The 115343-nt window shown below is 47.9% G+C and carries 97 protein-coding genes and 1 pseudogene (1 of these 98 running past the window's edge); 45 read left to right on the top strand and 53 right to left on the bottom strand.

Annotated elements, in window-relative coordinates; all coding sequences use genetic code 11:
- Positions 1-275: the 3' portion of a hydroxylamine reductase gene (hcp, locus tag FCL47_RS17525; RefSeq protein ID WP_136814830.1), read on the top strand. The gene continues 1399 nt to the left of window position 1, outside the view; only the last 275 of its 1674 coding nucleotides appear in the window; its start codon lies beyond the left edge, outside the window; it ends in the stop codon at positions 273-275.
- 257 nt (positions 276-532) lie between these two features.
- Here hcp and FCL47_RS25160 read toward each other — a convergent pair whose 3' ends face one another.
- Positions 533-730, bottom strand: a complete 198-nt coding sequence (locus FCL47_RS25160; protein ID WP_240744288.1) for a TetR family transcriptional regulator — start codon at positions 728-730, stop codon at positions 533-535.
- Between the two features lie 397 nt (positions 731-1127).
- Between FCL47_RS25160 and istA the strand changes: the two genes are divergently transcribed.
- The 8 genes from istA to FCL47_RS17480 all read left to right on the top strand — a co-directional run bounded on the left by istA (position 1128) and on the right by FCL47_RS17480 (position 9021).
- A complete protein-coding gene (gene istA / locus FCL47_RS17515) occupies positions 1128-2681 on the top strand; it encodes an IS21 family transposase (RefSeq protein WP_136814829.1) in 1554 nt (517 codons plus the stop codon).
- Between the two features lie 11 nt (positions 2682-2692).
- The gene (gene istB / locus FCL47_RS17510; protein WP_136814828.1) at positions 2693-3430 is read left to right on the top strand and encodes an IS21-like element helper ATPase IstB; all 738 of its coding nucleotides are present in this window, start codon (positions 2693-2695) and stop codon (positions 3428-3430) included.
- A gap of 407 nt (positions 3431-3837) precedes the next feature.
- On the top strand, positions 3838-4149 hold the full coding sequence (locus FCL47_RS17505) for a cupin domain-containing protein (protein WP_136814827.1): 312 nt from the start codon (positions 3838-3840) through the stop codon (positions 4147-4149).
- A 156-nt stretch (positions 4150-4305) separates the two neighbouring features.
- Positions 4306-4716, top strand: a complete 411-nt coding sequence (gene rnk, locus FCL47_RS17500; protein ID WP_136814826.1) for a nucleoside diphosphate kinase regulator — start codon at positions 4306-4308, stop codon at positions 4714-4716.
- Between the two features lie 271 nt (positions 4717-4987).
- Positions 4988-6337 (top strand): uracil-xanthine permease family protein, encoded by a 1350-nt coding sequence (locus FCL47_RS17495; protein ID WP_136814825.1) that lies wholly within the window; start codon positions 4988-4990, stop codon positions 6335-6337.
- 727 nt (positions 6338-7064) lie between these two features.
- Positions 7065-7403: a zf-TFIIB domain-containing protein gene (locus FCL47_RS17490; protein WP_136814824.1), complete on the top strand. Its 339-nt coding sequence runs from the start codon at positions 7065-7067 to the stop codon at positions 7401-7403.
- 162 nt (positions 7404-7565) lie between these two features.
- The gene (locus FCL47_RS17485; RefSeq protein WP_136814823.1) at positions 7566-7955 is read left to right on the top strand and encodes a hypothetical protein; all 390 of its coding nucleotides are present in this window, start codon (positions 7566-7568) and stop codon (positions 7953-7955) included.
- A 496-nt stretch (positions 7956-8451) separates the two neighbouring features.
- The gene (locus tag FCL47_RS17480; protein ID WP_255580746.1) at positions 8452-9021 is read left to right on the top strand and encodes a tellurite resistance TerB family protein; all 570 of its coding nucleotides are present in this window, start codon (positions 8452-8454) and stop codon (positions 9019-9021) included.
- A 43-nt stretch (positions 9022-9064) separates the two neighbouring features.
- Here FCL47_RS17480 and FCL47_RS17475 read toward each other — a convergent pair whose 3' ends face one another.
- The 6 genes from FCL47_RS17475 to FCL47_RS25705 all read right to left on the bottom strand — a co-directional run bounded on the left by FCL47_RS17475 (position 9065) and on the right by FCL47_RS25705 (position 16687).
- Entirely contained in the window at positions 9065-10054 is a 990-nt protein-coding gene (locus FCL47_RS17475) for a bifunctional oligoribonuclease/PAP phosphatase NrnA (RefSeq protein WP_136814821.1), read from the bottom strand.
- A 346-nt stretch (positions 10055-10400) separates the two neighbouring features.
- Entirely contained in the window at positions 10401-11816 is a 1416-nt protein-coding gene (locus FCL47_RS17470) for a dihydrolipoyl dehydrogenase (protein WP_136814820.1), read from the bottom strand.
- A gap of 219 nt (positions 11817-12035) precedes the next feature.
- On the bottom strand, positions 12036-12722 hold the full coding sequence (gene torD / locus FCL47_RS17465) for a molecular chaperone TorD (RefSeq protein WP_136814819.1): 687 nt from the start codon (positions 12720-12722) through the stop codon (positions 12036-12038).
- Complete coding sequence (torA, locus tag FCL47_RS17460; RefSeq protein ID WP_136814818.1) at positions 12715-15234, bottom strand: trimethylamine-N-oxide reductase TorA; 2520 nt, start codon at positions 15232-15234, stop codon at positions 12715-12717. The genes torD and torA overlap by 8 nt, the downstream gene beginning before the upstream one ends.
- A gap of 14 nt (positions 15235-15248) precedes the next feature.
- Positions 15249-16475 carry a pentaheme c-type cytochrome TorC gene (gene torC / locus FCL47_RS17455; RefSeq protein ID WP_136814987.1) on the bottom strand — a complete coding sequence of 409 codons (1227 nt, stop codon included), beginning with the start codon at positions 16473-16475 and terminating at the stop codon, positions 15249-15251.
- A gap of 68 nt (positions 16476-16543) precedes the next feature.
- Positions 16544-16687: a periplasmic nitrate reductase, NapE protein gene (locus FCL47_RS25705; protein ID WP_370459576.1), complete on the bottom strand. Its 144-nt coding sequence runs from the start codon at positions 16685-16687 to the stop codon at positions 16544-16546.
- 434 nt (positions 16688-17121) lie between these two features.
- Between FCL47_RS25705 and FCL47_RS17445 the strand changes: the two genes are divergently transcribed.
- The 4 genes from FCL47_RS17445 to FCL47_RS17430 all read left to right on the top strand — a co-directional run bounded on the left by FCL47_RS17445 (position 17122) and on the right by FCL47_RS17430 (position 19499).
- Entirely contained in the window at positions 17122-17760 is a 639-nt protein-coding gene (locus FCL47_RS17445) for a helix-turn-helix transcriptional regulator (protein ID WP_136814816.1), read from the top strand.
- A gap of 134 nt (positions 17761-17894) precedes the next feature.
- Positions 17895-18455, top strand: coding sequence for a hypothetical protein (locus FCL47_RS17440; protein WP_136814815.1), 561 nt, complete (start codon positions 17895-17897; stop codon positions 18453-18455).
- Positions 18456-18594: 139 nt separating this feature from the next.
- Positions 18595-18906 (top strand): hypothetical protein, encoded by a 312-nt coding sequence (locus FCL47_RS17435; protein ID WP_136814814.1) that lies wholly within the window; start codon positions 18595-18597, stop codon positions 18904-18906.
- A gap of 188 nt (positions 18907-19094) precedes the next feature.
- Positions 19095-19499: a F0F1 ATP synthase subunit delta gene (locus FCL47_RS17430; protein ID WP_136814813.1), complete on the top strand. Its 405-nt coding sequence runs from the start codon at positions 19095-19097 to the stop codon at positions 19497-19499.
- A 254-nt stretch (positions 19500-19753) separates the two neighbouring features.
- Here FCL47_RS17430 and ftsH read toward each other — a convergent pair whose 3' ends face one another.
- The 5 genes from ftsH to FCL47_RS17405 form a co-directional block, all read right to left on the bottom strand.
- Positions 19754-21583, bottom strand: a complete 1830-nt coding sequence (ftsH, locus tag FCL47_RS17425) for an ATP-dependent zinc metalloprotease FtsH (protein WP_136814812.1) — start codon at positions 21581-21583, stop codon at positions 19754-19756.
- Between the two features lie 308 nt (positions 21584-21891).
- The gene (locus FCL47_RS17420) at positions 21892-24582 is read right to left on the bottom strand and encodes a GNAT family N-acetyltransferase (RefSeq protein WP_136814811.1); all 2691 of its coding nucleotides are present in this window, start codon (positions 24580-24582) and stop codon (positions 21892-21894) included.
- Between the two features lie 41 nt (positions 24583-24623).
- The gene (locus FCL47_RS17415; RefSeq protein WP_136814810.1) at positions 24624-25598 is read right to left on the bottom strand and encodes a universal stress protein; all 975 of its coding nucleotides are present in this window, start codon (positions 25596-25598) and stop codon (positions 24624-24626) included.
- A 107-nt stretch (positions 25599-25705) separates the two neighbouring features.
- Complete coding sequence (gene fabG, locus FCL47_RS17410) at positions 25706-26461, bottom strand: 3-oxoacyl-ACP reductase FabG (RefSeq protein ID WP_136814809.1); 756 nt, start codon at positions 26459-26461, stop codon at positions 25706-25708.
- Between the two features lie 40 nt (positions 26462-26501).
- Positions 26502-29045, bottom strand: a complete 2544-nt coding sequence (locus FCL47_RS17405; protein WP_136814808.1) for a glycogen/starch/alpha-glucan phosphorylase — start codon at positions 29043-29045, stop codon at positions 26502-26504.
- Positions 29046-29377: 332 nt separating this feature from the next.
- Here FCL47_RS17405 and FCL47_RS17400 point away from each other — a divergent pair, with 332 nt between their 5' ends.
- Positions 29378-30313, top strand: a complete 936-nt coding sequence (locus tag FCL47_RS17400) for a 1-phosphofructokinase family hexose kinase (protein WP_136814807.1) — start codon at positions 29378-29380, stop codon at positions 30311-30313.
- A gap of 238 nt (positions 30314-30551) precedes the next feature.
- Here the strand turns inward: FCL47_RS17400 and FCL47_RS17395 are convergent, their stop codons facing one another.
- From FCL47_RS17395 to FCL47_RS25695, 17 genes are all read right to left on the bottom strand, one after another.
- Positions 30552-31610 carry a PAS domain-containing sensor histidine kinase gene (locus tag FCL47_RS17395; RefSeq protein WP_136814806.1) on the bottom strand — a complete coding sequence of 353 codons (1059 nt, stop codon included), beginning with the start codon at positions 31608-31610 and terminating at the stop codon, positions 30552-30554.
- A gap of 174 nt (positions 31611-31784) precedes the next feature.
- The gene (locus FCL47_RS17390) at positions 31785-32498 is read right to left on the bottom strand and encodes a hypothetical protein (protein WP_205747351.1); all 714 of its coding nucleotides are present in this window, start codon (positions 32496-32498) and stop codon (positions 31785-31787) included.
- A gap of 81 nt (positions 32499-32579) precedes the next feature.
- A complete protein-coding gene (locus FCL47_RS17385; protein ID WP_240744285.1) occupies positions 32580-34406 on the bottom strand; it encodes an SLC13 family permease in 1827 nt (608 codons plus the stop codon).
- 93 nt (positions 34407-34499) lie between these two features.
- Positions 34500-35771, bottom strand: coding sequence for a mechanosensitive ion channel family protein (locus FCL47_RS17380; protein ID WP_136814804.1), 1272 nt, complete (start codon positions 35769-35771; stop codon positions 34500-34502).
- Positions 35772-36012: 241 nt separating this feature from the next.
- A complete protein-coding gene (locus tag FCL47_RS25370) occupies positions 36013-36147 on the bottom strand; it encodes a hypothetical protein (protein ID WP_255580745.1) in 135 nt (44 codons plus the stop codon).
- Positions 36144-36275 (bottom strand): hypothetical protein, encoded by a 132-nt coding sequence (locus tag FCL47_RS25365; protein ID WP_255580743.1) that lies wholly within the window; start codon positions 36273-36275, stop codon positions 36144-36146. The genes FCL47_RS25370 and FCL47_RS25365 overlap by 4 nt, the downstream gene beginning before the upstream one ends.
- A complete protein-coding gene (locus FCL47_RS25700) occupies positions 36275-36547 on the bottom strand; it encodes a universal stress protein (protein ID WP_167496547.1) in 273 nt (90 codons plus the stop codon). Before FCL47_RS25700 ends, FCL47_RS25365 begins: the two co-directional genes overlap by 1 nt.
- Positions 36460-36822 carry a hypothetical protein gene (locus tag FCL47_RS17370; protein ID WP_136814803.1) on the bottom strand — a complete coding sequence of 121 codons (363 nt, stop codon included), beginning with the start codon at positions 36820-36822 and terminating at the stop codon, positions 36460-36462. Before FCL47_RS17370 ends, FCL47_RS25700 begins: the two co-directional genes overlap by 88 nt.
- 57 nt (positions 36823-36879) lie before the next feature.
- Positions 36880-37452: a DUF2179 domain-containing protein gene (locus FCL47_RS17365; RefSeq protein ID WP_136814802.1), complete on the bottom strand. Its 573-nt coding sequence runs from the start codon at positions 37450-37452 to the stop codon at positions 36880-36882.
- Positions 37453-37527: 75 nt separating this feature from the next.
- Positions 37528-38565, bottom strand: a complete 1038-nt coding sequence (locus FCL47_RS17360; RefSeq protein ID WP_136814801.1) for a rod shape-determining protein — start codon at positions 38563-38565, stop codon at positions 37528-37530.
- A 53-nt stretch (positions 38566-38618) separates the two neighbouring features.
- Positions 38619-41150 (bottom strand): NAD(P)(+) transhydrogenase (Re/Si-specific) subunit beta, encoded by a 2532-nt coding sequence (locus FCL47_RS17355; RefSeq protein WP_136814800.1) that lies wholly within the window; start codon positions 41148-41150, stop codon positions 38619-38621.
- Positions 41151-41175: 25 nt separating this feature from the next.
- Positions 41176-41466, bottom strand: coding sequence for an NAD(P) transhydrogenase subunit alpha (locus FCL47_RS17350; RefSeq protein ID WP_136814799.1), 291 nt, complete (start codon positions 41464-41466; stop codon positions 41176-41178).
- A gap of 114 nt (positions 41467-41580) precedes the next feature.
- Positions 41581-42735 (bottom strand): NAD(P) transhydrogenase subunit alpha, encoded by a 1155-nt coding sequence (locus FCL47_RS17345; protein WP_136814798.1) that lies wholly within the window; start codon positions 42733-42735, stop codon positions 41581-41583.
- Positions 42736-42831: 96 nt separating this feature from the next.
- Positions 42832-43263 (bottom strand): HEAT repeat domain-containing protein, encoded by a 432-nt coding sequence (locus FCL47_RS17340; RefSeq protein WP_136814797.1) that lies wholly within the window; start codon positions 43261-43263, stop codon positions 42832-42834.
- 276 nt (positions 43264-43539) lie between these two features.
- Positions 43540-45363 (bottom strand): sigma-54-dependent Fis family transcriptional regulator, encoded by a 1824-nt coding sequence (locus FCL47_RS17335; protein WP_136814796.1) that lies wholly within the window; start codon positions 45361-45363, stop codon positions 43540-43542.
- A gap of 402 nt (positions 45364-45765) precedes the next feature.
- Positions 45766-45906 (bottom strand): hypothetical protein, encoded by a 141-nt coding sequence (locus FCL47_RS24600; RefSeq protein ID WP_167496545.1) that lies wholly within the window; start codon positions 45904-45906, stop codon positions 45766-45768.
- Entirely contained in the window at positions 45903-46007 is a 105-nt protein-coding gene (locus FCL47_RS25695) for a methylenetetrahydrofolate reductase C-terminal domain-containing protein (protein ID WP_370459575.1), read from the bottom strand. Before FCL47_RS25695 ends, FCL47_RS24600 begins: the two co-directional genes overlap by 4 nt.
- Here FCL47_RS25695 and FCL47_RS25690 point away from each other — a divergent pair.
- From FCL47_RS25690 to FCL47_RS17325, 3 genes and pseudogenes are all read left to right on the top strand, one after another.
- A pseudogene (locus FCL47_RS25690) lies at positions 45968-46135 on the top strand (acyl-CoA dehydrogenase family protein); the annotation flags it as partial. The gene FCL47_RS25695 and the pseudogene FCL47_RS25690 overlap by 40 nt on opposite strands.
- Complete coding sequence (locus tag FCL47_RS25685; protein ID WP_370459574.1) at positions 46118-46363, top strand: rubredoxin-like domain-containing protein; 246 nt, start codon at positions 46118-46120, stop codon at positions 46361-46363. The pseudogene FCL47_RS25690 and the gene FCL47_RS25685, both read left to right, overlap by 18 nt.
- 173 nt (positions 46364-46536) lie before the next feature.
- Positions 46537-47034, top strand: coding sequence for a ferritin family protein (locus tag FCL47_RS17325; protein ID WP_136814795.1), 498 nt, complete (start codon positions 46537-46539; stop codon positions 47032-47034).
- Positions 47035-47228: 194 nt separating this feature from the next.
- Here FCL47_RS17325 and qmoC read toward each other — a convergent pair whose 3' ends face one another.
- The 8 genes from qmoC to FCL47_RS17285 all read right to left on the bottom strand — a co-directional run bounded on the left by qmoC (position 47229) and on the right by FCL47_RS17285 (position 58614).
- Positions 47229-48425: a quinone-interacting membrane-bound oxidoreductase complex subunit QmoC gene (gene qmoC / locus FCL47_RS17320; RefSeq protein WP_136814794.1), complete on the bottom strand. Its 1197-nt coding sequence runs from the start codon at positions 48423-48425 to the stop codon at positions 47229-47231.
- A 194-nt stretch (positions 48426-48619) separates the two neighbouring features.
- Positions 48620-48811 carry a ferredoxin gene (locus FCL47_RS17315; RefSeq protein ID WP_136814793.1) on the bottom strand — a complete coding sequence of 64 codons (192 nt, stop codon included), beginning with the start codon at positions 48809-48811 and terminating at the stop codon, positions 48620-48622.
- 90 nt (positions 48812-48901) lie between these two features.
- Entirely contained in the window at positions 48902-51187 is a 2286-nt protein-coding gene (locus FCL47_RS17310) for an FAD-dependent oxidoreductase (protein WP_136814792.1), read from the bottom strand.
- A gap of 5 nt (positions 51188-51192) precedes the next feature.
- Positions 51193-52458, bottom strand: a complete 1266-nt coding sequence (locus FCL47_RS17305) for an FAD-dependent oxidoreductase (protein WP_136814791.1) — start codon at positions 52456-52458, stop codon at positions 51193-51195.
- 167 nt (positions 52459-52625) lie between these two features.
- On the bottom strand, positions 52626-53057 hold the full coding sequence (locus FCL47_RS17300) for a CBS domain-containing protein (protein WP_136814790.1): 432 nt from the start codon (positions 53055-53057) through the stop codon (positions 52626-52628).
- Positions 53058-53130: 73 nt separating this feature from the next.
- The gene (gene lpdA / locus FCL47_RS17295) at positions 53131-54528 is read right to left on the bottom strand and encodes a dihydrolipoyl dehydrogenase (protein ID WP_240744283.1); all 1398 of its coding nucleotides are present in this window, start codon (positions 54526-54528) and stop codon (positions 53131-53133) included.
- A 2-nt stretch (positions 54529-54530) separates the two neighbouring features.
- On the bottom strand, positions 54531-55766 hold the full coding sequence (odhB, locus tag FCL47_RS17290) for a 2-oxoglutarate dehydrogenase complex dihydrolipoyllysine-residue succinyltransferase (RefSeq protein ID WP_136814789.1): 1236 nt from the start codon (positions 55764-55766) through the stop codon (positions 54531-54533).
- A gap of 31 nt (positions 55767-55797) precedes the next feature.
- Positions 55798-58614, bottom strand: coding sequence for a 2-oxoglutarate dehydrogenase E1 component (locus FCL47_RS17285; RefSeq protein WP_136814788.1), 2817 nt, complete (start codon positions 58612-58614; stop codon positions 55798-55800).
- A 1576-nt stretch (positions 58615-60190) separates the two neighbouring features.
- Here FCL47_RS17285 and FCL47_RS17275 point away from each other — a divergent pair.
- Positions 60191-61162, top strand: a complete 972-nt coding sequence (locus tag FCL47_RS17275) for an NAD(P)H-dependent oxidoreductase (protein WP_136814787.1) — start codon at positions 60191-60193, stop codon at positions 61160-61162.
- Positions 61163-61575: 413 nt separating this feature from the next.
- On the opposite strand, the gene FCL47_RS17270 is transcribed toward FCL47_RS17275, so the two are convergent.
- The 3 genes from FCL47_RS17270 to norR all read right to left on the bottom strand — a co-directional run bounded on the left by FCL47_RS17270 (position 61576) and on the right by norR (position 66495).
- Positions 61576-63564: a heterodisulfide reductase-related iron-sulfur binding cluster gene (locus FCL47_RS17270; protein ID WP_136814786.1), complete on the bottom strand. Its 1989-nt coding sequence runs from the start codon at positions 63562-63564 to the stop codon at positions 61576-61578.
- Between the two features lie 264 nt (positions 63565-63828).
- Complete coding sequence (locus tag FCL47_RS17265; protein ID WP_136814785.1) at positions 63829-64584, bottom strand: succinate dehydrogenase/fumarate reductase iron-sulfur subunit; 756 nt, start codon at positions 64582-64584, stop codon at positions 63829-63831.
- A gap of 345 nt (positions 64585-64929) precedes the next feature.
- Positions 64930-66495, bottom strand: a complete 1566-nt coding sequence (gene norR / locus FCL47_RS17260) for a nitric oxide reductase transcriptional regulator NorR (RefSeq protein ID WP_136814784.1) — start codon at positions 66493-66495, stop codon at positions 64930-64932.
- A 278-nt stretch (positions 66496-66773) separates the two neighbouring features.
- Between norR and FCL47_RS17255 the strand changes: the two genes are divergently transcribed.
- The 10 genes from FCL47_RS17255 (at position 66774) to FCL47_RS17210 (ending at position 79811) form a co-directional block, all read left to right on the top strand.
- A complete protein-coding gene (locus FCL47_RS17255) occupies positions 66774-67094 on the top strand; it encodes a cupin domain-containing protein (RefSeq protein WP_136814783.1) in 321 nt (106 codons plus the stop codon).
- An 82-nt stretch (positions 67095-67176) separates the two neighbouring features.
- The gene (locus FCL47_RS17250) at positions 67177-67368 is read left to right on the top strand and encodes a ferredoxin (RefSeq protein ID WP_136814782.1); all 192 of its coding nucleotides are present in this window, start codon (positions 67177-67179) and stop codon (positions 67366-67368) included.
- A gap of 39 nt (positions 67369-67407) precedes the next feature.
- The gene (locus tag FCL47_RS17245; protein WP_136814781.1) at positions 67408-68010 is read left to right on the top strand and encodes a DUF6448 family protein; all 603 of its coding nucleotides are present in this window, start codon (positions 67408-67410) and stop codon (positions 68008-68010) included.
- Between the two features lie 268 nt (positions 68011-68278).
- On the top strand, positions 68279-69457 hold the full coding sequence (locus tag FCL47_RS17240) for an FprA family A-type flavoprotein (RefSeq protein ID WP_136814780.1): 1179 nt from the start codon (positions 68279-68281) through the stop codon (positions 69455-69457).
- A 226-nt stretch (positions 69458-69683) separates the two neighbouring features.
- A complete protein-coding gene (gene ric, locus FCL47_RS17235; protein ID WP_136814779.1) occupies positions 69684-70397 on the top strand; it encodes an iron-sulfur cluster repair di-iron protein in 714 nt (237 codons plus the stop codon).
- A 126-nt stretch (positions 70398-70523) separates the two neighbouring features.
- Positions 70524-72815, top strand: coding sequence for a nitric-oxide reductase large subunit (locus FCL47_RS17230; protein WP_136814778.1), 2292 nt, complete (start codon positions 70524-70526; stop codon positions 72813-72815).
- Between the two features lie 405 nt (positions 72816-73220).
- A complete protein-coding gene (gene nifJ, locus FCL47_RS17225; RefSeq protein ID WP_136814777.1) occupies positions 73221-76799 on the top strand; it encodes a pyruvate:ferredoxin (flavodoxin) oxidoreductase in 3579 nt (1192 codons plus the stop codon).
- A gap of 9 nt (positions 76800-76808) precedes the next feature.
- The gene (locus FCL47_RS17220) at positions 76809-77810 is read left to right on the top strand and encodes a dihydroorotate dehydrogenase-like protein (protein WP_136814776.1); all 1002 of its coding nucleotides are present in this window, start codon (positions 76809-76811) and stop codon (positions 77808-77810) included.
- Between the two features lie 90 nt (positions 77811-77900).
- Positions 77901-79112, top strand: a complete 1212-nt coding sequence (locus FCL47_RS17215) for an NAD(P)/FAD-dependent oxidoreductase (RefSeq protein ID WP_136814775.1) — start codon at positions 77901-77903, stop codon at positions 79110-79112.
- Between the two features lie 372 nt (positions 79113-79484).
- Positions 79485-79811, top strand: coding sequence for a hypothetical protein (locus FCL47_RS17210; RefSeq protein WP_136814774.1), 327 nt, complete (start codon positions 79485-79487; stop codon positions 79809-79811).
- Between the two features lie 141 nt (positions 79812-79952).
- Here FCL47_RS17210 and FCL47_RS17205 read toward each other — a convergent pair whose 3' ends face one another.
- The 5 genes from FCL47_RS17205 to FCL47_RS17185 all read right to left on the bottom strand — a co-directional run bounded on the left by FCL47_RS17205 (position 79953) and on the right by FCL47_RS17185 (position 84627).
- Positions 79953-80324: a recombinase gene (locus tag FCL47_RS17205; protein ID WP_136814773.1), complete on the bottom strand. Its 372-nt coding sequence runs from the start codon at positions 80322-80324 to the stop codon at positions 79953-79955.
- 52 nt (positions 80325-80376) lie between these two features.
- On the bottom strand, positions 80377-80973 hold the full coding sequence (locus FCL47_RS17200) for a hypothetical protein (RefSeq protein WP_136814772.1): 597 nt from the start codon (positions 80971-80973) through the stop codon (positions 80377-80379).
- Positions 80974-81164: 191 nt separating this feature from the next.
- Complete coding sequence (locus FCL47_RS17195) at positions 81165-82496, bottom strand: HD domain-containing protein (RefSeq protein WP_136814771.1); 1332 nt, start codon at positions 82494-82496, stop codon at positions 81165-81167.
- Positions 82493-83881: a type IV secretory system conjugative DNA transfer family protein gene (locus tag FCL47_RS17190; RefSeq protein WP_240744282.1), complete on the bottom strand. Its 1389-nt coding sequence runs from the start codon at positions 83879-83881 to the stop codon at positions 82493-82495. The genes FCL47_RS17195 and FCL47_RS17190 overlap by 4 nt, the downstream gene beginning before the upstream one ends.
- Complete coding sequence (locus tag FCL47_RS17185) at positions 83878-84627, bottom strand: hypothetical protein (protein ID WP_136814769.1); 750 nt, start codon at positions 84625-84627, stop codon at positions 83878-83880. Before FCL47_RS17185 ends, FCL47_RS17190 begins: the two co-directional genes overlap by 4 nt.
- A 653-nt stretch (positions 84628-85280) precedes the next feature.
- Here FCL47_RS17185 and FCL47_RS17180 point away from each other — a divergent pair.
- From FCL47_RS17180 to FCL47_RS17125, 12 genes are all read left to right on the top strand, one after another.
- Positions 85281-86018 carry a hypothetical protein gene (locus FCL47_RS17180; protein ID WP_136814768.1) on the top strand — a complete coding sequence of 246 codons (738 nt, stop codon included), beginning with the start codon at positions 85281-85283 and terminating at the stop codon, positions 86016-86018.
- Between the two features lie 128 nt (positions 86019-86146).
- A complete protein-coding gene (locus FCL47_RS17175; RefSeq protein WP_136814767.1) occupies positions 86147-87136 on the top strand; it encodes a hypothetical protein in 990 nt (329 codons plus the stop codon).
- 26 nt (positions 87137-87162) lie between these two features.
- Entirely contained in the window at positions 87163-87570 is a 408-nt protein-coding gene (locus FCL47_RS17170; RefSeq protein WP_136814766.1) for a single-stranded DNA-binding protein, read from the top strand.
- A 193-nt stretch (positions 87571-87763) separates the two neighbouring features.
- A complete protein-coding gene (locus FCL47_RS17165) occupies positions 87764-88795 on the top strand; it encodes a DUF6094 domain-containing protein (RefSeq protein ID WP_136814765.1) in 1032 nt (343 codons plus the stop codon).
- Between the two features lie 191 nt (positions 88796-88986).
- The gene (locus FCL47_RS17160; RefSeq protein ID WP_136814764.1) at positions 88987-89439 is read left to right on the top strand and encodes a hypothetical protein; all 453 of its coding nucleotides are present in this window, start codon (positions 88987-88989) and stop codon (positions 89437-89439) included.
- 93 nt (positions 89440-89532) lie between these two features.
- Positions 89533-91869, top strand: coding sequence for a DEAD/DEAH box helicase (locus FCL47_RS17155; protein WP_136814763.1), 2337 nt, complete (start codon positions 89533-89535; stop codon positions 91867-91869).
- 87 nt (positions 91870-91956) lie between these two features.
- Positions 91957-92250, top strand: coding sequence for a hypothetical protein (locus FCL47_RS17150; RefSeq protein ID WP_136814762.1), 294 nt, complete (start codon positions 91957-91959; stop codon positions 92248-92250).
- A gap of 208 nt (positions 92251-92458) precedes the next feature.
- Complete coding sequence (locus FCL47_RS17145; RefSeq protein ID WP_136814761.1) at positions 92459-92680, top strand: hypothetical protein; 222 nt, start codon at positions 92459-92461, stop codon at positions 92678-92680.
- 3 nt (positions 92681-92683) lie between these two features.
- Positions 92684-93166: a DNA repair protein RadC gene (gene radC, locus FCL47_RS17140; RefSeq protein ID WP_136814760.1), complete on the top strand. Its 483-nt coding sequence runs from the start codon at positions 92684-92686 to the stop codon at positions 93164-93166.
- Positions 93167-93350: 184 nt separating this feature from the next.
- Positions 93351-94169 (top strand): DUF932 domain-containing protein, encoded by an 819-nt coding sequence (locus tag FCL47_RS17135; protein ID WP_136814759.1) that lies wholly within the window; start codon positions 93351-93353, stop codon positions 94167-94169.
- Positions 94170-94345: 176 nt separating this feature from the next.
- Positions 94346-95116 carry a ParA family protein gene (locus FCL47_RS17130; protein WP_136814758.1) on the top strand — a complete coding sequence of 257 codons (771 nt, stop codon included), beginning with the start codon at positions 94346-94348 and terminating at the stop codon, positions 95114-95116.
- On the top strand, positions 95106-95390 hold the full coding sequence (locus FCL47_RS17125; RefSeq protein ID WP_136814757.1) for a hypothetical protein: 285 nt from the start codon (positions 95106-95108) through the stop codon (positions 95388-95390). The genes FCL47_RS17130 and FCL47_RS17125 overlap by 11 nt, the downstream gene beginning before the upstream one ends.
- A gap of 508 nt (positions 95391-95898) precedes the next feature.
- Here the strand turns inward: FCL47_RS17125 and FCL47_RS17120 are convergent.
- From FCL47_RS17120 to FCL47_RS17105, 4 genes are all read right to left on the bottom strand, one after another.
- Complete coding sequence (locus tag FCL47_RS17120) at positions 95899-96966, bottom strand: virulence RhuM family protein (protein ID WP_136814973.1); 1068 nt, start codon at positions 96964-96966, stop codon at positions 95899-95901.
- Positions 96967-97331: 365 nt separating this feature from the next.
- On the bottom strand, positions 97332-97568 hold the full coding sequence (locus FCL47_RS17115; protein WP_205747350.1) for a hypothetical protein: 237 nt from the start codon (positions 97566-97568) through the stop codon (positions 97332-97334).
- 35 nt (positions 97569-97603) lie between these two features.
- Complete coding sequence (locus FCL47_RS17110; protein ID WP_240744280.1) at positions 97604-97909, bottom strand: J domain-containing protein; 306 nt, start codon at positions 97907-97909, stop codon at positions 97604-97606.
- Between the two features lie 35 nt (positions 97910-97944).
- Positions 97945-98817: a DUF72 domain-containing protein gene (locus FCL47_RS17105; protein ID WP_136814756.1), complete on the bottom strand. Its 873-nt coding sequence runs from the start codon at positions 98815-98817 to the stop codon at positions 97945-97947.
- A 450-nt stretch (positions 98818-99267) separates the two neighbouring features.
- Between FCL47_RS17105 and FCL47_RS17100 the strand changes: the two genes are divergently transcribed.
- From FCL47_RS17100 to FCL47_RS17080, 5 genes are all read left to right on the top strand, one after another.
- Positions 99268-99945 carry a nuclease-related domain-containing protein gene (locus FCL47_RS17100; RefSeq protein ID WP_136814967.1) on the top strand — a complete coding sequence of 226 codons (678 nt, stop codon included), beginning with the start codon at positions 99268-99270 and terminating at the stop codon, positions 99943-99945.
- Between the two features lie 742 nt (positions 99946-100687).
- Positions 100688-101437 (top strand): hypothetical protein, encoded by a 750-nt coding sequence (locus FCL47_RS17095; RefSeq protein ID WP_136814755.1) that lies wholly within the window; start codon positions 100688-100690, stop codon positions 101435-101437.
- A 73-nt stretch (positions 101438-101510) separates the two neighbouring features.
- Complete coding sequence (locus FCL47_RS17090; protein WP_136814754.1) at positions 101511-102551, top strand: hypothetical protein; 1041 nt, start codon at positions 101511-101513, stop codon at positions 102549-102551.
- A 396-nt stretch (positions 102552-102947) separates the two neighbouring features.
- Positions 102948-103856 carry a hypothetical protein gene (locus tag FCL47_RS17085; protein ID WP_136814753.1) on the top strand — a complete coding sequence of 303 codons (909 nt, stop codon included), beginning with the start codon at positions 102948-102950 and terminating at the stop codon, positions 103854-103856.
- A gap of 1447 nt (positions 103857-105303) precedes the next feature.
- Positions 105304-106755 carry a GEGP motif-containing diheme protein gene (locus tag FCL47_RS17080; protein ID WP_136814752.1) on the top strand — a complete coding sequence of 484 codons (1452 nt, stop codon included), beginning with the start codon at positions 105304-105306 and terminating at the stop codon, positions 106753-106755.
- A 503-nt stretch (positions 106756-107258) separates the two neighbouring features.
- On the opposite strand, the gene FCL47_RS17075 is transcribed toward FCL47_RS17080, so the two are convergent.
- From FCL47_RS17075 to FCL47_RS17060, 4 genes are all read right to left on the bottom strand, one after another.
- Positions 107259-107969 carry a hypothetical protein gene (locus FCL47_RS17075; protein WP_136814751.1) on the bottom strand — a complete coding sequence of 237 codons (711 nt, stop codon included), beginning with the start codon at positions 107967-107969 and terminating at the stop codon, positions 107259-107261.
- Between the two features lie 199 nt (positions 107970-108168).
- A complete protein-coding gene (locus tag FCL47_RS17070; RefSeq protein ID WP_136814750.1) occupies positions 108169-112443 on the bottom strand; it encodes a hypothetical protein in 4275 nt (1424 codons plus the stop codon).
- Between the two features lie 1373 nt (positions 112444-113816).
- On the bottom strand, positions 113817-115016 hold the full coding sequence (locus tag FCL47_RS17065; protein ID WP_136814749.1) for an IS91 family transposase: 1200 nt from the start codon (positions 115014-115016) through the stop codon (positions 113817-113819).
- On the bottom strand, positions 115013-115195 hold the full coding sequence (locus FCL47_RS17060) for a tyrosine-type recombinase/integrase (protein ID WP_304992145.1): 183 nt from the start codon (positions 115193-115195) through the stop codon (positions 115013-115015). Before FCL47_RS17060 ends, FCL47_RS17065 begins: the two co-directional genes overlap by 4 nt.
- Positions 115196-115343 lie beyond the last annotated feature (148 nt).

Here is a 115343-nt window from a genome sequence, read left to right as displayed (position 1 = left end):
ATTCCTTAGCAGTGATAGCTTTAGAGCTTCAGAAAGCCTTTGGCCTCAAGGATATTAATGAACTTCCTCTCTCTTTTGATATTGCTTGGTACGAACAGAAAGCAGTTCTGGTCCTGTTGGCATTGCTTTCATTAGGAGTCAAGGGAATTCGTCTCGGACCAACTCTTCCGGGGTTTTTGTCACCAAATGTAGCAAAAAAACTGATAGAACAGTTTGATATAAAGAGTATCTCCTCCCCCGAAGAAGATGTGGCAGCAATGATGGCTGGGAATTGAAGCACGTTGTAACTTTGGCATAAAGCAATGAGGTAGCGTATCTATGATAGATTCCTCCTCATTGTATCAGTCCCTAAATCGTGCCGATAAACAGGATGGTGGCCTTCCTCGGGGTCGAGGTCGGGATCCACTCCTGCCCCCCCCCCGGATGCTTGGCGACAAACTCGACATGGGCCATTAATATGGCTTCTCAAGTGCGTCAAGAGGGGATGTCGCTCCCTGTCTGGCCTTATTCTGGCCGTCAGTCCAGTGGATACTCAGTTCATCACCGCCTGGAGGATCGCCGCCTTGTTGTGGGAATGTCGAAACAGAGCACCCTGGGTTAAACCCATCCGAAAGGCAATGGCAGCATTAGTAGTATCCGTCGGATTCTGCTCTGTTGCCAATTCGATTACATGTGTAATGGTTACTTCCCTGCGCTCATCGGCCGGAAGATGCTTAACAATGGTACTCATAGAACCTCCGCAAGATAGTAGTTAATTACTATCTTGATGGACGGTGAATGTAAATCGCCTGTTTTGTTGAATTGACGGATAGTGCCATTGGTAATGTTTCGTTCTTCAGTTTTTATTTGTCATATAGGCGATCCAGAGGGTTTCTTCTTATAAAAATAGACATATTGTAAAATCCAATTGAATATTCCAGATGATCCCGGCCAGTGATTCCACTCCATTCCGGCCACCCATTCCATTTGATCCCGGCCACTGATTCCATTTCATTCCGGCCATCGATTCCATTCGATCCCGGCCACGGTTTCCAGATGATTCCGGCCACCAATTTCGGAGAGTAGCGACGCATAAAACCAAATGGTAGAAAGTCTCTTTTTATGATGATTTTATCAAGGAGAGATTCATGCCAGGCAAGAGGTTATCTATGCGAAAGATACGAGAGGTATTGCGCCTCAAATACGAGTTGAATCGAAGCAACCGCGAGATCGGATTGAGCTGCGGGATTGGCAGCAGCACGGTCAGCGATTATATCCAGCGAGTAAGAAATGGAGGCTTCACCTGGCCACTTCCGGAAGGGCTGAGCGACACCGCTCTTGAGCAGTTGCTTTTTCCGCCTCCGACACCGCGAAACAGCTCAGGGTTATTACCTGATTTCCATGAAGTTCATAAAGAATTACAGTCGCGCAAACACGTAACTTTAAACCTGTTGTGGCAGGAATATAAAGAACGACACCCGGACGGCTATCAATACAGCTGGTACTGCCATAATTATCGGGACTGGGCCGCCAGGCTGGATGTGGTCATGCGCCATGAACACCGGGCGGGCGAGAAAATGTTTGTCCACTATGCAGGACAAACAGTCGATGTAATTGACGGGGACACCGGCGAGATACATAAAGCACAGATCTTCGTCGCTGTCCTGGGTGCCAGTAATTACACCTACGCTGAAGCCACGTTGAGCCAACAGATTGAAGACTGGATAGGTTCTCATGTCCGTGCGTTTTCCTTCTATGGAGGTGTTACGGAGGCGGTGGTTCCCGATAATTTGAAGAGCGGGGTCAGCAGAGTCTGTCGCTACGAACCGGATATCAACCCGACATACCACGCCCTGGCCAACCATTACCAGACAGTGATCATCCCTGCCCGGGTCAGAAAACCACGGGATAAGGCCAAAGCGGAAGCGGGCGTCTTGCTGGTAGAACGTTGGATTCTGGCACGACTCCGCAAGCATACCTTCTTCAGCCTGGCAGAGCTCAACCAAGCAATAAAGGGGCTGTTGGACATCCTCAACAACAAGCCTTTCAAGAAGCTTTCCGGCAGCAGGCAGAGTCGTTTTGTTGAAATGGACAAACCGGCGCTGAGGCCACTCCCCGCAACACCCTACGAAATGGCATATTGGAAAAAGGTCACTGTTCACCTTGATTATCATGTGGAGGTGGAAGGCCACTATTACTCTGTCCCATACACCCTGGTAAAAAAGCAACTGGAGGTTCGTTACACCACGACCTCGGTGGAATGTCTGTACCGAAATCAGCGGGTAGCAAGCCATCTCCGCAACCAGTCCCGGGGCCGCCACACAACGATCAGAGAACATATGCCGCCAAAGCATCAGAAATACTCGGAATGGACTCCCGAAAGATTTACCAGATGGGCGGCAAAAATCGGCCCGCAAACAAGGGTGCTCACAGAAACACTTCTGGTTCAAAGGACACATCCACAGCAGGCCTACAGGACTCTGTTGGGGATTCTACGATTGGGTAAATCCTATGGCGAACAAAGACTCGAAGCAGCCTGCGACCGCGCTCTGCAGATCAATGCACTCTCTTACAGGAGTATAGAATCGATACTCAAAAACGGCTTGGATCAAAAACCTCTAAGAAATAAAGAAAACAACAGCAAGCCCTTGCAGCACAGCAACATCCGCGGCGCTGACTACTACGACTCAACAATCCATTAAAGGAGAGAATAATGCTGCTTCACCCAACTCTTGAGAAACTAACAACCTTACGCTTCACCGGCATGGCGACTGCACTTGATGAACAGATGCGGATGAACTCCCTGGATGATCTGGGCTTTGAAGAACGGCTGGGCATCCTGCTCGACCGGGAGATGGCCGTCAGACAGACAAGGAGAATGAATACACGATTACGCAAAGCCAGGCTACGCCAGGATGGCTGTATAGAAGACATCAACTTCAGGCATCCGCGGGGCCTGGATAAATCCCTGGTGATGCGACTGGCGGGCTGCGAGTGGATCAAAGAGCACAACAATCTGATAATCACCGGCCCCACCGGGGTTGGTAAAACCTTTCTTTCTTGTGCCTTTGCCCAGAAAGCATGCCGGGAAGGCTATACCACCCTCTACCTGAGAATCACCAAGCTCTTTGAGGATCTGGCCCTGTCAAAAGGTGATGGCCGATATCTGAAGCTGCTGGCTTCATTTGCCAAAGCTGATTTGCTGGTGCTCGATGACTACGGCCTGGAGCAACTCTGTCGAGATCAACGACATGATTTACTTGAGATACTTGAGGACCGCCATGGCTTGAAATCAACGCTCGTCACCAGTCAGTTGCCTATCGATCACTGGCATGAGCAGATCGGCGACCCGACTCTTGCCGATGCCATTCTCGACAGGCTGGTGCACAACGCCCATAAAATAAAACTTGATGGAGATTCTATGAGAAAACATAATGCAAACTTGACGTGAACAGCAATGACGAGGTAAGGGACAAATAACAGCGTCGCTTCGCTCCGACTACCTGGCCGCGATCATCTGGAATGGGTGGCCGGGATCACGTGGAATCGGTGGCCGGCTTCGACTGGAATGAGTGGCCGGAATCAATGGAATACGCATCCAATGGCAATACGGTTTTTCTGTTGAGCGGGCGTAATGATACTGTAAAGTCTCGCGCACTTGATCCATCAATTTAAGCTTTGGATTTGGCGTGAATTTTGATCTTTATTCAATCATATCTATGGTAATATCAGATAAAATGGAAAAATTGGAAGAAAAAGGTAACAACTGGACAGGGTTTTCCATGCCGGACAGGTTAATCTTGAATATGATGGACTTTGTCCAAGTATTGCACTGTTATATTTGAAAAGGATAATGAAATGGCTTTCTGGAACTTAAGCACTTTACAGTTAGAAAAGTTCAGACCTGGAATTTCAAGTAAAGCAGAGATAGGCAACAACCTAATAATGGTTTGCATGGAAATCGAAGCTGAAAAAGAAGATATAGGTCACAGTCACAAGTTCGATCAATGTGGAATCATTCTAAATGGAAAAATTGAAATGTATATTGGTGAAGAACGAAAAATACTCACATCTGATGAGTCATATTTTATACCATCTGGAGTGAAACATGGTTGGAAGACCTTTGATAATCCAGTAAAAATCCTTGATATCTCAGCTAAAGAATCATGACAAAGGCTACCTTTTCTTCACCTTCTACACGAGTTAAACGAAAAACAAGAAGGGAAACCATTTAAGTCATTTAATAGGGCTTCGCTGAAGCTCGCTGGTTAAATTAATGTATTGACAATACAAGACATTATCACACCACGAGATGGATAAACCATTATGAAAAGACCACAAATAACAATTTCGTCGCTGGATTTAGCGAGACTTGAACAGATAATTGAGTCGTTAGATGACGACCAATTTCCTAATATCGACGACCTTCAAACCGAGCTCGATCGGGCGGATATTGTTGATCCGGAAGCAATGCCTCCCGATATTGTCACAATGAACTCAACGGTAGAGTTCAGAGTGGAATCATCAAATAAAACTTTTTCGTTGACACTTGTCTATCCTAGAGATGTTGGCGGTGGCGATGGCAAAATTTCTATTCTTGCGCCTGTGGGTAGTGCCTTGCTTGGCTTAAGGGAAGGAGACCTCATCTCCTGGCCGAAACCTGGCGGCGGACTGCTTGAGGTTCGTGTCATAAAAGTCACATATCAACCTGAACGTGCCGGTGATTTGCTATTGTAATACTCTCTCTCCTTGCTTGGTAAACGTTCACCAGCACCGCATCTGTAATAATATCAATAATGCCAGTTTCCGGACATCTTTCTCGAATCTCCGGCACTGGAGCACGTTTATAGTTAGGAGGTTATGCGGTTATTGGCCGGGGCCTGGTGAACAGACACCATGCTTGTGCGTCACTTAGAGCCGGTTAGCATCGAGATCCTGTCCGTACACTCGGCGCATATTTCAATCCCGTATTGTATTTTATTTATCAAAATACACCTCAGGAGGTGTATTGAAGCAACTTATAATCAAATATGGCTTGGATGAGCGCCCGCCATTGACTCAAACTTTAATCTTCGGTATGCAATGGCTGGCTATCACTATAGCCACAGTGATCAAAATCGGTAAAGTGGTGGCTGGTCTCCACTTTACCGATTTTGGCCAGCAATTACTTTACATGCAAAAATTGTTTTTTGTTATTGCCGTGTCGCTGTTTTTGCAAGTACTGTGGGGTCATAGGCTGCCGTTGATCACCGGACCGGCGACGGTGCTGCTGGTAGCCATTCTGGCTGGCACCGGCAGTGATATAAATGCCATATATACATCCATTGCCGCTGGAGGCGGATTCCTGGTCCTGCTCTGCGTTACGGGGTTGTTCTCGTGGATCTCCCGCTATTTTACTTCTCGAGTGGTGGCCACTATCCTGATACTCATTGCTCTGACCATTACCCCCACCATTTTGAATCTCATTCTCGTTTCCGCATCTACGGAAACGGCATTGACCAACCTGGGATTTGCCCTACTCTTTTTCATGCTCATGATCATCGCCGATCGACTGCTCCCCGGCATCTGGAAAACCACCATGATTGTTTGGGCCATCATTGCCGGTAGCATCTGTTACCTGCTGTTACTACCTCCCGAGGTCTTGCGTGACCGGGGTCAATTGGGACTAGTATCCAACTTTTTTACCGATTTCACCACGACCTTAATCTGGGAACCTGGTTTACTTATCTCGTTTCTGATCTGCTTTATCGCTCTTTCCATCAACGATTTGGGCTCCATTCAAGCGGTGGGGCAACTCATCAAGGCCCCAGGTATGAAACGTCGAGTGACTGCCGGCATCACCCTCAGCGGCCTTGCCAACGTGCTAGCTGGGTTTTTCGGGGTGATCGGGCCGGTGAACTTTTCTATGAGCGCCGGAATCATTGCTGCCAATGGCAACGCTTCCCGCTTCACCTTGTTTCCAACCAGCCTGGGCTTGCTGGCCATGGCTTTTTTACCCGGGGTAGTGGCCTTTGCCTGGAATGTACCTTCTGTCGTGGTGGGAACGATCCTGCTCTACATCATGTGCTCCCAATTGGCTGCTGGGTTGATGGTAGCCTTTGGTACGAGCGGTTTCGCGTTTCGGGATGGCCTTGTCATTGGTATTCCCATGATGGTAAGCATCTTGGTGTCTTACCTGCCTGCTGCTGTCACGGCCGCTTTTCCCCCTTTACTCATGCCGATTGCCGGTAATGGGTTTGTAATGGGTGTGCTGGCAGTGCTGGTACTGGAGCACACCGTGTATCGCAGTGATACCTCACAGCCCACCCAAAATGCCCCCCAAACCGACGTTAATTTGCCGCATCCGGTCAAAAAATAGCCTGGCTGATGGAGCCTCCGAAAATATTTCGTCTTGCTGATTGGTTACAGATAGAACCATGACACAAGCAGAACGTAAATTATCAAGGTCAGCATCAGCAACGGGATGCCCACCCAGACAAAGTCCGTAAACGAATAACCGCCTGGCTCCTGCATGAAAATGTTCACCGGTAAGTAGATGAACATTAGGGGTAATCAGCGTCCCACCCGGGCGCTGCCGGGTCAAATTTTATAAGTAACAGAATGTTTTTAACGAATCTTGAAAATGACATGTTATCCTTTTGATATTTCGAGATATTTCATGAAAAGCGTCATTTTTGTTACTTGAAAGATAAGCTAATGTCCTTTCCTACGATGTTAACGCTGGCTGGGCTCCGGCCTCAGCCAACGCTTAACGTATTTTGTAATTCGATTCTTGAAGTGACCCCTATCTGATTTTTCTGTTCCATTGTTCCACAGAAGAACCATTTACAACCGAGTGTATTAGGGCCGAGGCTTTCATTCAATAAATCTATTGTTCGTTTTATTCGAATTGAATGTCTTTAATTATCTAATTGTTCTAATTTATTCTTATGAGTACTCTTTGTGAAAGAATTAATAAGTAATCAATTTTGACAAGAGAATACTATGCGACGAAGACAAATTCGAATATGAGGGCGAGGTAGTGAAAAAATAATAAGCTACCGCTTGGTATTTATTGTCTCAGGCTTGGACAATAATAAGAGTTGATGAACAAAAATAAAACCGTAGAGGAAAACATGCCAATAACACCGACAGACCAGGAACAGGAATACATTGCGCGTAAAGAGTTCGAAAGAATGCAGCAGACAAAGGCTGAAAAATCTAAAAACATAGCCACAGAAGAAAAACTTAAGCTGAAAGAGTTACATCATATGCGGTGCCCTAAGTGCGGTATGGAGCTAGTTGAGATTAAGTACAGAGCTATCATGATCGACAAGTGTTCCGGGTGCGAAGGTATCTGGCTTGATGCCGGAGAACTTGAGAGCGTTTCTCAGCTCGAAAAGACAGGTCTGGATAAACTTTTTAGTGCTTTTAGGAAAGACTGATTTTATCCGTGGAAGAAAAGAAATTCTGTCCGCATCAAAAATAATCAATTGTTTACCTTATTGTTTGATTCATGACGAATTCAATATCAGAATATGAAGGATAGATTTTTCACTCAAATACCCATTCGTATAATTGCGTTATCATTTAATTTGGGAGTTTACATGAAGATCGACATCTCGATGCAACAGAGTTGTTCGGACAACAAAATTTCTCGCAAGGTGGCACAACGAACACGGTTAGCATTGAGCCGGTTTGCTACAGCCATCCAGACCGTTACAATCCGTATAACTGACACAAATGGCCCTAAAGGTGGAGAAGACACACGGTGTATTGTCTCAGTAAAATTGGCATCAACCGGTGAAGTTGTAGTTCAAGGTGAAGGCGAAAAGGTTCTTTCTGTCCTAAGCCACTGTCTATCCCGTGCAGAAAGAGCAGTCGGTCGCAGCCTGGACCGACGCCGCGATAATCCGATCCGTATGAATAGACGCAGGACGAAAGTTGAAGATGAACCTCTCTGGTCTGAAAATGAGCGACAAGAGTATCAACTTTAAGGCAAGAACATACTTCTCCAGCTCGAATTTTTCGTTGCCTATCATGGTCAAGACAGCATAGCCATTGGTTGACAACTTTACATATATTACCCTCCAAGAAAGTCCTGCCATGTATGCTGTCGAATTTTTTCTGCATGACCGGGCTTTTTATAAACAATTCAACTAATAATAGGCTTGACTATGGAAATATTACTGTTTTGCTGCTTAACGATTTTTGTATCCCTCTTTTGGTTTACCCGTAAAGACCACCAGTCGAAACGCAGGAACAGCCAAACGTTCCACGGGGACCTTGTTTTTTTGAAAGTTACTCCACTTCAACAACCAGCTCGTTCCTACAACAATTATCAAGAGAGGTGTTCCAACAATTCCCGCCGGTGGTAGCGACCCAACCACAGATTCTTTGCAGCGGATTTATCATTAAATTATCAGGAAATTCACAATGCGTAGATTATTAAACTTTTTTCCTTTACCACAGCCCTAGTGGTGTTTCTGGGTTTTGGCGGGTGGACTTGCCAGTAGCATGCTGACCGGCAAGAAAGGACTCAAGGTGGGTGGAGTTGCTGCAGTAGGCGCACTTGCATACACTGCATACCAGCGCTTCAACAATAAAGATACCAGCTCAACTCTGCCCGCCACCGCAACAGATCTCGTTGCAGCTCCACCTGGTACCGCGTTCATGCCCGAGGAGAGTGATGATGTAGCCATTGAAGCACTGGGACTTCTATTAGTGCGTGCCATGATTGCCGTTGCACGCGTGGATGGGCGCCTTGATGCACAAGAAAGTCAGTCCATTTTCCAAAAGATCCAATCATTAGAACTGGACAGCAACAGTCAGGCCTTACTGGTGGAAGAAATGGGCCATCCGGTTGATATGGACGCTATCGTCAACAGTGCAACCACCCCAGAGATCACAGCAGAAATATACACAGCATCGCTGCTTGCAGTCGAAGTAGACACCGCAGCAGAAAAAGGCTACCTCGGTATGCTGGCGGCGCGCCTGCGACTCCCCTCTGAACTTGTGGTGGAACTTGAGCAGCAGGTTGAGGCCCAAAGGGCTATTGCTTAAACTTCGACAGAGTTGGATCTGGTACTGCGAACGGGATACGTAGTTAACGGTTTTTGATTTTATCTGCAACATACTCACTAATTTTCGATAAATTTTCTGTCTCATCCGTAAGAGCTGAGATTGGTATCTCTGCCCTTGCGGCGCCCTTATGTCCCCCGGCGGAGCCAAGCTTACCGAACAGTTGTTTTGCAACCTTGCCCGCATTAAGCCGAAAACCGGCATTTCTCAGGATTATAATCAATTTCTTGCCGTAAATTCCGGAAACGATGCACCAGGTGGCTTCCGCCATCTTTAGAAAAAAATCGGCGAGAATTACCAGAGCATCGGCATCTTTTACTACACCCATATGGATATAGGCCGTATCGCCGATAAATTCCAGCTCTTCGAAAGCCTTACGAAATGCGGCCAGGTTTCTCTTGTTGATTTCAGATGATTCGATTTTTTTAATAATATTGATATTGACGCGGGGATAAAGATACCGAAATGCTTCGACATCAGCGTAGGTTGACGTTCTGGTGAAGTTATCAGTGTCTGTCTTAATGCCGTAAAACAGAGCAGTGGCTAACTTTATTGAAGGGGCAACACCTGCTGCTTTGAAATATTCCGTCATCATGGATGAAACAGCACCGTATTCCTCGCGTATATCTTTAAAAGGGACTTTCAGCGAAGGATCGGGCGAATGATGATCAATAATAATACTAAAATCGGTATTTCTTAAAGATTTATGGTGATGTGGCTGTGAGTCAACCATGGCCCACCTTGTCACCTTACTGGTGTCTGCCCTTGTAAGGTAAGGCACGGTAATCTTAAGATCTCTGATCATAGCGAGATTGTCCGAACGTTTGATGGCATTGACCCGGCAGATAAGAGTCTTCTTTACCTTTCTCCAAAACAGTCTTTTTAAAGCGAGAGCACTGGCAATGGCGTCCGGATCTGCGACAATAAGGATACAGATGACATCATCAGTTGATACAATCTCGAGAAGACTTTTATAACGGCCTTTATGGGTGGTTGACTGGTTGGGAGGGTTCATGAAATATTATCCTGGTAGTGATTGCTCCTGTCGCTGCTGGTTGCTGCCAGCCGGGAAGTGCATAATATATGTATCATTGCCGTCCTTTTTTCCAAGCGCAGGCTTTAAGATATTTTGAACTACGACAACGATTCGTGTACCGTACTATACTAACAGGTTTATCATTCAGTTAATCTAAATCGTTATTTACATACTTTTTCAATGCGTTGAATAATCTTAGTTTAAGTGTCTCGACGTCTATGGAAAAGGCGACACGGACCTGCCAACTGTTGATTGCTGATATATAACATTTAAGTGTACTCCATTTGCACAAGAAGATTATCGAGATCCAGCACCAAGGACTTTGTCACCGTATTGGGCTGTCTTCACAGCGGAAAATCTCTAACGGATTTGGCGGCGCTTCCACCTGTCGTGCTGCGTTGCGAACGGCGGTGCGCAACCCTTCTTCAATCACTGGATGATAGAAGGGCAAAGCCAGCGTCTCATGGACCGTGAGATTGCAACTAATGGCCCAAGATACGAGATGGGCGAGATGTTCGCCATCGGGGGCAAATATTTCTGCGCCGAGCAGCTTGCCTGAAGATCGTTCGGCATAGATATGCAGGACTCCGATCTCCTCAATTTTTATAATTGACCTGCCTTGGCCTTCAAAACTAACTTTACCGGTGACAAAGTCGACGCTTTTCTGCACAAGCTCCTCGTATCGCTTGCCGACGAAAGCGATATTTGGTTCGCAGAAAGTTATGGAGAGAGCGATTCGCTCCTTAAAACATTGAGGATCATTAACGGCGTTAAACCCGGCAATACGTCCCTGATCTGCTGCCTCATGCAAGAGAGGGCGTCTTAGATTGGTATCACCGACGAGGTAGAGACTGGTACCTGTTATGTTAAAACTTTCTTCCTGATAGTAGGGAATGCCGCGTTTATCCATCGGCAGATTAAGGACATCCAGATTCAGCCGGTCAAGATTCGGACGCCGGCCAAGGGCCGTCAGAAGAAGGTCCACTTCAATTTCACGTTCACCGGTCGTAAGCATGAGGCAGCCGTTGTCTGCAACACCTTTAATCTCATAGCCGTTAAGGGATAGATCAAGCTGTTCTGCAAATTTTCGGGCGATATAGTCGTTGATCTCAGGATCACTGAGCCCCGCAAACCTTGCTCGTCTGCCGATTATGGTGGTCTTTATGTCAAGCCGCGACAACGCTTGACCCAGCTCGATACCAATGACACCAATGCCCAGCACCGCAACCTTTGCCGGCAGCTGTTCGAGTTCGAAAAAATCGTTGGTATCAATGATAAAAGAAGCATATTTTTTAAGGGGTTCAGGGACAACCGGCCTCGTTCCCACCGCTATAATAATGGTGTCTGCACGAATGTGCTCATCTCCCAGATCAAGGGTATGCTGGTCGATAAAACGGGCAGTCTTACGAATGAGTTTTTCATCCCTCCACTGAGCCATACCGGAGAGTACTCCGCCGACAAAACGGTCTCTTAGCTTGCGGACATGCTGCATCACTTCAGTTGTATCCACTTTCAGCTGTAATCCGTTGTGAATCCCCTGCTCCTGCAAATGTCGGCGCCGTGCGAAATCGTTGGCCACCTGGATAAACGCTTTTGAGGGCATACATCCGACGCGGGCACAGGTCGTCCCCAATGGCCCGTCATCTATAACCATATAATTTTTTGTTTTTTTCTCAACTTCGCGGCGAGCAGTAAGGCCCGCTGTTCCTGCTCCGATAATGGCTACATCAACATGTCTCATAGCTAGGCACCTTTTATATTGAAGTTACATTTCCTGAAGTCATCCACGGCTAACAATACGGCACTTTTTATCTGCCGTTTTTGTATTAGTGTAATTTGCTGGAACAATAGTTTTTTGATTGTCACCCTCCAAGCCAAAAGGAGTGATCTTTTTTATTCGCTGTCACGACACTTGATATTGAGAAGTGGTAGCCGTTTAAAGGCATCCCTAGATGACAGCTTACGGGATGGAGATCCTTACCTCTTCGTACAGATATTTCGCGTCGTCCTCAACGAAAGCAAGAAGCAGTGCGGCGAGTGCGGGATAGAAGTCGAAGCGTGGCGATACCGTCTGGTTGCGCGAGGAAAATTCCGGCAGCCAGGAGAGGAGTGCATCATCCAGAAACGACGCCTGAGCGTGCGCCGCATCAGAAACATCCGTCGTGTGCACCTGCTCAGTGACGAGTCGCTCCATCACGGCAAGATAGATCGCAAGATGATCTGGCGGCTCCTTGAATTCATTTTGAATAGTAAGTGATGCATTTGCCAGAAATGTACGCATGCGCTCCTCAGCCGGTCCGTAAAGGCCCTCTTGTTCAGCACCGTACGCGGACGCGTAAGGCAGCGCGCCGGCCTTTTTGTCGAGCAGAAACATCTGGGCGAAATCGGCCGCCAGTTCGAGGTGCGCATTGGGTATGTCGTGCAGCGTAGTGATCGCAACTTGCAAACGCTGCGCTTCTGTGCGAAGGCCCAGAACCGAAAATCCATCGAACAATGGTGCTGCCTGCCCAGCCAGGTAAGACGCAAGCATATGTTCATGCACTTCGGCGGCATACAATGTGGACAGCCAGGCGTACACGAATGCGCGCTGTTCGCTCAATTGGGCCCATTCAGTCAAGTTTTGGTCAACAGGTGTTGGTTCAGGCATTTGCCTTCACCTGGTTGCCGTTTGGATCGACCTCGGTCGGGCCACCAAAAGCGGTTACCACCGGCGCCGTGCCAACGTATTTTTCCAGTTCCACGAGGCAGGTGTTGGCACTCGGCCCCTGTGCCAGGCTGGATGTGCCGATGTCGAGCGTGAGCGTATTCGGATCGCCATAGGTATCGAGTGCACCAATCTCCGGTCCGGTTGGACCATACCAGGCGCCTTCCTCAATGCGCACCACCCCCGGTGGGAAATTGTCGGACACATGCGCACCGGCAAGCAGTTGGCCCCGATCATTGAATACGCGCACCAGATCTCCGTGGGAGACGCCACGATCTTTGGCATCCTGTGGGCTCATAAAGACAGGCTCGCGGCCTTGGATCGTATAGGTCGAGCGCAGCGCCTCGGATTCGCAGAGTTGCGAGTGCAGGCGTTTGTCCGGATGTACTGACTGGAGCCACAGGGGGTAGCGGTCTGAGCCCGGACCACCGTGCGAACGTTCGATCTTTTCCATCCAGATAGGATGGCCCTTGCAATCGGCATAGCCGTAGCGTTCGATCTTGCGGCTGAAAATCTCGATGAATCCCGAGGGGGTTCCCACCGCGTTCACTTCAGCATCATCGCGGAAGTCGGCGTGTCGCACCCACGGTTTGCCTTCGGGAAAAAGGTGATACCCCTTTTTCCAAAATTCTGCAAAGGAAGGCATGGCGATGTTTTTTTGTACGTTCTCGGCGACACATTCGTTGTAGAGATACTCGATCCATTCCATTTCGTTCATACCGCGCGTGTATTCTTCTTCGCGATGAAAGCGGCGGCACAGCGCGCTGAAAATCTCAAAATCAGGCTTGGAGTTAAACAGCGGGTCGATGAGTTTGTGCATTGCCAATACTCCACGGTTGCTGTACGTGCCGTATGCGTCAATGTCGTTGCGCTCAAAAGGGGTGCAGGCGGGCAGCACGATGTCGGCAAAACGGCAGGTGGCAGTCCAGTTGTAGTCGATTGCCACGACCGTTTCCAGCTTGTGATAGGCGTGTTTCATGCGGTTGCGCTGCTGATGCCGGTGCCACTGGTTGTGACCGGTGAAGATGCCCATTTTATATGGAGGCAGCTTGACTTTGGTACCGTTGAAGTCTATTTCCTTGCCCGGTTCGAGCAAGGCATCAATGGCGCGAGCAATGGGAATCACCGTGCTGTAGCCCTGGTAGTTGTCGTTGTCATGCTTTGGCTTGCGCCCCGGATCGAGGTTGAGCGGAAATGCGCCCGGCATAGCAGCACCAGAGGATGACACCCCGACCGAACTGTAGTGGTGGGAAAAGCTGATGCCGCCACCAGGCAAGCCGATCTGGCCGAGCAGCGCGGCCAGCACCGCACCCATCCAGTACGGCTGTTCGCCATGTTGCTGGCGCTGCACCGCCCAGCCGAAAATGAGTTGTGTGCGGTTGGCAGCCATCAGCCGGGCAAGCTCGCGAATGTGCTCGGCTGGTACGCCGCAAATACTCTCGGCCCATTCCGGTGTCTTTTCGATGTTGTCTTCGCTTCGGCCTTGCAAATACGGAAGGAAGCGGTCAAAGCCCAGTGCATATGTTTCGAGGAATTTCTTGTCGTAAAGGTTTTCTATGACCAGTGTGTGGGCCATTGCCAGCATCAGCACCACATCAGTCATTGGGTTGACGTACTGATGCTCACATTCGAGATAATTTTGAGTCTTGCTCTTCACCGGGTCGAGGCAGATAACCTGAATGTCTCCGCTTGCGACCTTTTTTTTCAGTTGCGCGAAGTAGGCATAGGATTCGTGGGTTTCGGTGTTCCAGCCAACCTGCAGATTTTTGATCGGGTCGTTCGCCCAGAAGACAATCACCTTGCTCTCCGCAAGAATCACTTCCCACGAAGTACCTTGCGAATAAACCTCGGTGGAACCGAGCACATAGGGTAAAATAACTTGTCCAGCACCGGTTGAATAGTCGCCGATCGTTCCGACGCTGCGCCCATGCATGCCAATCGCGCGCACCATATGGTTGCCGCAACTATGCATCTGGCCGACCGAACGCCAACCCACCCCGGCGGTGTGCAGGGCCCACGGCCCGTACTCTTTCTGTACGCGTTCGAGTTCCTCGTAAAACAGATCGATCGCCTCGTCCCAGCCGACGCGTACAAATCGGTTATCACCGCGCTGCGAGGTGTCGCTGTGGTGCCGGTTTTTGTACCAGTCCAGCCGTACCATCGGATAGCGCACCCGTGACGAGCTGTAGATCAGGCCGGGAATTCCCTTGATCATCTCGGTCGGATGTTGGTCATATTCCATCGGTTGCACTTCCACCACGCGGTCACCAACGACCTTGGCGCGAATCGCGCCGAAGTGTGAACCGGCCACCTTCCAGGTCTTGATGTCGTCGCTCATATGAGCAGCGCCGCTCTGGGCCTGTGCCGCGCGCGAAATCAGCAAGCTGGGTGCTACAAGAGCGCTGCCTGACAATATTGCTATCCCTTTAAGGAAATTTCGCCGTGAATAGGTCATGATCGTTATCCTGGTTAAGGCCTGGCCGTCTGCACGGCACCCTTGGTCGCATCATTGCCGTGCGCTGTTTCGCTGAAGTCGGATGAATGGTTTTGCAGATATTTGAGCACTACTTTGGCGGTGTCTTCGTCCATGCTGGTGAAGCCCACCATACCGCCGAAAAGGCCGGGCCAGGTGTTGGCGTCGAAGTGCGCCTCCTGCGGCTGGCGGTGACAGGTGCTGCAACTACTGCTGTAACTCGAGCGGGCAATCGACCAGATCGGCTCCGGACTGGCGAGGAGGCTCTCGGCCTGCATCCATACCTCGGCCTTGACACGCTGCCATTCAAGACCGGTCAGCAGGTCTTCCTGCGCTTCCAGTACCTTGACCAGGTTGTCGTCACGTGACACCGTTTTTTCCAGAATCGCGCTGGTAATATTGAGCCCGAATTGGCTGTACCATACCCGTCCGTAGCCCTTGTTCTTGCGCCATAGATCTAGCTCAACGCGCTGCATGTTGCCTTGGGTTTCAAGCATCTTGACCTTGGCTCCCACTTCAAGCAAGCCGATCTTCTGTGTCATCTGCGGGTCGGTGAAAAGATCGCGCGGTAGGATGGCAAAATATTCACCACCTGCCTCGATGTTCTGGCCCGAGGCGGCGGACACCAGGGTGTCGAAAGCGGGATTATGCGCACCTTTCATGTCGGGTAATTGATGCGCGATGCCCTTGTGGCAACTAATGCAGCTCTCATCGCGTTCGGCGGCACGGCGCATCGCAACCTGCGAGGCGGGGCGCATGACATTGAAGTCCATATCCTTGTAATCATGGCAGACCCGGCATTCGCGTGACCCGTTGGCGGACAGACGCTTCCACTCACGACGTGCCAGCACGATGCGGTGCTCCTGAAATTTCTCGCGTGTGCCGATGGTACCAATCAGTTCTCCCCAGACCTCACGGCTCGCCTGCATCTTACGCGCGATTTTGTCGGTGAAGTTGTGCGGCACATGACAATCGGAGCAACGGGTACGCACTCCGGTGCGGTTACTCCAGTGGACGGTTTTTTGAAGTTCGGGCAGCAGGTTGTCGTGCATGCTGTGGCAACTGAGGCAGAATTCTTCTTTACTGGTTGCATGCAGCGCCGTATTGAAACCCAGCCAGGCAATCGCGCCGGCAATAAAACCGCCCATCACAAGTACGCCGAGCCCAATCTTTGTAGATGGCCTCTGAAACAGGTTTTTAACGGTCCGGTAGAGATTTTTTATCATCTCGTTCTCACTCTTTGGCTGAAGGGATACTGCATGCGATCGATCTCAGAGGTGTCTGCCGGGCGTCATGATGGTGGGCCGAATACCAGAATCTGCAGGCCCCACACGGCAAAGCCGTATATTGCAATCGCTCCGACCATAACTGTCGGCAATACAATGAAGGCCAACAGCAAGAACGACAACCACTCTTTTCGATTGCCCGTCGTCATTTCACTTGTCGTATTCATGGAAGTCTTCATCGATTAATCTCCGGTTGAGCGATTAAAAACTTGTCTGTTGTTTTGTGAATGTACCATGAACCATAAAAAATGTTTATCAAATAGACTGCATTGACTTATGTAAACCGTATCTTTAAGGGCTTGAGGTGTCGTGTACGGGCGGAGTGAACTTTTAAATGGCTAATTGTCGCCCGAGGGTCTGAAAAATCGAGGATTTGCGGTCACTCTCGGGTAGAAATATAAGCAATACCAATTGTCGCTCAATAAGTATTGACTGATATTTTGAGATGGGGCATTATGAATTGGTCATCAAGTAAACAATAAGCAAATGTTTGGCGGTCAAGAGATGTCCAACTGGTGTCAAGTTACTGAGATTCGGAACCAGAGTCGTCGACTACAATGAAATACAGGAAGAGAAGGCGATTATGAGAAGTCATTATAAAGATGAAGTCTTAAAAAAAGTGCAGCAAGCGTGGCTACAGTATAAAGCTCAGGCTCGAATCAACCAGACTCAAGCGGCGAAAGCCCTGGGGATTAAACAATCAGCATTTAGCCAGTATCTACGTGGTCCTGAAAAAGGTGGCATTCAGCTCAACACTGATTTTCTGACGAAATTCGCTGACTTCATACATATGGATCTTGCCGAGTTCGGCTTGGACTCCGGCATTGAGCTGAAGCGGCCTGCAGCTTTTTCCCTGGAACTCAGGTACACCCTGTCCGGTGCAACCTTGACGGGCAGGTGCTTCCCGGTGCAATCGATTGTTCCGAAGCGAAACTGCTACGCCGTACTGGTCGATATGCAAGGATTTGTTATGCCAAAAGGTTCCATCATCATCATCGACCCTGATGCTGACATTAGTGAGCATGATGGGGTCATCTGTAAGACCGGTGACGGTCCAGTCAAGGTCGGCCAGATTGTCGATGCAGAAGACGGCTGGAGAATCATTTCCCCAGTGTGGGGCAAAGTTCTGAGCTTTAAAGCAGATGAAGAAGGGATCGTCCACCGGATTATCGGTTACTATCATCCGGACGGAAAGGGTAAAATTTATCAGCAAAAAAAGTGACTTACAGCTCCCTTATCTTTAAGATTTCGGGAGCTGTGCCTTGAATAGTATTTTTTTTACTACAGTATTCCTGACTGAATATCAGCATCGAATTATGTTTAAAATATTTACCTTGTTATGAGAGGAAAACCAAAATGGAAGAAATGAAAGTTAGGGAGTTGATGCGGCCACTTGATGACTTCCCCCAAATTTCCAGCCAAGCCACTTTCATGGAAGCGGTGGAGACACTGGAAAAAGTTGATCAGGAATTCCAGTCTGGCAAGGCTCTCCAAAGGATCCTGCTGGTCTATGATGCAACTGGCAAAATCGTTGGGAAAATGTCTCCCATGGACGTAGTTCAGGGCCTGGAACCCAAATACCTCAACATCGACATCCCAAAATTCAAATCTTATTCTCAACTGATACAAACGGTGCATGAATCGACGGAGAAGGAGCTCCGGCTGTGGCATGACCCTCTTAGAGAGCTCTGTAAAAAAGTCTATGGTGTGAAAATTCATGAATTTATCAAGATGCCGACTCCTGACCATATGGTCAGAATCGATGCTAAAATGTATGAGGCCTTCCATCTTTTTGTCGTCGAACGCCACGATTCTCTCTTTGTCCAGGATGGGCATGACATTGTCGGTTTGATTCGGTTTTCAGATGTCTACAAGAAAATCAGAGAAGCTATGAGGGCATGTCCTCTTCCTATATAAGCTCGTCTTTGAATTTATTGAGGCTGATGCCGACAGGGAAGACGATACCTTATACCTCCGGTTTTCTTCTGTCTTCATTCACTTGGAATAGCCGTTTTCAGACACTGCGCATGGAGATAAACCGCAATGGCAAGCAGACATGAATAACCAAACTTCCTCCACCCCCAACCTCGACGTCGTCTCTCGGTACGCGGCAGCGTCGTGTACGTCCATTTCGAGGAACGTCAGCCGCCTATTTACTCCGTCTTGCGTGATGGTGATTAATTGCTTTCTTTACAAACCCATCCTGGATGCCATCGACGCGCTTGAACAGCTTATCGCCAAGCAACTAGAAGAGGCCGAGAAGCAAAGAACCGCGGCCGAAGATGAACGGCGAACGCTCCGGCAAAAAAAAGATACCTTTGGTGGGCAGTGCGACGAACTTATGCAAAGAGCAGAGAACAAGGCCTAAACAGAACGCCGACGTCTCTTCGATGCAGCGCGGCAAGCCGCAGACGAGCTACGCGCCAAACAACAAGAAGCGCTGTTAAGCCAACTACAGAGCTTAAGTGAGGAAATCACCCGCCGAACCCGGGGGAAGTTTTTGCGATCGCCCGAAAAACGCTTGGAGATCTCGCCGGGACGACTTTCGAAGAACAGATGAGTGCGATGTTCAGCCGCCGCGTGCGAGAACTGGACAGGCAGACGAAGGAAGACTTTGCCGCAGCGCTGAAAACATCCTCCGGCCCAGCGCTCGTGCGTAGCGTGTTTTCCTTGTCTTCTGAACCACAGGTCAAGATACGCACGGCGCTCAAGGAGACCTTCGTCGATGAAATCCAGGTTCATTTTGCCAAGGCGTCGGAAGTGATCAGCGGTATAGAACTCACCATAAACGGCCGAAAGATCGCCTGGAGCATCAATCATTACCTTCTCTCTCTGCAAGAGATCATCGATGAACTGCTCAAAGAATCGTCAACACCGCAAGAAAACACGAAGTTGCAACTTCCTCCAAGTTCGAAACCAAAACAGCAGGGAGTAAGGAGGCCAAATCACAATCCCGTCTGACTCCCTGCATCGTGCTTTTGACCGCGTGCTCGACGGGCTGCGCCAGGGGTGCAAACCCTTTACCCCACATTTGACTGTACACAAAGTGGACACTATCACCAGCGTTTCCACGGGTATCGCCCGGGCTCCGCCCTGCCCGGTGTAGGCATTGAAGAGCTGGAACGAGTATGGGATGATATGTATATATTACGCATGGACTTCTGTAGGACATGCGTAATGGTGCAGCACTGTGTTTTGCTTAGATTAAGTATAGCCTAATCGTTTTCAAACCGGTGCATATTCTTTGTCAATTCAAGTAATTGATGTTCAGTTAGAGTTTCTTTCTTGAGCAGCTCCTTGGCACAGATGTCGATCAATTCCCTGTTTTGTTCCAGAATATTATGCGTCTGACTGAAAATCTTATCTACTATCGACTTTATTGCCGAATCGATCTGTTCAGCTGTTTTATCACTCATTGAAGATCCCCCGGCCCGGCCGGAAAAGTTCTGGCTCAGATAGTTAGGCTTGTTCTCCTCATGGACAATGTGACCGATGCTTTCATCCATCCCATAGCGCGTTACCATACTGCGGGCAATATCAGTTATGCGCGCCAGATCGTCCGAAGCACCAGTGGAAAGGTGATCAAAAAACAATTTCTCCGCAACCCGACCGCCAAGCAATACGGCAATCTTCCGTTCAAGTTCCTCTTTTGTCATCAGGAATCGATCTTCTGTCGGTCGCTGTAAAGTGTAACCAAGCGCGCCTATTCCCCTGGGGATAATAGAAACCTTCTGCACCGGATCAGTGCCGGGCAGTGCCAGGGCGACAATAACATGGCCCATCTCGTGATAGGCAACAATCTCACGTTCTTTAGGATTAAGGAGTCGGTTACGCTTTTCAAGGCCGGCAACAATCCGTTCGATCGCCTGAACGAAATCCTCCATATTGACACTTTTTGCCTTTCTCCTTGTCGCCAGGAGCGCCGCTTCATTGATGAGATTGGCGAGATCCGCACCGGAAAACCCCGTTGTAAGGTCGGCGATTTTTTCTACCTCAAGATCGTTATCAATGGTAATCTTTTTCATGTGGACCTGGAGGATGGCCACCCTTCCAACTTTATCGGGACGATCGACCAGAACCTGGCGGTCAAACCGGCCTGCTCTGAGGAGGGCCGGATCAAGGATTTCAGGCCTGTTGGTGGCCGCTAACAGAATGAGTCCTCCACCCTGATCAAAACCATCCATTTCGACGAGAAGCTGGTTCAACGTCTGTTCCCGCTCATCATTGCCTCCAAACTGTCCACTGCCACGGGCACGACCCAGTGCGTCAAGCTCATCAATGAATATTATTGCCGGAGCCGATTTACTCGCCTGCTCAAACAGATCGCGAACCCTTGCTGCGCCGACGCCAACAAACATTTCCACAAACTCAGAACCACTGATAGAGAAGAACGGTACCCCCGCTTCACCTGCAACGGCCCTGGCCAACAGTGTTTTTCCTGTTCCGGGTGGACCGAGAAGGAGTACGCCTTTTGGCATACGTGCTCCTAATTTCGAGTATTCTTTCGGAGACTTTAAAAAGTCAACGATCTCGATCAGCTCATCCTTGCTCTCATCTACTCCTGCAACATCATCAAAACTGACTCCGGTCTCGGTCTCCATGTATACTTTGGCCTTAGATTTGCCGATAGCCATAAATCCACCCCCTGCACCCTGTTTTTCGATAAATTTACGAAAAACGAAAAACCATATACCAAAAAATATCAGGACAGGAACAACCCAGGAGAGCAGAGTGGAAAAGAATTTTGATTCGTGCACCTGGGTATAGGGTACATTATATTTAGACAGAGACTCTGCGAGTCTGGGATCAACGCGGTTGGCCACAATAAGCGTTTTACCCTTTTCATCCGGGATAGTTAATTCCCCAAAAATTTGTTGTTCACGGATTGTAAGCGCAGCTACTTTGCCCTGCTTAAGCTGCTGTTCTAGGTCGCTGTATGGCACCACCGCTACACTCCCTTGCTGAGTCCATAATTGATGGAGCAAGAGGATGCCGAAGATGGCAATAATTGCATAGGTGGAGTTGAACTTTTGTTTGGTATCCATATGTGCTGTATCTCCTTTACTAATGAAGAGGCTATCTTATTATACTTTGGGTGTAATTAAACATTTGTGGGCGCAATCCTTCATCGGATTTTCTCACACAAATTACTCGTCGACAGGTTTTAAAGATATCCCTTGCTTTTTATTCCATTTGTAAAATTGATTGTGTCGTAAAAACCTAAAACGCGATTCTCAACCGATTTAACCGAATCGGTTGAGAGTTGTAAACCGTGATGTATGATTATTCTGTCGGCATGTATCTCATTTCTTTCCTTTTTAAGAATATATTGACGACTCATTGTTTGTCTTCATTACCGAAAATCGGCACGATCCTCGGAGAAAGACGCCAAGGAGATCACCAGTTCGAATTCTCCGGCATCATCGCCTGCTTTCACCTGAAAGCCCAGTTTTTTCCCGAGCACGCGCATGCTTTTATTTTCACGCAAAACAATACCGTGCACCCTTTGAAACCCTCGCTTTTTGGCGATCACCAGACATTTTTCCAGCAAATTTGAACCAATCCCCTTGCCATGCCAGGGATCGCCGACCATAACGGCGAACTCCCCCTCCTTGCCATCCGGATCCCCAATGATCCTGGCCACGCCCAGCATCTGTTCACCTTCGGAATCATCAGCCAAAGCCACCAGTGCGATTTCCCGGTCGTAATCGATCTGGGTGAATCGGGCCAGCATTTGGGGGCTCAATTCCTTGACATGGCTAAAGAAGCGGTAATAGATGCTCTCCGGCGACAACACCTCGGAAAATTTACGAAAAAGGGGAGCATCCTCCGGCCGGACAGGACGGACCAATACCCGGGTTCCCTCTTCGGTGACCAGGTGGCTTTCATCTTCTGCCGGATACGGGCTGATCACCAGGTGCAGGTAAGGGCGCTCAGGTTCTGAGACGAGAATGCGGGCATCCACGGCCACAGCCTTGCCGTCTTTAATCATAACGGGGTTCATGTCCAATTCTGCTATCTGCGGAAAATCAATCAGCAGTTGGGAAAGCCGGACGATCATCTCCTCGAGCTGTTCCATATCCGCCGGGGGGCGGTTCCGGTACCCTTGCAGCAGGGTCCAGGCCCGGGTCTGTTGCATCATGTGCCGGGCCAGCAGCCGGTTCAGAGGGGGGAGCCCCAATGCCCGGTCTTTGAGGACTTCCGTAAAGATACCACCCATGCCGAAAAGTATGACCGGCCCGAAATGAACATCCCGTTTGGCACCCAGCAGAATTTCATAATCCGGATTGGCAAAAAGCGGCTGCAGGGTGACGCCCTCAATTCGTGCATCGGCTTGGTAGCGGCGGGCGGACTCAACGATTCCGGTAAAGGCCTCCCGAACATCTTCATCCGAGCGCAGATCCAGGCGGATACCACCGGCCTCGGTTTTATGTGAAATATCCGGGGAGAGAAGTTTCATAACGAGGGGATACCCCATCTCCCGTGCCAGGCGGCTCGCATCGTCTTCGGTTGCCGCCGTTTCCGTCCGAATCACGGGGAGACCGTAGGCCGAAAGCACATTGCGGGCGTCAGCTTCGGGGATGAACTGCTTTGCGGACGCACGGGCCAGCAATTGTCCGGCTTTTTCAGAATCAACAGAGATCTCACGGGTCAGTTTGGGGGGGATTTCCAGAACATCTTCCATGTTGCGGGCATATTCAACCATGTACAAAAACGCCTGGATTGCCCGTTCCGGGGTATCATAGGTGGGGATGCCCGCCTTATTAAGAATTGTCACAGCGGCTTCGATGCTTTTTCCGCCCATCCAGCAGGCAAATACAGGATAGCGGCGACCCTTCATTATGTCTATCAAGGCTTCAGCCACCAACACAGGATCTGTGAGGGCCTGGGGCGTAAGAATAACACAAACGCCGTCCGAATCCTTTGCGTCGCAACAGACCTCCAGCGTTTGCCGAAAACGTTCCGGGGAGGCATCTCCGAGGATATCGATGGGATTGCTGCGGCTCCAGAAGGGCGGCAGAAAAGCATCGAGCCGTTGCAGGGTCACAGGGTCAAGGGGTGCCGGCGCAAGGTCAGCGCGGGCCATGGCATCCGTGGCCATCACCCCGGGGCCGCCTCCATTGGTGACGATGGCCAGGCGCGGGCCGCGGGGCCGGGGTTGCTTGGCCATCAGCTCGGCGCAGTCGAAAAGATCCTGGATCGTGTCCACGCGCACAATGCCGGCGCGCTTGAAGGCGGCATCATACACGGCATCCTCCCCGGCCATGGCTCCGGTGTGGGAAGCGGCGGCCTCGGCGCCCGCCTCGCTTCGACCAGCCTTGAGGACGATAATGGGTTTGATTCGGGACACCGAGCGGGCCGCGCTCATGAACTTGCGGAAATTCGTCAGGCTTTCGACATAAAGCAGAATGCTTTTAGCCGACGGATCATTGCCTAGATAATCGATGAGATCACCGAAATCCACATCCAGCATGGAGCCGATACTGACAAAATGACTAAACCCGATATGCTCCTTAAATGCCAGATCCAAAATGGCTGTGCAGATGGCCCCGCTCTGGGAGACAAAGGCCAGATCTCCGGCATCCGGCATCCCGGCGGCAAAGCTGGCATTGAGCTTGCCGCCGGGCCGGATGATCCCCAGGCAATTGGGGCCCACGATGCGAAGCCCTCCGGCATAGGCTGTTGCGCGGATCTGTTCTTCGACTTCCCTGCCCGCTTCGCCGACCTCCTTGCCACCGGCCGAGATGACGATGGCGCCGGCGATTTTGTTTTTAACACATTCCTTTACAATATCGGGGACCGTATGGATGGGCGTGGCAATGATCGCCAAGTCCACTCCCGGTGACAGATCGCCAATAGATTTCACCGCGGCCAATCCGTGTACGGCTTGGTATTTTGGGTTGACGGGCAGCAAGGTCTGGGAGAATCCGCCCTCAATGAGATTCTTCATCAGCGCGTTACCGATGCTGCCGGTTTTTTCACTTGCGCCGACTACCGCCACCCGGTGGGGCTTGAAGATACGCTCCAGGTTGTATTGACTCATGACAATGCTCCTCCATACAGGTTGAATTATTTCCGTCTACATCATTCAGCGAGCCTTACCGGGGTTTTGAAACCAGGAGGCTTTATAGCAAGTACCGAACACGATAGCTGATCGAGAATAGTCTCGGCAGTATTACCGATGATTAGGCCCGATATGCCCGTGCGGGCAATCGTCCCCATGACGACCAGATCCGCCTGTAACTCCGTCGCCAACCGTGGGATCACCTTTTTGGCCGGGCCTTTGGTCAGGTGTAAGCTGGGAGAGAGGTAATCATAGGTATCGACACCTATCCATTTACGCATCTCCCCGCCCAGCATGTATAGTCCCTTCCTATGGAGCGCACGCGTTTTTTCAACATAGTAGGGAGCTTCCATTAACGAAATGGCGCCCTTCAACAGAGGGGGTGCTTCGACAAAGGCTTCCCAGGCATGGGCAAGGTGTAGGGAAGCAGCGTTGGACAACGCAAGCAAGCCGGCCAGTTCAAGGATCTCACGGTTGAGGTCGAGATCCGAGCCTAAAGGGTTCGTCGGATCAAAATCGACAGCCGCCAGGATGTTGTTGTAGCTCGACTTTTCGCCTGGTTTCATGAGCCAGACCGGGCAGGGACATTGGCGCAGCAAATTCATGTCGTGATTGCCGAACAGTCTTTCCAGCCAGTTCGGGTTTTCGGCGGGTTTGATAACCAGATCGTAGGCGTTCCTCAACACGGCACGAATCACTTCCAGAAAGGTGTTGCCCACCAGCACTTCCAGCCGGATGCTCAGGTTCTGTTGGTAAGGTTTTACCAAGGCCTCCAGCCCTTTTTGGTGATCGGCCACCACAGCCGCTCTCAATTCAGTGGAGATAGGTCCTCCGGGTGGGAATCCGATGCCTGCCGTGATAACCTCGGAGGGGATCACGTCCACGACCGTCAGGTCGGCCTGCTTGTTTTCCGCCAGAGAGACTGCACGCGCAATAGCCCAAGCCTGATCGTCGGTTGCGTCGTTAACATAGAGAATATTTTTGAATCGTTTCATAGTCTGTCCCTACAATGTTTTATTGTCTTCCCTTTGTTGGAGCATTGATCCCATAAACCTGGCGGATAAAGATGTCTTTTACGGGGAGTAGCAAATCTAAGCGCAACCTAGAGCAGCGCTTCAGGCGATTCGGGCAGAACCTGTCCCCCATCAATAATTATAGTTTGACCGGTGATAAAACCGGCTTCTTTTGATGCCAGGAAACAGACCGCGTGGCCAACATCTTCGGGTTTACCTAAGCTGTGAGTCGGGATACTGCGCTTCATTTCCTCGAGATAAGCTTCACCCTGTGCTGCCAAGCCCTCCGTTAAAATATTGCCGGGCATCACTGCGTTTACAGTTATACCTTCACGTGCACATTCCAATGCAGCACTGCGCATAAAGCCTAACTGGCCTGCCTTACTTGCTCCATAATGGCTCCAGCCCGGATAACCGGTAATTGCGCCGGTAATGGAAGATGTAATGACAATGCGTCCGTAGCCGTTTTTACACATGGCCGCCATGGCAGCCTGGACAACAAAGAAAGTACCTTTCAGGTTGACGTTATGAGTTTGATCCCACTGGGTTTCGGTCATTTCCGCCAAGTTTGCCTGCGGAAATATACCGGTATTGGAACATAAGATATCCAGCTTGGTGAAATCTTTAATCACCGCAGCAACCACCTCCCGACATGCCTCCTGGGAGGTGACATCCAAGGCTTTAAAAGAACAGTCAAACTCCTTTGCCGTAGCTTTCCCCTGTTGTTGATCTATATCGGCAATAATAACTCGTGCGCCGGCTTTACAAAGTGTTTGCACAATGCCTTTACCAATTCCTTTAGCACCACCCGTCACCAATGCAACCTGACCTGTTAAATCAAACATAAGACCTCCTGTATTTAATATTAGCATCCCAAAAATACAATCAGGTGCGCACAATTTCCTGACGTTTGGGGAATTTAATACCCTCATCCGGCACTCGCTGCAGCTTGAGCGCCACCGGGAAGGGTTTTACCTGCCAGATTTTCCGGCAATAGTCGCTAATGGAACGATCCGAGGAAAATTTACCCATTCGCGCGGCATTGAGAATAGCCATCCTGGTCCATCGCGGCGGATCCTGGAAGACCTCCCCCACCTGCTGCTGACAATCGACATAAGCCTGGTAATCAGCAAGGACCATAAATGGATCGTGATAAAGCAGGGAGTCGATCAGAGGCCCGAACAGTTCCCGATCGCCATGGGAGAAATGTCCGGTGGCGATGAGATTGATTGCGGCTTGCAGTTCCTCGTTCCGATTATAGATTGTTTGCGGATCGTAGCCAGCCACTTGTCGGGCGCGGGCTTCCTGCACATTCATACCGAACAGAAAGAAATTTTCCGGCTCAACCTCCTCTCTGATCTCCACGTTAGCACCATCCAGGGTGCCGATGGTCAAGGCGCCATTCATGGCAAACTTCATATTGCCCGTACCCGAGGCCTCCTTGCCGGCAAGAGAAATCTGTTCACTCAAATCAGCCATCGGATAAACCATGTGACCGATCTGCACATTATAGTTGGGGATGAACAGGACCTGCAGGCGCTTGTTGACGTCCGGGTCGCCGTTGATCACCTCGGCCACGGAGTTGATCAGCTTTATGATGAGCTTGGCTATAAAATACCCCGGCGCAGCCTTCCCGCCGAAAATAAAAAGACGAGGCGGAGTATCGAGCTCGGGATTAGCCTTCATACGGTGGTACAAAGTGATGATATGCAGCAGGTTAAGATGTTGCCGTTTATACTCATGGATCCTTTTGACCTGGACATCAAACAGGGCGTAAGGGTTATAACGCGGCCCCTGTTCGCAGACAAACTTGGTGCAGATATCCTGCTTGTTGGCGAACTTTACCTGCTGCCATTTCTCGCAGAACGAGGAATCCTCGACCAGCGGCTCCAGTGCTCGGAGTTTTTTCAGATCGGTAATCCATTCCTCCCCGATAGCCGAGCTGATGAGTTCGGTCAGGCGCGGATTGCTGACCACCATCCAGCGACGCGGCGTCACCCCGTTGGTGATATTGATCAGTTTTTCCGGCCACAGTCGGTGAAAGTCGGCCAGGGTGTGCTCTTTCAGCAGCCTGGTGTGCAGTTGGGCGACGCCGTTGATTGCATGGCCGCCGACACAGGCGAGGTTGGCCATGCGCACATAGCGCTCTCCTGATTCATCGATCATCGACATCCGCCGCACCACGTCGACGTCGCCGGGATATTTGAGACGGACCAGATCGAGAAATCGGCGGTTGATTTCATAAATAATTTCCAAGTGTCGGGGCAGCAGTCTGCCCAGCATCGCCACCGGCCATTTCTCCAGGGCTTCGGGGAGCAGGGTGTGGTTGGTATAGGCAAAGGTGCGAGTGACTATCTCCCATGCAGGGTCCCAGTCATAGTGGTGGACATCGACCAACAGCCGCATAAACTCGGGGACGGCAATAGCCGGGTGGGTATCGTTGAGTTGGACAGCGAATTTGTCGGAAAAATTGTCCAGATTGTCAAACTGAAACAGATGGATACGGATCATATCCTGCATCGAACAACTGACAAAAAAATACTGCTGGTAGAGGCGAAGCTCCTTGCCCTTGAACTGTTCGTCGTTGGGGTAGAGAACCTTGGTAATGGTCTCGGCCAGCATCTTTTCATGCACCGCACCTAAATAGTCACCGACATTAAACTCGGCAAAATCAAAACTCTTTGGCGCCTCGGCACTCCAAAGTCTGAGCATGTTGACGGTGTTGACCCGATACCCGAGAATTGGTGTATCATAGGGGATACCCTTAACCAGTTTTCCCGGAACCCAGCGGACCCGTAATTTACCGTGGTCGTCCATGTACCGTTCGGTGTGCCCGCCGGAACCGACCTCCACCGCCATATCCGCTTTTTTAAACTCCCAGGGGTTGCCCGGCTGCAACCAGCGATCGCTCAGCTCCTTCTGCCAGCCGTTGTCAAACTCCTGGTCGAACATTCCGAACTCATAGCGGATACCATAACCAATAGCGGGAATCTGCAGGCTGGCCAATGAATCCAGATAGCAGGCCGCAAGCCTGCCCAGGCCTCCGTTGCCCAAACCGGGTTCTTCCTCATGGTCGATGATCTGCTGCAGGTCAAGGCCGGATTCCGCCGCCGCTTGGGCTATCTGATCATACATGCCCAAGTTGACCAGATTATTATGCAGATGGGGGCCCATCAAAAACTCGGCCGACAGGTAACTGACAATCTTGCTGTCCTTTTGCTGAAATGCTCGCATCGTGTTGATAAACAGCTGCTGCATCCGGTCCCGCACCGTATGGCTGACCGCCAGATAGTAATCGTTCAACGATGCGTTTTGCGTCCAGACACCCAGCTGGTAGAAGAGCTTATAGGCAAAGCCGCGTTTGAGTTTCTCTATGGTCTTGCGGTCATTGGTTTGGCTGGTACCGGTGCGTGTATTTTTTTGGGTCATCGCATTCTCCAAAGATTGTCAGGGTTATCGATCCATATCGATATCATTGTCTCAACTTGCCGATTTAAAAGTTCTCAAGCAAATAATATAACTTTTAAAATCTCTGACCTCAGGACAGTAAATCCAGGATTGTTGATATACTCATGAACAATCTACTTCCAAACAAAAATATAAGCAATACCAATTGAAAACCGATAAGTATTGACTAATATTTTAAGATGAGACACTATGAGCTGGTCATCGGTCATCGGTCATTCGGAGGGAAAAAAGGTAAAATTGATCATCCAAAAAAACAAATTACAGCCCCCTTATCTTTAGGAAGAGATTTATCCATGAAAACTATTGTAGCCGTAACTTTAAATCCGGCGATCGACAAAAGCTCGAGTGTTGACCATGTCGTGGCGGAGAGAAAACTGTATTGCAAAACACCTCGTTTCGAGCCAGGAGGCGGCGCAGTGAATGTCTCCCGGGCCATCAAAAAACTGGGTGGCCAATCTCTGCTCCTCTATCCCGCCGGTGGCCTGACAGGAAAAAGGCTCCAGGAACTTTTGGATGAAGAGGGCTTAAACCATCGGCCATGTCCCATTGCAGGCGTGATCCGGGAGAGTCTGGTCATTTTGGAGGAATCCACCGGCCAACAGTATCGCTTTGGCATGCCGGGACCGCGGCTTTCAAGACAAGAGCAGGAGTTATTTATTCGGCAATTGACGTCCATAGGACCACCACCTGATTATGTGGTTGCCAGCGGCAGCCTTCCGCTGGATGTGCCCCCTGACTTTTATGCACGAATTGCTCATTTCGGCAAAAAAAGTGGTGCAAAAGTGATCATCGACGTTTCGGGTGAAGCTTTGAATGCTGCGCTCCAAGAAGGAGTGTTTTTAATAAAACCCAATATCCGTGAATTCAGGGAACTGGCCGGGAAAGAGATCAAGGAAGAATCTCAGATCTTGGCCGCTGCCAGGAAAATGGTCGAAGACGGCCGGTGCGAGGTACTGGTGATTTCCCTTGGTGCGGCCGGTGCACTGGTGGTTTCAGAAAAATATACGGAACACATCCTGCCGCCAACTGTACCTATTGTCAGCAAGGTTGGGGCTGGGGACAGTATGGTTGCCGGTATTGTTTTGAGTCTTGCACGGGGAAACTCTCTCAGAGAGTCCGTTATTTTTGGCGTGGCGACCGGTACGGCCGCCGTAATGACACCCGGAACAGAGCTGTGTCGAAGAGAAGATGTGCAACGGTTGTATGCCGGCATGATTTCAGGAGCTTAAAGAACAGGTTCAATACTAGGCGAGAGGAGGCGGACGTCCGGGAAAACGGCCAAGAGCTCATTGAGCTGCCTCCCCCTAATTAATATGGCTCTGCGCCCGGACAGGCGCAGGCGTTCGATTGTAGAGACAGTCTCCGTCGATACGTGCCCATCGGTAGCGAGGGTGTCATCGTAGTCAGCGGCGAGAGCTAAAACTACAAGCATCTGCTACTGGATGTTCTAATACCTTAAATTTACTTTTAAATATGTTCATTCAAGTTGCTCTCCCTCAGCTTGATTCTGAAAATAGTTCCGCCAGTGGCACTATCCATAATCTGCAGTGACCAACCGTGGGCCATGACAATCTTATGCACTATTGGCAGTCCAAGACCAGTACCCTCCTTTTTAGTGGTGAAGAAGGGGGCAAATAATTTTTGTCTCTTTGTAAACGGAATGCCGCTGCCATTGTCAGTCACATCAAGAATAGCATTCCCGGAAGACGTGAGGGAAAGTGTTATGGTTACGGTACCTCCCTCTGGAGAAGCTTCAATAGCATTAAGCACCAAGTTCACTATCACCTGCTCAAACCGTAAACTATCCAAGTGGATGGCAACCACTTCGGCTGCAGGATCGGACTTGTACTTAATAGAGACATTATGCCTCCGGGCTACTTCCTCTACTGTAAGAAGAGAGTTCTGGATAGTTGTGCTAAAATTTTCTCGCATCAGATTGAGAGTCAAAGGCTTGGAGAAATTGAGCATATCTCCGGTCATTTTCTCCATCTTATCTGACTCTTTTATGATAAGATCCAGTTTCAGACGATCCGGATTTTCGTGATTTGTTTTTTTCAAAAGCCGTCTGGCGAGACCGCCAATAAGCACAAGGGGTGTTCTCATTTCATGAGCAGCCGCGGCAAGAGACCTGCCCATTACAGCCAGGTTTTCTTTTTGCAACACCTCCTCTTGGGCTTTTGTCTCACGGCCTTTCAGGACACCTACGAGTATAGCCAGGCCGTTGTATAGCAGAAGGGACAAAATGCTATCCAGGTCATTTGCGGAAAAATCCTGCCAGTTCCAGAAAATAAAGGGCAGGTAACACACGGTAATAGTCGTTGAGACAAGCAGTGCTCCACACAAACCGAACCAGAAAGCAGCCAACACAATTGGCACAAAATAGAGTTCACCATAGAATACATGAAAATAATAGTGACTCTGATCTGTGCTGTAATGCAGCAGTGTGATCCCTGCTATGAGTAGAACCAACAACACGGGTTTCTGTATCGGTTTAGGAATATTTATCATTATATTGTTTATCTCCATGCAGAATATTCAACAAGCTCCATGCCGCAGCAATATCCGGTGGCGGCATCCAGCATCAGCACTTTGAGTTCATGTTTGTTGTATTCAATCATGACAATGCTGCTCCATACAGAATGAATTCATACTCCACACATTTTTAAGACATCCCAAAGATCGAGAACCATCCATCGACCGTCAGCTCTTATTGAAGATCTCTGGATTCCTCCGGATAAACGTTCGAATCCACTCCCTTACAAAAAATGTCCGTTTACGTTTCATGTACCACCAGCCCAAAGAGCTGATGATGATTGCGCCGATCGCATTGACAATCATATCCCACATGGTGTCGGTGAGGCCGGAAGGATCATCAAGCATAGGTTTTTGCATGTTGGAGCCGATGAGCCGATCCATGGAAAATTCGAAGATTTCCCAAAAAGTTCCGATGGCAACGGCAAATAAACACGCAAACAATGATATGAAAATAGGTGTCATGTGCAAATCCACCCGCTTACTTTCATTCAGAGTATAGACCAGAAAAAAGCCGACGATTCCCATTAACAGGCCCGCCGATGAGTGAAGCACCAAATCCCACCACCAAAACCTGTGATAGAAACCTTGAATTTCGCCCAGATATAACGACGCAAATATGAAGACAACGGCGGTAATGTGAAATTCGGCTGGAATCTCCATTTCCATTTTATGGCGAAAAATAACCGGCGAAACTAGGGTGGCAATAGTGAGAGTTGCTAGAAATGACGAAAGCCAGCGCTGATCGATCAATAGAACAATCCACTCTACCACCATCAGCAGAAGCAGCAGTAGCACAAGGATGCGATGGACACGATTTTCACCTAGGATTATAACCTCCCCGCTGGGTGAGGCCTCCTTGGGTTTGTCAAATTCTTTCATGTTTGGTTCCTTTTTTCCGAATACCGCTTGCAAACCCTATCTTTTAATGTTCGAGGGCAGCTTCAAGATCACCTTTCCAAATTATAGGTAAAGCAAGGATACAAGGAGGACTGTGATTGCCAGGGACAGCACCTGCAGGGGGATGCCCACTCGGACGAAATCCATAAAACTGTAGCCCCCGGGTTCCTGCACGAGAATGTTCACCGGTGATGCAACCGGGGTGGCAAAGGCTGCTGAACAGGCAATCGCCAGAGTCATGGCAAAAGCCTGGGGAGAGACATGGAGCTGCGCGGCCGCCTCCACGACAATTGGCGCGAGTAGCACCGCGGTGGCGGTGTTGGAGAGAAACAGAGAGAGTGTCGAAGCCACCAGGAACACAACGGCGAGCATCAGTACCGGTCCGGCTCCGCTGAGGGTGGCAACCAGGGTCTCGGCAATTGCCAGAGATGCCCCGGTTTTATCCAGGGCAGTCGCTAAGGGCAGCAGTCCTGCGATGAGAAAAACTGCCTGCCAATTGATAACTCGGTAGATTGTCTCCAGGCTGACACAGCGAGTAAGAATGAGAGCCATGGCCGCAAGGGCGGCAGCGGCCACCGGCAGAAAGATGCCCGTGGTCATGGTAGCCACCATTAATACAAGAATAACGAGCATAAGTGGTGCCCGGCGGTAATCGTACATGGCCTGCTGATGTTCCTCCGGCAAAGTCAGCACCAGGAATTCATCGACATATTTGCGCAGGCGAATAATATCCTGCCAGTCCGCGCTGATAAGCAGCACATCACCAAAGGCAAGAGGCATTTGTTCGATGGCCGTGACGAGAGGTTGTCCGTGCCGGCGGATGCCTACTACCAGACAATTATATCTGGTTTGAAACTGCAGCTCTTTGAGGTTTTTGCCTAGCAGCAGCGAATCGGGAGTCAGCATGATTTCCGCTAGCCCGATAGTCCGGAGAAACTGCTTCTGCCTGGACTCACGGACAACCGGTGACAGGGGGGTAAGACCTCCATAATTAGAGAAGCGCCGGACATCCTCCGGTTCGCCGATTAAGACAATGACATCGCCGGGATCAAAGACGGTTTCCGGTCGCGGTTTTTCTATTGCCCGGGCTCCATCCTGCAGTTTTTCAAAGGCAATCAGTTTCAGGTTGTATTTGGTAGTTAGGGGTATTCTGGCGACGGAGCGATCGATTATCGGGGAATCTTTCTGTACGCGAAATCTGAAGAATCGTTCCTCCATGCCATACCCGCTAATCAGATCCAGTATGGATCGTTTTCTTCTACCGCTTGGAACATCGGTTTTCCGTGCCAGTATCCTTCTCCCAAAGACGGCCATGAACAAAATACCCGCTACGAGCGTGGCGATGCCAAATGGCGTAAAGCTGAAAAAAGACAGGGGCTCAAGGTTGTGGCCCCGCAGAACATTGTTGATGACCAGGTTGGGGGTGGTTGCTACCAGGGTCATCATCCCGCTGATCAGGGCGCCGACCGAAAGTGGCATGAGGAGTCTTTTCCGGTTGAGATTGGCCTTAACCGTCACTGCCATGACTACCGGAATAAATATGGCGGCTGTCGCCGTCGAACTCATAAAAGAACCAGTCAAGCTGACGATCAGCATGATAAGGATCATCAGAAACAGCTCATTATTTCCGCCGCGACGAATGATAAAATCACCGAGACGCTGGGCAATGCCGGTATGGACAATGGCCTCACTGACAATGAACATCGCGACAATGATGATGACTACCGGATCGGAGAAACCAGCCAGGGATTGTTCGATGGTAAGTACGCCGGATACCATGAAGACAAGAACCACCAGCATGGCAACGAGATCGTTGCGCACCCAGTTGGTAATAAAAAAAATCACCGCAAAAGACAGTGTTATTGTGACGACAAGCAGTTCACTGGTCATGATGTCTAGTTTGGAATATTATTTATTATTTTAACAAATTGAATGAATAGTACAGCTTTCAACCTATAAACCGGAAAGTGAAGGCACCACGTTTCAAACCGTTTTTGACGCAAGCCAACGCATATCACTCCCGGTGGGGGTTTCGTGGGCTCGAATTTCAAAAACCGGCAAGATCGCTAAAAAATGATCAAAGATATCAGCCTGTATGTTTTCATACTCTGCCCAGGCGGTTGTATTGGTAAAGGCATAAACCTCCATGGGCAAACCATTCGGGCCCGGTGCCAATTGGCGAACCATTAAAGTCATTTGTTGGTGAATGCGAGGATGGTTTTTAAGGTACGCGACCATATAGGCGCGCAGGGTGCCGATATTGGTCAAACGCCGACTATTTATCGACATAGAAAGATTCTTGATCAGTTCATGATTGTTGTAATCTTTGAGCTCTTTGAATTTTTCATCAAGATAGGGAAAGAGTAAATTTATTTTCTGTAGTCGCTGGATCTCATCGTCGTCCAGAAAACGTACACTGCTAATTTCTAAATACAGGCTGCGCTTGATGCGGCGACCACCTGAGTCAGACATGCCTCGCCAGTTTTTGAATGAATCGCTGATGAGTGCGTACGTTGGAATGGTGGTGATGGTTTTATCCCAATTGCGTACCTTGACCGTGGTCAGACTGATGTCGATGACGTCGCCATCGGCACCATACTTCGGCATTTCCAGCCAATCATTTATGGCAAGCATATTATTTGCCGACAATTGAATCCCAGCCACCAATCCAAGAATTGGGTCTTTGAAGACGAGCATCATGACGGCCGATACAGCCCCCAGACCACTGAGCAGTATCAGGGGCGATTTGCCCATGAGAATGGAAATGATCAATAAACTGATGAGCAAAGTCGATACGAGTTTAATGCTTTGCAACACACCCCGCAGGGGAAAGTGCTGCATAGTCGGTTTTCGCCGCAAGATATCCTGCAACACATCAAGCAGTGAAAACAGCGTCAGGGTGCCATAGATCAGTATCCACAAACTCGTCGCCGTCTCAATGGCTATCAAAAAGGTAGACTGGCTTTCCAGCCAAAGCCCCGCCTGAGCTTGTAGGATGATTCCCTGCAGGGTAAGCGCAAGCCGGTTAAAGAGTTTGCGCTCAAATAAGGCCTTCTGCCATATCCACCGGGAGACTGTCGCCCGATTTCCTGCCCAGCGAATCACTAACCGGTGCAAAATAAAGTGGATTACTAGCGAAAAAAATGCGATCCATAGCAGAACGATTGCGATAAATATCCAGTCGGCATGGTCCGGAACATGGGTGTTCAACCACTCGGTCATGTATTCTTTAAAATAATTTCTTATTTTTTCCATCGTACTCTCTTAAAGGGTTGCCCGGATTATTAATCGTTCTGGGGATCTTTGAGCCTATGAAAAAGGCAGTGCCAACCTGCTCTGCAGATTTCTGAGTATTGCGCGACACAGGTTCGGCTGGCTGCTTCACAGCCACCACTTCCTCTCCTACCCGTCCTCGATCAATTTTCCGAGGGGTGAATGGGAGAGGTACATGTACCTGCCTTTTTCAAGTGGCAGGGGCCTTCTTTGACCCGTCGACTTACAGTGCTTTGGTTTCGGTACCCTGATTTATGTTGGAGGTGGTATCGATTGTTGCTTCCAGAGTGGAAGGAAATGCGCCCAGCAAAGTAGAACGAAGAGCCTCTTCCTCCCGGGCATGAGCGTGCACGGTCACCTGGTCCCATCCCTGCCAAAAAGAATCCCAGCACCAAGAGCAACCGGAACGTTCCTGCGATCGAGCCACACAGCGGCAAGGACTACGGCAATCAGGAGGGTCGGCCCAACAATATAGATCACATTCATCAATCTGCTCTATATAAACAGTCCCGTGGGGACAAGATTAAGTCAAAATCACACATCTGCACCTCCGTCTTTAACCACGGGGGTTTTATGACCAGAACCGAGCCGGACTGCTTATCGAGGAGAGCCTCGGCGGTGTTGCCAAAGATCAGGTCGATGAGCCCTCTGCGGGTGACTGTTCCCAGGATCACAAGGTCGGCGTCAACGTCTGTTGCCAGCGATACGATTGTCTTCTTGACCTCCCCTTGGAGAAGGTGAAGGCGGGCGGCGAGCACAGCATAGCCAGCCAGGTTTTCGGCCGTTGTCTGTAGGACCGCAGTATGGTGTTCAGCGTGTTGCGGCGGTCAGCCACGATAAAAGCCTGCAGTTTGGTGGAGATCGGTCCGCCTGGTGGTAAAGCCATATCCACCTGGACGATCGGGGTAGGAATTACGTCTACAAATGTTAAGACTGCCTGGTTCTTTTCCGTCAAAGAGACTGCACGTGCATGAGTCGCAGTTTGCTCTGCGTTTGATTCATTCACGTAGAGTATATTCTTGAAAGGTTCCATGATCACTTCGCCTCTTCGTTAAACAATTCACTGTTCATGGTGTTTCTGCTTGGGGCACTATTTATTTTTTTGCCGGGAGCGCCAACCGCCACGTGGCAAAAAGGTCGGCCTGAGTATTCTGTTCATATCCCTGGCCGGTTCGATGACGTAAAAGATCTTTTCGTCAAATTCGATGATCATGGGTAGCAGCCACTTCAGGTGTCGCCGCCCACACGCGATATACAGTTCCAGAACCGGACCGTTCATCCCTTCTCCGTGAAATATGGTCACCGGCTGGCCCATCTCACGAATTTTATCGGCGATTGCCTGTCCATTGTTAGTAGCAAAAGCCTTGAGGATGATCTTGCCGAAGGCCAACTTGCGTTCGACCAGGATTCCGGTAACATTCCCACAGGCATACCCCAGGGAGTAAAACATAATCAGAATCGGTGACTGATCGATCTGCTTGATGATGGTGCTGATCGCGGTTATCCAGATGGTTATCTCGATTACAGCCAGAAAAAAGGCGACGACGGCTCGCCCCTGAACGGTAACGATAGTTCGGACAGTGCCTAAAGAGACATCGACGACACGGGCTGAGAAAATAAAGAGCCCGGTCAGCAAAATGTGTGAATCAAGGAAAGAGAGCATAATGTGGACCTCAGACAGTCAATAGAAGAAGAATTAATTTTAGTTTTTTTAAAAAAAGAGCGACACTGCCTCTCTCTAACGCAAAGCAGTCAACTTCGGCCAGGTAAAATTTTCCCACCCACCTTTCTTGCCAATCCAATAATTCAATGATTGGCGTGCACCATTTATCACTGCATGCAATGGATCAATAGCAACTATAACTTTGATGTTGGTTCTTGATGCTATGAGCTTATCCAATCCTGCAATACATGCCCCACCGCCTGTCAAAGTAATTCCCGATTCCAGGATTTCATAATATATTTTATCCGGCAGTTTTTTCAGAAAATTGACTATCATAACAGTAAATTTCATTAATATCGGTTCTATCGCATTGATCACATCTCTTTTGTTGACGCAACAACTGACACTTTTTCCCTGGACAGCATCAATGCCGCTAATATCAAATATTTCGACATTGGATTCTTGTTCATCGAGCATGGATGAGATTACGTGGGTCAATTTTTCAACAGAAGTACTCTCCAGTTGCACCCTGTGTCTTGCAAGGATTGTGGAACGAACCGATCTGTGGAGATCACTGCACGCTATATGCACTGTTGCATGGTATATAATGCGTTCTCCCCGAAACACCGCCATTTCAGTTACTCCATCGCCAATATCTACAAGCATTTGCGCATGGGGAAGAGTAAGGTCCATTCCCGCTCCGATAGCAGCAGCCCGGCTTTCTGGAATTATTGCCACATGCGATGTCCCGGCATTTATAAGCGCTTTACGAAGGAGGTCCCGCTCCTTTTCTGTTGTACCTATTGGAGCGGTGGCCAAAGCCATTGGTGCAAGAAGAGATTTTCTGTTCGTATTCACTAATTTTTTCAACAATATCGTGGCATTTTTCAAATCAACAATTACCCCACGGCGAAGTGGTTTTGTTGTAATTTTATTATTAATATAGTGAAAATAATCATTTGAGACGGGAGCTGTTTTTCGTACAACCAGGTGCATTGAAGAAGGATTATCTGTGGTCTCCCCGTTAAGTGAACTATATATGCGAGTATTCGCGGTACCAAGATCTACCGCAATATTGGGGCGCGACAGACAGTGTAATAAATCTTTAAACATAACTTTCACTGCTCCTCCGTTTTTATAAGATGACCCGCTACCGCCCCAAAAAATCAAACATCGATATGTCGCAATGCTGCGTGCAGGTTGCTTATGGTTTCCCTGGCATCACCAATAAGGAGTATTGTCTTATTGGCGGTATACAGCGGATTAGGGACACCCGAGTAACCGGGCTTGGTATCCAGGTTGCAGACAATAATGCGTTTGGCATCCTGGGCCAGCAGGATCGGCATACCGGAAATGGGAGTTCCTTCACTTTCAATCGCTGCGGGATTGACGACATCACAGGCACCGACAACTATTGCAACATCAGTTTCTCCAAATAGCGGATTAACGTCGTCCATCTCAAGCAGGTCTTCGTATTCAACTTCCGCCTCGGCCAGCAGTACGTTCATGTGGCCGGGCATCCGACCAGCCACCGGGTGAATGGCGTACTTGACATGCACACCGCGCTGTTCGAGCAGAGAAACAAGCTCCACCAGTTTGAACTGGGCCTTGGCCAGTGCCATCCCATAGCCGGGAATGATGATCACGCTTTTTGCCACAGCGAGAGCTGCAACTGACTCCGAAGTTGCGTCAGCCGCAACCATAGCGGTGGAAGGTGTAGATTCCTGTGGTGTTGTTTTTGCAACAAGCATTTTTTGCAGCTGCTGGATTGACTTTTTGGCATCACCTTCAAGCAGCACCGTGTTGTTCTGGAGATAGAGTGAATTCTCCACGCCCGAGTAACCGGGGTTGCGGTCAAAGTTGCAGCAGATAACGGTTTTTGACTTGTGCGCCATGAGGATGGGCATTCCCGAGATGGGTGTCCCCTCGACCTCAATGGCCGACGGGTTGACAACGTCGCAGGCACCGACAACCAGTACCAGATCGGTGGCCTCGAACACCGGGTTGATAGTCTCCATCTCCACCAGCATATCGTAGTCAACACCGGCTTCGGCGAGCAAAACGTTCATGTGGCCCGGCATGCGGCCGGCCACGGGGTGGATGGCGTATTTGACATCTTTACCCATGGCGATGAGCTCGCCAGCAAGGTTTGCGACGTCTTCCTGGGCTTTAGCCAGAGCCATACCGTATCCGGGCACGATGATGATTCGTTTGGCTGTCCGCAGCGCTGCGTCTGCCCTGGTATAATCAGCATCGGCATCGGAAATCGGCCCTTCAGAAGACTCAGGTGTTGGTGTACTGCTTAAGGAATTGAGAAGACCCTGCACTGTCTGTTTGGCGTCACCTTCGAGCATGATGCAGTTGTCCTGGTCATAGAGTGAGTTCTCGACCCCCGAGTAGCCTGGTTTGCGGTCGAAATTGCAGCAAACCACCTTTTTGGCCTCATGGGCTTTAAGGATCGGCATCCCCGAGATGGGAGTTCCCTCAACTTTTATGGCTGCCGGGTTGACAACGTCGCAGGAACCGACGACCAGCACCAGGTCGGTGGCATGAAATTCTGGATTGACGGTTTCCATCTCCACCAGCATGTCATAATCAACACCGGCCTCGGCGAGCAAAACATTCATGTGCCCCGGCATGCGACCAGCTACGGGGTGGATGGCATATTTGACATCTTTACCCATCGCCGTCAATTCTTGCGCGAGCATCGCGACGTCTTGCTGGGCTTTGGCCAGGGCCATGCCGTAGCCGGGCACGATAATAATTTTCTTCGCCCCTTGAATGGCGGCAACAGCATCGGTCAGCTCGGTCGCAAGGTCAGTAGGAGTAGTTGCGTTTACCTCGGGTTTTAGCGGAGATGGAGATCTCGTCGTTGTTTTCGAAAAAGGTTTTTGGGGTTTGTAGTCCGGGAAAATAACCTTGCCTATCCGGCGATTCATCGCATTACACATGACATAAGTAAGAATCGATCCGGAGGCGGCGACGGTTGCGCCGAAAGCGATCAGCAGCTGATTCTCGATAACCATGCCGCAAAGAGAGGCAGCAAGGCCCGCAGTTGCATTGAGTGAGGAAATCAACACCGGCATATCGGCACCACCAATACGGATCGCCAGCAGGACGCCAAAACCGATTCCCAGAAGAATCTCCAGAACAAAAAGGGACGGAGCGACACTCGCCGGAACAATAAAAGAGATTGCGCCAATGACGACCAGAGCAATAAAATTGAGGATAACAAAGAGATTATGGTGCGTCAGTACTTGCGGAGCCTGATGCATCTTATTGGCGAGTTTTGCACTGGCAATCATGCTGCCGCTAAAAGTCATAGAACCGATAGCCAGACCGAGAACTCCGGATATTTCGCTCACCAGGTTCAGAGCATGAGTGGTTCGGGAAAGTTCCACTAAGGAGACCAGAAAAGCTGCGACACCACCGGCTCCGTGTTGAAAAGCGACCATGGAGGGGACCTGGATCATGCTGACCACCCGGGCCAGGGCCAAGCCGGCAACTCCGCCCACCAGAAGAGATATAACTACGGTAGTGATATCAACGATCCCCTGCCGATAGAGAACCAACGTAAAAGCCAGGAACAGCGCCAGAGCAGCGGTCAGATTGCCGTTTTTTGCCCGGAGAGGCTCACGGAATTGCCAGATTCCGATAATGAGAATAACAATTACAGTAAAGTCAATGAGCAGTGTCATATCAGTGGATCCCTTGGTTGATAATTCAGGATATCTTCTTTTTGCCTTTGAACATCCGCAGCATTCTGTCGGTGATGGCAAAGCCGCCAACCACATTAAAAGTTGCGGTCATTATGGCAATCGAACCGAGAATTTTTTCTATGGGTGTCGTCGGCACAGAAAACAATATAAGCGCCGCCAGGATGGTTATGGCAGAAATGGCATTGGTCATGGACATCAACGGTGTGTGGAGCAAGGGCGGAACCCGTGAAATAAGGACGTAGCCAATGGCAAAAGAACCGATAAACACCACGGCCATCAAAAGCAGATTAAACATGGATATGCCTCCAGCATTGTAAGTGCCTTACAGAAAAGATTCACGGGCGCCGACAGAAACATTTTCTCTGTCAACACCCGTTTTTTTTGAGCAACTTTGAATTGTCCATACACCTTATTTCATGGCTTTCAGGGTGCCTTCATGGACAATCTTTGTCTGATGGGTGACCAAAGAGCCTTTGACGATTTCATCGTCAAAATCAAGGGTGTCCTTGCCTTTTTTGAACAGGTTCTCAACATAGTAGTACAGGTTGTTAGCATACAGCCAACTGGCATGGACGGCCATCCGGCCGGGAATATTCTGAATGCCGCAGACATGCACCTCGTGTATTTGCACGAATTTGCCGGGTTCCGTCACCTGACAGTTACCGCCCTGATCTATGGACACGTCTATGATGACCGAGCCGGGCTTCATGGCGGCGACCATTTCGTCGGTGATGAGGATAGGCGCGACTTCCCCTGGTACCAAGGCGCTGAGAATTACCACATCGATATCGGCCAAATGGCTGGAAATGAGTGTGCGCTCTTTTTGAAGCCATGATTCGTCGAGGGGCTTGGCATAACCGCCACTGCCGGCTGCCAATTCCTGGGGAATATCGAAATCGATAACTTTGCCACCGAGGCTGTCCGCTTCCACTGAGGCATTTTTACGGATATCGAGCGTTTTAACCACCGCGCCAAGCCGCTTGGCAGTGGCGATGGCCTGCAGGCCGACAACACCGATGCCGATAACCAGAAAATTTGCCGGTTTGATTGTGCCGATAGCGGTGCCGATCATGGGAATGAATTTGGGCAGCTGATTTGCGGCCATTATGACTGATTTGTAGCCAGTAATCGCGCTCATCGAGGATAAAGCGTCCATTCTCTGGGCCCGTGAAATCCTCGGAATTCCGTCCATGGTCAGGGCGGTAATATTTTTCTCCTGGAGGTCTCGGACCATCTGATGGCTGCTGGGGGCCGCAGGATGGAGAAAAGTAATTAGAATACTGTCTCGGCGAAGCATTTCCACTTCATGCTTTTTCTTGTGTTCGTTGAAAACTGGCTGTTTTACTTTCAGGACAAGATCAGCTTCAGCAAACATTTTTTCAACGTCGTTAGCTATGGTCGCTCCGGCATTTCTATAGTCATCATCCGTGATCATCACGCCTTCGCCAGCACCTGCTTCGACAACCACAGTGAAGCCAAGGGCGATGTATTTCTTGACGGTCTCGGGAGTTGCTGCCACCCGTTTTTCTTCGGATAAAATCTCTTTTGGTATTGCAATCAACATGGTTAGCCTCGGTGGTAAATATGTTGCCCGGCAACGGGAAATTTAAGTATCGACGGTCTCATCAATTCAAAGAAATTGGATCGCCGCCAAGCCGCATTAAACGATACTGAATTTTTCGTGGGCTACTGAGTAGAGCTTCTTCAGTGCCTGCTCAAATAGAGGTGGGTGCTGGCTGGATTGCAGATTTCCCACTGTTTGTCGTATCTCTTTTTTTACTTGATTCTCAAATGTGTTGGCGCCATTTTTCATGAATTCCATCAAGGTATCACAAGCGAGAATCCGCACCTCATAGTAGAGATTTTCATCGGAGATTATGTCCAGAACCTGAAGAACCAGAGTAGTATCCGGTTTGTTGATTTTGCCGATTCGATTCAGTACTTCTTCGCGAAGCCTCCAGTTATCGCGGTAGCGAAGTACTCTGGTCAAGCCTGGTTGACATTCACTCAGCTTACTCTCATCCGATAGTTTACAGATAAGCTCCAATACCGGCCCCCAGTCTCTCAGATTTCCAAATGGATCAGGTTGCATTTTTTTTCTCCTTGTTGTTGAGTGGAACAAATAAGACGAGCTTTAAATCTTCAAGCACGCCATCTCGTTACCTCTTATACAGCAAAGGAGATGCCAGATTGAAAAAATAAGTTAATTATCTGATATTATACAACAAATGTTAAGCAAGGGTGACATGAGAAAAATATCGATCGGGCGAAAACGCCCATACGAAAAACAAGAAATCCGGGTAATATCCTGGAATTATGACGTTTTACCTAATCGGGCAAAATCGCCCGCAGTGGGCGTTCTTGGTACTTAGGGGAGGAGGTTTTTTCGAGAAAGGGCCCTTCGAGAAATACCCAAGAGGTTGGCAGCCTTGGTCCGGTTGCCATGTGCCTGTTGCAGTGCTTGCGAGATCAGCGAGCTTTCAAGGCGCTGCACCGCCTGAGGAAGATTAAATTGCATCTCCATTGAGCTCTGGTCAACTGTGGGGTCGGCTGAGAGGAATTCGAGCCGGCCCAGCGCCAGATAGCGCTGGAGGACATTTCGTAACTCGCGTACATTACCCGGCCAATCATATCCCATGAGAAGATCCATGATATGGCCTGGAATGTTGGCGGGAGTCGCCGGCGGAGACATCTGGTGGACAAAATGATCGACCAGCAGGGAAATATCCTGCTTGCGCTGGCGCAGTGGTGGCAGGCGGATCTGGATGACCTGAAGGCGATAGAAGAAATCATTGCGCATCTCGCCGCTGTTGACTTTCTCGCTCAAGGATACATTGGAGGCTGAGATGATGCGAAAATCCGACTGGATCGTCTCGGTGCCGCCAACCGGTCGGTAACCACTCCCTTCAATGGCCCTCAGGAGTTTGGCCTGCATATTGACGGTGAGTTCACTCACTTCATCGAGGAACAGGGTGCCGTGGTTCGCCAAGTCCAGATAACCGGCAGAGTCTGTATTGGCACTGGAGAAAGCACCTTTGCGATGGCCGAAAAATTCTCGTTCAAAAAGTGATTCCGGGATCGCGCCGCAGTTGACTGCGACAAAGCTCTTGTTTTTTCTCGGGCTGTGTTGGTGGATGGCCTGGGCCACCAGCTCTTTGCCGGAGCCGGATTCGCCGAAGATAGCGACGCTTGCATCAGTGACAGCAGCTTTCATGATCAGTTCGTATACTTCCTGCATGATTGGGGAGCGGCCAAGAATATTGCCGAATCGATAGCGTTCTTTCAAGGAAGCACGCAATACCCGGTTTTCATCGTGCAGCTGGTCAGCCATGCTTTGCGCCGCAACCTGCTGCTCTTTGATTTCGGTGATATCTTTAAAAGTAGACAGGAGAGCCGGTTGACCCTTGAAAGTAATCGGACTGTGGCAGACCTGTATCCACAAAGTTTTTCCAGGACGAGAAAAACAATGCACCTTGTCGACCTTATCTTTGGTGCAGCTGTCGGCATATCCCCGGTACATCTGCTTGATTTCGTCGACTTCACCAGCGCCGGGACTGAGTAGCTTGTTGTCGATAACGGCCTTCGCTGATGCTATGTTGAACATTTTACAAAATGCCGGGTTCACATAGCAAAATCGTGCATTTTGAGCCAACACCACGCCGTCGGTAACCTGTTCCGTCAGGATGCGATATCTTTCTTCGCTCTCTTTTAACGATTCCTCAGAAAGTTTCAGCCACAGAACCTTGCTCAAACGTTCGCTGATGGCCTGCAGGAGGTGGGATTCTTCCTCAAGAAATAAACCACTGTTACCGGTTGAGGGGGACTGGGTATAGAAAACATCAAGATCCCCTACATGCCGATCATTGAGCATGATTTTGGTGTTTCGACACCATTCGGTCCGTTTAAAATGAGCAGAGACATATTCCTGACCATCCAGCTTGATACAGCAGCAGGCAAACTCCGGATACTGCAAAGCGGCAGGGATAAGTTCAACTGCACGCGATAGAATCCAGTTCAGAGTTACGTCCTGATTTTCAAGAAGGCTGGAGATACTGTAGAGACAATTGAGTTCTTTAATTCTTTCAGTTAGGGCATTAGTGGCAGTATAGATGGGCGGAAGCTTGCAGAATTCCCCGCAGACTATCTTATCTTCGCTTGCATTTGCCGGCTTTGTGGCATCTGTAGGTTTCATGTATCTTTCTCCTCACCCGGAGATAAACTCTTCAACAAAAAAGTTTTATATTTGATAGCATACTGTCAGTATGCTTTATGGGATAAAGAATCTAAAATTGTACAGTGTTTAATAATACATTGCAGCCTATAAGCCGCTGAGTGCCGGGTTGATCTTGCCACTTAAAAGGTTTAAATATTCAACCAAGAGGTGTTGCTACAAATTGAAGCTTGTCATGGTCTATCTTAATCTCTTCTGAAATATTAGTTGGGTCAACATTCATAGATATATAGACTGCCGTAAAAGGGTATGTACCAATTTTACGGTAATTTCATTGAACCCGAAATTCTCTTAGAGCGCATTAGAAAAGCCAGTGTTCTATGCCGCCAATCTGTGGGAGGCGATCAACAACTTATAAAACCTTTATTTCTGATGATCGCGGTTCAAGTGAAAATTGATCCAAGAAGAGGTCTCGTTCAGCTCCCAGTTTCTGGGGGGAACCTTGTCTTTTAGAAAAATGATCAGTTTATCGGCATGCTCCAGGCGGTCATATGGTCTGTTCATATGCAGTCTTTCTCCGGATAAACTTCACAGGCACCATTCCGGCTGCCGCCGCAGTGGCCGTTGCGCGTCAATAAGCAAACGCTATGTGACTGAATCGGCACTTGAGGTGGTTAATGAGGCCCTGCAGATTTTCGGCGGGTATGGATACACCAAGATGTTTCTCATTGAAAAAATCCTGCGACTGCTTCAAATCTATGAGGGAACCAGCGAAATCCAGCGCATTATACTCGCTGACTTTCTGCTCAAAGAGTATCAGCCATCCCTGCCGCTCCATCGCCTGCACGATCCCAGTAGCGGGAAGACAGCAACATCTACCGGCAAGGTATGGCGGGGCAGGATCTGTGGTTACGTACATTACGCTGATACAGCCCCGGCGGAGTGCCCGTGCTGCTTTTTCCCCATACGGCATTTGAATGAATGCAATATCCTGGATGCGGAGACTTATATACGAATGTGAAGCTGATTATATATAATTTTCTACTGTAATATTTGAACGAATCATTGCAATACCCTGATGATGGTGCCTCTGATGAAACTCACAGATAACCGTCTATAAATGATCCCTGGCCTGACGTGGAGTTCGGCCTTTCCTTCTTCATTCTTGATGGAGACAAAGCATGGAGGTTAGAGATGGATATTTATGAATTTGCTATGCAGATGGAAAAAGACGGTGAAAATTACTATCGAAAATTAATCAAGGGATGCAAAGACCCTGGGCTGAAAAAAATTTTCGCAATGTTGGCCGATGAAGAAGTAAAACACTATACGTTTATTGAGCAGTTAAGTCAAAAGAACGCTCTACCACAGGCAAATGATACGCAAATACTGGAAAATGTAAAAAACATCTTTGTTGAGATGAGAGAAGGCAAACAAGTTCCGCAAATCGATACAACAGAAGAGACGAACGCATATCGAAAGGCTCGTGACATTGAAGAAATGAGCCGGAAATTCTATCTGGAAAAAGCTCAAGAGGTCGAAGGGGAACAGGCAAAATTACTCCTCAATCAGCTGGCAAAAGAAGAGGAGAAACATTTGCGTATCATGGAAAATATTGTTGAATTCATCTCGCGTGCAGAACCGGGAAAATGGCTTGAGAACGCGGAATGGCACCATCTGGATACATATTAGGACCTTAGAAATTATTACTTGGTTTTCTCCTCCGGCTTGGAACACTCTAAATGTTGCCGTTATGTCGGTCTGATTGGACCGGCTTTGGTCGAAATGAAAGCCGGCGACTCCTTGCCATCCCTTTAGTGCCGCTCCCGGTTGCCTGATATTGGACAGCCGGAAGCGGCTTAAAAGAAAAAGGAGGCTTCCCTAAGTCAATCAATTGTGTTTGTTGCAAAAGCACTTACCCGATACTTCTCGAAACACATTGCTGTTGTCCTGTAGACAATATGAGCAAACTTGGTATATGGCATGTAGAGAAAAAGCATCAGAACCGAGACAAGATGTAAGAAGTAAACATAGTACCCTAAAGTCGGCATGCCGGCCCAGCGCAGCAATTCTGCACCGAGACCCGTAATTCCCACGGCAACTATTTCCCAAATAAGAAACCAGTCATAAAATGTCCTGCTTGCTTTGCCTCTTTGCTCAAGTGCTAAACGATTTCTCCAGAGAACCCAGATACCATACAGTAAAGCAATTGCCGAAACATTTGCCAGAGTTTTGAAAGGGTCCGTCAGTGGCAGCGGGCCATGAAAAGATGGCCAGATAAGTCCCAAAATATCCTGCCTGAACGCCGACCAGCACGTGAGAATAAAGGCACCAATAAAGCCCAAAACCAGCGGGAGATGTCCCTTGACTCGGTCAGTGTTGGCCGTGCATTCACGAAAGCGGTTATGTTTCATTGTTTCAACGAGTGAAGGCCAGAGAAAATCAGTGACAAACATAAAAAAAGAAGGTCTGAATTCGATTTTTATATTAGCTCTCTTGCTCATTCGCTGCCACATTGTATGGATGCCTCTATAAACTGAATATACAGCTAAGCCTGCAGCAGGCACCATAATTGACACTATGAAAAAAGTATTCTTCGGATACCATTTAAAATCCCAGTGTCCGAAAAACTGGGTATAGCCGTAACGAGCAAATACATCAGCAGAGGGAATATGCGTTGCACCTGACAAAAGCCAAAGGGCTAAAATGATAACTGCAGGGCCACCGAGCAATATCGGCAGATTCTTGATGTCGGCTGCCAGCCTTGCAAGCCATGCAGGCCAGCCATACAACGTGTACAAATAGGCGCGAATCGCACCGAGAACTTCGGCAGGTTTTGCGCCGCGCGGACATATCTCGGTACAATCCCCGCATTGATGGCATAAAAAGACTTCCGGGTCATCCAAAAGTCGCTCTTTCATTCCCCACTGTGCCCAAATCATTTCCTTCCTGGGAAAAGGATGTTGATCTGTTGAAAGAGGACAGGCAACAGAACAGGAGGCACATTGATAACACTTCTTCAATGTGTCGCCTCCTGTCTCTTTCAGAGATTTGATAAATTCAATATCCGGGTCAAAGCTCATGTCGACCTCCAGTAAATTCACCTATGACAAAAATTTCTTGGCAATCATTTGTCGATTCAGCGATCAATGAAAAGAAGAAACAGGATGCCGGATACCACCTTTCAACGTCCTGTTTCTCACTCTTTTATACACCTTAGTCTACAGCATATTTGCCATCACCCAAAAATCCCTCCTCAATAGAGGCGGTAAATTTGTCATTCTTTAGAAATACACTGTGCTGGACATGAAGCTATCGCCTCATCGACACAATCTTCTTCGGCATCTGCATCGTCAAGAACATAAGCTTTAACTTTATCGTCATCAAAGGCGAATACGGAGGGACAACATTCCACACAAGCCTCACAGCCAATACATTCTTCCTCATCAATTACAACTTTCTCAGACATGATATTCTCCTTTATAATAGTTTTCCGTGCTTCGCTACCGTTCGGCAAACAGTCGGTCTGCTGAACAGCTTTATTCAACAATAATATTTTTTAGAATCCTTTAAAGGGGTTTGGGCCAAGTTCGACGATTTTCTCAACGAATTCATTAATGATTTGCGGGATTTTATGATAGTCATCAATGCTTACTTCACGTGCAGCTACCCGCTCAGGTTCCAGGCCTAGGCTGCCTAAGGTCTCTCCGATGTTCGCCATACGTTTATCGGCAAGTTCACTCCCTTTGACAAAATGGCACTGGTAGCCGTCGCCGAACTTACAACCCAGCAAGACAACACCGTCCATACCTGAAGATAAAGCATCCCTAATCCATACCATGTTGACCGAACCTAGGCATCGCACAGGAATAACTCTTACAAGGTTGTTCAAACCGTACTTACGCATACCCGCCATATCCAGGGTTGGATAAGCATCGTTTTCGCAAACCAGCGCAATAAATCGTAGCTTATCCTCATCATCGTCGGGCACTTCAACGGATTTGATCATTGAGCCGATTATGTCAACGTTGTAATTCTTGAAACCGATGATGCGTTCGGGACAGGCACCCATGCAGACTCCGCATCTGCGACACCTGCTGATGTTTGGTTTCGGCGTACCCTTGTCGTCGTCATCCAGCGCGCCGAAGGGGCATTCCTCTGTACAGCGTTTGCATTGGGTGCAACGCTGGAAAAAAAACTCTGGAAAGGACTGATCGCCGGATCTCGGATGAACAGCAATCCCATGATCAGTAGATTCGATGGCTTGAATGGCTTTCAATGCTGCGCCGGTTGCATCGTCAATGGTCTCTTCCATATCAGTGGCTTTCCGGACACCACCGCAGGCATAAACCCCCGTTCGCCGCGTCTCGTATGGGAAGCAGATAAAGTTTGAGTCGACATACCCGTCAAACAGCTCAAGATCCATAAACGCCGGTCCCTGGCGGTAAGCCAGGTTAATGCTTGGTTCTTTCTTGGTGGTTGGTATCATACCGGCGGCCAACACCACCATATCTACTTGAATGGTCATATCCTCATTGAGCAGGGTGTTGGTTATGGCTACCGTCAGGGAGCCGTCGCCCTCTTCGTTGACTTGCATAACATTGGCCTTGGTGAGGAAAATGCCGTCGTCATCCTGTGCCGCTTTGTAGAAAAGTTCCAAGTTGCCGGGAGTGCGCATGTGCTGGTAAAGGATATAGGCCTTGGCGTCGCTGTTGTCCTCGCGCACATACATGGCCTGCTTCAAAGCAACAGCACTGGTTACGAAGTTGGCATAAGGGAAATCCTTATCATTCTCAGCACCGCCCGGGCTCTGCACAAAGGCAACAGACTCGACAGGTTTGCCGTCTGACGGCCGGGTGATTTGGCCATGGGCAGCAAGACTTTCAAATTCAATGTTGGTGAGCACGTTCCTAAATTTGCCGTAGCCCAAATGTTCATATTCCGAAACGTCTGCGGGATACCAACCAGTGGCGAGGACCACGCCGCCGAAATCCTCGGCATCGGGGTTTTCCTCCATATACGCCTTCAGCCCTTCGTTGGGATCGGGCATCTGGCCCTTATTCATTTTATCTTGATCATCGCTGGATACCTTGGCGGGGGCGTCCCATTCGTTCTTGGTTCCGGCAGTCTTGAAAGTGACCTTCAGCGCACCGGGCGCCCCACTGATCCTGGCCACCTCGGTGCCAGTCTTCACGGTGATCTTCGGATCACTTTCAACCACCTTGACCATCTCGTGGACACCAGGTTGCTCAAGAGAGGCGTAAGGGGATTTGGTGGGGAACTGTTTGCGCCAGTTCAGGGCCTTACCCCCCAGTTTATCTTCCCGCTCAACCAGGGTCACGTCATAACCTGATCCGGCAGCTTCTTTTGCAGCGGTGAGTCCCGCAATGCCGCCGCCCATCACCAGAATAGTCTTGGTGGTTTTTTCAAGCATATAAGGAGACGGCAGATCGGTTTTTTGGGCCTGTTTGCATGCCATTCGGACATAATCCTGGGCAAGCTCATTAGTATATTCTGCTATCGTTTCGGCATTCCGTGACTCGCTGGGCTTCTCCATCGACCAGACCACCTGTTCGCGGAGATTGGCGCGCACAGTGATCTTGTCATCCCCAAAGGAGAACTCCTTTTTCCAAACCCGCGGAGAACATGCGCAGATAACGACGGTATTCACCCCATCATTTGCGATGTCAGTTCTAATCATTTCACGGCCGGCCTCACTGCATAGAGCTGCATGGAGCTTGGCCGTCATCCCCTGTTCGCCGGCCACACTTGAAAGTGCTTCAATGTCGAGATTTTCTCCTATCTCACAACCTGTGCAGATATATGCCCCGTATTTTTTATCCATTGACATTACCTCCTCGACGATTGAATGGCTTTAAGGGCGGCTGCAGTAGAATTCTGGCCACTGACCATAACATCGGTCACCTTCCTGGCACACCCACATGAAACCATGCCATTCTCCGGATTAGACAAAATAAAGCCGTTACTATCAATTGGCAGGCCAAGCGCAGCGGCCTGATCTTTCATTGTTGGTTCCATCCCGGTGGCTAAAACAGCCATGTCGACTCTCTGATGGATCTTTTCTCCGGTGAGCGCATTTTCAGCTACCACGGTGACACTGCCATCAGATTCCGGGACAATCTCGGCCACTTTTCCTTTGGTGAAGAGGACATTGCCCTTTGCAGTTACTGTGTCACGCAGTTTCTCGTGTCTGCCGGACGTCCGCAAATCAATGTAAAAAACGTAGACCTTGGCCTCCGGGTATTGTTCCTGTATGTAGGTGATTTGTTTGATGGTGGCATTGCAGCAGATATATGAACAGTATTCCAGATGATTCTCATCACGGGAACCGGCACATTGAACAAAGGCAAAGCTTTCCGGTTTTTTGTTATCACCTGGACGAAGAATCCTGCCGTTGGTAGGTCCATTGGGAGATGCCAGGCGCTCCATCATCATACTGGTAATGATCGCCTTGCTTTCATTGAACTTTAGGTTGGTTATTTTGTTTGGATCATAAGGATTCCAACCCGTAGCCCAAACAATAGCGGCCACATCAAGCGTGAAAGATTTTGTCTGCATGTCAAGCTCTACTGCATCGTATTTACAAGCGTCTTTGATTGCCTGCAGGCTCGCCTCGCTGCATGCCTCCTTGTCAATGACATATCGCATCGGGAATGCCAGATCATGGGGTTTGTACGCGGCCTTGGTCTTGCACATAGCGAAATCGAAGTCACTGTCCCGTTCATCCAGGCACGCTTGCTCACATGCCCCGCAGGCGGTACAGTTGCTGTTAATGTAGCGCGGCCTGGTCTCAAGACTCACTTGATAATTTCCGGGGCTGCCTGCTATGCTTTTAACCTCAGTCATGGTATAGACACGAATTCTGCGGTTGTTCTTGATCCGCTGGAAGTTGATCTCAAGTCCGCAGATAGGGGGGCAAAGCTTGGGAAAATATTGGTTGTGCTGCGCAACTCGGCCACCCAGATAAGAGTTTTTCTCAATCAAAAAAATATCTTGTCCGAGTTCAGCGGCTTCGAGAGCTGCAGTCAGTCCGCTCATGCCACCGCCAACTATCAGTACAGCGCCTGCTCCAGGCACGCTACGTTCATCTGTCATGCTAATCCTCCAGTAGATAGGAAAATTAAGATTAATACCTCGAAGTTAGTTGCCAAGATTACCTTCTTGGCAACAGTTCAAATTCGCTCCTATGTGTGTTTTGATGCCTTGAACTCATTTCCTCTCTGGTTCTTTCCGGCTGTTTCAAAATTTGTCAATCCAGGATATCATCCTGGCTGTTGACGGGAGGCCATCAGCTTAATCAGATCAAGGTTTGAGACGATTCCAAGTGGTTCATTGTTTACGCCCGTAACGAGCAAGTGATTTATGCCGCCCGTGTACATGACCTTGATCGCAGACATGAGGTCCTGATCTTCGTCAAGTTGGATACATGATTTGCCGTTTGCATTCTTGCCATCGACATTGCATTCCGTCATAAAGAATGAGATTTTTGTCTGCTCAAGATCATAATCTTGAGCCAGCCCCTGCATGACATCGGAGACGGTGAGAATGCCGATGAGCAGTTCCTCGGCTTTGACGACCAGCACCGAAACATCAGACTCCGCCATGAGCTGGATCGCTGCATTCAAGCTTTCTTCGCCTTTTATTACCGGAAATTTCCTCTTTATAGCCTGTTTAACCTTTAGATATTTTTCCATGGAATTTGCTCCGTTAAAGGTAATTACTGTTGGATACAATCAGAAAACAGCAGGTGCGTAATACATTCTTTTTTCACCCATGAATGGCGGCTTTTGCAACGTTCAGCGCAGCCTCCTTGAGCGCTTCGGAAAGAGTCGGATGCGCGTGAAATGCGCGGGCCAGGTCCTCGCTGCTGGCGCCGTATTCCATGGCCACCACCGCTTCAGCGAGCAAATCACCCGCCTGGGGCCCTATGATATGAACGCCCAGTATTCGGTCGGTGTCATGATGGGCGATGACCTTGACCAGCCCGTCTGACTCGCCGAGGGCAAGGGCACGACCATTGCCTTTGAAGTAAAAGATCCCGGTTTTAATCGGCACCGCTTCCTCCAAAAGAGAATCTTCGGTTCGTCCGACGGACGCCACCTCCGGGTGGGTGTACACAATACTGGGCATTGCCTGGTAGTTGACATGACCATAGCCGGTGGCCATATATTCAACACATGCCACTCCCTCCTCAGACGCTTTATGGGCAAGCATCGCCCCGCCGATCACGTCTCCGATCGCATAGATTCCCGGTAAAGAAGTCTGCCAATGGCTATCCACCTCAATGAATCCCTTCTTATCGATCCTGCCGCCCAATTCCTCAAAACCAAACCCTTGGGAGCATGGTGTTCGCCCGGCAGCCAAAAGTACCTTCTCGGCCACAAGAGGTTCTTTACCGGAAATGTTGACCCGGCACCCTTCACCTGCCTGCTCGATCCCGGTAATTTTTGCACCAAGCAGAAATTTCAACCCTTGCTTCTTAAAAATGCGCAACGCATGCTTGGACATATCCCTGTCGGCGGTTGGCAGAACTCGGTCAAGATACTCCACCACCGTTACTTCGGCGCCGAGACGGTGCCAGATGGACCCCAACTCGAGGCCGACAGCACCGGCTCCAACCACGACCAACTGTTTGGGCACCGCCGCAAAGGCCAGGGCTTCGGTGCTGGACACCACATGTGTCCCATCGATTGCCACGCCCGGCAGCCCGGCAGCCCTGCTCCCTGTGGCGATGAGTATCGCCCTGGCTGTGAGTAGCAGCTCTTTCTCTCCTGTCACCCGGACCTTGAGGCCATCCAGAATGTGGGCGGCACCGGTAAACCGCTCGATCTTATTTTTCTTGAACAGGTAGTCTATCCCCGAGGTGAGGGTCTTGACGATTTCATCCTTGCGACCCATCATAGTCGCAAGATCAAAGGAGGTCTCTCCCACCATTATGCCGTGGGCTTTTAAACCAGTTCTGCACTCGGCATATTTATGCGACGATTCGAGCAGAGCCTTGCTCGGAATACAACCGATATTCAGGCAGGTACCACCGAGAACAGCGTCTTTTTCCACGCAGGCCACCTTCAGCCCCAACTGAGCGGCACGAATAGCAGCGATATAGCCACCCGGGCCGGCTCCAATGATCACCAGATCGTAACCCTCTTTTTTGTCGGCCATCATAATCAGATCTCCAGGAATAGTTTCTGTGGCGCTTCGATCCGCTCTTTAATGCTTTTCAGAAAACTCACGGCTTCGCGGCCATCAATTATCCGGTGATCATAGGTTACAGCCAGGTACATTATCGGCCGGATCCGCACTTCCCCGCCAATCGCCACCGGCCTGTCCTGAATCGCATGAAGCCCCAGAATAGCGCTTTGCGGGGGATTGACAATCGGTGTCGATAACATGGAGCCATATACTCCGCCATTGCTGATAGTGAAGGTACCTCCAGTGAGCTCTTCCATAGTCAGACTGTTGTTCCTGGCCTTCTTTGCGAACTCGGCGATTTTTTTCTCTATCTCGGCAAACCCCATGCGTTCCGCATGCCGCAATACCGGAACTACCAGCCCCTTGCCGCCGCCGATGGCCACCCCGATATCACAACTGTCATGGTACACAATATCCCTGCCGTCAATTGCCGCATTGACCAGGGGGAAGTCACCCAGGGCGGTTACAGCGGCTTTGATAAAAAAAGACATGAATCCCAGCTTCACCCCGAATTTGTCGGCAAACTGCTGACCAAATAGTGACCGGACTCTTTTCACCTCGGACATGTCAACTTCATTGAAGGTGGTCAACAAGGCCATAGCCTGCCTGGCCTCCAGCAACCTGGCCGCAATGGTCCTTCGAATGGGGGTCATGGGCACGCGGCGCTCTTTAGCCGCCTCAAGCTCCCCTTCCGGTCCGGAGCTGAGTGGTTGTTGTTCCTCTTTGATTTTCTCAGGTGAGGCAACTTCGGTCACGGCTCGCCGTGCGTCCTCCTTGAGGATGCGATCCCCCGGTCCAGTCGGAGTCACCGTATCGGCAGCGACATTATGCTGGGCCAGTATCCTGGCGGCAGCGGGCATAACCCTTGCCGCAGATTTTGCAGGCGCTTCTTCTCTGTTTGTTGCAGAATCGGTCCGGGCATCTTGTCTTTCACCCTCCCCGGTTGTCGGGCGCATTTCTTTCTGGCCGTCCGGTGCCGTGTCTATATGGCCGACAACCTCGCCAATAACGGCCGTTGCACCCTGCTCCTTGAGGATCTTCACCAGAACACCTGCCGCCGGGGCGGGAACCTCCACCGTCGCCTTATCCGACTCAATGGCGACGATCTCCTCGTCGGCCTGCACCGTATCGCCAATCTGGACAAGCCATTCACCGATCTCAACTTCGTTAATCGATTCCCCGAGTTCAGGCACCTTAATTTCAACAATCATCGTGTCCCCCAGCTGTAATTTTACGAATGTTTCAAGTGTACTTCCAGTCGTCAAAAACCGCTTTAAACAGCAATGACTGCTCCAGTTTATGACTGGATGCCGAGCCAGTCGCCGGTGTGGCGGAAATAGGCCGGCTCACCTTATCGAACAACCAGTTCTGACTGAAAAAATCACCGAAACGGAGACGGATAAAAGAATAGGCCCCCATATTCAGTGGTTCCTCCTGGACCCAGAGCAGCGGAATATTTCTTGGATAGGGTCCAAGGGCGGATGCCAGCGCATCTTCTGCCAGGGGATAGAGCTGTTCCAGGCGTACAATAGCCGTTGTTTCGATATTTCTCTGCTGCCGCTCCTGCAGCAAATCGTAGTATATCTTGCCGGTGCAAAGGAGAATCTTATCAACTTTGTCCGCCCGGCAATCATTGTCCGGAATTATTTTCCTGAAACCGCCTTCGGCAAGACTTCTCAAGGGGGAGACCGCTTTGGCATGACGCAGCAGGCTTTTTGGTGCCATCACAATAAGCGGTTTGCGAATGCGGCGCTTTACCTGACGCCTTAAAAGGTGGAAGATCTGCGCCGGCTCCGTTGGATTCACCACCTGGTAATTATCTGTTGCCGCATTGGCAAGAAAACGCTCCAGCCGGGCACTGGCATGTTCCGGTCCAGTTCCTTCCAGACCATGGGGGAGCAACAGAACCAGGCCGGATAGCAGGTTCCATTTAGTTTCCGCCGAGCTGATAAATTGATCAATATAGACTTGCGCCACATTGGCAAAATCCCCAAACTGTGCTTCCCACACCACCAGCGATTCGGGATACGCGGTGGAATAGCCGTACTCGAAACCAAGAACCGCCCCCTCGGTCAGCGGGCTGTTGATGATGTCAATCCTTGCCTGGGACGGGCTTATGTTGGCTAGAGGGAGATAGCATGCGCCGGTGTCAGCATCATGGAGGACACTGTGCCGGTGGCTGAAGGTTCCCCGCTGGCTGTCCTGGCCGCAAATACGCACCGGCACCTGTTCGTCAACAAGAGTGGCAAAGGCCAGGGCTTCGGCAGCGCCCCAGTCCAGCGGGGTTTTGCCTGCATACATCTCTTCTCGTGCTTTGAGCAGCTTGACGATTTTACGGTGTGCGGTAAAATCGGCTGGAACCCCGACCAACTGTTTTCCCAGTTTTTGCAGCTGGCCAAGTGACACCGCTGTTTCCACTTCTTCAACCAGAGCGTCAATACCGCCGACATATGGCCCGTGAGGGTGGGTGAACAAACTTGAAGATGCCGAGCCATCCTCTGGAGAATCCGCCAATGTGCGAAACTCCTCCTCAAAATACTGCTCCCGTGTTTGTCGAATGACATCCGCTTCATCTTTTTTCAGCTCTCCAAGGGAAATCAGGTGCTCCATAAAGCTGTCGCGAACCGTAGGACGCTTGTCTATCGCCTCGTACATAACAGGCTGGGTAAATCTGGGCTCGTCCCCCTCGTTGTGACCCCTCCGGCGATAGCAGTACATATCGATGACGACATCGCGTTTGAATTGCTGCCGAAAATCCAGTGATACATCGAGGCATTGCGCCACCGCATGGGGCACCTCGCCATTTACGTGAAAGATAGGAGTCTGGAGCATTTTAGCGACATCACTGGCATAGGTCGTTGACCTCCCTTCGGCCGGCAGGGTAGTAAAACCGATCTGATTATTGACTACCACATGCAGGGTCCCGCCCACAGAAAAGCCAGCCAGCCCGCTGAGATTCAAGGTTTCCTGAACGATACCCTCTCCTGCCATAGAAGCGTCCCCATGGATGAGAATCAACAGCCCCCTGTTGGTATCCTGAACATCATTTTTGATCTGGCATGCCTTCAGGGCCCCCTGTGCTACCGGCCCGACAAACTCAAGATGGCTGGGATTAAAGGAGAGATCGAGGACGACCTTTTTTCCATCCCCGGTTCTGTAATTCTGATGGAATCCCTTGTGGTACTTTACATCACCGCGACCGACATTGATTTCCGCATCAGCATCCTGGAATTCTTCAAAAATGTTCCGGGGGCTCTTGCCCATGATATTGGCCAGCACATTGAGACGTCCACGATGGGCCATGCCGATAACGATGTGGCTGACTCCCTGGCCAACCGCCTTGTCAATGGCCTGATCGAGGAGAGGAATGAGGGTTTCCGCACCCTCCAGCGAAAACGATTTGGCTCCGACAAATTTCTTCTGGATAAAGTGCTCAAAGACCACTGCATCCGTGAGTCGCTCCAGAATTCTGACCTGCTGTTTTCTGGAAAGCCTGATGCGGTTTCTGGTCGTTTCCATCCGTTGCTGCAGCCATTCCCGCTCATTCAGGGCATCAATATGCATGAATTGAACGCCGATATAACCGGTGTAGGTCTCCTTGATAATCTCAAGTATTTCCCGAAGAGGCAGAGCCTTCTGCCCGGAAAAATGGCCGAAGGTAAAGAGCAGATCAAGATCCTCGCTGAACAGGCCGTAGTATTCCGGATCAAGCTCCGGGAGGGCGGTACGTGGGTTGCCGAGGGGATTGAATTTGGCCAGGATATGTCCCCGTACCCGATAATTTCTGACCAGAAGACTGACGTTGTACTGCAGAAAAGACATGGCCCCGGCACGGCCGCAACGGGCACACGTCAAACCACCAGGCCCAAAGCCCTGGTGGAGCTGAGCCCGGCCCTCTGCAAGTCCCGCAGGACTACCCGGCGAGGCCGGCCCATTTTTTTCAAGTCCTGCAAAATAAGCTTGCCACCGGGGAGACACCGAATCCGGGTTGTCTTGAAAATGTTGCCAGAGCTCTTCTAGATAGCGGATATTCTCAAAACTTGTGAATGTGTCATTCATTTGCCCGCCATCTCCCGGTTGGAGCCTCAGAGGGGTGGTACTCGAAAAAATCCACCATGAAAAGGAGCACCAATATATTGTAATTCGAGATCCTGTTTCTGCCTATTCTTTTTTGTGCTTTTCTGCGATACGCTTCGCGTTGTATGCTCTTGAATTCTACGCAGATACAGGAATATGTGAAAAACATCTTTATCTAAATGAGAGAAGGCAAAAAAGTTCCGCATATCGACACAACAGAAGAGACGAATGCATACCTAAGAGCTCCTGACATTGAAGAAATGAGCAGGGAAAATAGCTTGAGAACGCGGAATGGCACCATCTGGATACAGATGATGCTTTAGGGATTATTCCTTTATTTTATTGTCCTCCAACTGCCGCTGCAGCGTTACCGAAATCTGCGACCTGGACAGCGATGTTACCATTTCTCTTTCAAATAATTGTATTTCTTGCACAAGCACTTTCTCTGAACTTTTCAAAACACATTGCCGTCGTCCTGTAAACTATATGGGCAAACTTAGTGTACGGCATGTACAGAAAGAGCATCAGAACAAAGACAAGATGCAGAAAATAGATGAGGTAACCTAAAGTCGGCATGCCGTCCCAGCGCAGCAATTCCGCAAGAAGGCCGGTAATTCCTACGGCAGCAATCTCCCAAATAAGAAACCAGTCATAAAATGTCCTGCTTGCTTTCCCTCTCTTTTCCAGCTTAATGCGATCACTGGTAAGTACCCAGACTCAGTAAGGCAAAGCAATTGCAGAAATATTTGCCAGAGTTTTGAAAGGGTCCGTCAGTGGCAGCGGGCCATGAAAAGATGGCCAGATAAGTCCCAAAATATCCTGCCTGAACGCCGACCAGCACGTGAGAATAAAGGCACCAATAAAGCCCAAAACCACCGGGAACTTTCATTCACCACTGTGCCCAAATCATTTCCTTTCTGGGAAAAGGATGCTGATCCGTTGAAAGAGGACAGGCAACAGAACAGGAGACACATTGATAACACTTCTTCAATGTGTCGCCTCCTGTCTCTTTCAGAGATTTGATAAATTCAATATCCAGGTCAAAGCACATGTCGACCTCCAGTATAGTCACCTATGACAATTGTTTTTTTGCAATCATTTGTTGATTCAGCAACCAATGAAGAAAAAAACAGGATGGTGCCCACCGCCTTTGATCATCCTGTTTCTTGCTTTTTTGTGCACACCTTTGCCTACCAGCACACCTCCGTGAGCAATGTGCATGTAAACCAAACTTTTCTTTTCTGCCCTTGCTAGGTGTTGGAAGATTCCTCTTTAAAGTTGCAAGTAAATCACGTAATATAAATATTAGTAAGTGGCTCCTTTTGGTATAATCTCAATGAGTTAGATCATAATACTATGCCATGGAGTCGCTTCCCTTTTGCTACCTATTTTGCCGATATTAAATATTATATTCGATATCCGACGTTATTCAGGCACAGAAATTGAAAATCCCTTCTTTATAGTGATTCTCACATGAGAGCTAATCCCACTAACCCAGTTTTAATTTTTAGGAAACTTCAGATTTCCTTACAGCTACTTAAATAAAGGATGCCGCGCCATGTTCGTACTCGGTTTACAGGGAAGTCCGCGCAAAAAGGGTAACTCAAGCTATCTCTTATCCGAATTCATGGCAGAAGCCCAAAGTCTGGGTGCCCAAACCCACGTGGTGGAGGTGGATAAACAGAATATTCAGCCGTGCAAAGAGTATATCGTCTGTGAAAAAAAAGGGTTTTGTCCCATCGACGACGATATGAAGCATGAGATCTATGCCCTGCTGCGCCGCGCAGATGTGATTGTGGTCGCCTCGCCAGTATTTTTTTTCAATGTTACGGCCCAGCTCAAGGCCCTTATCGATCGCTGCCAGACCTTCTGGGCCCGCAAGTATAAATTTAAGCTCAAGGACCCCAACAGCAAATATCGTCGGGGGTTCATGCTTGCGGTAGGTGCCAGCCGGGGCAAGAGCCTCTTTGATGGCATCCATTTGACGGCCAAATATTTTTTTGACGCCGTGGAAGCCAGCTATGACGGCAGCCTGACCTACCGGGGCATTGAAAGCGCGGGAGCTATGCAAAAGCATCCCAGCGCCAAACAAGAAGTCCGTGAAGCGGCCCGCAAGGTTTTGCAGCCCTTTGTGGGCCGCAAAAAGATTCTGTTTGCCTGCCGCGAAAATGCCTGCCGCAGCCAGATGGCGGCCGCCTTTGCGCAAGTGCACGCCGGCGACATGCTCGAAGTCTATTGCGGAGGCAGTGCACCGGCCGACCAAGTCAATCCGGTCATGCTCGAGGCCATGCATGAAAAACTGATCGACATGGCTTTCCGCAACACCCAAACCATCGAAGCGGCCCTGGCTGAAGGTCAACCCGACATCATTGTTAACATGGGCTGCGGCGAAGCCTGCCCACTGGTTCCAGGGGCCGCCCGATACGATTGGGACCTGCCGGATCCCGCCGGCAAATCCCTGGACTTCATGCGTGATGTGCGCGACCGAACTGAACAGCGGGTACTCGAGCTCATCGACACCTTGACTTAGAGGTTACAGGAGTTGGAGGGCGGCAATCCAGGAGCCATGCTACACAACTTAAAACCGTTGATCCGTGGTTTAAGGACTGGGACCACTTCTAAAAATGAGGATCAATGGCAGAAAAGAACACCCCCGAACAAAATATCTCAGTCCGAGGGTGGGAGTATGAGGTTGCTGGGCTAGTATATATGGGCTAAGTAGCTGGAGAGAAAAAGGCGCTCACCGAATGATCCGAGTTCGGATAGCTACTCTAAACAACGAACTCCGAGATTCGTTTTGCTCTTGGCATCCTTCGATGAAAGGAAATATGGCAGAATCCCTTCTGCTTGCTCCTAAGCCACCGGTTTTTAATGGTTTCCGTTATCAGAAAAATTATCAGGAATATTTTTTAGTGTCTATCCATAGTTTGTGTCTGTCTATAATTAACCAACTCTTTCGACCAGAATTTCGGCAATATCTTTTGTTAGAAGTGATTCCTCCACTTTGGCACTCTTCACTCCGTCTTCAAACATGGTCAAGCAGAACGGACAATTGGAGACCAGGATCGGCGCATCGGTTTCGACGGCCATTTTAACCCTTTTGACATTCATCCGTTCGCCGATTTTTTCCTCGGCGAGAATTCGGCCGCCGCCCGCACTGCAGCAGAACGCCTCCGCCCGGTTTTTATCCATCTCAATTATAGTGCCGCCCGCAGCTTTGATGAGGCCTCTCGGCGTATCGTAGATATCGTTGTGCCGGCCAAGATAACAGGAATCGTGGTAGGTACAAGAAAGTTCACGGGAATCTATCTGCAGTTTTCCCGAGGCAAGCAGTTTTTCCAGAAAGACGATGTAACTTTCGACTTTGACATTGGCATCAAGCCCTAAATCACGATAATCTTTTTCCAGGGTGTTGAAACAATGCGGACAGGTCGTGACAATTTTCTTTACCCCATAGGATTTTATCTTCTCGATATTTTCTCCAGCCAGACTCTGGTACAAATACTCGTTGCCCATCTTACGCATCGGCTCACCGCAACATTTTTCTTCCTTACCAAGAATCCCCACCTTCACCCCGGCTGCCTGACAGAGCTTGATAAAGCTGCCAGCGACGGCAATATTACGTTTATCAAAGGAACCGTAACAACCGACAAAATAGAGAATATCGATCTCACCATCATCGGCCAACGTTTTGACACCCAGTGGTTCGGCCCAGTCTCCTCGCTCGGCATAACCAATACCAAGTGGGTTACCGTTTACTTCGGTCGCTTCCATGGCGGTCATCACCTCTTCACCTGGGAATTCACCCTCCATAAGAACCATGGCCCGACGACAGTCAATGACTTTTCGGATATGCTCGATCGCTGCTGGGCAGATCTCCTGACAGGCACGACAGGTGGTACAAGCCCAGAGGGCATCTTTTGTGAAAGTGTCAATCAGGTTAGCTTCAGGATTTTGAAAAGCAACCTCCCCCAGCTGCCTGACAACCTTCATGGGAGAAAGTGGTTTGCCGGTATTAAAGGCAGGACACCTATCCTGACAGCGCATGCACAAGGTACAGGCATCGGCATCGAGGATATCCTTCCAGGTCATCTCTTTCAGGTTGGTTGCACCAAAGGTCTCGGCTTCCTCATCTTCCAGATTCAGGTTGATGAGTTTGCCTTTTGGTCCGAGATCATCAAAGAAATAATTGGTGCTGGTGGTAAAAATATGTCTGAATTTGGTACCTGGGATGAGGATAAAAAAGCCCATAGTCAGTGAGAGATGAAACCACCAGGTTACCTTGTGCAAAGCGCGGAGGCCACCCTCGCCCATGCCGGAGATGATGTTTGCCACCAGCAGTCCCACAGGCGACCAAAACGATAGCGGCGTACCCAGTTCGGTTACTGCAATGCGACATCCCTCGATAAGAAAACCGGTGAGGAGGATGGTGAGCATCAGACCGTGCATTAGAGCATCATCATTTTTGGTTTCCAAGCCTTCCGGAGGGAAAAAATATCGTCGCACCAGGAGTCCGCTCAGCATAAAAATGCACACCAGCCCGGCCGTGTCTAGAACGATGGAGAACAATAAGTAGAACGAGCCTTTCAGGAACTTTACATCAAAGAAGAGATCAGTAAAATCCGCCTGAATAAAGATCAAGGTCGTGCCGATAAACAGCAGGCAAAAGCCCCAGAAAAAGAAGCCATGCAGGAGGCCGGGCCAACGGACTTCCGCCACCTTTTTTTGCAGGAAGACATTTTTCAGCAGATGGACCAGCCGCTTATTCCGCTGATCGATCCTGTTCAGCGGCAGACTCTGTTTATACACTTCGACTCTTCGCATAAAGCCACGTACCAATAGCCCAATAGCCACAAACGTGAAGAGGTACATGGGAATCAGCGTCTCTGCACTATGACCGACATTCCAATAGATTTCCCGGGTATATTCCACTTTCTACTCCATTATTTTTTTGTGTAAAACAACTACCGATCTTCTTCAACGATCAATGTCAGGTTCAATTTCATAAGATTGTGCTACCGCTCTCTCTTTAAGATGTGCTGGAGCTCCAATAAAATTTTGCATTGATATTAAAATCACAGCAGTGGTCAATCCAACCATCGCACTTACTTCGCATATTGAATTAACGTTCAGGCATGGTTCAGTTGATACCCACTGTTGACGACCGACCTCAAACCGAGGTTTTTAGGCTCAAATTTATCCTTCTGAAAACGCAGCCTTGAAATACTCTTTGTTTAATCTGGCGATATTGCGAATCGAGATCCCCTTGGGACAGACGGCTTCACAATTTTTCACATTAGAACAATGACCAAAACCTTCATCATCCATTTGCGCGACCATTGCCAGGGCACGTTGCTTTCGCTCTACCTGCCCTTGAGGGAGCAGACAAAGTTGAGAAACTTTAGCACTGGTAAAGAGCATTGCAGAATCATTAGGACAATTAGCTACACAGGCTCCACAGCCAATGCACACAGCAGCATCCATTGCGAGTTCTGCCTGCTGGGATAGAATGGGGGTAGCGTTGCCGTCTGGAGCTCCACCTGTGTTCACTGAGACATACCCACCGGATTGTATTATACGATCAAGAGCTGACCGATCTATGAGTAGGTCTTTTTTGATCGGAAAGGCTCGCGAGCGAAAAGGTTCGATGATTAAAGTGTCGCCACTTTTGAAATGTCGCATATGCAATTGACAAAGAGTAACTTCCTTTTCAGGTCCATGGGCGACTCCATTCACAATCGCACCGCACATTCCGCAAATACCTTCGCGGCAGTCATGGTCAAAGGCGACAGGGTCTTTGCCATCCTTAGTGAGCTTTTCATTTAGTACATCAAGCATCTCGAGAAAAGACATGTCTGTGCTGATGCGATCGAGAGTATACGTATCAAAATTGCCCGATGCGTCACCATTCGGTTGTCGCCAGATCTCTAGCGTCAGGTTAATATTGTTCATGCTGTCTACACCTCAAGATTTCAGTTTAACGTCTCGATATGGTTAGATATGATGGTTAACACGTTGGCAAAACAGACCTGCCTTTCTTGCCAACGTGGGTTAAGTTGAAAAGGGTAAACCTCAACAATCAACTCAGAGCCAAAATCAGGGAGGCAGGTCATGCAGAAAATAAGGTTCTTCAGGATGAACCGTACTTTTGTTTTAACCGTCCTGTTTTATTAGGGATCAATAGAGCTTGAGATTGAATAAACTCACTATACTCAAAACAATTCATGTTGAAAGACCTATCCACAGACTAACAATTAAATCCAAGGGCGCAACGATTTAACTCTCCTCGTTGCTTTTCTAGTAGATACTCTTTTTTCGTATTCCGAGACGTGTTGCAAGGTTATGGAGATTGCTGCGATGCATATCAAGATCTCTAGCAGCACCAGCCCAGTTCCCTTGATTTCGTTCGAGTGCTGATTGAATGAGTCGTATTTGAAATAATTTTACCTCGTCTCGAAAGGAGAGATTCGCCATAGTTTGAGCAGGTGAGTCATACTCAGGTACTGGATTTACATAAAGCGCTGATCCGAGATCACCAGCCAAATGTTCAGGGAGTATTCTTAAATATTCCTCACCATGAGGTTTCTGGGACGCCTTTAATACGGCCCTTGAGAGTATATTTTCCAGTTCACGGACATTACCCGGCCAACTATAGCGACCGAGAAGTTGTAATGCACCCTCACTTATGCGGAGCTCTCCTAGTCCAAGTCGTCTTCTGGCCCGTTCAACGAAAAAGCCGGTAAGAATGGCGATATCTTCTTTTCTCTCACGCAGTGCTGGTACCTTAATTGGGTAAACGTTGAGTCGGTGATAAAGGTCGGCTCTAAACTTACCTGCCTGAACCTCTGCTTTCAGGTTTCTGTTCGTGGCCGCAAGTAAGCGCACGTCTGCATGAAGCATTTTTTCTGAGCCAATTCTTTGGATTTCGCCTTCTTGAATAACCCGCAAAATCTTGGCCTGGATTTCCAGGGAGAGTTCACCAATTTCGTCGAGAAAAAGAGTGCCCCCATCGGCCAGTTCAAACTTGCCGGCTCTATCATTGCTTGCTCCCGTAAAAGAACCCTTCACATGGCCAAAAAGCTCACTTTCAGCGAGCGATTCCGGAAGTGCCGCACAATTGAGATAGAGCATTGCTTTATCTCGTCGATAGGAATGGCGGTGGATGGCTCTGGTGACTAATTCTTTGCCAACACCGGTTTCGCCAAGGACCAAGATTGTATAGTCTGACTTAGCAACCAGCTCAATCTCCTGCCGCATTTTTTCAATTACTGAGCTCTTGCCAAGAATTTCCCAGCCTCTCTGTAGAGCAACATCCTGCATCAAGTCTGAGGCAATTTGGCCTTGGCGTTCCGCTTTTTCCTCAAGTGCTTTGAGCAAATCCGCCACCTGCATCTGCGCACCGGCCATTGATCCGATTGTTTGTAAATACTGTTTGGGAAGATGGTCAAACGTCCCAACATTAAGAGAATCGGCGGTTAGAACACCAACCAGATTACCGTCGACATACAGTGGACAGCCAAGGCAGGCATGGATGTGTCGCAAGGCATCCCGGTCCAAAACCAACATACCGTCAAAAGGATCTGGGAGTGGGCTATCTGCAGGAAAGAGTACAGGTTCACTTGATCCGCAAATAAGGTCCAGGCGCGGGTGCTCACTTCTCACATAGGCACGCCCCATGGCATCTGGGGTTAATCCCTTTGAGGCTATTGGAGTGAGCTTGTCTCCTTGGACCCGCAAAAGGGTTGCCGCGTCATAAGGAATGGCTCGGTGTAGTGCATCTAATAATCGTTGATAACGATCGTCCGAGCTCATGACTGCTGTAAGGTCCACCGCTATGGCTGAGAGGGTATGTAGTTTGTCCATAGTTATCAATTTTACAACGATGTTATATATATCGCAACATCGAAGTGTTGTATAAAGGTAAACACTCACTGTAACATATTGATATATTGCAGTTATTATTTTGGCACACTAGTTGCAAACATTCAGATTAAGAGAAGATATCTCTCCCAATAATATTTCTTGGAACGGAGATCTTAGAGATAGATTTCCGTTTGTGTAAAAGGGTCTGTTGTCGGGAGGAATATAAGCAACAGACTCAAATTGAAGTTGATTAAACAAAATTAACTTAAGGAGATACCATGAAAATTTTAAAACTAAAAGACACCAATGAATTTACTCCCGGAGCTATGAAAAGGTTCTTCCTGGTAGAAGACTCACCAAGCTTTAAGATCGTCAACTTTAACCTGGATGAAGGAGTTACCTTTCCAGTTCATTCACATGACCTGGATGGTGAGCTGTCAATTCAGGTATTAGAAGGAGAAGGATTTTTCCTAGGTGATGGAGACACAAAAATACCAGCCAAACAAGGAGATATTCTCATCTCGCAAATCCGAGAACCTCACGGAGTAAGATCAAAGACTCAAATGAGAATTCTGGTGACAATAGCTCCACCAATTTGATGACAACATCAGGAGATAGTGCTACCCATTTGAATTGAACTGTATGACTGGATAAGAATAAAAATACCATAAGGAGAATATCATGTCTCAGAAAGTTGTAATTGATGAAGAAGAATGTATTGGCTGTGAAGCTTGTGTGGAATGTTGTCCCTCAGTATTCGCCTTTGATGACGATAAAGTGAAAGCTTATGTTCTTGATGATGCAGATGCTGGAGAAGATTGTGTCGATGAGGCGATAGCTTCATGTCCAGCACAGTGTATTTCTAAAGAATGACAAAATTCACAGAATGAATTGATGGAGGAGGTGGACGCTATGAAAAAAGCACGAGAATTATCAATTAGAAATCTACTAGCTGTCGTTATTGCATTTTTCTTTATGATAAGTGCGAGCGATGCGCTCGCTCATTGTGACACGATGGAAGGTCCTGTTGTTGCCGAGGCGAGACAAGCTCTTGTGACTGGAGACGTTACCCCACTTTTGAAATGGGTTTCGAGTGACGAGGAAGAAACCATCAAAACTGCCTTCAAGCATACTCTGGCAGTAAGACAGCTAGGTGGTGAAGCAAAAACTTTAGCTGACATGTATTTTTTTGAAACTCTGGTGCGCATTCATCGAGCGGGAGAAGGTGCACCATACACGGGCTTGAAATCTGGTATTTCTGTTGATCCAGCAGTTGCTTTAGCTGACGCGGCTATAGCAACAGGCTCAGTTGACAAGCTATCTGATGTTCTGAGTAATGCTTTGAAAAACGGACTAACTGATCGTTTTAACCAGGTGATAATCTCTAGCAAACACGCTGGTGAGAGTGTAGAAGCAGGCCGTGAGTATGTTGAGGCTTACGTGCAATTCACTCACTTTGCTGAAGGCGTACATGGGATGATAAAAGGAGAAAAACAACACGCCGCTCACAACTAATGATGGCAAATGCTCCGAGTATCATGCTGGCGATTTCATTTCTGGACTTAATTAAAGGGAGCCCCACCTAGGGATACTGTAACCTGTGCGCTGGGGCTCGTTATTGGGCCGCACCATGTGGACCATTGACCTGAACCTGCTGATAGAAGGTATTAATAATACTATCGGAGATGATTCCTCATCAAAGTGATTGCTGTTCTGCATAAAGAGAAACATCGTACGCAAAAATAAACGCTATCAAATTTTATGACACCTATGGAGGTGAAAGATGCTCGCACGAAAAATAAAAGAGAACATTTACTGGATGGGCTCAGTTGATTGGGACAGTCGTCTCTTTGATTCCCTTGTCCCTCTTCCAGATGGAACAAGCTATAATGCTTATTTCATAGAAGGAAGTGAGAAGACAGTTTTGATCGATACAGATGATCCCTCTATGGCCAAGGAATTAATGGCACAACTTGAGGGCATCCCGAAGATTGATTACATCGTTTCTCAACATGCGGAACAGGACCACTCCGGGACTCTCCAGCAGGTTCTTGAAAAATACCCTGCGGCAAAGCTCATAGTAACTCCCAAAGCAAAGGGAATGCTTCTCGATTTTATGAAAATACCGGAAGAATGTTTCATAACCGTTGCAGACGGGGAGACTCTTTCGCTTGGTAATAAGACCTTGAAGTTTATCTATACCCCCTGGGTTCATTGGCCTGAAACCATGGTGACGTATCTGGAGGAAGATAAGATCTTGTTCAGCTGTGATTTTTTTGGATCTCATATTGCAACAACTGATCTTTTTGTAACCGATGAAGGGCGTATTTATGAAGCTGCGAAGCGCTATTTTGCCGAGATCATGATGCCATTTAGAAATGTCATCAAAAAGAACCTTGAAAAACTTGAACCCTACGATATAGATATGATTGCTCCGGGTCATGGCCAAATATTTCCCCGTCCGGCGTTTATATTAGATGCCTATAGAGACTGGACACTGGGAGAACCCCGCAACACCGTGGTTTTGCCCTATGTGTCCATGCACAATAGCACAAAGCTGATGGTCGACTATCTCGTTACAGCCTTGGTAAATAAAGGTGTAAAGGTCGAATTGTTTAACCTGACAGTAACCGATGTCGGGAAACTGGCCATGGCCCTGGTTGACGCTGGAACAATCATCATCGGTACTCCTACCGTCCTTGCAGGCCCTCATCCTTATGCGGCATATGCTGCTTTTCTCGCAAATGCCCTGCGGCCTAAAGCAAAATTTCTTTCTCTTGTCGGTTCCTACGGCTGGGGAGGCAAAACGGTAGAAACACTTGCCGGAATGATTCCCAATCTCAAGGTAGAGGTTATAGATCCTGTTCTCTGTAAAGGTGTGCCTGGGGAGGATACCTTTAACGCCCTGAAAGATCTTGCGAACACGATTGCTGAAAAACACAAAGAAAATGGCTTTATGTGACACCGCTCCCCAGGAGGTGTGTATAGCACGAGGTCTTCTACCCATTTACCCATTTGTTTTTATTGTAAAAAAACATGAAACGACAATGACTATTGGGTACAGATAGAGGGGTATATCAAGGATCACTCAGGAAGCTGAGTTTACCCACAATGTATTTCCACCCTGTGCAAAGGAGGCTCGATCTTGATTTTTATGAACCAAAATAAATTCATCGGAGGTGAAGTTAATGAAGGAGTCAGAGCGAACAATAGGCGAAATTGTCGCCGAGGATTATCGGACCGCAACGGTCTTTGAGGAGCACGGGATAGATTTTTGCTGCGGAGGCAAGACAGCACTTTCCCAGACCTGCATGGAAAAGGGGATAGATCTTGCCTCTATAACAGCGGAGCTTGAGACAGTAACAAGCAAGCCGGTTGAGCAAAGCCAGAATTTTAGCTCTTGGGAATTATCATTTCTGATCGACTATATCATAAATGTCCATCATACCTATATTAAGAACAATACTGGACAGATAGCGACGTATGTGCATAAAATTGCCGAGGTTCATGGCGCTCATCATCCAGAGGTAATTGAGATTGCCGCCATCTTTAATAAGATGGCAGCCGACTTGGCGGTTCATCTGCAAGAAGAGGAGGAAGATTTCTTTCCGGCCGTCAAACGAGTCGATATAGATCGAAAAAATGGTGCAACATCGAATCCGAAAGATATCGAGACTATTAAGAATTCCCTTATTAAGCTCACCTCTGAGCATGAACAAGTCGGTGACGCGATCCACAAAATTCGCCATCTTGCCAACGGCTATGCGATACCGGGGGATGTCTGTAATACTTTTATGATTACATATCAGAGACTCAAGGAATTTGAGGATGACCTCCATAAGCATGTGCACCTTGAAAATAACATTCTTTTTCTGAAAGCAGGGCAGCTGTTGAAACAATAATAAGCGAGAGAGCCGAGTTTTTTATGCAGAGTACAGAACATGTTCTGTTGACTGATAATTTGACAGAATTAATGCAAGGCATTGAAGATAGTCTGATGGCATCAACAGATGCAAGAGGAGAATGAAATGGTACACAATTCACAGGAAAACCCGTTGTCTCCCTGGTGGCGACATGCGGTAATCATCGTCATGATTTTCGGTTTCGGGGTCCTCAGTATCCTGACCGTTCTAACCTACAACAACGCGCCGCCCATCCCCCAAAATGTTGTTGATGAAAAAGGCACAGTCTTATTTACCAAACAGAACATTGAAGCAGGACAGGATGTGTTTTTAAAATATGCCCTCATGGAGCACGGCAGCCTATGGGGACACGGGGCATATCTGGGACCAGATTACACAGCCGACCATCTGCATAGGGAAGCTCTGATTGTTCAAGATGTCATAGCGCGAAACAATTTCGGCAATTCTTATAACAATATTACATCGGAACAAAAGGCGTTCGTCTCACAGGAATTGGTAACCGAGTTGAAGACAAACCGCTACGATGCTGCCACAGGTAATCTTACTTTCTTTCCCGGTGAAGTAATCGCCTACCAAGAGCTGTTCACCTATTGGACTGATTTTTTTACCAAAGAAAAAAGTGCGCCGGGGCTTCCTCCTAATTATATCAGCAATCCGGGGGAATTAAAGGATCTAACCGCCTACTTTACCTGGGCGACCTGGGCTACCGTGACAAATCGACCAAATAAGGACTACACCTATACCAATAACTGGCCCTACGAGCCACTCGTCGATAATCATCCTTCCAGCGAGGCCTATATCTGGAGTGCCCTCAGTTTTGTAACACTCCTTGGCGGGCTCGGTCTGGTATTGCTCTTCTTTGGCAAATTTAGCTTTCTGGGGTGGGAAGGGGGAAAAGACGATTTTAAACTTTTGCCGCCACCGCCTCGTTCGTGGACACTCACCCCCAGCCAGTGGGGAACGGGCAAGTACTTTCTTATTGTGGCTCTCTTATTCCTGCTCCAGACCTTAGTCGGCGGCGGTCTGGCTCATTACCGGGTGGAACCGTACGGCTTTTATGGCTTACATTTTATACTCAATTTATTCCCTTATAATCTCCTGAGAACTTTTCACCTGCAACTGGTCATATTCTGGATAGCCACCGCGTGGGTCGCAGGAGGGTTGTTCCTCGCCCCATGGGTTGGCGGGCAAGAGCCCAAAGGACAGAAGCTCGGCGTTAACGTGCTTTTTGTCGGCCTTTTGGTAGTGGTGCTCGGCAGCCTTGGAGGCGAGTGGCTTGGTATCAATGATAAACTGGGTCCACTGTGGTTCTGGCTGGGCAGCCAAGGTTCCGAGTATCTTGACCTGGGGCGTTTCTGGCAAATTCTTCTTGCGGCTGCGCTGATCTTCTGGCTCTTTCTCATGTTCAGAGCTCTTCGCCCGGCTATTGCCAAGGAGGGGAAATCGGACCTTTCTGCGCTTTTTCTCTATGCAGCAGTAGCCATTCCTCTGTTCTATGTTCCCGCCCTTTTCTATGGACCACATAGTAATTTTGCCGTCATCGATAATTGGCGCTTCTGGATCATCCATCTCTGGGTCGAGGGATTCTTTGAACTTTTCGCCACGGTACTCGTGGCTATTATGTTCCGTTATATGGGTATTGTAAGCGCCCGCACCGCAACTCGTCTTGTCTACCTTGACGCCATTCTTTTTCTCATTGGCGGAATTGTCGGCACGGGGCACCATTGGTATTTCACTGGCCAGGGTGTATTGAACATGGGCCTTGCATCATGTTTTTCAGCTCTTGAGGTCGTTCCTCTTACCCTGCTCACCTTGGATGCTGCAGGATTCATACGGCTTCGCAAGAGAAATCAGCTGTCTGACGGCGCAGATATGGCCTCTAAACAGAAATGGGCCATCTACTTTTTCATCGCGGTTGGTGTCTGGAACTTCGTGGGAGCCGGAATTTTTGGGTTCCTCATCAATACCCCCATAGTGTCTTATTTTGAAATGGGAACAACACTGACAGCCAATCATGGCCATGCGGCTATGTTCGGCGTATTCGGTATGCTGGCCCTTGGAGTGCTGGTCTTCTGTATGCGATCTATGCAAAGCGATGCAGTGTGGGCTAGGACTGAGAACTTCGTAAAGGTTGGCTACTGGGGACTCAACATCGGTCTTGCTTTGATGGTGGTGCTTGATTTGTTCCCTGCCGGAGTTCTCCAACTTTGGGATGTACTCACAAATGGTTACTGGCATGCCCGGAGTCTTTCTTTCATCATGACGGGTACGTTTCATACCGTGGAGTGGATTCGGATTGTAGGCGATCTTGTTTTTCTTCTCTGCGGGGTTTTCCCGATTGTACTGGCTGCTGTATTGTCTTTTTTGAAGCGTGATCTCAAGCCTGCCATGGAGTAGAAACCGTATTGAAAGATGACTATCCACCCTCTCATGCTGATCTACAGCCGGAGAGGAAGAGAAAGGTTCGGCAATTTCTGAAATGCAAAACAGAAACGGGCCTTTCTTCTAAGACAAAATTGGCCAACGCCTTGTTTTCGCCTGTGAAGCCTTCATAAGTAAAAACAAAAAGCAGCATCTTATAGTACCATGATTAAATTAGATTATTGACTTCAATTTATATCAGAAAGCTTGATCCTAATGAGCTTTGATCTGGTGGAGGATGGACTGGAAATCACATGGAGTTCTGACTTGAATAGCATAACACATGCATTGGTTATGAACTAAAAGTTGTTAAAACCTGCAAATGAAATTTATTTCCCCAAAATGAGCCTGTAAACCGAAATTGCCCTAAGGAGGATTGCCATGGCCGAACGACGCAAAATCACTGTCGATGGAAATGAGGCTGCGGTGTCTATCGCCCATCGCTTAAGCGAGGTGATCTGTATCTACCCCATTACACCTTCCTCCCCGATGGGGGAATTTGCAGACGAATGGTCTGCATGCAAGAAACCAAACATTTGGGGGACTGTCCCCCAGGTCACCGAGATGCAGTCTGAGGCAGGGGCGATTGGTGCTGCCCACGGCGTTCTTCAGACTGGGGCACTCACCACTACATTTACGTCGTCCCAAGGCCTCCTCCTTATGCTTCCCAATATGTACAAGATTGCAGGGGAGCTTACCTCTTACACGATGCATGTGGCTGCCAGAGCCCTGGCCACTCATGCGTTGTCAATTTTTGGTGATCACTCCGACGTGATGGCGTGTCGGCAAACCGGCTTCGCCATGCTGGCATCAGGATCGGTTCAGGAGACCCACGACCTGGCCATTATAGCCCATACCGCGAGTCTTCAGTCACGGGTGCCCTTTCTCCACTTTTTCGATGGATTCCGCACATCTCACGAAGTGGCCAAAATCGATGAACTTATCGACCAGGATCTACTGGCCATGATCGATTACGACACGATTACGGCCCACAGAAAACGTGCGCTAACTCCGGACCATCCGCTCATCCGGGGTACCGCCGAGAATCCTGACACGTTTTTTCAGTCCAGGGAGGCCTCGAACCTCTTTTACATGGCATGCCCTGAAATCGTACGTCAAATCATGGACCAGTTCGCTGAGCTCACTGGACGAAAATATCAACTCTTCGACTATGTGGGCCACCACGATGCAGAGCTGGTCATTATCCTCATGGGCTCTGGAGCCGAAGTAGCTCAAGAGACCGTCGAGTGGATGGTGAATCAGGGTGAAAAGGTGGGTCTTGTGAAGGTGCGACTCTACAGGCCTTTCTCTGTCAAGGAATTCGTGGCTTCACTGCCTCGGACCGTAAAGAGACTGGCAGTACTCGACCGCACCAAGGAGCCGGGATCTGTAGGAGAGCCCCTTTACCTTGATGTTGTCAGTGCACTCAGGGAAGCAAGACATCAGGACACATTTCCCATACAGGAGCCCGATGTGATCGGAGGCCGATACGGCCTTTCTTCCAAAGAGTTCAACCCTGCCATGGTGAAAGGCGTTTTTGACGAACTCAAAAAAGATAATCCCAAAAATCATTTTACTGTGGGCATCATAGACGATGTGACTCATACCTCACTCGACTATGACCTGGATTTCGACATCGAGCCTGACGATGTGGTGCGAGGGGTCTTCTTCGGCCTGGGTGCCGACGGGACCGTTGGGGCCAACAAGAATTCAATCAAGATTATCGGAGAGGAGACTCCCAACTATGCCCAGGGCTATTTTGTCTATGACTCCAAGAAGTCAGGAGGAGTAACTATCTCTCATCTGCGCTTCGGACCGCGTATCATTCGCTCAAGTTACCTTATCAAGCAAGCCAGCTTTGTAGCTTGTCACCAGTTCATGTTTTTAGACAAATACGACATCCTTGATTACGCGGCTCCCAATGCCGTATTTCTTTTAAACTCGCAGCATGGGCCTCAAGAGGTGTGGGACCACCTACCCCGTGAGGTACAGGAACAGATCATCGAAAAGAGCCTTGTTTTCTACGTGATAGATGCCTACAAGGTGGCCCAGGATACTGGAATGGGGGCGCGCATCAACACCATTATGCAGACCTGTTTTTTTGCAATTTCGGGGGTGCTTGAAAGAGAAGAAGCCATTGCCAAGATTAAAGGAGCTATCGAAAAGACATATGGCAAAAAAGGCCATGAAGTGGTCCGGAAGAATTTCGAAGCAGTAAATGAAACACTGGCCAATCTGCATCAAGTCAAAGTGCCGAGCCAGGTTACGTCCATCCGCACTTGCCCGCCTACGGTTTCTCCAAAAGCACCGGAGTTTGTTAAACGCGTTGAGGCTGTGATGATGGCAGGCAAGGGAGACTCCTTGCCTGTGAGTGCCTTACCCGTAGGTGGTACCTGGCCTATGGGAACAACTCAGTGGGAAAAACGAAATATCGCTCGGGAGATTCCCGCCTGGGATCCTGCCGTTTGCATTCAATGCGCCAAGTGCTCATTCGTCTGTCCCCATGCCGCTATACGTACCAAGGTATATGGGCCAGAGCAACTTGAGGCAGCACCGCCTGCCTTCAAGTCCGTTGATGCGAAAGGCAAAGAGTACATGGGAAAGAAGTTTACAGTTCAGGTGGCACCGGAAGACTGTACGGGATGCCGGTTGTGCGTGATGACCTGCCCGGGGATAAACAAGTCGAAACCGAGGTTCAAGGCGATAAACATGGAACCGCAGCTTTCTCTCAGGGAGCAGGAACAGGCCAATTGGGCCTTTTTCCTCGATCTACCCGAGGCTGAACGTACGCAAATGAAAATGAACGTCAAAAACTCTCAGCTCCTGAGTCCTCTTTTTGAGTTTTCTGGCTGTTGTGCAGGATGTGGCGAGACCCAGTATATAAAACTTCTGACACAACTTTTTGGCGACCGGAGTCTTATCGCAAACGCTACGGGGTGCTCGTCCATTTACGGGGGGAATCTCCCCACTACTCCTTTTAATACGAATAAAGAGGGCCGAGGGCCTGCTTGGTCTAACTCTCTCTTTGAGGATAATGCCGAGTTCGGGTTTGGAATGCGTCTAGCCCTCGACAAGCATATTGAACAGGGTCAGGAACTCCTCAAAGGGCTGGCTACCCAAGTTGGGAAAAATCTTGCCAGCAGCATTTTAGAAGATGACCAGTCCACTGAGGCAAATATTAAGATCCAACGGGAACGAGTGGCAAGTCTCAAGGAGAGGCTTGCGAGCATCAAGGATTCGGCGGCACGCAGGCTCGAGCTGCTCGCGGATTACTTTGTCAAAAAGAATGTCTGGATTGTGGGGGGCGACGGGTGGGCCTATGACATCGGCTACGGTGGCCTTGACCATGTTCTGGCCATGGGTCGCAACGTTAACATCCTGGTACTCGACACTGAGGTCTATTCTAACACCGGAGGCCAGCAGTCGAAGGCCACATCGATGGGGGCTGTCGCCAAATTCGCTTCTTCCGGAAAGACTATCGCCAAAAAGGACCTTGGTCTCATGGCAATGAGCTATGAAAACGTATATGTGGCTCGGGTAGCCTTTGGTGCCAACGATCAGCACACTGTGAAGGCTTTCCTTGAGGCAGAATCTTACCCAGGCACCTCCCTCATCATTGCCTACTCCCCTTGTATTGCCCACGGCTATGATCTGGCCTATGGTGGCAAACAACAAAAGCTGGCAGTTGATTCAGGCTACTGGCCCATTTACCGTTTCGACCCACGGCGGACTGACCAGAACCTGAATCCTTTCCAGCTTGACTCCGGTGCTCCAAAGGTACCGCTGGCCGATTACATGTACAACGAATCCCGCTTTCGGATGCTCCAAAAACTTGACCCCGAGCGGGCCAGTGCGCTTTTAGCCAAAGCCCAGAAAGAAGCGAAACGTCATTTCGCCCTTTACGAGCAACTTAGTCAACTTAAGGAAGGCGGTTCGTCTTCCGAAACCCCCGATAAATGAGGAGTCATCATGGACCTTTCCACAAGTTATTTAGGACTAAAGTTGCCTCACCCTCTCATGCCGGGAGCGTCTCCCTTGGTAAAAAATCTCGACACTGTCCGGCGTCTTGAGGATGCAGGGGCTGCTGCCATCGTACTCCATTCTCTGTTTGAAGAGCAAATCATCAGTGAACAGTTTAGAGAGGAGCAAGATGTGGAGGTGCCAGAAGAATCCTTCGCCGAAGCAATAACTTACCATCCCCGCAGGAATGAATACAGGGCCATTGGATCCGAGTACTACTTAGAGCGAGTCCGAAAGATCAAGGAAATCGTCAGCGTTCCGGTAATTGCTTCACTCAACGGGATCTCGATTGGAACTTGGATCGAGTATGCCGCCAAATGTGAACAGGCAGGGGCTGATGCCCTTGAACTCAATGTCTACTTTATGGCAACTGACGCTGAAGAGAGCAGCGAGACCATAGAACACCGTGTGGTGGAAGTGGTGAAGGCGGTAAAGAGCACCGTTACAATTCCTGTGGCCATAAAACTCTCACCGTTTTTCTCCTCGCTTCCCAACTTGACAAAACGCATCGAGGAGGCCGGGGCAGACGGAATATTACTCTTCAACCGCTTCTACCAGCCGGATATTGACGTGGAGAAGCTTGAGGGAGTACCGAATCTACGCCTTTCAGATTCGAGCGAACTCCTCCTGCGGCTTCGCTGGATCGCAATCCTATCCGGCAAGGTGGGGCTCTCTCTCGGTTGCACCGGTGGCGTGCATACGGCCATAGACGCCCTAAAAATGGTGATGGCCGGTGCCCATGGTGTGCAAATGGTCTCAGCCCTGCTTAAAAACGGACCTGATTACTTGCGTCAAGTACTGGATGAGATGACCTCCTGGATGGAGCAACACGACTACGAGTCGATCGAGCAGATGAGGGGCAGCATGAGCCTTCTCAACTGTCCCGACCCGGCGGCTTTTACGCGGGAGAATTATATGCGTATCCTCCAAGGTGGAACCAAATACGTATGATTTAATTGAGCCAATTCCGCGCCCTTGGTAAGACTGAAGTAATTTCTGAAAATGTCGCCACAGGCAGCATGTAAGTGGGAGACGATTTGTATGGAAACCAAGAAGAAGCATATTGTGGTCATCGGCGCCGGATACGGCGGAATTACGGCTGTTTTGAGGCTAGCAAAGCAGTTTTCCAGACAATCGGAGATTCAAGTTCATCTGGTCGACAAAAACAACTACCATTTACTTAAGACCCAACTGCACGAAGCCGCTACTGGAAAAAAACAGGTCGCTATCCCAATAGACCGCCTGCTTCGGCGTTATAATATTGTTTTTCATCTCGACGAAGTCACTGGTATTGAGCCTGACAGGAAGTTTATTCATACAGAGCATGGGCAACTGCATTTTGATATTCTGGTGCTGGCACTTGGGAGCCAGACCAACTTCTATGGCATTCCCGGTCTCTCGGAGCATGCATTCACCCTCCAATCCCTGAGAGATGTACAGGGCATTCACGACCACATCTCCAAACACTGTGCGCTTGCTGCTTCGGAGCCGAATGAGCAGAATCGTAAAGCAATATTGCGATTTGTCATTGGAGGAGGTGGATTATCCGGAGTGGAGCTCGCTGCCGAGATTGCCGACCTCAGCGCCCGTTGTACCCGTAGCCACCGGGTAAACTCAGCCGAGGCGGAGATCATTATAATTGAGGCAGGCACTAGCCTCTTACCACATCTGGGAGAATCACTCTCTGAAAGGGTCAAAAGAGAGCTATCGGAAAAAGGAGTTACTATTATGACAGATACCAAAATCATCTCCTTATCCGTAGATGCAGTCACGCTGTCTTCGGGAAAAACTCTAATGACAAAGACATTGGTCTGGACCGGAGGTATTCAAATTACGGACATGTTTAAAGAGAGCCAGATCAAGACTGGTGGTTTGGGTCGGATACTGGTCGACGAATATCTTCGCGCAGTGGATTATCCTTTTATTTATGCCGTTGGTGATAATGCTCTGGCAATCAATCCCATTACCGGCAAACCCGTTCCGACCAGTGCTCAATTTGCATTGCAGGAGGGAAAGCTGGTCGCCGATAATATTCATGCAACTACAGTCGGTACAAAGTGCAAGCCTTATGCCCCCTCGGCCATGGGAGAAGTCGTCGGGTTGGGCAGGCATTTGGCGGCTGGCTGGCTGGCGCTTCCCTTTAAGAAGAAGCTCTCTTTTGCAGGATACATGGCGAGCCTGATCGGGACGGCTATACAGGAGAAGCACATCTTTCAATTACGAAAACTGAGTCGAAACTGGACCATGAGGTAATAACTGTTTTCCATTCGGCATATCAACCGACATGTATATATTTCCTGGCCGATTACCACAATTTTATCAGAGCACTTTGTTATTTTTAGAAATCTAAAATTATTTCCAGTCACCTTATAGGCTGCAGTCACCATCATTTCCGAGTGCCTCCGCCCGGTTTTGCATGCTCTTCAGCCAGCCTTAAATTAACAGGGAAGAAAAGTCAGGTGGAGATTCAGTGGTGAGGGGCACAGGAAAAAATGGGATTCCATAGGTGATTTTGGTGGGATCGTTCTGTCACTTTATAAGGCTTTGAAGTATGTTATGGCTGATCCTACGGAATGCCTTTGGCCATATTGAGACTTGAACAAAGAATTATTAACGGCGATACTTATGTGGGTTATTGATATTCGACACTGGCTCAATGATGAACAAACAGGGCCAGGTGCACCTCAGTTAAGATTAAAGGTCGCGAAATTGGCCGAGATTATCACCTATGCCACTGCTCGAAACCGTGACCTTGTGAGCGGGGCCCCCCCCAAATGCTGGCGACGCCCAAACCACAAACCATGCACTGGCAGGTTGAAGGTCCATTCTACTGAGGATGATCGGATTCACTGGATTTGCCCGACATGCGGCGATGATGGCATTATTGACGGCTGGCGTGGTCTTATCTGGGATGTCAGCGTCTATGGCGATGGAGGTCGTGTTGTGCATTGAAATTAACGATTGCCCCGATTGTCAGATCCCGGAAAATCCTCATTGAAAATCCACAATAGCAGTTTAAATATAAGTTCGGTTCGGCACGGGTCAGGATGAGAGACCGGTAACCATCATGACACCCAGTCTCCCATCACACAGTCACTTTGTCGAGAGTTCATCTTTCTTTCTGTTGGTAACTTGCCGCATCTCCTGTAGCTCCTGAGGCACATAATACTTGAACCTGACCTGCTTGCTCAACTGACCAGTGAACTCAGAGAAGGCCATGGTTATCTTCCGCGCCTCATCCATGAGCTCAGCCCCTGCTTCATGGGAAATCCCTCCTGGCTCTCCCAACTGCCCCTTGAAATGAGCATACGCCTGGTCGAATTGCCGCAGAACATTGAACATTATGCTGCCCAATGGTGAGTTGATTTTCATGACTCTTGAGCCACGCTCCTTGATCATGGAGATTTTTTTCTCCAAAATCTCTTCCTTAGTTAATCTCCTTTTTTCATGCGACGTTTCCTTCATTTTTTTCTCCAATTTACTCTCCCTGTATATTGATAGATTTGATTAATTGATTTTAAGATTTACCAGTAATCCTGGCATGGTTGCGTCTGATTTTACTTCTCCGCCACATATCCATTAAAAAGACAGACCCGTAAGGAAAAATGGCGGCTACCAGGACAAATAGAGAACAACGAGTGGCTATCGGCATGATATTGGGAAGCATAGTCATATAGCCATAATAGATTGCCTCGGCATTTTTGCTTGAATATTGAGCAAGTTGCCAGACCCTTTCCGGGGTGCTCAAGCCGGTAAGCAAGGTATAGAAAACATAAATGATGAAACTTTTCACCACCAGCACGAGCATCCTGCCGGTGAAAAATGCATTGATGGCCTTGCGGGTAACAACACCAACAAAATATTGACTGATATAGGCGCAAAGGAAGGTGTTGGCGATGACCGGCAGAAAAGGAAAAGAGCCGAACATGGTTTTTAAAAACAAACATGGTGATTTCAAGACAAAGGGTACCAGATAAAATTCAACCGCTGGCAGAAGCAAGAGCAAAAAGAGTCCTTCTGTCAGACCACTTTTAGCCCCGACACCGAAAAAGCCCAGAGAATTTTCCAGAGTCAAAAACTCTGCGGGTAATGCTTTACCCAATTTTTCAGCCATGCAATAATGCTGAATATCCGAGATTACATTAATAATGCTCCTCGGCTTTACATATTGACGGCTGTCTGTATTGATAAATGTGGCATTCGGGCTATATGAGCCGCCTCTACCACCACTGCTGCTGCCGCTATTACTACTGCCGGAACTACCGCCCTTATAGCCACTAAAGCCACTACTGTTTATGCTGTTGCTCATGCCTGTTTATCTCCGTGAACTGATTCAACAGATACCAGGTCCAGGAGGATACCGGATTTAGCATCTTCCATAGCGGCAATAGAATCAAAAGCCTCAGCATGACAAGGCGTGTAGTAGCCGTTCATGGTTCCACCTGATTTCATGGTTACGGTGTAATATGCCCCAAAATAATTGTCATGCAAAAGGCCACCGGCGATGACATTCTCCTGTCGAAGTTGATGGACGATGGACAACAATATCTCCCGCATTTCTTTATCTTCCATAGAGACTACTTCCAGCACTCCCGCTTTTTCCGCCTGTTTCTTGGCAATCACCTCCAGTATCTTTGGCATAAAATAGACAACACCATTCGGCATGGAAAATGCCTGGAACCTTCGCCCCTCTAATTTATTGATATAGGGCCGCATGTCTTTCAGTAATTCATGGGTGTTAAGCCAAGACAAGTTGATGAGCTTTGGGGCTGCCATCTTCTTTTTTGTCTCTGGTTTTTCATCAAAGATGCCGTCTTGCGCCTTTGCTTCGTTGTGCCACCCAGGAGGCTTTTCTAATGGTTGAAGTTGCTCCTGTGCCTGCTCTAACTCTTGTTGTCGTGCAAGTTGATCTGCCCGTTTCAAAGTCTTGCCAAGTAGCTCTTGAGGCTGTTTGTGGTGGAATTTTACGGCCTGCAAGATTTGCTCTTTTTGGTGAAGTTCACTGAACGATTGAAGACCGACCAGAATCCGACCAGCGGCTAAGGGATGTTCGCCCAGGCTGTACAAATGCCCCCGGATGGATGGCAGTTTCCCCAGATCATGGGACAAGGCAGCAATGATGGTGTCCGGCATAAGATAGCCGGTATCAGATTCCTGCAGCAGCCGGATAACCTGTTCAGCCACATTCAGGGAATGGTTGATCAGGTTTGTTTGACCAAGCAGGGTATAGGTGTTGGAATCCCAGGTGGCTTCTACATCACGACTGACATTGACAACAGATGGACACCCACCTTCCGTGTCCAGCAACAACAAAAGATCACGGCAAACTGCCTGTTGCTGGACAGCATGGCGTAATGGTTGAATATGTTTGTGGTAGAATTCCTGTATCCGTGCATTCTGAAATTCGATGATTACTTCTTCGATAGCTTCCAATACAGGCTCATCCCGCCAGAGTGGTGCCAGATCAGCTATATTGACCTCTCCGTTTTTAATCCACAACTGAGATAATTTTTGTATCAGCACTTCCTTTTTGACTACATCAGATTTTTTCTCTGACCTGACGAAAAGCAGCCATATTGTTCCAACAAAGAACAAAATTCCCAGGCCAAGGCTGATATTGATCTGGACAGCAGTCATCCGTCCCCCCTCCCCTCTTCGCCTGATAGTTCTTCCTGATAATCGTCCCATTGTGGCCTGATTTCGGGAAAGATCACCTTGAGATTAGCCAAGGGAACATCCGCTGTGATTCCCCGATAAATTCCTGAATAGGTAGTCATGAAGAACTGACGGGGAGCCAGGTTCAACACTTCGGTGTGCTTAACCCGTACATCCTCGGTCTCTCTGATAGCCAGCCCACCACCCACAGAGATAACTGGACTAAAGACCCGTTTTTCTCCAAGATGGTCTGAGATATAGGTGGCGGTCTTGGCATCCGGCACCCGCATAAACAATTTGGTATTGCAGTTATCCAGGATAGTATTGGCTCGATCCTGGCCAATCTCGGCATAGAGTTGGCTCACGGACTGGCAATAGCCGTGGATAAAAACACCTGCGCCGCCGGCCTTGGCAAAGAGCTCCTCAATCCCGTCATAGAGAACAGATTGGGCCTCGTCGATATGTAGGGCCAGAGACGGAAATATCTTTTTATCACTAGAGTACCTGCGACCGACAAAAGCCTGAATATTAGAAACAATGACCTTCCCAGCGGTATAAGCCGCCCGTTTGGTGAGCAAAGAGCCCAGTTGGACAATCAGGATAACGCCTTTGTCTTGCTCCAGGCGGCTAATGAAACGGTTCTCGTTGGCCTGGCCAAGAATCTGTCCGACATTGCCACTGGTTAATTCTGTCAGTGCCACACGCAGCGAAGAGGCAACCTTGGAATGGTAATCGGCTGTCGAAGCGATGATCCTTCGTAAATTCAGAGCAAGCTGCCTGGCCTGTGGGGTGTCAATACCTTCGATTTTTTCTTTGAGCTTCTCCAGATCAGCATGACTGATATTGTTTTTGACATCGTTGAGATTGAAATCCGGTTTTCTCTTATTGGCTTCAGCCAGCAAGATAAGGGCTTGTATCACCACCAGGCTGATTTCGTAGGCAACCGAGAAGAAATAAGGCTCCCTGCCTACCGCAACACCGGCAGTAATATGGGCCACAATTTCCTCGACCATATAGTAATGCGAGAGTGGATTAAAAACTGCACTGTATTGGGGAAAGACCGGGGTAAGCAGTATTAAATCCTTCTGCCTGCCGGTATTGTAAGCCACCTGTACTATTTTGGAGAAAAGTTCGTTGTCACCCTTGGGGTCGATGACTACCACCGAATACCCCTTGCGAATGTCCTGCTCGATGATTCCTTCCATTGTGCGGGTCTTTCCCACCCTGGTTGTCCCGAAGCACCAGAAATGCCCTTTGCGGTCATTATCAGGGAAGCCAAGCGGTATTATCTTGTCTGGATGGTCCAGGTGAAAGCCATCGCCTATCTGGGTATACGGCTCTTTGGGTTGTTTTTTTCTCCAGATCAAGATTTATTACCCACTGCGATCTTTTCTACCGTAACCTGAATATGCTCATGCAATTCCCTGGATACAGTCAAGATTACCTGTTTTGGTAAACACCCGCTGGCTTCAACAAAACTCTTATGGCCGACATACCGTTTGGCGCAATACAGAGTTATCTCTGTGGCAGTGCCAAGCTGCTCTCTAAGCAAAGCAGTCACCAGATTCTTTGAAACACGATCAACCACCACCTTGACCCGTGTGATCCCGCGCATTTTTACAGAGTCAACCCGTCGCAGATGAAATGCTCGTCTTTGGCCAACGGCCAACGTATTCCGTTCATGCACCCCAACACGATTCAATGGACACTCGGCAATGATTGCCAGGCCTTTTTCAATCTCAATCTCCACCAGGAAACCATCAGTGCTTTTACGGATAATATCCCCCCATCGCAGCTCATGTTCCAATTGTTTATAACGAGTCACTTCATTCAGGCAGGCAATCTTGGTAAAATTCCGGTCAAGTGCCCTCTGGATAGTGTTCCAGCCCCGCACGGAGACAAAATCAAGTTGATTTTGCAAAGGAATACCTGACTGCTTGGCATAGTGCAGTGCCTGCAGGTAGTCGTCAGCAAACAGGACAACCGTACCTGTCCCATACCAGCGAGACAGCATAGTGGAAAAGGTCCTCTCGATCTCGGCCACAACCTGACCTCGGCTGAGGCCATATTTATCGACGAAGGAATTGATGATTTCGTTATATTGGGTCTGCATATTTGCCGGCTGTTATTTTTCTCTCCTATTATCTCTTTCCGGCCATGTATGCTTTTTTGAGGAATTATTTTCATTTTTCTTCAGTTTTTATGTGAAAAAAGTGAAATTTTCTGCAGATTTTAACGTGAAAAATTATTTTCTTGATTTCTTTCAACAAAGGATTTTTATTTGGAATATAATTCCACTTAATTTAATTAAGTAATCCCTTCCGGGAAAATAACTGAGGCTTCATGGTATATTTTTTATGATATATTTCGATGAATGACCCAGTGATTTTTGTACCAGCTATATGATTTCTGCAAGAAAAGTTTAAGCACATTTGTGCACCTCTTTTTTGAATGATTTTGGATATGGCCTCCCCCTGACAAGACGACAATTATTCTGATTTCATCGTCCTCTTCGTCAACTTTCCCAACCCCCTTTTTTTCATCAACAAGACAAATCCGTCCGGACAAATCCCATACAGGAAAAGTTTAATCGCATTTGCGAACCTCTTTTTTGTAGATAAATCCGGTTGATTTCTTTTGTCGTTGATTCACCGCAGCACATAGCAATAGAGCAACACTCCAACCCCATCAACGGGAGAAAAACAACTCTCCCTCCGGGGCATAGTTGTCTTCTCCCACAATCCACAAGATTAAAGGAGAACAACCATGTCAACACTCACAGTAAAAATTAACGAAATCAACGAATTGATCAGAAGTTTTGGCCGTCCTGCTGTGCAGGAAATTAAAATGAAGGACAGGGACGGAAAGGTGATTGGTCAAATTCGCTATGGCTATAGACCGCAATATGTATTTGACGCAGTCAATCAAATCATAGGACCGGAAAACTGGCGTTATGAACTGGTTAAGGAAGAGATTTTTGACAATCAGGTTGTCGCAGAGGTGACGTTATTTTTGAAAACCGATACCGAAGGATGGCTTTGCAAGGGATCACACAAAGGACAGATGAATATAGTGAAAGGCAATGTTGGCGATGCTCAGAAAGGGGCAATTACCGACGCACTTCAGAAATGTCTCTCCCTTTGCTCTATCGGACAAGATTCCTATCGTGGCTTACTTGAGACTGTCTACAATTCACGCAGCCCACAAGCGCCATCAAGACAATCTTTACCGAAACGCACCCCGCAATCTCAACCAATTCTTCCACCAAAAACTGAAGTGACGCAACCAACATTACCACCAACTGCTCAGTCTCAACCAGCTCTACCTCCAGAACTTACCAATTCTGCTTCCCTGCCCAAGATTGACGGTATCACGTACCAACATCAAGACAGTATTATTATAGCAATGGGCAAAGTCTTTGATAAGAAGGAGTTATTAAAAGCGGTAGGATTCAAATGGAATAAAGATCAGAAAAACTGGTACAAAGACCTGACGACCCATTAACCCATTAGACTGACTCTAACACAAGCTGTTTACATCGGTTTTACCCACCCAACGAGGGAGCAACACTCTTCCCTCAAGGGAAATCCGTGTGTTCTCCCGCAAAGTTTTCATTTTTAAGGAGGAACATCATGGATATCAAAAACACACTGCTCACAGGGTTACAAAAATTTGCAAAACAACACACCCTGACCACCCTGGGAGATCGAAGCAGCTACCTTGGCGCATCTGATATTGGATATTGCCCACGAAAAGTAATTCTTGACCGATTACATCCCGCTGAACATGACCTGGCCACATTACTTCGTTTCCAAAGAGGACACATGGCCGAGGATATTGTCGCAAACGCAATGACCGCCGCCGGTTATGTTAATTTCGACCGACAGGTTGAGGCTATTGCCAGCGGTACTACTCCCATCAGGTGCCACATCGATTTTGTGTTCAACGCACCGAAACTCAAAGCCGTACTCGAAGTCAAATCAGTTAGCGCCATTCCTGACGGGCCGTATAGCTCCTGGGAATCCCAACTGTACATGCAGATGGGGGCGTTAAAAGAACAATTTCCTGATTACACGATCAAAGGTGCAGTTCTGGCCATTGATTTAGGAAGCGGTGATATCGGATTTTTCAACGGCTACAAGCCAGATGAGAATTTATACAAAGGATTGAAAGACAGGGCGGCATCCATTTGGACAGATTATCAGTTCATGATACTCGGCCACCCAAAAAATCCACCAACCGACCCCAGCCTGCTCTGTGGATATTGTAATAACTTGACAACCTGTCCCCGATTTGCAGCCAAAGAGGTTCCTGATCTGGAAGACTTTGTCACCGAATTACGATCTTTGCAGGAACATGGCAAGGTCTTAGACAAAAAGATTGAACCCATGAAGGCCAATTTACTTTCAATAGTGAATCAAGCCGGACATGCAATCAAAGTCAACAACACCATCCTTTCTAAAGCAGTTCGCTCACGGCAACATACTGACACCGGACGCTTATCAGCATTTTTGGCGGACATGGGTCATACGATGCAAGAATTTCAAGAATCAAGCTCGTATTCATTCCTGGATATTAAAACCGCCAAGACGACAATCCCAAAAACACAAAAAGCAGCATAAACCAACAACCAAAAAAGGAGAACATCATGAACAAAGCAATGGTAATCGGCAATTTAGGCAATGACCCCGAAATGCGTTACACCCAAAAAGGTGCTGCTGTGGCAACTTTTTCTATCGCTACTACTGAAAAGTGGAAGGATGCAAACGGAGTACAACAGGAGCATACAGACTGGCACAAAATTGTTGCCTGGAAAGGACTGGCCGAAATTTGCGGAGATCACCTCAAGAAAGGCTCGAAAGTCTATATTGAGGGCAAGATGCAAACCAGAAAGTGGGAAGAGAACGGTATTACTCGTTACACCACTGAGATTATTGCCAAGAGCATGGAAATGCTTGGTGGTAAAAACTTTGATAAGGAAACTGCCTCGTCTTCGGCTGTTCATGGAAATAATGGGGATAACCCACCATCGTCGGACATGGAAGTTCCGTTTTAGTGACTTAGAAATTCTTTTCTTGCTTCTTGGGAAAGAATTTCGTGAAGGAACTTATCCCGGCTTATTTCCCGTTTACCGGGGTTAATCTGACAGAGCCGATAAAATAAGTATCACCCACCAGGGGCAAAACATCCCCTGCCGGGAGTGTCTTGCCCTTTTTTTATATTTTTTTTTAACCAAAAGGAAACAAGATATGGCACGACTCGCATCCCAAGCAAAAGCAGGATTCTATCCTACCCCGGATAGTGTTGTTTCCCTGCTTAAAACAAAAATTTCTTTTGAAAAAGACGCAAGAGCATTAGACCCTTGCTGCGGGTACGGAAACACTCTGTGCCGACTGGCAAGCCCCGACACCATAACCTATGGCGTTGAGCTTGACCACCAGCGAGCCACGAAAGCCAAATCACAGCTTTTCAAGGCAGTATGGGGTGATGCACTTACCGAGGCAAGAGTATCCGCTCAATCCTTCGGCTTGCTCTATCTCAACCCTCCCTACGATACCGCAATCAATTCAGACGACAATTCGGACAGAAGACTGGAACATCAGTTTTTACGTTCCTATATCCGGACATTGCAGATTGGTGGCATTCTCGTTTTTGTTATCCCCTATTATGTGCTGAAACATTGCGCTAGGACACTGGCCCGTAATTTCAAGCTACAGATAGTGGGGTTTCCAGATGAAGATTTTCACACTTTCAAGCAGTGCATTGTCTTTGGAGAGAAGAAAGTAGCGGTAACAGAAACAACAGCCAAAGCAACCCAGGAACACCTGGAAGAATTGGCTGGCATGCTACCTGCGGAGTTTCAAAGCGAAGTATGGCCACTGGAAACTATGGCCCCAATCGTTATTCCCAAGGCAGACAAGCCAGTAAACTTCCGTATAAATCGCCTTGACCCATTGGAAGCAATTCCAGTGATTAACAAGGCAGGGATTCTTCAAGATGTTTTGAAAGAACTTATCCCTACCAAAAACAATAATATTCGTCCATTGACTTCGCTTGCAAACGGCCACCTGGCTCTCATGCTGGCCGGAGGATACATGAACGGAGCCATTGAAAAAGATGGCCGGCAGTTGGTTATCAAAGGTGTTATCAAAAAAATCGAGACGATTGTCCAGGTTCATGAAAACGAGACCGGCGGCGGTTCGATCACCACCAAAGACCAGTACATTCCGACCGTCAAAGTCATTGACATGCAAACTGCTGAATTGATTACCGTGCAGTAGTGGCACATTCAACCCTCATCAAACCCTTACGGGAGAAACCTCCCGCACAGGGGATTTCTCCCATTTTAGTCATTACCTCAAGGAGAAATCAAATGACAACACGATACCTCATCATAAAATGTGTTGGATTCGTTTGTTATTCCAATGCCCTGATAGTAAGAAGGTCAGACCGAGAATACCAAGGCTGTTTGTTGAGCCTTATCGGTTCGCCTTCTCATGTAAAAGCCATGTCTGCGCTCATTTATGGCGGCGAGGCTGTTTGCAGGGTGTCTGGCAATAATGACGAGTCAGCTGACCTTCGTTTTTCCGGCTCAATCCGCACCTGCCGCACCCGCAAGATCGGTGAGGTAGTAAACAAGGTGCTGGTTGCAACAGGTTTAAACGAATCTTCAAATCATGCAACTGTCTTTGGTTCTGATCTGCCTACCGTGCAGGAACGAGCCTTCCGCCGTGTTGATAAAGCAACCACCATTCCACTCAAACCACAATGGCAAGAGTGGCTCTGGGAGAAAATGATATCCCCTGAAAAACTTTATAGCTTCGGCGACGAGGATTTTCAGGAAGCGTATCTGGTAAATATCCCAAGCGATGAGACCTTAGAGTTGCATGTGCTGGAAGCAATCAAGACCGGCGAGATACAGTAGCCAATCAATTGGACAACCTAACCCAAACAGGGGGAGTATATTTCCCCTCTAGGGGCCATATTCTCCTCTGTTCAACTATCAAAAGGGAGAATTATGGCAGCTATCACTGATATTGTCGAACCAGTAATTGACGGACCAAAAACCGTCAAGTTGGCCGAGTTTCTGGATGAATGGGGCGATATGCTTAAGAATCAAGTCATTCAAAACATGAACCCTGTCTATTCGCTGAAAGCGGAAGACGATTGGGATTCACAGGCCAGAGAAAAGTTACAGCAATTACTGCGGAAACCGTTTGAGTCTCAAACCAGAAAAGGCATCTTGCCAGTAGCCAGGTCTTTTTTCAAAGAAGATCACAAGGCAGCTTTCATGGTCGGTGAGATGGGAACGGGCAAAACCTTTATGGGTTTAGCCGTTGCTCATCTGATTCCTAAAACACACAAACGCATCCTTATTCAATGTCCTGGCCACCTGGTCAAGAAATGGATACGGGAAGCACAAGATACCATCCCCGGATGCAACTGCATCAACCTCAACGGGAAAAGCCTCGATCTGCTCATCGCAGGTAAGCTCACGTCAACAAAACCTGTTGGCATGGAGATTTGGGTTATGGGCAAAGAGCGGGCTAAATTGCATTTCCAGCGTATTCCCCAGCGGATTAGGGTTTTTGGAAGGCAATGTTGTCCTGAATGCGGTGGGCAAATAACAACCGATGACGATAACAACAAGTGCATATCATGCGAACATTGCAAGGCCCCGATGTGGATGGCAGATGGAACGAAAGTCCGCCGCTACGCCAAGGCCGAGTTTATGAAGCGGTTTTTTCACACCAGGAACTTTTTCGATCTACTTATACTGGACGAAGTGCATGAACTCAAGGGTGGCGGTACAGCCCAGGGTCAAGCAATGTCCTGTCTTATCGCTCGCTCAAAAAAGGTACTTGCTCTTACCGGTACTTTGATGGGCGGCTACAGCTCAAATCTTTTTTATCTGCTCTGGCGTATGTTCCCTCGTCAGATGAAGGCAGGTGGCTTTGAGTTTGGCAGGTCAATGCATTTTGCAGAACGCTACGGAGTTGTGCAACGCACCTATGACAGCAAGGATGTCAATGCAAGTCTCAATGTTGCCAGTATTGGCCGAAAGCTCGGGAAGTCACGGGTCAAGGAAGCTCCAGGAATATCACCCCTGTTACTGCCTGATCTGCTGCTTGAGCATTCGACCTTTGTACGTCTGGCCGACGTTAATGACGCATTGCCGGAATACGAAGAAATCATCGTTCCTGTAGCATTGGAACCCGACCAACAACAACCGGAATATGACCAACTCTCATATGATCTCATAAATGCCACCAGCGAAGCATTAGCTCGTGGTGATATGCGGCTTATGGGCAAAATGATTCAATCCTTGCTGGCGTATCCCGATGGATGCCGGAATGGGGAGGAAATCACCTTGGAGATTGCAGGGAGTGAGACAATAGTTGCCTCTGCACCTGGCTTGGAAATTGACCAGTTGCCCAAAGAAGAAAAGTTGCTGGAGATTATAGCAGCTGAAAAGAAACAAGGGAGAAAAGTAGCGATCTTTGTCGAACATACCGGCACACGGGACTTGCTTCCTGTATTAGAGGAAAAACTTCAGAAAAATGACATGAAGCCTCTGGTCCTTCGCAGTCAAACCGTAAAACCGGAGAATCGAGAGGATTGGCTCAAAAAGCAGGTTCAGACGGAATTGTACGATTGTCTTATTTGCAATCCCAATTTAGTAAAAACTGGACTCGATCTCCTGGAGTTTCCCACAATCATCTTTTTTCAATGTGGTTATTCCGTCTTCACTCTCAGACAAGCCAGCCGAAGGTCATGGCGTATTGGGCAAGATCAGCCGGTACGGGTATTTTTCATGGCCTATTCAAAGACCATGCAGGAAAAAGCTCTGTCGCTCATGGCACAAAAGATGGAAACATCATTAGCAGTAGAGGGCGAGTTATCAGATAAAGGGCTGGCCGCATTATCTGAATCAGAAAACAGCATGATGTACGAACTGGCAAAGGCTTTGACCGGCAAGGTTGCGGTCGAGGATATGAGTGAAGCATGGACCAGATACCGGCAGCGTGAGTTGCTGAGCAATCTGTCTATGGACGATGACCAGGATGTCACCATTACGACCACAACTACCATGAGTACTGCCTCCGGCAGTAAAGCCACGATCAGGCAAGAGTATGTTGCTCGCGGGACTGTGTATGTCAAGAAGGCCGGAGCCATCGCTTATGTCGACAACAACCGCTTCGATCTCAAGGACGGATTTGTTTTCTGGTCTGGCAGAAAGATAGGCTGGTACGACCGACAAGGTTGCGGTGCAATCAACGAAAAGCCGATTCGTATTTATAAGCCTGACCAGTGCAAGCATTTTGTCCTGGCTGAAATACGAAAAGCGGCATAACCCACTAACCCAACCCATCAAGGGGCAAGACAACCCCCTTTTTGTTTTTGGGGAAGTTTTGTTCCTTTTCGTTACGGAGGAAAACTTATGGATAATTCAGAAATCGAAATGATGGCCGAACCATTTGAAGTCGATATTACCCCAAAGCCGATCAGGATTGAATTGACTACACGGTTACGCGAACATGCGGACGCTGCTGATAATTGCACCTGGCCTTTTGGGGAAACGCTCAGACAGGCCGCAAACGAGATCGAAAGGTTACAGAGGATAGTAGAAGGTAATGACCCCGTAGCTCTGTTACGAGAGATATGGAAACCTCATCAGCCCGTCTATCTCTTTGAGGCCATCGCTGACCATACTGACACACAGGAGGCATCATAATGGAATATTATTATGACCTCGAAGTAATGGCCGATTTATTAGCTGATTTAATGGATTATTTAATGGCTGATTATTTCGAAGCCGACCACCGGGAAGATCGTCAAGATCAAGATTAGCCAAACATAAACCAATCAACCCACCAGGGACAAAACCTCCCTGACGGGGAAGTCTTGTCCCTTTTTTTTATTCACTCCAAGGAGACAAGACCATGATTGTCAATTTAGTGAGAAATATGCGGACTACTGCAAAAAGAACCGACAAAAACAACCTCGGCCATTGCATCCTGCTTTTTCTGGCTGCTAATGAAATAGAACGCTTGCAAAAGAAGCTTTTTGTTGCGGAAACCCGCAGCAATCAAAACATCAGAAGCAAAATAACTCCTCTGTCTTTAGTAAAGTCTTATCCCTCTTTAAATCAAAGGAGGAGATAGACTATGAAGTTATTTATCCTAGACGAACAAGGACAGTACGTCACTGCGACAACCCCCGAAATTATTAAAGAGGGCCGTAGCCGTACTCGCTCCTTACTGAAAAGAGGAACTGAATTTATCGGAAGTTCACAAGCGGCAAAGGAAGCAATAGCCTCAAAAATCTTTTCATACCAACATGAGGTCTTTGGTTGTCTGTTTCTGGACACCAAGAACTGCATCCTGGCCTGGAAGGAGATGTTCCAGGGGACTATTGATTCAACAACAGTTTACCCTCGTGAAGTGGTTAAGGAAACCCTGCGGCTCAATGCTACAAAGGTTATCCTCGCTCACAACCACCCTTCAGGTAAAACTGACCCATCCCAACAAGACATTGAATTGACCAAAAAACTGAAAGAAATTTTGCAGATTATAGATGTTATAGTGCTGGACCATATAATCGTCGGGGATGATATAACGTCCTTAGCGGATATGGGTATTCAGTTTTAGTGCCTTACAGATTGTTTTTTTGTTCATAAAATAAAAAATAATCTGCGAAAGGCACTTATCCCGGCTTGTTTTCCTTTTACCGGGGCTAGCTCAATTCTACGCAATCAATATCAACCTATCAGGGACAAAACTTCCCTGACGGGGGTCTTGTCCCTATTGTTTCAATCTCAAAGGAGACACGACCATGACCGCACCTATTTTTATGACCAATGACCTGATCGTTAAGTACGCTTCTGCTGCTGGTGCAATTGAGCCTGTAGATAAAGTATCCAGCCGTTACACCTTTGTTCCAACCTTAGATGCGGTTGACCTGCTGCGTGATGCTGGCTGGTTTCCGATCAAGGCAGAGCAGAGCAGCACCCGTCTCCAGGATAAGGAAGGATTTCAAAAGCATTGTATTCGGTTTACCCGGAATGAAAACTTTCAAATGAATCCGAAGGATGAGCGGGTTGACCTGGTTCTCTATAATTCTCACGACCTGGGCAGTTCCTTCAAACTGATTGCTTCGGTTTGGCGTTTGGTCTGTGGCAACGGTTTGATGATCGCATCAGATTTTGCCAACTTTACCCATCGGCATGTCGGATTTAACCAAAATGATTTTGTTGAATCGGCTGATAAAATCACCGCTTCTGCAACTGTCATCAACGACCAAATGGAGTATTTGAAAGGTATCAGTTTGGGATACGACGAGCAGATCGCCTATGCTACAGCCGCTCACAGGCTGGTATATGAGGATTTGGATAACGCGCCTATATCTCCGGAACAGTTGTTGACACAGCGTCGGTTTGCCGATGGTAACAATAGTCTTTGGACGACATTCAATCGATGCCAGGAAAATATCATTAAAGGTGGAGTAAAAGGCAAAGTCAATGGAGAAGATGGCCCTCGAAAAGTCACTACCAGAGCGGTAAAAGCCCTTGATCGCAATATCAAGCTGAATCAGGCTCTTTGGGTATTGACTGAAAAGATGGCTGAATTGAAATCCATGTCGATTGCCGCATAACTATTCAACCAACCACAGCCGTCTCCTTCGGGGGGCGGCTTTTTTTTGGATGATTATTATATCTTTTATGCTATACAAAGGTATGAATATTTATTTACTTTATTATATAACTATTTAGTTGTATTTATATGTAACAAAAAATACATACAATTTGTTCTTTACTACAGGAAAACACGATGAAAATAATAATACTCAACCAGAAGGGTGGTGCTGGGAAATCAACGATTTCCACTAACATGGCATATTGTCTGGCGATGTCTGGAAAGAAGACGCTTCTCATCGATATGGATCCCCAGGCACACAGTTCTGTTATCTTCTGCACGGACATTCCCAGAGATCAAACAGTCAATGAGCTGCTCTCGAGCAAATCGTTTAAAATTGACAATGTCATTCGTCAAGCAGTGCTCGGTGAAAATGAAGAGCCAGTTGAAAATCTTTTTATTATTCCTTCCAATATCCACCTGGCCATAACTGCCGAGCAGATCACAACGAAAATCCACAGGGAAAAGCTTCTTCATAATCATTTGAAAAAAATCGAAAAGGATTACGATTTCATCATCATCGACTGTCCACCAACAGTTAACGTCCTCACGATCAATGCAATCTATACCTCTGACATGATTTTGATCCCGACTATTTATGGACGTTATTCTTTGGATGGTATTGCCGATCTTTTTCGGTCGATCGAGGATGTGAAAGAATCGAGCGACTTTAAATATATGATTTTGAGGAATGCCCGTGACTCCCGCAACAAGCTCTCCAATGTATTTGTCGAAGAACAATTGGAACCGTATAGAAAAAATCTGTTAAAAACCGTGATCCGTAGAAATGAAGCCATTAACCAAGCGCAAATGAATAATGAACCTGTGATGGTTTTCGACCCAAGATCTTACGGTGCCGAAGATTTCAAAGAACTTACCGAGGAGATTTTGAGATATGGCAACTAAAAAAATTACAGGCCAATCCAAGCTGGCTCAAACGACAGACGCAAAAGCTGATTCCAAAGAACGTCTCGATTTGGTGCCTTCAAGAAAAAAACCATCGTTGAAGGCTTACCGACTATATGATGATGATATTGCCAGGCTTAAAGAGATTACCGCGTCGATGAACAAAGAGAGTCACCGGCACATCAGTGAAACTGCTACAATTCGTGCCTTGATAGTGCTGGGGACGAGTGCAACAGGTGAACGGCTCTTGAAAGCATTACGGGAAACGATATAGGTTTGTATGTATATTATGCTATACATATATATATCGAAAATGATGCGCAGAATGCCAACAAAATAATTTAAGAAACGGGCTTCGCAAAAAGCAATGGAAGAAATGAAATCAAGAAACAGCGTGTAAAAAAAAACGAAAAAAATCCTTACGTTCAATTGTAGGAATCGAGATCAGATCTGACAGATTTTGCAAACCGCTTTAAATCACAGCTTACAAATCACCTTGCAGTGTGTGTATAAGTAGGGCTTGATAGTGTGATATCTTGCACTTTGCCTAACTCACAATTTTTCTGTATAACTTTACAACGCATAGAATAAACAGCTTTGTGTAAAGACTACCGAGATTTCTGATTACAAATGCCAGGGATTTTTTACTGACCAATCGTAAAAGCAAAAGAACTTAGAGCTTAAAAAAATAGAAATTCAGGAATTCCTATTCAATTGTCATCTCTCGAACCATTAGCTAACGACTTGGGGGTTAGTACAGAAGTTTAGATGAGTATTTCATTTTATTCTTGTCCATCATCCTTATGCTCCAACTGTTTCAACAGCCGATCAAAGTCACTCTCAAACAGCCGGTCCTGAATAATTCTGTATTTTTCAAATTCACTTTCTGCATGGACCTTGGCAATTTCCGCCGTTACCCTTCCAGCGTCCTGCAGAATTTCCCGGTCGGTGGCTTCAATGAATTTGTTCAAGCGTGTTTCCCAGTCCTGCATGGTCATCGGAATCTTACGAAGTGCCATATCCTCAGCGACATCTAGATAGGCTGAAACCAAGCGTTGCAATTGCGCCATTTCGTTTTCGGTCAGATAATTTTTGGCCACACTGACATCAAACTTCTGGATCTTGCCTTTTGGCGCATCCTTCCATGTAGTCAGTCCCATGTTTTGTTTTTGGTGATCAGCCCGATCAACAATCACTTCGGCAGCCGTCTGACCGTGAATGGCCCAATGCAGCTTATTCTGGACTGTTGCAAAGAATCGTTTGGTGGCTTGAGCGGTTCCGTCATAATCAATGGACGTGGCGTAAATATCGGTGATCTTCTGGTAAAACTTGCGCTCGCTCAGGCGTATTTCCCGGATGCGCTGCAGCTGCTCTTCAAAGTATCGCTCAGTCAGGATAGAACCGCCGCTTTTTATACGTTCATCATCCATCACGTAGGCTTTGATGGTGTATTCCCTAATGATGGTGGTCGCCCATTTTCGAAACTGTACGGCACGTTCCGAATTGACCTTATAACCCACGGCAATAATGGCAGAGAGGTCATAGTGCTTGGTGTTATAGTTTTTACCGTCAGCGGCAGTTATTCGAAAATTTCGAATAACTGAATCTTCCTCGAGTTCGCTGTCGGAAAACACCTTTTTCAGGTGGTAGTTGACGGTATGGGTTTCAACGTCGTAGAGTACGCCCATCATTTTCTGGGTCAGCCAGATGTTTTCATCCGCGTAAACGGCCTCAACGCCCCCCTTGCCGGTCGCCGCAACAAATGTGAGATATTCCGCCGCAGAGGAGCGAACGATGGACGTTTCTTGTTGCCTGGCTTTTTGTTCTTTTTTGTATTTATCCTGTTTCATACTCAATCCTGATAGTTTGACCAAATGCTTCATTTGCCGAACCTTCTGATTCGCTCCATCCTCAGCCTTTCCTGCTGGACATGCCCCCTGTATTAACCCGGCGGGGAGCTCAAGCGCAAAGCCATCCTGAATGATAAAACCCTGAAGTAAATTGGCGGTTTTAATATTTGCTTTAAACATTGGAATCTCCTGGCCTTCCAATGCCTCAAAATAGGTTTTGCTTTTGCCTTGTCCACAGTGGCTTTCAATTCATCGAAGCGGTGTTGTCAGTCTAAATAAATAACAAAATACCGCTCATAATGTGCTGATCATCCCACCGGTGGTTTGCTGGAAACGGTACGATAAATTGAGAGCTTTCCTGGTCGTCAGCTTTCAAGTTGTGTGGCCTTTTTTCTGAAAAAATCGGCAGATATTTTGCCGAAGCCTTCCGCCTTTTCGGCAAAGTCTGCTGTTGGGTGATAGTAATCAGCCGCCCTCTGTAGTTCCCCCCGCGCCTCGTACAATTCGGCGTATCTGTGCAGTCCATCAATCTGTTCGGGATATTGTTCTATGAGTTTTACGCATACAATTTCTGCCTCAGTATATTTCTCCTGTTCAATCAAGTCCAGTACCTGGTTTGCTGTTAAATAGCATTACCCTACTTGCCCCACCAGGGAGTATTACCAAATCGTTCAAACCACCATTCTTCCACTGAACAGGTTTTTTTTATTTCTTCTTCAGTGAAGGAGAATTTATGCTGATTACAGTACTCAATGATGCTCTTGTACGCAGTGATTATTCTTCTTGTCATCTCGGCGCAGTTCTCACTGTCTTCCGCGCATTTGTCAGGATGCCATTTGTTCAGTAATATTATATAATTTTCTCTTATGTCATGCAGAGATGCTCGCTCAGGAAGGTCCAGTATTTTCCGGGCTTCGGTAATCTCGTCGTATTTTGTCATCATAAGAAGGTGTGTCTCAGCGTTGGGACATTTTATTCTCAAGCAAGCTGTAAAAGCGCGTTGATCTTCTCAATAGTGCGAGGAGCACTTCCCTCGTAGTGGTTATTTACATTGACGAAGACCTGATGGCCCCTTTCAAGAAGATCATTCACAATACTTTTAAGACTCAACAGCTCGCCATCCCTCGGATCAACAATCTTGTCCCAGACATTATTGGTCCGCTCCTCAATTCCCTGTCGATCTAAGCCATGAAGTCTGAGCACTACCGGATCACTCAGTTGGCCTTTGAACTTCTCGTATATTTCAAATATCGAAGGCATATAGTACCCCTGCAGGAAAACGTGGCCCAAGTGGTGTTCGGCTAAAAAATCAAAATACTCATTCTTTAAATAATTCGGGTTTCGAATCTCAATACAATACTGATAACCTTCAGGTAGACCATTGTGAAAGACTTGAAACATCTCAATAAAATGGTCCATACTGGCCATTTTATTCTTGTTCAGATATTCGAACTGAAACATCAGGGGACCAATGTGATCGCCAAGTGGTTCCAATGTTTGCAGAAACTTTCCCATGAGTTCAGTGGAAAGGAAATATGGATTGGGAACCGCCGTGGCGTTTTTCTGTTTGTTGTAATGATGAGTCAGGGTGATGCTGTTTGGAACCTTGATGCTGAAGGTGAAACCTGGTGGTACTGACGTGGCATATTCGAGTACAACATTCGTTTTCGGCAGGACCACGGTATTCCCTTTAAACAAAGACCAGAACCATTGGTCAACCTCGACGGTTTGAAAGTGCTCGCTGTATTCCTTGAGAAAATTTATCTCGTTATCCTGAGAATAAATGAGTCCCCGCCAGGAATCATATTTCCAACTGCATGTTCCGATTTTGAGAAGGTGTTTTGTCTCCATTTTGAGAACAATAAGATTTCTTTATGCTGAGAACAACTGTGCGGTCTGGCCCATGATATATTTTCTCGTATTTACCGAATGTTGTTTGTCATTAGAATGATTAATCGGCAAGTGTTTGATTGCATAAAATACATCCGTCTTGGCTCTGTATTACTGGCTTTCCGTAAGGATTTAGGGCAACAGTGTGAAACACCTTAAAGGGTGTTGCGAAGAGGGACTCTCTCACGTTTTGTATGTTTATTGTGCTATACAAATATATATTTAAAAAACTATATATTTGTATCCATATATAGTTTTAAAGCTTGACGTTGTGAAAGGATCAATAGAAAAAAAGGAAATCAAGAAATCGTCTGATTGCGGTGGCTATGAAAGTTAGTTATGATGATCAGCGTTGAACATGGCTATTGTTACGATTAAATGAAATAATATTGGCCTTGGGGTAATTGTACAATGTTTAATCTGTTCAAAGGCTGGCTCGGAGAAATCGAGACTCAGTTTGGCATGTGGGCGAAGCTGGATGCTAACGATTATCGACGATTTCACAACGTTATATTTCCTACCTTTAATGGTACCACCCAGGTTGATCATGTTCTGATCTCCAGATACGGTGTTTTCGTAATCGAAACAAAAAATATCAATGGGTGGATATTTGGCAATGAAAGAGCAAAACAGTGGACACAGTCTTTGTACGCCAAGAAGTATAAATTTCAAAACCCGATGCACCAAAACTATAGGCATACAAAGGCTATAGCCCAGTTTCTGAACATAGATCATGACAATGTCCAATCCGTAATATTCTTCACCGGAGATAGCGTGAGTTTGAAAACGGAGCTGCCACGAAATGTAATGACAAGTGGATTATCCCGTTACATTAAAAGTTTTGAGAGAAGGGTGTTCTCTGAGGATGAAGTTACTGCGTTTGTCGGCAAAGTAGAAAGACTCAAAGAAGGAAATATTTCCGGACGGGAACATGTCGCAAATCTGAAAAGCCGATTTTCAAATAACACAGCATGCCCCAAATGTGGCAAGTCTTTAGTCCAGAGAACAGCCCGAAAAGGGCCTCATGTTGGTAACCAGTTCTTAGGTTGTTCAGGGTTTCCGGATTGTAAGTACACAAGAGGATTGTAATGGTCCAAAGGTCATTTTCTAGCATGTATGTATTTCACAACAACATCTCGAATGTGGATACGTGTAGGGAATGATCTAAGGTCAAGATATGTTGGAAGAACTGAACCGCTGCGCGGACTGGTGGTAGATTATAGCGTTGTTTTTTTTGAACCAATGCAGTTGTGAAAAATCACCAACCGACTCATTTGACTGAAAGTGATTGCTATTGGGGCTCCTTCTAAAGTAGGCTTAACCTACGTCCTCGAAATATTGAAAGAGTCCGAGGAAGTTCGCCAGCCATGCTCTCATTTTTTTGGTTGGAAGGAAAGGGGACGTTGAAACTCACGGTCGTAAGAAAGGCCGCGTACGTCGGACGCAGGTAATGTACAGGAGCATACAATACCCGTATTTGCTGTTGGTGCGTCCTTTTTTCGGCATTCCTCTGCTTCAGAGCCCCCCTTAGTCCTCTCTATCCACCTAGAATCACTTCATTATCCGGAGAGCACTCCTGGTTAATTGTAATTAAGAGGAGCTGGTACAGTTCTTACGTTTTATCGATAATTACGCGAAATCTTTTTAAACCTGACCGTTCAATAATTGCGACTGTTTAGCGGAAGATTGACTCATTTCCTCGGGCGTAACAATTGATAAAACGCTACACTATAGCCCTACAATGTCTCTAGACATGAGTCATCATCTGTGAAACACGCTCAAATGACTGCTTCACAAAAACTACTTCACAACTTGCTGCCTTCTTTAAAAAATGACCAATAAAAAAAGAGACAATTTTCCAGTTACTTCTGACGTATCCCTAAAAACCGACATGGTTTTGATGAGATATCTTGATTTGGCAAAATTTATTGACCTTATTAGTACCAAAACCCTATATGTTGCCTCGGCTGTAGAGTTCGAAGACAGTCTTGAAGGAACACTTCCTGAACAAATGAGAGAAATGTATGAGAAAAATCCTGATGTCATCAAGCAACTAGGATCATTATCAATATTAGAAAAAGAACAAGAGAATAGAATTAAAAATAATGTGAGTTGCTGGACCAAAGGGCCAAAAGACAATATGGCATTATGGAAAATCTATGGGGCATCAAAACAATCAATTGCAATTATCACTACATTGGAAAAATTAATTCAGTCAACTTTTCTTTGGTGTGATATCACAGGCGTAACATTTAAAGAAGTCGCCTACATTGATCACTCAGGTAGATTGCCAGACGGTATCTATACCTTAAGTTACGATACTTTTGGTCTCAAGCATGAAGCATATGAATTTGAGAAAGAAGTAAGAATGGTAGTCACTAGAAGTTCGCTTAAGCAACCATCACCTTTACGTCTCAAAATTAAGCCTAATGATATCATTGAAAAAATTATTATATCACCAGAGGCCGGGGAGTGGTTCTTTGATTTAGTAAAAAGTGTATCAAAAAAATATCGCATTTCCGCACCTGTTGAATATTCAAAATTGACTGAACTTATAAATAAATCAAAAATGAAAAATTAGGCCAACTTGTCATTTCATCGGACTCGCTTAAACTCGCCGGTTTCCCTACACATTATATTTTAAAGGATATTCAATGCCCGAGAAAAAGATCGCAAGAATATGCTGGAACAGCAATCATTGGGTTTCACCATCTGGAAGAAATGGCAAAAGCTCAAATAAAGAATCTTATGAATACATCACAGGTTTTGGGCATGAAGAATGGACCTTTGACACTGACAAGGTAATCGACGGTTATGTCTATGGATTTTTGCAACAATTCAATAATAAAACAAGTATACACAGAGGTGCAATATATGATATTAGCCTCTATTCAATAGAGAAAATACAATCAAACAAAAACAGGAAATGGTGGCTAGGAGAAATCATGTCAGTGGAGGTTATCACTGAAGAAAAATCAAAACATGTTTATGGAATGTACAAAAAGAATGGTTGGCTTTCAGAAATGGAAGCTGATTTAAGAAAAATGAATCTTGATCTTAAGTATTTTAAAGAAACGGGAAGCGATATTTTTTTTAATATACGATTTAAGGTACAAAATATATTTTTATTAGACGACCCAGTCGAACTCGATAAAAATGATCCAGCCTTACCTTCTTACTATTACAATCTACTAGGTTTTATTCAGCAACCAAATCTCCAAAAGGGGTCTCGCAATGGTTTCGTTTTTAAACCAGGACACAGCCCTGGGAAAATAGAGACAGTGACCAATTCCAAAGGTGGAAAAAATGATAAGTCACTTTTTCATAATGAAATCCAGACTGAGATATTTTCTTTGATTGAGGATGTATATGGAGAAGGGAATGTAGGAACTGAAAACGATTTGGGCTATCAAACAAAAGTGGATATTGTCGCAAAAAATAGTCGTGGATTTGTATTTTACGAAATAAAAACAGCTCAAACTGCCAAGGCAGCTATACGTGAAGCATTAGGACAAATCCTTGAATACTCGTATTGGCCAGATAACGAACATGCAACAAAACTAATCATCATCGCACCACCTATAGCAACTGAAGAAACCAAAATGTATCTAACGGGATTAAGAGCAAAATTTGGCATTCCAATATTCTATCAGCAATATGATATTCAAAATAATAAACTTGAAACTGAAATATAATCGAGTAGCCGGGTGGGCTCCCTTTGTCCCACAGCACCTAGCATGCTAGGCGTTTCACGAAGATTACCGAGCCGTGGCCGGGCAGGAAAGCGCAAATCGTGGACAGACCACGGTTCCTTCTCAGATTAAGATATGTTTGGGATTATGTATAGGGACATCTACAATTACCTTTATCCCGAAATCAACATACCTATACTGGTGTTTGACAGCGGTCGGAGTTCAGATATCTATCGATCAAAACCGGCCTTCTTTTCTTGTGAGCCTGGAATCGCACAGACTAAGATTATTTGGAGTTATCTCATCTAGAAGAAAGTACTTAACTGTTAGATTTCAATTTTAACCTGATCGCAGGCCATTATTATCCATTTAATATTAATATATTACGCTAGTGGTTACATGAGATATTTATTGAGGAAAGCAGTCCTGGCGGCAGTACCCGAAGTAGAGATAGCTGAAAATGATTTTTTTCAGTTAAGAATCGCCAAGCAAACACTAAACAGTGCTTACGCGATTGAGGAAAAATGGGAAATTCTAGTTCACAATTATCTAGAACTTGAAAAGCAATTGTTAGAACAGGCAACCATCAACACAGTGCGTCCCAGCCTTAACTACCAACATATTTTTAATGATCGAATGGTATTGAATGCATGCTTGGTGAACATTTTAACCTCAACACGACTGTTTCTCGACCAATTGGCTCATGATATCTGTTACTGTGTCCCTGGTGACCCAGATGCACGTAATACTTTAGATTTGAAGCGCTCTGACGCTTATGACGATTGCTTTGAGTATCGGTTTATGGAAGCACTGAGAAACTACACCCAACACAAAGGCTTACCAATCCACTACTTCCAACCAAGTGCTCAGTGGAAAAATATCGATGGTTACGAGAACATGGAATTTACCGTCAACATTTTTGCACTACGCGAGTTTCTGGCGGAAGATGATGTTTTCAAGAAAACAATATTGGCCGAAATGCCAGAAAAGGTTGATCTTACTGTTGCAGCAAGACGATACGTAGAATCACTTAGCTACGTTTTGGATATTGCTCGCACACTGATGGTTGATTCGGTGATATCGGCAAGGGCTACAATAGAAGATGCCCAGCAAAAATATGCAGAAGCTCATGGCGATAATCTGCTTGGACTTAAGGCTTATGAGATTTCAGACGGTGAAGCTGTTTCCTCAGTATATCTAGGCTTGGATTGGGATGATGTCCGAATGGAACTACAGAACCGCAACAAGTTATATGTTAACCTTTCAAGGAGATATGCTTCGGGACGGCCTTCATTCAACCTTGGGTAGAATTCACCATGGCCAGATGGCACGTAATCAGTAGTGAAATATGGGACGCACCACGTTTTTTCTTCCAAAAGATATTTCCCCATAGCCTCTACATCCAAGATAATTCCACAGAAAGTCTTTGAAAGATAGCTTTGACTTTTAACGCGAGGGACGCTGCCTACTCAGATCTCAATAGTCCAGATATCATAGTGTAGCGTTTTATCAATTGTTACGCCCGAGGAAATGAGTCAATCTTCCGCTAAACAGTCGCAATTATTGAACGGTCAGGTTTAAAAAGATTTCGCGTAATTATCGATAAAACGTAAGAACTGTACCAGCTCCTCTTAATTACAATTAACCAGGAGTGCTCTCCGGATAATGAAGTGATTCTAGGTGGATAGAGAGGACTAAGGGGGGCTCTGAAGCAGAGGAATGCCGAAAAAAGGACGCACCAACAGCAAATACGGGTATTGTATGCTCCTGTACATTACCTGCGTCCGACGTACGCGGCCTTTCTTACGACCGTGAGTTTCAACGTCCCCTTTCCTTCCAACCAAAAAAATGAGAGCATGGCTGGCGAACTTCCTCGGACTCTTTCAATATTTCGAGGACGTAGGTTAAGCCTACTTTAGAAGGAGCCCCAATAGCAATCACTTTCAGTCAAATGAGTCGGTTGGTGATTTTTCACAACTGCATTGGTTCAAAAAAAACAACGCTATAATCTACCACCAGTCCGCGCAGCGGTTCAGTTCTCCTATCGATTTTGACTATTCCACCTCATAAATATTTCTTCAATTTCTGCGATTTTCAGTTACTATCAACCACGTTGCCTAACGCTCCTGCCGAAGAGACCATCGAATATTTTCTGGAATTTTCTTGTACAGGAAGCAGTTAAAATTTTGATAGGCTTTTGGTCTACCGAGAACAAAAGGTCCATAGTAGCTATGTCTCGCTGGGGTGTCGTTCTCTTCTTGAGAGATTTTATCGGGTAGTCACAATAATGGTTTGGTGTTCGATACGAAAATATTATCGGACATGCTGCTAGCAATCATTGACCAGATACGACATACAATGCATAGATCACATCGGACAAACCGAAGTGACGATTATTGTTGGCAACCCACTTATCCACATATCCTCAGATTGCGACGAGAGATGAACAAAACTCTGTCTTTTCTTCCAGTAACTATTCGGCAGAATGATGATTTCGGCTCGTTAGGCACACATGAGCCAAAAGATGGGTAAGGTCGGCGAACAGCTTGGTCCTGTCGCTATTAGTTGCTGTTAGTTAATATCACGGAAATAGTTGTGATAGAAGAAATAACTATTAATGTTCTCAACATTTATGCTGAGGTAACTGCAGTTTTTTCAAAATTGCTCTTTCATAATCGGTAATCGTTCAGCCAAGGTATCAGAGAAGACTGCGTAATATACAGATTGCCAATAGGATTTAACTTTGGAGGGGAGAATGAAATACACGCTTTGGGGAGTAGTAGTTAGCTTATTCTTTTTACCGCTGTCATCAGCTCATGGAGCGTATCATCACGGGGGAGATACCGATTCCGACATTGCTGTGCAGGCAATCCCGGCAATAGCGGGCACAAAACTTGACAGCTGTGCGCTGTGCCATTCCGGCGGCCAATACGAGAAAAAGCCCGGGGTCTCTGTTAAACTCGGCAGTTGCCAATGGTGTCATTACACCTACGGCTATGACGAAAGTGGAGACATCAATGATACGTTGAATGGATACGGAGTTGATTACAGGAATAATGGGAAAAATTTCGCCGCATTCACAGCTATCCAGAATCTCGATTCGGACAGCGACGGTTACAGCAATACAGTAGAAATAAATGCTCTTCGTTTTCCCGGTGATCCGAATGATGATCCGACAAAGGTACCTGCACCATATGTAGTTATCAGTCGCGACGAATTGGAGGGCTATTTTCCATACCACGAGCAGACCATGCTGATGAACACTCACAAGTCTGGTGATTTTTACACTACATACGGAGGCGTACCGGTTGCAGACCTGCTAGACACTGTTAAAATACTCGACACAGCCACAGGCATTACGGTATTTGCGCCGGATGGTTGGGCCCAATACCATCCGCTGGATGAGGACAGCGATCCCCTTATGTACCACGTCTACGGCCATTATCCACAAGCAAATTTCTACTATGACGACCAAGCCGATGTAGCCAAAACCCCCTGGGGCTGGTGTGACTACTCAGCACCTGGGGTAGAAAAATTAGTGAATGGAGAACCGATAGATGTAAAAAATGGACTGCAGATGGTCCTGGCGTATGTTCGTGACGGCTTCTATCTCGAGACAGGAGCGCTCACGGATGCAAATAAACTTGATGGCGAGGGGCCATTTCGCCTTGTTCCCCCGCAAAAAAATCCTGGCCCGCCGGATCAGGGCTCAACTTCTGATGTTCAAGAAGTTATCTGGCCGTTTACCGAAGATTGGGATCACAATGCCGGCTTCTCAACAAGAAGCGCCACTATCATCCGCGTTGAGCCGCTTCCAAAAGGGACAACGGATATAGATATACTCGAAGCTGGTTGGAATTATGTAGATGAGTCAAAAATCCTGATTTACGGTGCCCTAGATCCGCTTAATACTATTCTCGAAAAATTAACGGAAGCAGAACAAATTATTGTTGGCTTGGATATAAACGATTTTCACAGCAGATCAGATAAAAAGAACCTTCTCCAGAAGATAAAAACAATCAACAAATCGCTCCAGAAAAAGCATGATCAGGCTGCTACTCATCAGCTTGAAAGTCTCTCGTGGAAAATCGATGGCTGTGCTACTGCGGCCAAGCCTGATGGAAATGACTGGATAAGCAATTGTGAAAGTCAGTCCGAAATCTACTGGCTCGTTTACGAGGCAAGGGTTTTGCACGGCGACTTTTAGATTTCAATCGTATCTTTTATTCAACAATGGCGCAGAAAATCAGGAGGTCCTCGCAGAGGCCTCCTGATTACATCTTTGCTACTGATTGTAAATGATTGCAATCCTGTCGCTGTTCAGAACAGAGCCAGTTATTCAAGATAGATCTGGTGAGTTATTTAAGAGTGTGCTGGCAATATAAAATTATCTCCATAGCAGCTAAGTGTAGATGTTTCCTGAGCAGATCGAACTTGGACCTGATTCCAAAGCATACTCCCAATGGAGCATCTGATGATTTAAGATTGACTATCAATAAATTTAATTGCTCCATTTCGGACCATCGTCGGCGTTGAAAGTACTTTCACACCATTATCTCAGTTACTATCTTGCACGCTGCCTGACACTCATCCCGAAGTGACCAGTATAGACAACGTGCTTTTCAGCGGCCGAGGCTTTTTGCTGTCCTCTGAAAAAGGCTGTCGGGCAACATTGCTGATTTTTCTACTTTGATCACGCAAGAGTCATTTTTAGATCTTGATGTTCAGAAAGAACGTCCGGATCTGCGGTAGAATGTAATCGATATACGCAGCACTTATTATGACACGTCCCGAGATCTGATCGTTCTCTTCATTTTGATTTCTAAGTTCGATAAATCCTCGTTTGATATAATTCTTAAATCTTGTATTCTTGGTATTTATCCAACCTTCTTCGTGGACAATCGTATTTCTAAGTGCCTTGAGTGCATTTATTTCAAGCCATTGGGTGTTGCTTCCAAGGTCCAGATCAATGCCAAGAACTTTTTCAATGTAAAGCCTCGCTTGGTCAAGGTAACCGCTCCCTCGGAGATCACTGTAGCGCAAACCGATCTTTTCTCCTTTATCCTTCTGCCTATCTTGACGCAGTGCGTCACACAATGTTGCCATTCCAGTCTCCACACGGGAATAGAGCATTACGACAAAGGAATCAAGGGCGAGCTTTTCAAAAACTGAGCCTATTTTCTGGTAGTCTTCTGCGAAAAAATCCCAGTATCGATCAAGTTCCTCTCCTTCTAACCCACTTGCTCCCTTCTCAAGACGTTTAGAGGTGAGGTCCTGCTCTCTTTTGATAGCCGACTTCATAAAGTCGTTGAAGTCGTTTATTTCATCGAAACTGCTCATGACAATCTTATGCGCTATACGGGATACCTTGATCCCTTTTCTCAGTTTTTCTCTCCTGGCCTTCTTTTCTTCTTCGTTCATAATATTCTCATTTGCCCAACGAGTTAATCACCGGGTAATCCGGTGTATTTACTGGTTATATTTGAGGCATAAATAGATCTTGCCTTTTTTCTTCTTGATATGGGAAGCCAAGGGCAAAAATCAAGTAGGTTGGCGGTAAGCAAAGCGAACCCCAACGCCACGGGCACGGCAAATGTTGGGGTTCCGCCGTCACCCCAACCTACGGGCTACCACTGTCCACTCTCCCTCCGTCCTCTTCCCTGAAAGGAGAGAGGGAGCGCAGGTTCATGACGCCGATGCGTTCGGGTAGGATATAGGCGCGGATGTCCCCGATCTCACCGTCCAAGGGTAGGTTAAAGAATTTCTCGACGATCCAGGCGATGAAGCGCCCAAATCCGGAGCGGACATCAAGCGCCTCACTCCATGACTCGACCAATGTTCGATGCCCGGGACTTAGCGAGTCCACAGTTTCGCCGCTGATCAACCGCAACAGTATCTGCTCTCGATCATCCAGCGTCATCCCCTCAACGTTATTGACCACAATCGCCGCCGTGCGAACGAGCGCCTCGCGATCAAGTTGGTGAGAGGCTTTGAGTCGCGACAGTAGCGTCTCTCGCGCATCGCTGGGATGAATGCCAAAAGCGATTAGCAATGGACCGGCTATGGGCGCCTCATCCCGTTCGGCGACGCTTGTTGCATCAGGAGTCAACATATCCGAATGTCCACTTATAGCTCGATCGAAGATAGCCCAAGCCGCAGCCTGCGAGCGAGGCCGGTGGGACGGCGACTGGTCAAGGCCTGGACTTGATAGCGCCGACAGCATAATTGGCACAATCCGGGTATCGTCCTGTTTGGCAATCGCGGTGAGCGCCGCGTATGTGACAAAAGGATCCGGATTGTCAGCTTGTGCAGCCTGGAGAAGAACGTTAATCGCAGGAGCCGGCAAAGACTCGTAGGCTCCCAGAGCTCTTGCAGCCGCGCGCGCCACACTAAACTTAGACCACTGTGCGACACCGCCTAGGTAGCCGTGACTGGCATAGTTACGCCTATCGCTTAGTAGCTTCAGCAAATTGTCGACTGCCTCCGGCCAAAGTTCTTTTATCATGAGTTCAGCGAACGCCAGTCGGACGTCCGCGCTGTGATCGTTGGCCACAGTAATGAGGCTGTTCCTTTCGTCTGTTGTCGCACTGGCCGCGAGCTCCTGAAAAGCGCGTCGCCTTACTGGGTAACGCTTGTGCTTCAACGCCTGCTGAAGCATTGTTCGCAGCTCGGGGGCATCGGCAATCACCAAAGCCTGGATGGCCACCTTGCCGTCAGCTGCGTTGTCGGTCGAGAGCAGCCGAACAGCAGCCTCATCGATGTTCATACCGGCACCAGCTGCGAGACACGCCAACGGCCCAGTCAAATCGGTTGAAGCGCTGGCGAGAGTCGTAGCCAGAAGCTGCCGACTTGGCTCGGTCAGCGCACTTGCCGTCGTGCGGATATTGCCACCCGCCAGTATCTCCAGCAAGGCCCGCGCCAACTCGCGCTCGTCATCGACGAAGCTGTTCAACAGGCACTCGGCCCGCGCACGCGTCACTGCTGCGCCATCCTCTTCCTTTGGGTCGTCGTCAAGCTTGGTCGTGACAACGTCGTAGACCAACTCCAGACGCCGTGCGAACGGCACACGTCTGGCTACGTCGACAAGATCAGGCACTGGATCGCCGTGACCGTTAGCCGCAGCTATTTTGATAAGCAACCGACGCTGGCTGGCACCGTCGATATCCGAACGAGCCAGCTCGTCAATGAGAAAGCCGCGCAGAGCATCGTCCCAATGGCAAACCACTGCGGACCAAGCTTTATCCCGGACCCAGTCGTCTGCATTTGCCAATAAGAACTCCAGCTCCGCAATCGGCGGTGCCCTATGACGATCTCCGATCAGATCTCCGAGTGCATAGAGAAGAAGCTTTCGTTGTGGATGACCGGCAATCCATGCCACGCCTTCACGTTCGCGTCGAAGCCTCACGACCATCTTCATGCCTTCGCGAGCGTTGAAATACCGTTCTCCAGGCTCTTCAGTGATGTAATCGGCCGCGTCGGCATCGACCGCGTGTTCCTGCGCTTCGTATGAATCCTTGGCAAAGCCTTCCATCCAAGCGTTAGCCTCGGCCTCCGAACTTGCAAAGCGCTCGATCACATGCTCGTAGTCTGGAGAGTTGACTGTCAGAGCACCCGTAACGATCACATCGATATTGTGGGGCGGATCGCCCGGACCGGCGATTGTATCAAGCGCGTTCCAGAAAGGCCCTGTGAGATTGATCGCAAGGCGTTCGAGAAGCGGGACCAGCTCAGTGTGATAGTACTGGTGCGTGAACGGCAAAATTTCCCGGATAAACCGCTCAATCAACGGCTGGGTGTGTTTATCATCTCGGAGGGCAGAAATATCCTCCCAGGAGAGAGAAGGAGCGCGCCAGTGTTCTATGTTGAAAATGGCATCGGTCTCAGGTTTGCCTTCAAGAAGAAGTCGAGCCAATCGTGCAGGCGGGTTATCGTCTGATCCGAAACGCGCAAGATCACGTAACGCGCCTTCAAAGTCGGCGCGATTGGCCGAAGACAGGGCAACAGCTTCGAGATACTGATCGAGGCGTTGCGTCGTGACTGGCGACAAATCCAGCTCGAGCTCCTTGACCTTGGCGGTTGTCTGCAAAACCTTGAGGCCGGTTTCCATGCCCCAATCCTCTCCCGCCCGGTCCCAAGCAAATAAGACATCAACTGAAGTCGACAGGATACGCTCAGCATCTAGCGGACGAAGCATGAAGGTGAGACGCAGGCCGTCCTCGACGCGTGGATGGTAAAAGGCCAGCGCTGCGCCGTCTTGACGCAGGTTCTGTCCAGCCACCAGGAAATCAATCAGACCTTCGACATCAGGCCGCAAATTCGGAACTGCCGATCTCAAACGACGCCCGAATTTGGCGAAGACATCGCGCGCGACCGCTTTTCGCGCGCTTAGCATGGCCCAAATGATTGCGGCGGCCTCGGCGCCATCTGCGCCAACCTGTTTAGCGATAACTCCTGAGATGGCTTCGATCTGTGAGTCGGCAATGATTTCGTCAACCTTGCGAGGCTTTTCGCCAGCTTCGCGACTTAATGCGACCATGAACCGCTTCACCTCAAATGGTCTGGTCAAGACCGCGAGCGCCCGCTTCCGATACTGTGCCGCCAAGTGTTTGGAGTGACCGGTCAGGTCCGCCGCGAGCCCATCGTAAATTTCCGCGAGTAGGTCGGCTCCATAGTCCTCGACCTCGATCGAGACTATATAGGGACGCAGTTCCTTTGCCAGTTCGTTGCCAGCACTTTGCATCACGTCAGAGCGGGATGTGATCAGAAATTTCCGCCCAGGGCCGGCATTGTCGAGTAGCTTGGGAAGTTCGCCACTCCAACGATCGGCGCCGGGCGTGAGGCGATTGCCACCCCAAGGGTCGCGTAAGTGAAACAGGACCGGGTCGGTACGAGTAAGATTCCCTCGTATGAAGCCGGGTCCGCTTTCTTCGCCGACAACGTCAAAAGGGGGGGACCCACGACGTAGATCGAGTTCAAGAATGTCGGCTGTCAGGGTTTTGCCAGTCCCCGATGGCCCCGCGATAACCACGGCGTGCGCTGTATCGAGCTGGGCCTTTATGGCGTCAAACGACTTCGGGCGAACATAGTGGTCCATATCGCGGGTGGGCGCTAGCGAGCCGCCATGGTTGACCAGCACCTCAATCACCTCGGACCGCGTCCAAAGGCCACCATGGGCACCCTCAATCCGCCGGCGTACCGCCTCACGCAGGTCGCGCAAACAGCCATCATGTCTGGATATCGGGACATGGCCGTACTGAGAGAGCAACGCGGCGATGCGGCCGCAAAGCACTTCGCGAGTAACGCCGGTCAACAGCACAATTCGCGGCGCCAGAGACGCTCGTGCTGTCGAGTCAAAGCCGTGGCGCGTGTGTGGTGGGAGTTCATCGACTTCGGGAAAGTCAAACAAGTGTGTACCTTCGTGTGGCCTCAACGCTTCCGTCGATGCTTCATTCGTTACGAAGATGTAGCGGCCATGGGGATCTGCCTGGAGCATAGTGAGCGGCCGGCGGCGCCTGGCGCCTTGATTCGTAACGTCGGCGTCCTTGCCTAGAAGGATGTCGGCGAAGACCGTCGACGACCATGGAGAACTCGAACGGGTCTTAGCCTGCATGATCAGGTGGAACTGAGTACAATGCACCTGTAAGCCAAGAGAAGCCGACGAGGGGTCTGTTACTGCCGCTTGGATATCCTCTTCCGAGCGAGGCTCGATCTCGATCTCTTCGGTCACGTCCTTGGCAAGCATGAGGTCTAGCGCCACCCAGACGGAGACTTCGATCTGATACTCATAGCCTGAGAACCCAGGGTTGCCAGATTTGCGGCGCGACTGCGCTGGTGGGCCGCTGCTTGTGGCAGTTCGCCGTTTCTGTGGCTGCTTCTGGGCACGCTTGCTCGTCACTGTAGTTCTCTTACCAGCCATAACCGGTTGCTCCCAGCATCATTCGGACTAGGTTGAACAATCGAGAGAAGATATAGTCGCCCTGATGTGGCGAGGTCAGGGTCTTCTGTCTCGTATCTTGGGGACAGGTCACTATAACTTCAGGATTTCGCTCGTTCTTGATAGCTGGCATCTGATTCAATCTCTAATCTCTATCCTTGCCCATGGCCAGACAAACTATTTCCAAATAATATTTACTCACCGAACGCCTCCCATCACCGGCACCAAACGCAAACGAGCAAGTGGCCAAAGACTCTGAAACACCTCCCGCGCCAGAAAAACTGGCAGCTCTGCGTTTGGTGTCTGCGTGGGTGCGGTGGTTTCTCGAACGGCTGGCCGAAATAACTGAGCACCCATAAGGCCAGCAAATAAACGCTGAGGAGCGATAGCAGCCCTGCCACGCTTCGCACCCAACCAGTGGCCCGGAGAGTGTATGCCCGCTTTTCGATATCTCCGATGTTGCGAGAATTGGTGAAGTAAAGTCAATAGATAGTCAATTTTTCTTGATACCGTAATCGATTAATCTGCTCGTGAAATCCGCCTATCATCTACTTTATATTGTTTACCTTGCTCACGGCAATCAAAAAGAATCCTGAAAATAGCCATGTATAGTTCCTGATATTCTTAGATTGATCATGCCCCCAAAAATAACCTTAAAAGGAGCATTCTGGCTCTTTAATAAATTCAAATTTATTCCCAGAAAAGCAGCAGTAAATGGAGCACTATAAATTATTGATGCTTCCAGAAAATCAACCGACACACTTGCTCCATTTCTGACCATCGTAGGTGTTGCTAGTACTTTCCTATCTGCCTCCAGATAAAGTAACAATCAACCCTTTTTCGTGGTAGAGATTTTTCCAGAGAAAGTCTTTAAGAGAGGTAGAGTCTTTTTACGTGGAGGAGGCTGTCTGCTCAGATCTCAAAAGTCCATAGTGTAGCGTTTTATCGAATGTTGCGCCCGAAGGAATACCAAAGTGGTGCGAAGGAGCGTTTAGTTGAAGAGCCACCAGGACTACCGTTTAACCAAACGCAATTTTTGATAAAACGCAAGAACTGTACCGGCTCCACGGACGATTAGGTTACAAGGAATAATATGGGGATTGAATACTTAGAATGTGGTTTTCAAGATGTTTGAAAAAAGTGTTTCAGACCTGAATTTTGCTTTCCACAAGGTAATCTGAGCGTAGAGACCGCCTGTGTTTTATTAGAAAAAGACTCATATGGGCTGGCCACTTGTTTTTTTTGGACATATGCCGTGGTTTAGGCGCACAGATTCTCTTCTGTCAAATGACAGCCTCGTGTCTAAATTTATGGAACTTGCCCTTCTGAAGACGTCAGGAGGTATCCCTTAACATCTTGGGTAATTCCTTGATCGTTATCATCTTTCCTTTTTTACATTTGGGACAGCAGGTAATGTCTACTCCGGTTACACGCTGCATTATCTCCTGAACAGTTTCCTTGATCTGTTCGATCGTTCCTTCCTTGGACTCTAGAAGTTGCCTGATTTTTTGGATACATTTCTTTTTATTAATATTCGACAGGTAGCCAAAATATCTGATTTTCATAAAACCTTTCGGCAGAACATGTAAAAGGAACCGCCGGATAAACTCCTCAGCATCCAAATGCATTACCTTTTTTTCGTTGTTGTTCTTTCGATCTCTATAAGTAAAGGTTATCCGCCCATTATCAATATCAACAAGGCGATTGTTTGAAATTGCAATTCGATGTGTATAGCGGCCAAGATATTCCAAGACTTGTTCAGGGCCTGCAAAGGGGCGTTTGGCATAGGCTATCCACTCAGTTTCTGCCAGTTTTTTGGTCATTTCGGCAAACGCTTGCGGTGAACTTAATGCTTCTGTTTTCCCCGGGAAGATGATCTTTTTTTGTTGGTAGGCTTTCTTTAACCTTTGCAGATAGCGCTTCCGGTATTCCTTCGCCAATGATTTTATTCTGAACAAAAAGGATTGCCTTGCCGGATTCCATTTGTCTTTGGTTGGCGATAAAGCTCCCGCAGGGACAAGACAGTGGATATGAAAATGATCCATTAAGGTTTGACTCCATGTATGAAGAACCGCAACCATGCCGAGTTGTCCGTTAAGACGCCATTGAGGATCTTTGGCAAAAGCTTGCAAGCTTTCGTTGACCACAGCAAACAAAATGGCCAGCATGGTTTTTTTATTATTGAGGATAATTGGATTAAGGGTGTGGGGCAATGTGAAAACAAGATGGAAATACCCACAGGGAAGGAGCTCCGCTTTACGATCATTTAGCCACCTTTCTTTTGTCATGGTTTGGCATTTTGGGCAATGTCGGTCCCTGCAGGAATTGTAGGCGTTTTTTTCATAGCCACACTCGTTGCATTGTTCGACATGCCCGCCAAGTGCAGCTGTACGGCATGTCTGAATATGTCGCATTACCTTAGCCTGATCACATGATGGGTTGTTAGTTTGCCGATATTGATCGCCATAACGATTGAAAACATCAGCAATTTCGTGGTGAGGTTTTCTATTTAACGGAGCAGGTAGCGATTTCATTTTTCGCCCTCCTGTGCGGGTTCAAGTTTGTCGAGAGGGCTCTTGAGTTGCACCATCCTTTCCGGAGTAACGTGAAGATATATTGTCGTGGTGTTTATCGACTTATGACCGAGGAGGTGGCTGATTGAATAGAGGTCTGCCCCTTGATAAAGGAGGTGGGTTGCGAAGCTATGACGGATATGCCGAGCTCGGCATATACGCCACTATGCCGAGTTTTTGACTATGCCGAGTAATCAAATTTCACCTTGAAATATGAAGGACTCGTTAATAATCAACTCGGCATAGTCTGATGTGATTCAAAGCCCGCTCAAGAACTGTAACAGTTTA

It is taken from the genome of Desulfopila sp. IMCC35006, assembly GCF_005116645.1.
Classification (GTDB): Bacteria; Desulfobacterota; Desulfobulbia; order Desulfobulbales; family Desulfocapsaceae; genus Desulforhopalus_A.
This window is presented reverse-complemented; position numbering and strand designations above follow the sequence as displayed.

Excerpts from the sequence above, each read along its gene's own strand:
- FCL47_RS25160 (WP_240744288.1), bottom strand. The coding sequence starts at position 730 with ATGAGTACCATTGTTAAGCATCTTCCGGCCGATGAGCGCAGGGAAGTA.
- istA (WP_136814829.1), top strand. The coding sequence starts at position 1,128 with ATGCCAGGCAAGAGGTTATCTATGCGAAAGATACGAGAGGTATTGCGC.
- istB (WP_136814828.1), top strand. The coding sequence starts at position 2,693 with ATGCTGCTTCACCCAACTCTTGAGAAACTAACAACCTTACGCTTCACC.
- FCL47_RS17505 (WP_136814827.1), top strand. The coding sequence starts at position 3,838 with ATGGCTTTCTGGAACTTAAGCACTTTACAGTTAGAAAAGTTCAGACCT.
- rnk (WP_136814826.1), top strand. The coding sequence starts at position 4,306 with ATGAAAAGACCACAAATAACAATTTCGTCGCTGGATTTAGCGAGACTT.
- FCL47_RS17490 (WP_136814824.1), top strand. The coding sequence starts at position 7,065 with ATGAACAAAAATAAAACCGTAGAGGAAAACATGCCAATAACACCGACA.
- FCL47_RS17485 (WP_136814823.1), top strand. The coding sequence starts at position 7,566 with ATGAAGATCGACATCTCGATGCAACAGAGTTGTTCGGACAACAAAATT.
- FCL47_RS17475 (WP_136814821.1), bottom strand. The coding sequence starts at position 10,054 with ATGAACCCTCCCAACCAGTCAACCACCCATAAAGGCCGTTATAAAAGT.
- FCL47_RS17470 (WP_136814820.1), bottom strand. The coding sequence starts at position 11,816 with ATGAGACATGTTGATGTAGCCATTATCGGAGCAGGAACAGCGGGCCTT.
- torD (WP_136814819.1), bottom strand. The coding sequence starts at position 12,722 with ATGCCTGAACCAACACCTGTTGACCAAAACTTGACTGAATGGGCCCAA.
- torA (WP_136814818.1), bottom strand. The coding sequence starts at position 15,234 with ATGACCTATTCACGGCGAAATTTCCTTAAAGGGATAGCAATATTGTCA.
- FCL47_RS25705 (WP_370459576.1), bottom strand. The coding sequence starts at position 16,687 with ATGACGACGGGCAATCGAAAAGAGTGGTTGTCGTTCTTGCTGTTGGCC.
- FCL47_RS17445 (WP_136814816.1), top strand. The coding sequence starts at position 17,122 with ATGAGAAGTCATTATAAAGATGAAGTCTTAAAAAAAGTGCAGCAAGCG.
- FCL47_RS17440 (WP_136814815.1), top strand. The coding sequence starts at position 17,895 with ATGGAAGAAATGAAAGTTAGGGAGTTGATGCGGCCACTTGATGACTTC.
- FCL47_RS17435 (WP_136814814.1), top strand. The coding sequence starts at position 18,595 with ATGAATAACCAAACTTCCTCCACCCCCAACCTCGACGTCGTCTCTCGG.
- FCL47_RS17430 (WP_136814813.1), top strand. The coding sequence starts at position 19,095 with ATGAGTGCGATGTTCAGCCGCCGCGTGCGAGAACTGGACAGGCAGACG.
- ftsH (WP_136814812.1), bottom strand. The coding sequence starts at position 21,583 with ATGGATACCAAACAAAAGTTCAACTCCACCTATGCAATTATTGCCATC.
- FCL47_RS17420 (WP_136814811.1), bottom strand. The coding sequence starts at position 24,582 with ATGAGTCAATACAACCTGGAGCGTATCTTCAAGCCCCACCGGGTGGCG.
- FCL47_RS17415 (WP_136814810.1), bottom strand. The coding sequence starts at position 25,598 with ATGAAACGATTCAAAAATATTCTCTATGTTAACGACGCAACCGACGAT.
- fabG (WP_136814809.1), bottom strand. The coding sequence starts at position 26,461 with ATGTTTGATTTAACAGGTCAGGTTGCATTGGTGACGGGTGGTGCTAAA.
- FCL47_RS17405 (WP_136814808.1), bottom strand. The coding sequence starts at position 29,045 with ATGACCCAAAAAAATACACGCACCGGTACCAGCCAAACCAATGACCGC.
- FCL47_RS17400 (WP_136814807.1), top strand. The coding sequence starts at position 29,378 with ATGAAAACTATTGTAGCCGTAACTTTAAATCCGGCGATCGACAAAAGC.
- FCL47_RS17395 (WP_136814806.1), bottom strand. The coding sequence starts at position 31,610 with ATGGAGATAAACAATATAATGATAAATATTCCTAAACCGATACAGAAA.
- FCL47_RS17390 (WP_205747351.1), bottom strand. The coding sequence starts at position 32,498 with ATGAAAGAATTTGACAAACCCAAGGAGGCCTCACCCAGCGGGGAGGTT.
- FCL47_RS17385 (WP_240744285.1), bottom strand. The coding sequence starts at position 34,406 with ATGACCAGTGAACTGCTTGTCGTCACAATAACACTGTCTTTTGCGGTG.
- FCL47_RS17380 (WP_136814804.1), bottom strand. The coding sequence starts at position 35,771 with ATGGAAAAAATAAGAAATTATTTTAAAGAATACATGACCGAGTGGTTG.
- FCL47_RS25365 (WP_255580743.1), bottom strand. The coding sequence starts at position 36,275 with ATGAATGTGATCTATATTGTTGGGCCGACCCTCCTGATTGCCGTAGTC.
- FCL47_RS17370 (WP_136814803.1), bottom strand. The coding sequence starts at position 36,822 with ATGGAACCTTTCAAGAATATACTCTACGTGAATGAATCAAACGCAGAG.
- FCL47_RS17365 (WP_136814802.1), bottom strand. The coding sequence starts at position 37,452 with ATGCTCTCTTTCCTTGATTCACACATTTTGCTGACCGGGCTCTTTATT.
- FCL47_RS17360 (WP_136814801.1), bottom strand. The coding sequence starts at position 38,565 with ATGTTTAAAGATTTATTACACTGTCTGTCGCGCCCCAATATTGCGGTA.
- FCL47_RS17355 (WP_136814800.1), bottom strand. The coding sequence starts at position 41,150 with ATGACACTGCTCATTGACTTTACTGTAATTGTTATTCTCATTATCGGA.
- FCL47_RS17350 (WP_136814799.1), bottom strand. The coding sequence starts at position 41,466 with ATGTTTAATCTGCTTTTGATGGCCGTGGTGTTTATCGGTTCTTTTGCC.
- FCL47_RS17345 (WP_136814798.1), bottom strand. The coding sequence starts at position 42,735 with ATGTTGATTGCAATACCAAAAGAGATTTTATCCGAAGAAAAACGGGTG.
- FCL47_RS17340 (WP_136814797.1), bottom strand. The coding sequence starts at position 43,263 with ATGCAACCTGATCCATTTGGAAATCTGAGAGACTGGGGGCCGGTATTG.
- FCL47_RS17335 (WP_136814796.1), bottom strand. The coding sequence starts at position 45,363 with ATGAAACCTACAGATGCCACAAAGCCGGCAAATGCAAGCGAAGATAAG.
- FCL47_RS24600 (WP_167496545.1), bottom strand. The coding sequence starts at position 45,906 with ATGAACAGACCATATGACCGCCTGGAGCATGCCGATAAACTGATCATT.
- FCL47_RS17325 (WP_136814795.1), top strand. The coding sequence starts at position 46,537 with ATGGATATTTATGAATTTGCTATGCAGATGGAAAAAGACGGTGAAAAT.
- qmoC (WP_136814794.1), bottom strand. The coding sequence starts at position 48,425 with ATGAGCTTTGACCCGGATATTGAATTTATCAAATCTCTGAAAGAGACA.
- FCL47_RS17315 (WP_136814793.1), bottom strand. The coding sequence starts at position 48,811 with ATGTCTGAGAAAGTTGTAATTGATGAGGAAGAATGTATTGGCTGTGAG.
- FCL47_RS17310 (WP_136814792.1), bottom strand. The coding sequence starts at position 51,187 with ATGGATAAAAAATACGGGGCATATATCTGCACAGGTTGTGAGATAGGA.
- FCL47_RS17305 (WP_136814791.1), bottom strand. The coding sequence starts at position 52,458 with ATGACAGATGAACGTAGCGTGCCTGGAGCAGGCGCTGTACTGATAGTT.
- FCL47_RS17300 (WP_136814790.1), bottom strand. The coding sequence starts at position 53,057 with ATGGAAAAATATCTAAAGGTTAAACAGGCTATAAAGAGGAAATTTCCG.
- lpdA (WP_240744283.1), bottom strand. The coding sequence starts at position 54,528 with ATGATGGCCGACAAAAAAGAGGGTTACGATCTGGTGATCATTGGAGCC.
- odhB (WP_136814789.1), bottom strand. The coding sequence starts at position 55,766 with ATGATTGTTGAAATTAAGGTGCCTGAACTCGGGGAATCGATTAACGAA.
- FCL47_RS17285 (WP_136814788.1), bottom strand. The coding sequence starts at position 58,614 with ATGAATGACACATTCACAAGTTTTGAGAATATCCGCTATCTAGAAGAG.
- FCL47_RS17275 (WP_136814787.1), top strand. The coding sequence starts at position 60,191 with ATGTTCGTACTCGGTTTACAGGGAAGTCCGCGCAAAAAGGGTAACTCA.
- FCL47_RS17265 (WP_136814785.1), bottom strand. The coding sequence starts at position 64,584 with ATGAACAATATTAACCTGACGCTAGAGATCTGGCGACAACCGAATGGT.
- norR (WP_136814784.1), bottom strand. The coding sequence starts at position 66,495 with ATGGACAAACTACATACCCTCTCAGCCATAGCGGTGGACCTTACAGCA.
- FCL47_RS17255 (WP_136814783.1), top strand. The coding sequence starts at position 66,774 with ATGAAAATTTTAAAACTAAAAGACACCAATGAATTTACTCCCGGAGCT.
- FCL47_RS17250 (WP_136814782.1), top strand. The coding sequence starts at position 67,177 with ATGTCTCAGAAAGTTGTAATTGATGAAGAAGAATGTATTGGCTGTGAA.
- FCL47_RS17245 (WP_136814781.1), top strand. The coding sequence starts at position 67,408 with ATGAAAAAAGCACGAGAATTATCAATTAGAAATCTACTAGCTGTCGTT.
- FCL47_RS17240 (WP_136814780.1), top strand. The coding sequence starts at position 68,279 with ATGCTCGCACGAAAAATAAAAGAGAACATTTACTGGATGGGCTCAGTT.
- ric (WP_136814779.1), top strand. The coding sequence starts at position 69,684 with ATGAAGGAGTCAGAGCGAACAATAGGCGAAATTGTCGCCGAGGATTAT.
- FCL47_RS17230 (WP_136814778.1), top strand. The coding sequence starts at position 70,524 with ATGGTACACAATTCACAGGAAAACCCGTTGTCTCCCTGGTGGCGACAT.
- nifJ (WP_136814777.1), top strand. The coding sequence starts at position 73,221 with ATGGCCGAACGACGCAAAATCACTGTCGATGGAAATGAGGCTGCGGTG.
- FCL47_RS17220 (WP_136814776.1), top strand. The coding sequence starts at position 76,809 with ATGGACCTTTCCACAAGTTATTTAGGACTAAAGTTGCCTCACCCTCTC.
- FCL47_RS17215 (WP_136814775.1), top strand. The coding sequence starts at position 77,901 with ATGGAAACCAAGAAGAAGCATATTGTGGTCATCGGCGCCGGATACGGC.
- FCL47_RS17210 (WP_136814774.1), top strand. The coding sequence starts at position 79,485 with ATGTGGGTTATTGATATTCGACACTGGCTCAATGATGAACAAACAGGG.
- FCL47_RS17205 (WP_136814773.1), bottom strand. The coding sequence starts at position 80,324 with ATGAAGGAAACGTCGCATGAAAAAAGGAGATTAACTAAGGAAGAGATT.
- FCL47_RS17200 (WP_136814772.1), bottom strand. The coding sequence starts at position 80,973 with ATGGCTGAAAAATTGGGTAAAGCATTACCCGCAGAGTTTTTGACTCTG.
- FCL47_RS17195 (WP_136814771.1), bottom strand. The coding sequence starts at position 82,496 with ATGACTGCTGTCCAGATCAATATCAGCCTTGGCCTGGGAATTTTGTTC.
- FCL47_RS17185 (WP_136814769.1), bottom strand. The coding sequence starts at position 84,627 with ATGCAGACCCAATATAACGAAATCATCAATTCCTTCGTCGATAAATAT.
- FCL47_RS17180 (WP_136814768.1), top strand. The coding sequence starts at position 85,281 with ATGTCAACACTCACAGTAAAAATTAACGAAATCAACGAATTGATCAGA.
- FCL47_RS17175 (WP_136814767.1), top strand. The coding sequence starts at position 86,147 with ATGGATATCAAAAACACACTGCTCACAGGGTTACAAAAATTTGCAAAA.
- FCL47_RS17170 (WP_136814766.1), top strand. The coding sequence starts at position 87,163 with ATGAACAAAGCAATGGTAATCGGCAATTTAGGCAATGACCCCGAAATG.
- FCL47_RS17165 (WP_136814765.1), top strand. The coding sequence starts at position 87,764 with ATGGCACGACTCGCATCCCAAGCAAAAGCAGGATTCTATCCTACCCCG.
- FCL47_RS17155 (WP_136814763.1), top strand. The coding sequence starts at position 89,533 with ATGGCAGCTATCACTGATATTGTCGAACCAGTAATTGACGGACCAAAA.
- FCL47_RS17150 (WP_136814762.1), top strand. The coding sequence starts at position 91,957 with ATGGATAATTCAGAAATCGAAATGATGGCCGAACCATTTGAAGTCGAT.
- FCL47_RS17145 (WP_136814761.1), top strand. The coding sequence starts at position 92,459 with ATGATTGTCAATTTAGTGAGAAATATGCGGACTACTGCAAAAAGAACC.
- radC (WP_136814760.1), top strand. The coding sequence starts at position 92,684 with ATGAAGTTATTTATCCTAGACGAACAAGGACAGTACGTCACTGCGACA.
- FCL47_RS17135 (WP_136814759.1), top strand. The coding sequence starts at position 93,351 with ATGACCGCACCTATTTTTATGACCAATGACCTGATCGTTAAGTACGCT.
- FCL47_RS17130 (WP_136814758.1), top strand. The coding sequence starts at position 94,346 with ATGAAAATAATAATACTCAACCAGAAGGGTGGTGCTGGGAAATCAACG.
- FCL47_RS17125 (WP_136814757.1), top strand. The coding sequence starts at position 95,106 with ATGGCAACTAAAAAAATTACAGGCCAATCCAAGCTGGCTCAAACGACA.
- FCL47_RS17120 (WP_136814973.1), bottom strand. The coding sequence starts at position 96,966 with ATGAAACAGGATAAATACAAAAAAGAACAAAAAGCCAGGCAACAAGAA.
- FCL47_RS17110 (WP_240744280.1), bottom strand. The coding sequence starts at position 97,909 with ATGATGACAAAATACGACGAGATTACCGAAGCCCGGAAAATACTGGAC.
- FCL47_RS17105 (WP_136814756.1), bottom strand. The coding sequence starts at position 98,817 with ATGGAGACAAAACACCTTCTCAAAATCGGAACATGCAGTTGGAAATAT.
- FCL47_RS17100 (WP_136814967.1), top strand. The coding sequence starts at position 99,268 with ATGTTTAATCTGTTCAAAGGCTGGCTCGGAGAAATCGAGACTCAGTTT.
- FCL47_RS17095 (WP_136814755.1), top strand. The coding sequence starts at position 100,688 with ATGACCAATAAAAAAAGAGACAATTTTCCAGTTACTTCTGACGTATCC.
- FCL47_RS17090 (WP_136814754.1), top strand. The coding sequence starts at position 101,511 with ATGCCCGAGAAAAAGATCGCAAGAATATGCTGGAACAGCAATCATTGG.
- FCL47_RS17085 (WP_136814753.1), top strand. The coding sequence starts at position 102,948 with ATGAGATATTTATTGAGGAAAGCAGTCCTGGCGGCAGTACCCGAAGTA.
- FCL47_RS17080 (WP_136814752.1), top strand. The coding sequence starts at position 105,304 with ATGAAATACACGCTTTGGGGAGTAGTAGTTAGCTTATTCTTTTTACCG.
- FCL47_RS17075 (WP_136814751.1), bottom strand. The coding sequence starts at position 107,969 with ATGAACGAAGAAGAAAAGAAGGCCAGGAGAGAAAAACTGAGAAAAGGG.
- FCL47_RS17065 (WP_136814749.1), bottom strand. The coding sequence starts at position 115,016 with ATGAAATCGCTACCTGCTCCGTTAAATAGAAAACCTCACCACGAAATT.